The sequence below is a fragment of the Streptomyces phaeolivaceus genome, assembly GCF_009184865.1.
GTDB lineage: Bacteria > Actinomycetota > Actinomycetes > Streptomycetales > Streptomycetaceae > Streptomyces > Streptomyces phaeolivaceus.
The window spans coordinates 3557386-3670041 of the sequence record NZ_CP045096.1 but is presented as its reverse complement, the minus strand read 5'-3'; the positions used below and the strand labels follow the sequence as shown (position 1 = coordinate 3670041).

The window sequence follows — 112656 nt, the reverse complement described above, 5'->3', positions numbered from 1 at the left end:
GGCGGACGTCCTCGACAAGGGGTACGTCGGGCACTACCCGGGGACCGCGCAGCCGGGGCGGGCCGGGAACTTCGCGCTCGCCGGGCACCGCGACACCCACGGCGAGCCCTTCCGCCGGCTCGACCGGCTCGCGCCCGGCGACGAGGTCCGCGTCGAGACCCGGGACGCCGTGCACACGTATGTCGTCGATCGGACGCTGCCGCAGACCGTGCCCGGTGACGGCGGGGTCCTGCGGCCCGTGCCGCGCAGTGACGTGCGGCCGGCGTACGGGTACCGCGAGCGCGGCCACTACCTCACGCTCACCACCTGCACACCCGCGTACACCTCCACGTACCGGCTCGTGGTCTGGGGGAAGCTGCGCTCGGTACGGCTCGGATGAGAGCATCGGATGAGAGCATGTGTGCGAGTGCGCCGCCGGACGCGGCGCGGGGAGTGCCGAGAGGAGGAGCGTCGTGATCCGGAACTGGTTCGGTCGGCGTCCCGCCGCGCTGCTTCTGCTGCTCCTCTTCGAGGTCGCCGTCCTCGACACCGGCACGCTCTCCGCGGCCGTCGCCTTCGCCGCCACCGCCGCGGCCGGCTCCGCCTTCGCCGCCTGCGCGCTGATCGCCTCGCGCTGCGCGCCCGTCGTACCCCGGACGCGCGTACGGACGGCCATACGGGACCGTGAGCGCCGTACGGCGTTCCTGCCCCAACGCGATCCCGACGCACGCGGGCGTACGCGCCCCCGGGCGCCCGGACGTGCCCTCCTGACGGCCATCGCGTAGGGCACGCCCCAGCTGCTCCCAGCCGCCTTCCAGCCGCTTCCCAGCTGACCGCGCGTGCCCTTTCGCGGGCCGTCTCGCCATGCCCCGGTCCACCGGCACACGTCACCGGACGACAGACGACAGACGACGGACGACGGACGACGGACGACGGATGACGGATGACGGATGACGTCCCGGTCGGACACTTCCCTGGCACGACGAGACCCCTGGAGGGCTCACACCCATGTCCGTTTTCGCCGACCTTGTCGCGCACCTCGCCGATCTGCTCCAGCCGCTGTTCCACGCCTCCGCGACCGCCGTCGCGATCGTGCTGTTCACGGCGCTCGTACGACTCCTCGTGCACCCCCTGTCCCGCGCGGCGGCGCGCGGGCAGCGGGCGCGGATCGCCCTGCAGCCGCAGATCGCGGAGCTGCGGAGGAAGCACGCGAAGAACCCGGAGAAGCTCCAGAAGGCCATGCTGGAGCTGCACGCCAAGGAGAAGGTGTCGCCGCTCTCCGGCTGCCTGCCCAGCCTCTGCCAGCTGCCGGCCTTCTTCCTCCTCTACCACCTGTTCTCCAACACGACGATCGGCGGCGAGTCCAACGCCCTGCTCACCCACAAGCTCTTCGCCGCCCCGCTCGGCGACCGCTGGCACGACGCGCTCGGCGACGGCGGGGTCCTCGGGCCGCAGGGGCTCGTCTACGTGGGGCTGTTCGTGATCGTCGCGTGCGTCGCGGCCTTCAACTTCCGGCGTACGAAGCGGATGATGGCGGCGGGTACGGCCGGGATGCCGACCGTGACGGACGAGCAGCTGCCCGGGATGGCGGCGAGCATGGGCGCCGTCAGCAAGTTCATGCCGTTCATGTCCTTCTTCACGCTGGTCAGTGTGGCCGTGGTGCCGCTGGCCGCCGCGCTGTACGTGGTGACCAGTACGACGTGGAGCGCGGTGGAGCGGGCGGCGCTCTATCCGCTGCCGTCGGCCGGGACCGCGCCCGGTACGTCGGCGGCGCCCGCCACCCCGTAAGAGCGGTCCAGTCCGTGAACCGGGTCTTGCGGAGTGGACCGTGACCACGGACGATCGACCAGTCCTCCGATGGCCGCACCCATCGGTCGGGCGGCGGACGATCGAGGGAGATGGCGACCATGAAGCTGCTGCGAGTCGGTGCGGCGGGTGCGGAGCGGCCCGCGCTGCTCGACGCCGACGGGGTCCTGCGGGACCTGTCGGGGATCGTGCCGGACATCGACGGCGCGCTGCTCTCGGACGAGGCGGCGCTCGGGCGGGTGCGGGAGGCCGCCGAGAGCGGTGAGCTGCCCGTCCTGGACCCGGCGGGGCTGCGGACCGGGCCGCCGCTCGCCCGGATCGGCAAGATCGTCTGCATCGGGCTCAACTACCACGACCACGCGCGCGAGACCGGGGCCGAGCCGCCGTCCGAGCCGGTGATCTTCTTCAAGGCGGCGGACACGGTGGTCGGGCCCCATGACACGGTCCTGGTGCCGCGTGGGTCGACCAAGACCGACTGGGAGGTCGAACTCGCGGTCGTGATCGGGCGTACGGCCCGGTACGTCGAGTCGCGCGAGGCGGCGCTGGAGCATGTCGCCGGGTACGCGGTGTCCCACGACGTGTCCGAGCGCGAGTTCCAGTTGGAGCGCGGCGGGACCTGGGACAAGGGGAAGAACTGCGAGACGTTCAACCCGCTCGGGCCGTGGCTGGTGACCGCGGACGAGATCCCCGATCCGCAGAAACTCGGGCTGCGGCTCTGGGTGAACGGGGAGTCGAAGCAGGACGGGACCACCGGGGAGCAGATCTTCGGGGTGAGTGAAGTCGTGCGGTACGTCAGTCAGTTCATGACGCTGTACCCCGGGGATGTGATCAATACGGGGACGCCCGCGGGGGTGGCGTTGGGGGAGCCTGAGCCGAAGCCGTTCCTTCGGGCGGGGGATGTGGTGGAGCTGGAGATCGACGGGCTTGGGCGGCAGCGGCAGGAGTTCAAGGACGCGTAGGCGCTCCGCTTGGTGCCGGGTGCCTAAGGGGGCGGGGAACCGCGGTTCGTTGGCGGCTGCGGGTTCGTCGTGGCTTGTCGCGCCCACGCGGCGGAGCCGCATGTGTCACAGCCCCGCGCCCCTAAAAGCACAGGGGGCACCCGGTGGTTACAAGGTGCCCTGGAAGCGCTCCAAGGCCTCCACCACCATTGCGTGGTCCTCCAGTTGGGGCAGGCCCGAGACCGTGACCGTGCCGATGACTCCGGCGCCCATGACGGTGATCGGGAACGAACCGCCGTGGGCCGCGTAGGTGTCGGGGTCCAGGCGGGACGAGTCCTCGAAGGTGGTGCCCTTGGCCCGGAAGCGGGCGCCGACCAGGTAGGAGGAGGCGCCGTAGCGTTCCACGACCCGGCGTTTGCGGTCGATCCAGGCGTCGTTGTCCGGGGTCGAGCCGGGGAGGGCGGCGTGGAAGAGCTGTTGACTGCCCCGGCGGATGTCGATGGCCACGGGGGCCTGGCGGTCGCGGGCCAGCTCCACCAGGAGGGAGCCGAGCGCCCACGCGTCGTCGTGGGTGAACTGGTCGAAGACCAGGCGGAGTTCCTGGGCCTCCAGTTCCTCGATGGTCGGGGTCCCGGTCATGACAGCTTCACCGCCACGCCCTCGCGCGCCGACTTCCGCGCCGCTTCCAGTACGTCCAGCGCGGCGGCGGCCTCGTACGCCGTGACCGGGTTGTCGCCGGTGCCGTGCAGGGCGGCGGCCACGGCCGTGTAGTACGCGGGGTAGTCGCCCGGGAGGGTCGGGACGGGGCTGCCGCCGCCGGTCAGGGGGGAGTCGCCGGCGCCGACACGGCCCCAGAGGTCCTCGGGCTCCTCGCCCCAGGCGGTGCCCGGGGTCGGGCGCTCGCCCTCGCGCAGGGCCGCTTCCTGGGGGTCGAGGCCGTACTTGACGTAACCCGCCTCGGAGCCCAGCACGCGGAAGCGCGGGCCGAGTTGGGGGGTGACGGCGGAGGCGTGGAAGTGGGAGCGGACGCCGTTCGCGTGCGTCACGGCGATGAACGTGTCGTCGTCCGTCTCGGCGCCGGGGCGGCGCAGGTCGGACTCGGCGTACACGAGGGTGGCCGGGCCGAAGAGGGTGAGGGCCTGGTCGACGACGTGGCTGCCCAGGTCGTAGAGGAGACCTCCGATCTCTGCGGGGTCGCCGGACTCGCGCCAGCCGCCCTTCAGTTGGGGGCGCCAGCGTTCGAAGCGGGACTCGAAGCGGCGGACCTCGCCCAGCTCGCCGTCGGCGAGGAGTCCCCGGAGGGTCAGGAAGTCGTTGTCCCAGCGGCGGTTCTGGAACACGGAGAGGAACAGGCCGCGGGAGTCCGCGAGGGCGGCCAGCGCGCGCGCCTCGGCCGCCGTACCGGCGACGGGCTTGTCGACGACGACCGCGAGGCCCGCCTCCAGGGCGGCGGTGGCCACGGGCACATGCGTCTTGTTCGGGGAGGCGATGACGACCAGGTCCAGTTCGTCCGCCCGCGCCCACAGCTCGTCGGCCGTCGCCGCGAACCGCACCTCCGGGAACTCGGCGCGGGCCTGCGCCCGCCGCTCGGGGTTCGAGGTGACGACCGTGTCGAGGGCCAGGCCCTCGGTCGCGGCGATCAGCGGGGCGTGGAAGACGGAACCGGCGAGGCCGTAGCCGACGAGGGCGACGCGAAGGGTCCTACCTGTGGTGGTACCTGTGCTGGTGCCTGTCATGTCTTCCACTTAAGCAACGCTGTTGCCAAAGTGCAAGCGCGAGGGACAATGGGGGTGTGAACGGCAACGGGAACAGCGACCGGACCGGGCGTACCGCCGGGGTGACCGGCGGGAATCTGCTCGCCCTGCGCAGCCACAACGGGGCGCTGGTGCTGGACCTGCTGCGGACCGCCGGGGTGGCCGGGATAAGCCGGCTGGAGCTGGCCGACCGGACCGGGCTCACCCCGCAGGCGGTCAGCAAGATCACCGCCCGGCTGCGCGCGGACGGGCTGGTGACCGAGGCGGGGTACCGGGCGTCCACCGGTGGCAAGCCGCGTACCGTGCTGCGGCTGGTGCCCGACGCCGGGCACGCGGTGGGCCTCCACCTCGACCGCGACGAACTGACCGCCGTCCTCTGCGATCTGACCGGCACGGTCGTCGCGGAGCGGCGGGCACCGCTCAACCTCGGCGCCGGGGCCGACGCGGTCGTCGAGGGCGCGGCACGGGAGGTCGAGGCGCTGCTGGCCGGGGTGAGCGAGGGCCGGATCGCGGTACCGGTCGAGGGCGGGCCCGGCGCGTACGGCTCCTCCCTCCTCCCCGTGCTCGGCGTCGGGGTCGCCCTCCCCGGCCCCCTCGATCATCTGCACGGTGTGCTGCACCGGGTCACCGGCTTCCCGGAGTGGGACGGGTTCCCGCTGCGGGCGGCGCTGGCACGGCGGCTGGGGATGCCGGTGGTGGTCGACAAGGACACCAACGCGGCGGCCCTGGGACTCGCGGCGGTCGCGGGGGCGCACGGCTCCTTCGCCTACCTCCACCTCGGTACGGGACTGGGGGCCGGCCTTGTGATCGACGGGGTGGTGCATCGCGGGGCCCGGACGCGCGCCGGTGAGTTCGGGCACCAGGTGGTGCAACTGGACGGGCCGATGTGCGAGTGCGGGAACCGGGGGTGCGTGGAGGCGTTGTGCCTCGCGGCGGTGGCGCGGGGGGATGTGGCGGAGGCGGCGCGGGTGCTCGGTACGGGGGCCGCGAATCTGGTGGGGCTGCTGGACATCGAGCTGGTGCTGCTGGGCGGGCGCACGGTGGAGGCTCGGCCGGACGCGTTCGTGCGGGGGGTGGGGGTCGTGCTGGACGAGTGGGCTCGGCGGCAGGGGGAGGATCCGGCCGTGCCGGTTCGGGTGGCCGGGGGTGGGGCGTCCGGGGTTGCGGAGGGGGCGGCTCAGTTGTTGTTGGCGCCGTTGTTCGGGCGTGAGGATGGGTGAGTGCGCCTGCGCGCCGTGGGGGCGGGGGTGGGGTGCGTTGGCGGGCGCGGGTTCGTCGTGGCTTGTCGCGCAGTTCCCCGCGCCCCTGAAAGGGCCGGGCCGTCCTGGTCCGGTGTCTACGAGGGCGCCCCTCCGCTCCGCTGATCGAGCGGACATCCGTCGTCGATCCCGGGACTCCCAGGCGCGGCGGGGCTCGTGGGGGCGGGCCGATGGCATGGTCATGTGTTCATGCGACTGTGTACGTGTCTGACCTCTGCCCTCGCCACCGCAGCCGCCCTCTTCAGTGGTCCCGCGGTGGCGCTCGACAGTGCCTCTGCCGCCGCCCCCGTACCCGTCGGCGCGGCATCGGCCGACCGGCGGCCCACCTGTGCCGGTGCCGACGACGGCGCCTTCCCCCTCCGCACCCGGATCCGCGGCGGCCCCGCCACCTACGTCGCCGGCGGCGGCTTCCACACCTGGACGGTGGAACTCACCAACACCACCTCCCGGACCTGCGGCAACATCCACCCGGTGATCGTCCTGGTCGACGGCGCGCGCACGCTGAGGCGGACCCAGCCGCAGCTGGAGTTCTATCCGGATGCCAAGGGGTCCACGCCCCGGCCGGTCACCTTCGAACGGACCGACGCCGACGAGCTGGTCGGCGTCCTCGGCGGCGACGGCGAGGGCGGCGGACCCGGCTTCACCGTGCCGCCCGGCCGCACCCTCACCGTCCGGGTCCGGCTCTCCCTCACCTCCGACGCGGTCGTGCCCAACGACGTCGTGGCGAACGCGGCCGTGATCGAGCGGCGCGGCGACGACAGCGAGTGGGTGGGCGAGTCCAACGCCTACCGTTTCCGGATCACCGACGGCGAGGAGGAGGGGGAAGCGGAAGGGGGGAGAGGGAAGGAAGGGGGAAGAGAGGCAGGGAAGGAGGTCGTGGGGGAGGAAGAGGTGGGGGAGGTGGGCAAGGAAGGGGGCGGCCCGGACGGTGGTGGGGTCGTGAAGGAGGGCGGTGAGGACGTACCCGATGCCGTGCGGGGCGAGCCGCGGCCGTACGCCGACGAGTTGGCCGCTTCGGGGATGCGCGAGGCGCTGCCGTATGTGACCGGGCTGCTGCTCCTGTCCGCCGGCGGGCTGCTGGTGGCGGCCGTCCGCAGGCGCGCCGGGTGAGGCGGGGTGGCGCGAGGGGCACGGTCTCAGCGGCCAAGACCGACCTCCTCTTTTCAGCCAGGGCTAGGGCCTGTCGTCACATTCCCGTCTGCCCCTCGGGCGATGACGGGAATGTGACGACAGGCCCTAGGGTTGGGGCGGACCCGGACGTACGGATGTGCGGACCCGGACGTGCGGATGTGCGGATGTACGGACGTACGGCAGGAATCGGCAGGAATCGGCAGAGGTCGGCAGGAGAAGGTACATGGCAGAGCGCAAGCCCATCGAGTCGTGGCTCACCGACATGGACGGGGTGCTCATCCACGAGGGCGTGCCGATCCCCGGCGCCGATGCCTTCATAAAGAAGCTCCGCGAGTCCGGGCGGCCCTTCCTGGTCCTCACCAACAACTCGATCTACACGGCCCGTGACCTGCACGCCCGCCTCTCCCGTATGGGCCTGGACGTGCCCGTGGAGAACATCTGGACCTCGGCCCTCGCGACCGCCCAGTTCCTGGACGACCAGCGGCCCGGCGGCACGGCGTACGTCATCGGCGAGGCGGGGCTGACGACCGCGCTGCACGACATCGGGTACGTCCTCACCGACCACCGGCCCGACTACGTCGTCCTCGGCGAGACCCGCACGTACTCCTTCGAGGCCATGACGAAGGCGGTACGGCTGATCAACGGCGGCGCCCGGTTCATCGCCACCAACCCGGACGAGACCGGCCCCTCCACCGAGGGCCCGCTGCCCGCGACCGGTGCCGTGGCCGCGCTGATCACCAAGGCGACCGGGCAGAAGCCGTACTTCGCGGGCAAGCCGAACCCGCTGATGATGCGCACCGGCCTGAACGCGATCGGCGCGCACTCCGAGACCAGCGCGATGATCGGCGACCGCATGGACACGGACGTCCTCGCGGGCATCGAGGCCGGGATGGAGACCTTCCTCGTCCTCACCGGACTGACGACCCCCGAGCAGATCGAGAAGTTCCCGTACCGCCCGTCGAAGGTCGTGAACTCGATCGCGGACCTCGTCGACCGCATCTGACCCGGAGCCGGACAGACCTCGGAGCCGGACAGACCTCGGAGCCGGACGGACCTCGGAGCCGGACGGACCTCGGAGCCGGACGGACCTCGGACGCCCGCACAAGACCTATGGCGCCTGTCCAAGGCCCCGGACGTGCGTCCAAAACCCCGGACACCCGTCGGACACTCGTACGGAGCAGTCGCGGCCCGTCCCCGGATGCGGCCCGTCGCCCGGCGGGTGAGTCTCAGGTGTCTGGAGGTTCACCATGGGCTCATCGCGAGTCACTCTCTGCGCCGAGGCGGTGGTCGCGGCAGCGCTGACCGTGTCGGCGCCCTCGGTCCACGCGGCCGACTCGGGGAACGTCTCGGTGGTGCCGGCCTCGCCGGCGCCCGGCAGCGACATCCAGGTACGTGCCCAGGGCTGTGCGGGGAGGTCCGGAACGGCCGCCTCCAAGGCGTTCGTCGCGGACGCGCAGCTCACCCGGCTCAGCGGCGGCAGCCTCGGCACGCTCGCCGGGGAGACCCGCGTACGGTCCTCGCTCAAGCCCGGCACCTACGGCGTACGGATCACCTGCGACGGCAAGGAAGACAAGGTCAAGGGGACGATCGAGGTCGGCGACGGGAAGCCCGGTAGCCGGCCCCCCGCCACCAGGCCCCCCGCCACCAAGCCGCCCGCCACCAAGCCACCTGCCACCGAGCGGTCGCGGACCGAGCGGCCTGCGGACGAGTCCGCCGCCTCCCCGCCGCCCCAGGCCCCCGCCTCCCCGGTCGCCCCCGTGCGCGCGGGCGGCGGTGGGGCGGCGGCGCAGCTCGCGGTGGGCGATACGGCGGACGCGCGGGGCTCGGCCGATCCGGCCAACTCCATGGACGACGCCCGGCACACCGGCCCCGGCACCCGGCACGCGGTGATCGGGCTGGTCCTCGCCGGAGTCGCGGGGGTGGTGGTCGTGGCGCGGGGTGCGCGCCGGGGCCACCACCGAGGCACGGAGTAAGGGGGTCGCGGTGCCGAGACGGGACTACTCCGACGACGGAAGCGAGATCGGGGGCACCGGGGCCGGGTCCGGCGGCGGCACCGGTCGTGTCATCACCGGTGTCGCCTGGGCCGTGCTGCTGCTCGGCCTCTGGCTCTGGGGCCGCGAGGTCACCGAAGTACGGCCCGGTGTGTCCGCGCCGACCACCGGCGACGTGGCGGCGGTCGGGCGGCCCGCGCAGGCCGAACTGCCGCCCGCCGCCGAGCCGTTGGGCGGCGCGCGGCCCCAGCGGCTGGACATCCCCGCGCTGGGCGTGCAGGCGCCGGTCGTGGCCCGGGGCCTGGACCGGGACGGGGCGATCGAACCGCCCGCCTACGGTCAGCCGGGCGTCGTCGGCTGGTACGCGGCCGGCGCGCGGCCCGGCGCGACGGGTGCCGCGCTGTTCGTCGGGCACGTCGACACCGAGACCCGGCCCGCCGTCTTCTACAAGCTGAGCGCTCTGGGGGTCGGCGAGAAGATCCGGGTGGCCCGCAGCGACGGCCGGATCGCCGAGTTCACCGTGGACGACGTCCAGGTCCTCGGCCGCGACGACTTCGACGCCCGACAGGCCTACGGCGTACGGCAGTCGGGGCGTGCCGAACTCCGACTCGTCACCTGCGGCGGCACGTTCGACAAGGCGAGCCGCACCTATACGGCGAACGTCGTCGTCTCCGCGTATCTGAGCGGAACGGGGCCGTAGGACAGGGCTGGTGGGGCCGGTGGGGGGCGGGAAGGGGCCATGTGCGCGCCAGTTCCGCCCGTTCGCGAGGGACACGACACCCGGCCCGGTCGGCGACCCGCTCCCCCCGGGGCCGCCGACCGGGCCGGTCCTCGACCGTGCGCGCTCGGGTTGCGGGAGTAACCCGGCGCGGACACGGGAGGTCTTGGAACTCGGAGCACCCGGCGGGGCGCGACAGGCCGGGGACCGGGCCGTTCGTCTGTGACTCTAGGGCGTGCGGGCGCCACCGGCTAGAGGCTGTTTGACGCCAAGTCGACAAGCCGTGGCGCTATGTCATCAGTCCAGGTGGAGACGGCGGACGCGGGTGCCGTCCCGGCCAAGGCGGCGACGACCTCGTGGGCGAGGCGGGACTTATGTCAGGATTGGGGCTTACGACACGGTGCACCCAAGGGGGAGTTGGATGTACGGCAGTAGGGGGGCCGGGGTTCGGGCGTCCGTGGCGGTGGCGGCGTTACTGCTCGCCGGCTGTTCCGGGGGAGACGGCGGTGACGGCGAGGAGGACCGGTCCTCCGGTTCCGGCATCACCCAACAGCCGAGCGGCACGGACCCGTTCTGGGTCAATCCGGAGGGGAACGCGGCGGCGCAGGTCGCCGCCTACGAGAAGGCGGGCAAGGACGAGGACGCCGAACTGATCCGCAGGATCGCCGAGCAGCCGACCGGCGAGTGGATCGGCCCGGAGAACCCGGAGCAGGAGGCGAAGGGCTTCACCGAGGCCGCGGAGAAGGCCGAACGGGACGCCGTCCTCGTCCTCTACAACATCCCGCACCGCGACTGCGGCCAGTACTCCGGTGGCGGCGCGGCCGACGGCGACGCGTACCGGGCGTGGATCGACGGCGTGGCCGAGGGCATCGGGGACCGGTCCGCCACGGTCGTCCTGGAACCCGACGCGGTGCTGCACGTGGTGGACGGCTGCACGCCGGAGGAGTTCCACGAGGAGCGGTACGACCTGCTCAAGGGCGCGATCGAGCGGCTCGGCGGGCTGAAGAACACGAAGGTGTACCTGGACGCGGGCAACGCGGGCTGGGGCGACCCCGAGGAGATCTACGAACCCCTCAAGTGGGCCGGCGTGGAAGAGGCCGACGGTTTCGCCGTCAACGTCTCGAACTTCTACACCACCGACGACTCCATCGACTACGGCAGGCAACTCTCCGCGAAGATCGGCGACAAGCCGTTCGTCATCGACACCAGCCGCAACGGCAACGGGCCTTGGACCGAGGGCGACGAGGACGAACGCTGGTGCAATCCGCCGGGGCGGGCGCTGGGGGAGTCTCCGACGACCAAGACGGAGGACGAGCTGGTGGACGCGTATCTGTGGGTGAAGCGGCCCGGCGAGTCCGACGGGGAGTGCAAGGGGGGGCCCAAGGCGGGGGAGTGGTGGCCGGAGTACGCGCTGGACCTGGCCGAGGCGTCCGACTGACGGTCCGGTGGGGGCTGGTCGCGCAGTTCCCCGCGCCCCTGCGTTTCAGGGGCGCGGGGAACTGCGCGAGAAGCCCCCACCGGGCCCGAGCTTGGAACGGCGCAGGCCAGCGCAGCGCTACGGCACTTTCACCCACCGCGCGACACTCGGAGTCCCCGCGTCGTCCGTCACGAACAGCATGTACCACCCCGACTGCACCAGATTCCGATTCTTCGGCACGGTCACACTGATCCGATCCCCCGTCACCTCGAAGTCCACCGCGATCGACTTCTGGTCCACATCGGTCACATGCGTGGACGCACTCGGCCGGATCAACCGCGCCGACTTGATCGACGACCCGTGCCGCGTCCCGAACACCGCCTTCCCGCCGCGCGCCACCGTCTTCGGCCCACCCGTCAGCGTCGGCCGCGCGTCCTGGAAGAGATACGGCGGCGTATAGATCTCGATCCGCTGCTCGAACTCCCCCGGCTTGGTGTTGGCCTTGTCGGCGTACAGGGAGTCCGACCCGAAGAACACGACCCGCCCGTCCGGCAGCAGGATCGACCCGGAGTGGTAGTTGCGGCCCACCAACGGGTCGGCCACCCGCCGCAGTTCACCCGTCCTCGCGTCGTAGAGCCGCGCCTCCAGGATGTTGGAGTCGCCGCGCCCCCGATAGTCCTCCGAGCCGCCGGCGATGAGGACCGTGTCGTCGGGCAGGATCGAGGCCTGCGGATAGCGCGTGCCCTTGGCCATCTCCGGCCCGTCCACGAACCTGGGCTCGTCGGCCAGCAGATCGATCAGCCGGGTCCTCTTGCTGGACCGCTCCGACTCCCCGACCCCGCCCCCGCCGATCACCAGGTACTTCTCGTCCTGCGCCGGAGGCAGCAGCACGGTCCCGGCGGTCTCCAGCAGCTTGCTGTCGCTCATCCCGGGGACCTTGGTGAACTTGTTGGACTTCAGGTCCCAGATCCCGGGGTCACGCCCGATGTCGTCCGGCCCGTACCCCGCGTTCGCGCCCGAATAGAACAGCTTGCCGTTCTGCATCAGGGAGATCGCCGGGTACGTCGGGAACTGCTGCTCCTCCTTCGTGTACGTCCACTTCTTCGTCCCGGGGTCGTAGATCTCGTTCTTGCCGGGGACCAACTGCCCGATCTCGTCCAGCCCGGAGAGACTGAGCACCGTACCGTCCGACAGGGTCGTCAGCGTCGGGTACCAGCGGGCCTCGTTCATCGGGTCGACCTTGATGTACCTCTCGGCGACCGGGTCGAACTCGTAGGCGTCCTTGATCCCCTGGAAGTCCTTCTTGTCGAGGGCGAGCTTCTGCGCGATGCCGTACGTGTTCCGCGCGTCCTCGCCCGTCAGACCCGTGACCTTGTAGTTGTCCTCCGTGCCCGTCTCGTACTTCTTGCCGCGCCGCTCGGCCTCGACATAGGCGCGCGCGATGCCCGGCTCGTTGCCGGTGAACTTCCCGGTGTCCGGGTCGAAGGTCTTGACGGCCTTCTTGAGCTCGACGGTGTCCTTGAGGACGAACGTCTTGCCGTTCGCCTTGCCGACGAACCTGGTCCCCGCCTTGAGCCTCATCCCCTTGTCGGGGTTCTCGTTGTGGATGATCATCAGGCCGCCGGCCTTGGTGACATCGCCCTTCAGTTTCTCGTAGCGCTTGGTGCCGCCCGCGATCAGCAGATTGCCGTTGGAGAGCTGGGTGTGCCCGGTGCAGAACAGGTCGGCCGGCGTCGGTACCCGCTTGATCGTCTGCTTGACCGGGTCCCAGACACGGGTGTCGAACTTCTTCCTGTCGAAGTTGTCGGCGTCGTTCCCCGAACCCGCGATCAGCAGGATCTTGCCGGTGTGCAGCAGCGCCGCGTGGATCGTGTTCTGCCGGTACTCCTCCGGGAACTCCACGACCTGCCAGTGCCCGTTGTCCGCCTTGTACTCGGGTCTGTTGATCTTGTAGTCGTGGTACTTCTCGGTGCTGAAGCGGTACACCCACGGCCCGTTCATCCCGGCGAGCGCGAGGACCACCGCCGCGCCGATCGCGAGGCGACGGGCGCGGCGGCGGCCTGCACGGTCCTTCATTCCTTACGTCCCCCCACTCCGCCCCGTCCCCCGAGTCCGCCCAGGGCGATCTGCATGGTCTGGTCGCTACCCCCGCCGGCCGACCCGGACGCCGCCCAGCTCGGCTTGTGCTGGGGAGCGTGAGGTGCGGGTGGGGCGTGCGGTGCGAGCGGCGGCGCGTGTGGCGCGGGAGCCGCCTCGGGCGGCGCCACCATGGACCCTTGCAGCGCGGCTGCTGCGGCGGCCTTCTTCTTGTCCTGCCGCAGCATGTAGCGCCAGGCGAAGATGGGGAGGGCGGTGATCATCATGGCGAAGGTGGCCCAGATGATCATCGCGGGGTGCGAGTTGCCGAAGACGAACCCGGCGGCGATCGAGGCACCGAAGATGACGATGAAGTACCAGTGGTACCGGAAGGTGCCGAACCACCGGTCGGGGCTCGCCGAGTCCCCCTTGGGTGTCACCACGAACTTGCTCTTGCGGCGCAGCGCCGAGTCGATCAGCGCCTTCGCGTAGAGCGGCGCGGACAGCGCGGACATCACCATGCCGGCCACCCCGCCGGAACCCTCCGGCTCGTGCGGGGAGACGTTGTGCCGGCGGTTCCAGACGTACAGGCCTATCTGGAGCGCCGAGGCGTTGCCGTAGAGCATCAGCCACACGGTCGGGTCGATGTTCACACCCGAGGCGCCCAGGCCCAGGAACAGGGCGCAACTCAGCGCCGCCAGAATCCAGTTGAGGGCCGACATCGGGTAGAAGATGATCATCATCGTGTAGTTGAAGAGCTTGCTCGGCGGCAGCGAGTACCAGCCCTTCCAGTACTGCTTGAGGATCGTCTCGTACGTCCCGCGCGACCAGCGCATCTGCTGGGTGAAGAAGTCCGTCCAGGCGCTGGGCCCCTCACCCACCGCGAGGACGTCCGGGGTGTACACCGAGCGCCACTTCTTCCCCGTCGCCGGGTTCTTGTGGCGGTGGATCTCGAAGCCGGTGGCCATGTCCTCGGTGATCGAGTCGTACAGGCCGCCGATCTGCTTGAGCGCCCTGATCCGTACGGCGTTGGAGGTGCCGACGAACATGGGGGCGCCGTACTTGTTTCCGGCGCGCTGGATCAGCGCGTGGAACAGGAACTGCTGGGACTCGGCGGCCTTGGTGACGAAGTTGTCGTAATTGCCGTACACCTGGGGGCCGATGACGAAGCCGATGTTCGGGTCCCGGAAGAAACCGAGCATCCGCTCCAGGTAGTTGGGCAGTGGGATGTGGTCGGTGTCGACCGAGGCGAAGAAGTCGTAGTCGTCTCCGTGGGCGTCCAGCCAGGCGTTGTAGTTGCCGTGCTTGGTCTTGGCGCGGTGCGGGCCCTTGGGCTGGTTCCACTTCGCGATCCCCTTGCGGGAGAAGTGGTGCACGCCCAGGCGCGCGCAGACCGCCTTCACGTCCGCGTCGTCCCCCTCGTCGAGGAGCCACACGTGCAGAAGGCCCCGGTGGCGCAGCTTGACGGCCGCCTCCAGGGTCTTCGTCACCATCTCCAGCGGCTCCTTGCCGGGCACGAAGGAGGTGAGGAAGGCGACTCTGGTGCCGGTCTCGGGCACCACCGGGATCGGGTCGCGGGCGACCAGGGTGGCGTGCGCGTTCGACAGGACGTTCATACAGCGGAAGAACTCGATCAGGCCGATCGAGACCAGCATGACCATGTCGAGGGTGGGCAGGAACTCGTACTCGACGTAGTCGCGCTTGGTCCAGTGCTCCTGCTGCAGCAGCCAGGCCAGCAGGACCAGGGAGAGCAGCGGTGCCGCCGCCAGCATCAGGGCGACCCGCAGCCGGTGCGGTTCCTGGGAGATCAGCGAGCGGTACTGCACCGTGTAGGGCTTGGTCGGATCGGGCTGGGTCAGTGGTCCGGCGAGCCGGCTGTAGTGCTCGTAGTCGTATCTGGGAAGTGTCTTCTTGAGCCTGCGGAAGGCTCCGGTCCGGTGCGACGGCACCTTGAGCCGGGTCGTCTCGGACGGGTCGAAGTTATGCCGGGCGCCCGTCGGCGTCGACGTCATGAGTCATCCCCCCGCACACACGTCGAGTGTGTGTTCGTCGGTATTCCATCCGATTCGGTCCCCCTCGACCGTTACGGACGCATCAGTGGGTCATCGTCACCATGTGATCTACACCATGAGGACACGGGACGACGGCCATCCGGTTGCATTGATGCCCCCTCGGCATCTTTTGTTCCTGAAGAACGCCCAAAGCCCCCAAACTGCCATGTATCCGCAGTCTCTTACGGCCCAGGGTTCTACGGTGCGAAGCTTGATCGCAAGATGCGAAACGCGGTGTTTACCGGTCATACGCCGTCATTGGGGCATCTCCGCATATCGCCACATGCGGAGAGGCCCCTCGCGATTCACTCCCGCGAGGGGCCTCTCCGGTGGTGCGCCGCCAGGGACTCGAACCCCGGACCCGCTGATTAAGAGTCAGCTGCTCTAACCAACTGAGCTAGCGGCGCGCGAGAAGAACTTTACCGGAGGGGCGGGGGTGCTCCCGACCACGGAGCGGGGACCGGGGACCGGGGACCGGCCGGGGGCCCGGGTCGCGGGCGCGGTCCGCGGTCGTGCGCCGCGTGTACATCATTTGGACCGTCAGCATGCGACATGGGACGGCGGTTGAGAAACTGGCGGGCGTGCAGAAGCGTGGAATTCTTCGGTCGGTTCGCGAGGGGAATCGCATGGAGACTCCGGTATTCGAGGAGATCGATCCGGGGGGCGACTGCGAATGCCCCGGTTGTGTTCACTGGCGGCGGGTCATGCCGTATTCGGCCCGGTACGCCCATCTGGGTCACCCGGCTGTCAGAACCGCGACGAGCGCCCTCGTCGTGGCCACCGCCGCCGGTGCCGCTCTCGGCGCCGGCCATGTCGTACCGGCGGTCGCGGCGGCCCACGGCCCGGCCGCCCCCGGTGCCGTTCCCGCAGGTGACGGGCCGGACACCCCGCAGGGGAAGAAGGCGCCGCTGCACGGTCCCGGGGGGCGCCCGGTGGGCGGGGGGAAGCCGCTGAAGGAGGCGCGGATCCCGCTCACCACCCGCGCGGAGATCATCGGACGGGCCAAGGCATGGATCGCGGCCGGGGTGCCGTACAGCATGCGCGAGTACTGGTCCGACGGTTATCGGCAGGACTGCTCGGGGTTCGTCTCGATGGCCTGGAATCTTCCCGGAAACGAATGGACGGGCAGCCTCGAAAAGTTCGCCCAGCGGATTACGAAGGACCGCCTCGCCCCCGGTGACATGCTCCTCTTCCACAATCCGAAGGACCCGCAGAAAGGCTCGCACGTCGTCATTTTCGGCGGCTGGACCGACCACGCGGAGACCCACTACTTCGCCTACGAGTCGGCCCGTCCGTACGCCCGCCGGCAGGCCACCCCGTACGGGTACTGGGACAACGCGACCCGCTATGTGCCGTACCGCTACAAGGGGCTCGTCGACGACGACGCGGGCCGGCCGGACGGTGAGCCGGACGCCTCCGGGGGCACGGACGCCTCGGGCGGCGACGGCGGCTCCGACGGCTCCGGTGTCCCCGCCGTCCCGTCGGAGCGGCCGGGGGCGAAGGGGGCCGCCGGGCCGGCCGCCGGCGACCGCTTCCCGGGCACCGAGGCCTTCGGGACCGGGGCGCGCAACACGTACGTCACCCGGCTGGGGCAGATGCTGGTGCGGCGCGGCGGGGCCCGCTTCTACACCGGCGGGCCGGGGCCGGTCTGGTCGGACGCCGACCGCCGGGCCACCCGGGCGTTCCAGCGGGCCCAGGGCTGGTCGGGCCGTTTCGCGGACGGCATTCCGGGCCCGCTGACCTGGTCCTATCTGGTCAGCGGCCGGGGCAAGGACATCCCGCCGGCCGGGAACCCGGGCCCCCGGGGGAAGCCGGCCGACCCCAAGCCACCGGCGATGCACCGACCGCCGGGGAAGCCGGGGACGTACGGTCCGATCGGCGCGTCGGGCCTGACGGGACCGTCCGGCCCGGTGGATCCATCGCGTCCGGCGGATCCGGCGCGTCCGGCGGAGCCAGTACGTCCGGCGGAGCCAGTGCGTCCGGCCGGTGCCTCCCGTCCGGCTGATCTCCCTCGGCCGGTCGGTTCGTCGCGCCCGGCCGGTTCGTCCCGTCCGGCCGATCCACCACGCCCGGCCGGAGCCGGGAAGGCCACGTCGCCCACGCCGCCCAGGGCTTCGGTGCCCCCCGGGACGCCCGCCTCGCACGGCGTTCTCGGCTATCCCGGGCGCGGCATGTTCCGGCCGGGCGCGGACAACCCGTATGTCACGCAGCTCGGGAAGCGGCTGGTCGAGAAGGGGTTCGGCAAGTACTACGCCTCGGGGCCGGGGTCCCGCTGGGGCGAGTCGGACCGGCGGAACGTGGAGGCGTTCCAGCGCGCCCAGGGGTGGCGCGGCGGCGCGGCGGACGGCTATCCGGGCCCGGAGACCTGGCGACGCCTGTTCGCCTGACACCGGCACCAACCCGCACTCGCACCCGCACCCGCACTCGCACCCGCACCCGTACTCGCACCCGCACCCGCACCCGCACCCGCACCCGCACTCGCATCCGCACCCGCACCCGCTCCGGAACCAGAGCGACCCCTCACCCCCACCCCTCACCCCCACCCCTCACCCCCACCCCTCACCCCCACCCCCCATCCCCACCCCCCATCCCCACCCTCGACCACTCTCACCACGGCTCTTCCTGCGCGGAGGCATGGAGGCACGTATGAGTACGACCACTTCATCCACACCGGAGCCCGAGGGGGCCGCGCGGCCCGCCCGGCTCATCCAGAACGAGACCACCACCGAGATCCCCGTCCATCTGCTGTTCCGGGACGACCCCGTGCCCGTGGCCGTGCCGGTCGCCCCCGCCGTCGTGGGCCGGCGGCGGGGCACCGGTGAACAGCCGCGCGTACGGCAGGGGCTCGCGGCCGCGAAGCCGCGCCCCACCGTCGAGATCGACCCCGAACTGGTCGAGTGCCCGGCGCGGGTGGTGCCCGGGGTGGTGGGGGTGCTCGGCGGGGCGTGCGGGGTGGCCGGATGTGTGCTCACCTCGTGGTGGGCCGGGGCGTTGCCAGGGCTCGCGGTACGGGCGCTCGGGCTGCCGACCGCGTACGCCGGTGCCGGTCTCGGGCCCGCGCAGTGGGCCGCGTACGCCGGAGCGGGCGCCCTGGCGCTGTTCGGGTTCGGCGGGCTGGCGCGGGGGCGGACCGGACGGGCCTGGGTGCTCGGGCTGTTCGGGCGGTACCGGGGGACCGTCCGCCGTACCGGACTGCTCTGGGTGAACCCGCTGGTGCTGCGCCGCCGGGTCGACGTACGGCTGCGGCACTGGCGGAGCGAGCCGATCGCGGCGGTCGACGCGAACGGGGTCGCGCTGCGGGTCGTCGTCCTCGTGGCGTGGCGCGTCAGGGACACCGCGCGGGCGCTGCTCGGGGTCGAGGACCACGAGCGGTATCTGCGTGAGTGCGTGGAGGCGGCGGTCTCCCGGGTGCTGTCCCGGCTGCCGGCCGATGTGGCGCCGGGCGCGCTGGTCAGGGACGCGACGCTGCGGAACACGGAGGCGGTGGGGGAGGCGCTGACCCGGCTGGTGGCGGCGGACACGGCACCGGTCGGGCTGGAGGTGTTCTCGGTCCAGCCGACCCGGATCGAGTACGCGCCCGAGGTGGCCGCCGTGATGCAGCGCCGCCGGATCGCCGCGCTCGACGCCCAGCACCGCGACACCGTGCTCACCTCCGTCGTCGACTCGGTCGAGGACACGGTGACCCGGCTGACCCTGCGCGGCCTGGTCGAACTCGACGACTACGAGCGCAAGGCGCTGGTGAAGGACCTGACGGTGGCGTTCTACACAGGGCGGCGCGAAGTGTCGTCGTGAACCCCGGAATTGGTATGGACATGTTCAACGCGCACCCATAATCTGGGACTTGGTCTAGACCTGGAAACACCCCCACGTACTCCAGGGAGCGGCAGCATGCGCCATCACGCGCGGAACAGGACCAAGTGGTACGCGGCCGCGGTCGGCCTGGCCACCACCGGAGCGCTCGTGCTCTCCAGTGGTGGCGCCTCCGGCCACGGCTACACCGACCTCCCCGTCAGCCGGCAGAAGCTCTGTCAGAACGGCACCGTCACCAACTGCGGCGAGATCCAGTGGGAGCCGCAGAGCGTGGAGGGCCCGAAGGGCTTCCCGGGCTCAGGGCCGGCTGACGGCCAACTCTGCTCCGGCGGCAACAGCCGGTTCAACCAGCTCAACGCGTCCACCAGGCCGGGCGGCGGCGCCTGGCCCACCACCAGGGTGACGGGCGGTCAGAACCACACGTTCCGCTGGCAGTTCACCGCCATGCACGCCACCACCGACTTCAAGTACTACGTCACCAAGGCGGGCTGGAACCAGAACCACGCCCTGGCCCGCTCCGACCTCAACCTCACCCCGTTCTTCACCGTCCCCTACAACGGCCAGCGCCCGCCGTCCACGCTCTCCCACGCCGGGCGCCTGCCGTCCGGGCTGAGCGGCCACCACGTGATCCTCGCGGTGTGGACGGTGGCGGACACCACCAACGCGTTCTACGCCTGCTCGGACGTCACCTTCTGACCGTCCGGGCATCGCTCCACCCGGCCCCGCCAGTTCTGAGGCTCTCTTGAGCTGCGCGGGGCCCTCACGCGGGTACGTTCCCCACACGCCACCGACCAGGGCGGCGGCCGGATCCCGGGGGGAACACCATGGACGCCTTCTTCTACCTCATTCCCATCGTCATGATGGGATTCATCGGCTTCATGGCCTACCGGGTGCTGAGCCGCTGGCTGCTGATCAGGAGGGCCTGGAACAGCGGGCTGACCGCCGAGGCGCGCTGCCTGAGGACGTTCACGACGGTCAGCAACGGCATGGGCGACCACAGCTCCGTGCGCACCACGATCCACCATGTGTACGAGTTCACGACCCACGACGGCCGGGCGATCCGCTTCGAGGAGGAGGACGGGCCGATGACGACGGTCGAGGGCGACTTCGTCACCGTCCACTACACCGACGGCCCGACCGTGGCGGCCACGGCGCACGGCCCCGACCAGGGGTTCAAGCAGGGCGCGGCCGGCGTCGGCATCCTGACCCTCCTCGGGGTGGCCTTCGCGTTCTGCGTCTTCCTCATGGTCACCTTCCACCAGTTCTCGACGGACCCCTCGTTCCCGACGCCGTGACCCTCCTCAACTGACGGTACGTCAACTACCGTGCGCCGACATGCAGTCCACGAGGCGCACGGTCGCACAGCTCGTCGCCGACCGGTGGGACGACCACCGGCCCGGCCTGTGGTGCGAGGAACAGGTCCTGACCCATCACGAGGTCACCGCCGGAGCCGCCGCCCGCGCGGCCCTGCTCGCCGACCTCCTGCCACCGGCCGCCGCACCCCATATCGGCGTCCTCCTCGACAACACCCCGGAATTCCCCCTGTGGTTGAGCGCCGCGGCCCTCGCGGGCGCCGCCGTCGCCGGGATCAACCCCACCCGCCGGGGCCCCGAACTGGCCCGCGACATCCTGCACACCGAGTGCGCCGTCCTGATCACCGAACAGACCCACCTGCCCCTGCTCGACGGTTTCGAACTCCCCGACGTCCGCGTCCTGGTGACGGACACTCAGGCCTACGCCGACCTCCTCGCCCCGTACGCCGGCGCCGTGCCCGACGCGTCCCGGGCCACCCCCGCCCACCGCCTCCTGCTCTACTTCACCTCCGGCTCCACCGGCGCCCCCAAGGCCGCGATCTGCTCCCAGGGGCGGCTGGCGGCGGCCGGGCGGGCACTGGTGGACCGCTTCGGGGTGCGTCGGGACGATGTGCACTACGTCTGCATGCCGCTGTTCCACGGCAACGCGGTCATCGCCGACTGGGCCCCCGCCCTGGTCGCCGGCGCCGGGACCGCGCTGCGGCGCCGGTTCTCGGCCTCCGGGTTCCTGGACGACGTACGGGCGTACCGGGCCACGTACTTCACCTACGTCGGCCGGGCCGTGCAGTACGTCCTCGCCACCGAGCCCCGCCCCGACGACCGGGACAACCCGCTGCGCATGGGCTTCGGCACGGAGGCGGGGGCGGTGGACGCGGCGGCGTTCGAGGAGCGGTTCGGGGTGCGGCTGGTGGAGGGGTACGGCTCCTCCGAGGGCGGGGCGGCGATCCAGCGCACACCCGGGGCGCCGCCGGGCGCGATCGGGCGGGCGGCACCCGGCGACGACCTCGCGGTGGTCGACCCGGAGACCCGCGAGGAGTGCCCGCCGGCCCTCCTCGCCGACGACGGGCGCCTGCTCAACGGCACCGAGGCGATAGGGGAGTTGGTCAACCGCGGCCCCAACCCCTTCGAGGGCTACTGGCGCAACCCGGAGGCGGACGCCGCCCGCCGCCACGACGGCTGGTACTGGACCGGCGACCTCTTCTACCGGGACCCGGACGGCTTCCTCTACTTCGCGGGCCGCACCGACGACCGCCTCCGCGTCGACAGCGAGAACCTCGCCGCCGCCGTCATCGAGAACATCCTCGCCCGCTACGAGGGCGCCGAGGCCGTCGCCGTGTACGCCGTGCCCGACCCGGTCGCCGGGGACCAGGTCATGGCGACCGTCGCCGGCACCTTCGACCCCTGCCGCTTCGCCGAGTTCCTCCTGGAACAGCCGGACCTGGGCACCAAGATGACCCCGCGCTTCATCCGCGTCGTCCCGGCCATGCCCGTCACCGCCACCAACAAGATCCAGCGCGCCGCCCTCCGCCGCGAGGGCTTCCGCTGCCCCGACCCGGTCTGGTGGCGCCCGCCCGGGAAATGGGCGTACCGCAGGTTCTCGGCGGTGGATCTGGCGCGGCTGGTGACGGAGTACCGGGCGCGGGGGCGGGAGGAGTTGCTGACGGGGTAGGCCTGGCCCTACCCCGGGGACGCCCTCTGCGCGGATGGCCGTCGTCCGCCGCCTCCGCCTACCGTGAGCCCATGATCCGAACGGTCGTACGGGACTCGGTACGGGACGCGCTACGGGACACGCCCCGCGCGGTGGCGTACCTGCTGAGCGGTGTCCTCGTCGGCGCACCCCTTCTCGTGGTGCTCCTGGTCCTGGGCACTGCCGGCCTCGCCCTGGCCCCGCTCCTGGTGGGTCTGCCGCTGCTCGCCGTGGCCGTGCTGTCGGGCATCCCCGTCGGCGCGCTCGAACGTCGGCGGCTGGACCTCACCCGCGCCCTCACCCGCACCCCGCCGCCGCCCGACCCGCACATCACCCCGGCCGAGCCGGGACTCGCCGCCTGGGCCCGGCTGCGGCTGACCGAGCGGGCGACCTGGCGGGAGCTGGCGTACACGCTCCTGCTCGGCTTCGTGCTGTGGCCGCTCGACGCGCTCGTGCTGTTCGGGGCGTTGGGCATGCCCGGCGCGCTGATCGGGGCGCCCGCGCAGCTGGCCACGACGAGCAGCACCGGTGGCGACACGCGGATCGCCAAGCTCTGGCTGATCGACTCCTACGGCCAGGCCCTGCTGTGCACGGCCCTCGGTGTCGTCCTCCTCCTCGCGCTGCTGTGGCCCCTCGTCCGGTACGCGCGGGTCCGTGCAGCGCTCGCCCGGCTGCTGCTCGCGCCCAGCGAGGCCGAGACGGAACGGCGGTTGGGGGAGGTGACCCGGTCGCGGGCCCGGCTGGTCGCGGCCTTCGAGGCGGAGCGGCGCCGCATCGAACGCGATCTGCACGACGGCGCCCAGCAGCGGCTGGTGTCCCTGAGCATGACGCTGGGCCTGGCGCGGCTCGACGCGCCACCGGAGTTGGCCGAGCTACTGGCCGCCGCCCATCGGGAGGCCGACCAAGTACTCCTCGAACTGAGGGAGTTGATCCACGGCATCCATCCCCAGGTCCTCGCCGACTACGGCCTCCCGGACGCCCTCGCCGACGCGGCCGACCGGTCCGCCGTACCCGTGGAGGTGGCTGTGGACCTCCCCCGGTTCGCCGAACCCGTCGAGTCCGCCGCGTACTTCGCGGTCCGGGAGGCGCTCGCCAACATCGGCAGGCACAGCGGGGCGGAACGGGCCCGGATCGACGGCCGGTACACGGACGGGCGGCTGCGGGTGGAGGTGCGCGACGACGGCACGGGCGGCGCCGACCCCGCGCGGGGCACGGGCCTCACCGGACTCGCCGACCGGCTCGCCGTGCTCGATGGGACACTGTCCGTCCACAGCCCGGCCGGCGGTCCGACCGTCCTGTCCCTGGAGATCCCGTGCCCGCAGCGCTGAAGATCGTGCTCGCCGAGGACAGCGTGCTGCTGAGGGAGGGCCTCGTCGGCGTCCTGACCCGCTTCGGCCACGAGGTCGTCGCCGCGGTCGGGGACGCGGAGGCGCTGACGGCGGCCGTGCGGTCGTACGCCCCCGACCTCGTCGTCACCGACGTACGGATGCCGCCCGGTCTGACGGACGAGGGCCTGCGTGCCGCCCTCGAACTGCGCGCGGCGGACCCCGCCCTGCCCGTCCTCGTGCTCAGCCAGTACGTCCAACGGGCCTACGCCGCCGAGCTGTTGGACACCGGCGACGGCACCGGCGTCGGCTATCTCCTGAAGGACCGCATCGGCCAGGTCGAACAGTTCGCGGAGGCGGTGGAGCGGGTCGCGGCCGGCGGCACGGTCGTCGACCCCGAGGTCGTACGGCAGTTGCTGCGGCGCCGACGTGATCCGCTGGCGGCGCTCACCCCGCGCGAACGGGAGGTGCTGGCGCTGGTCGCCGAGGGGAAGTCGAACGGGGCGGTCGCCCGTGAGCTGGTCGTCACCGAGGCGGCCGTCGGCAAGCACATCGGCAACATCCTGGGGAAGCTGGACCTGCCGCCGGCGGGGGACACGCATCGGCGGGTGCTGGCCGTGCTCGCGTTCCTGCGGGCGTGACCGACGCGCGCGCGGGCGCACGCGAAAGGCCCCCCGCCGGAGCGAGGGGCCTTCCTTCTGTGCGCCGCCAGGGACTCGAACCCCGGACCCGCTGATTAAGAGTCAGCTGCTCTAACCAACTGAGCTAGCGGCGCAGACTCTGTCGCCCCTCCGCCTTCGGCGGCTGGCGACAGAGAAAATACTACCTGGTCCCTCAGGGTGCCTTCGACCAGTTAAACGTGAGCTGGATCTCGGCTGCCGCTATGCCGCTGTGCCGCTAGATCGCCAACGAGAGCAGTACCGGGGCGGCCCCTCGATTCAGGGTGTTCGCCGCCGCGCGCAACCGGTGGGCGTGCTTCAGCGGGAGCGACAGCGCGAGGCAGCCGACGGACGAGCCCGCGGTGAGGGGGACGGCCGCGCAGACCGTGCCCGGCGCGTACTCCTGGAGGTCGAGGACCGGGACCGTCGGTGTCTGGGCGTCGAGCTTGCTGAGCAGCACCTTCTCGTTGGTGATCGTGCGGGCGGTGAGCCGGGCCGGGCGGTGGCGCGAGAGGTGGTCGCGGCGGCCGTTGAGGTCGAGCTGCCCCAGCAGGCCCTTGCCGAAGGCGGTGGCGTGGGCGGAGGAGCGGAAGTCGACCCACTCGTGGACCGCGGGGGTGGCCGGGCCGTCGGCCCAGCCGGTGACCTGGATCTCGCCGTCCAGGTAACGGGTGACGTAGACGGCGGCGCCCAGTGAGTCGCGCAGCCGGTCCAGGGTGTGCTGGAGCTGTTCGCGCAGGGCCTGGTCATGACCCTGGGCGGAGCCCAGCCGGGCGAGCGCGGCGCCGGTGACATAGGCGCCGTCGGTGGTCTGCTCCACATATCCCTCGCGACGCAGCATCCGCAGGAGCGCGGTCAACCGCTCGCTGTCGACGCCGGTGCGAAGGGCGATCTCGGCGTCGGTGACGCCACCTGCGTGCCGTGCCACCGTTTCCAGGACGCGCAGGGCGTCCTGGGCCGAGTGGTACGGCGCGGTCGGCTCGTGCTTGAGCGCCACGGTTTCCCCCTGCGCTTCTCGGGCCGTTTTTCGGACAGCTTGCCGTGTCCCACGATACGGCCCAAGAGCCGTACGTGGAGGGGTTGTTCGCGAGAAAATCCCGGTGCCTTCGGGCCTCCCAGCTGCCGGACCAGCACTCTGGCATATGCCTGAGGCATGGCCCGGCGGGCGGACCTCGGATGTTCCCACGCGTTCCCACGCGTTTGCGCGCGTTCGCTCGTTCGCTGGGCGTAATCAGTTGACCGCGCCGAGGAACTCGCGCGTACGTTCGTGCGACGGATCGCCGAAGATCTTCTCGGGGCTGCCCGACTCGATCACCTGGCCAGAATCGAACATCAGAACCTGGTCCGAGATGTCCCGGGCGAAGTTCATCTCGTGGGTCACACAGAGCATCGTGATGTCGGTGGTGCGGGCGATGTCCCTGAGCAGGTCGAGGACGCCCGCGACCAGCTCGGGGTCGAGCGCGGACGTCACCTCGTCGAGGAGCAGCACCTGCGGGCGCATCGCCAGCGCCCGCGCGATGGCCACCCGCTGCTGCTGCCCGCCGGAGAGCTGGCTCGGGTAGGAGTCGCACTTGTCGGCCAGCCCCACCAGATCGAGCAGCTCGCGGGCGCGCGCCTCGGCCTCGTCCTTGGAGAGCCCGAGGACGGTGACGGGCGCCTCGGTGATGTTCCGCAGCACCTTCATGTTCGGGAAGAGGTTGAACTGCTGGAACACCATCCCGATGTTCTTGCGGACCTCACGGCACTGCTTGTCGCTCGCCGGGAACAGCCGCTGTCCCCCGACGGTGATCTTCCCGTCGTCGGGCTTGGCCAGGGTCATCAGCAGCCGCAGGATCGTCGTCTTGCCGGAGCCGGACGGACCGATCAGCGTGACGTGCTTGCCGGCGGCGACGGAGAAGTCCAGCCCGTCGAGGACGGTGTTGCCGCCGAATCGTTTGGTCACGTTCTCGAAGCGGATCAGTTCGGTGGTGTCAGCGGACAAGACGACGCTCCAGGGCTCGCAGGAGGAGGGAGGCGGGGTAGGCGATGACGATGAAGGCGACGCCGACGGTCACGATGGCCTCGTTCATCTGGAAGGTCTGGGAACCGAACTGGCGGGCCTCGCCGAGCATCTCCAGCACACCGATGGTCATCAGCATCGGCGAGTCCTTCAGCATCGCGATGACGTAGTTGCCGAGCGCGGGCACCACCCGGCGCAGCGCCTGCGGCAGGATCACCGCGGTCCAGGTGCGCGTGCGCGGCAGGCTGAGCGCCGTCGCCGCCTCCCACTGGCCGGCGGGCACCCCGTCGATACCGGCTCGGTACACCTCGGCGGTGTACGTCGAGTAGTGCAGCCCGAGGCCGAGCACGCCGGTGGCCGGCGCGGACAGCGTCAGGCCCCACTCGGGCAGCACATAGAAGAGGAAGAACAGCTGGACCAGCAGCGGGGTGTTGCGGATGAACTCCGTGACCGCCTTCACCGGCCAGCGCACGACCTTCAGCTTCGAACGCTGGGCGAGGGCCCAGACCAGGCCGAGCGAGAACGCGAGCAGCGAACCCCAGAGCAGGGCTTGCAGGGTGACCAGCACACCGTCCCAGAAGGCCGGCATGAAGTCGCCCAGTGTGGACCAGTTCCACTTCACGAGGCACCTCCGGGGTGGGACGTCCTGGCGGCTCCTCGGGCTCCGGAGCCCGCTCCGGCACTCGTTCCGGCACCCGCTTTGGCGAGGTCCTGGGGCCGCCCGGAGACGGCCTCGCGCGGCCCGGGGACGCCCTTCGCGGGGGCCCGGCCGACACCGGCCTTGGCCCGCCGCTCGACCTGCCGCATCACCCGGGTGACGGCGAAGGCGAGGACGAAGTACATGACCAGGATCACCGTGTAGACGGGCGCGCTCTGCCCGGTGGCGTTGCGCACCAGCTGGGCCGCGAACGTCGTGTCGGCGACACCGAGCACGGACACCAGGGCGGTGCCCTTCAGCAGCTCGATGAGCAGATTGCAGAATGGCGGCACCATCTCCGGCCAGGCCTGCGGCAGCACGATCTTCCGCATCCGCTGGGCGGGCGTGAAGCTCAGCGCCACCCCCGCCTCGCGCTGCGCCGCCGGTACCGCGGCCACCGCGCCGCGCACGATCTCCGAGCCGTACGCGCCGTAGGTGCAGCCCAGGGTGAGCACGGCGGCCCACATCGGCACGAGCTGCCAGCCGAAGGTCAGCGGCACCACGAAGAACACCCAGATCATCAGGACCAGGGCGGAGGTGCCGCGGAAGATCTCGAAGTAGGCGCCCGCCACGAACCGTACGATCCACAGCCGGTGTTCACGGGCGAGCCCCACGGCGAGGGCGACGGCCGCGCCGAGCGCGGCGCCGTACACGGTCAGCTGGACGGTGATCCACACACCGCGCAGCAGCAGCTCCCACAGCCCCGAGCCGAAGCCGAAGCCGTCGAGGAACCCGGCGGCGGTGACGAGGGGCCTGTCGTCGATCGCGGTCATGGGCGGCACTTCTCCTCTGCCCGGATGTCGGTCATCTGGTCCTTCGTGAACCCGAAGGGCCGCATGACCTCCAGCAGTTCGCCGCTCCGCTTCATCTTGTGCAGCTCGCGGTTGAAGGCGTCCCGCAGATTCCGCTCGGGCATCCGGAACGCGAACCCGCCGACGTCGACGACCGGCTTGCCGTCCACGATCGGGGTGACCTCGTCGGTCGCCTCCGCCTTCGTGCTCCCGGTCTGCTCGACCACGTTCCGTACGGTGACGGCGGTGCCCGCGAAGACATCGACCCGGCCCTGTTCGACGGCGAGGAGACCGGCCAGCTGGTCGGGCAGGGTGTCGATCTTCTTCACCCCGGCCGCCTCGGCGTAGTCGATCTCCGCGTAGCCGATACCGGTCGCCATACGGGCCCCGGTCCGGGCGATGTCCGCGTAGGTGCGCAGCTTCCTCGGGTTCCCCCTGGGCACGATGAAGGCGTCCTTCATCCGGTACTCGGGGTCCGCGAAGAGCACCTGCTCACAGCGCTCCGGGTTGATGTACATCCCGGCCGCGACCACGTCGAACTGCAGCGAGTCCAGCCCGAAGATCAGCGAACCGAACTCGGTCGGGAACGGTTCGACGTGATCGACACCGAGCCTGCGGAAGATCCGCGTCGCGATCGCCGGGGCGGAACCGGTGACCTCACCGTCCTTGCCTATGTAGCCGTACGGCTGCTCACCCGCGATGCCCAGCCGTACGGTGCCCTTCGCCCGCAGCTGCCGCAACAGCTGTCCACCGTCGCCGGTGTCCGCGGTCGCCACCCGGCTGCAGCCGCTGCTCGCACCGATCACCGCACCCGTGCCCACCAGGGCGGCGGTGCCGGTGAGCAGGGTGCGGCGGGGGATGCCGGGTCTGCTTGGGCGTCGGCTTTTCCTGTCGTTTCCGTGCAATCGAGCCATGGCCGCGCGGCTACCCGGGGTGTCAACGGGTATGCCGGTTCTTTTCGGGTCCTTCACGTGCGGATGTCCACGGCGAACGGGGTGATTGAAGCCGGGGCGACGGGGCAGGCGCGTGCGGAGGAGCGCGCGACGGACGTGACGATGCGAGGAGGCGCCAATGGCGGCGGAACGGCACATCGAGGTCGCGCTCGACCGACGCGGGGTCCGCTGCACGGCCCGGCTGCTCGACGACCGCGCACCCCTCACCTGCGCCGCCGTCTGGGACGCGCTGCCCCTGTCCGGCGACGTCTACCACGCCAAGTACGCCCGCAACGAGATCTACGCCCTCTTCCCGCCCTTCGCCGCGCACGAGCCGCCCCTGGAGAACCCCACGGTCACTCCCGTCCCCGGCGACCTCTGCTACTTCTCCTTCGCCGGCACGGAGCTGGCCACGAGCGCCTACGGCTACGACCGCGTCGCCCGCCCCGGCACCACCCTCGTCGACCTGGCCCTCTTCTACGAACGCAACAACCTGCTGCTGAACGGGGACGTGGGCTGGGTCCCCGGGATCGTCTGGGGCCAGGTGGTGTCGGGGTTGGAGGAGATGGCCGCCGCGTGCAACAGCCTCTGGCGGGCGGGTGCGCTGGGGGAGACGTTGAGTTTCACCCGAGCGTGAGGGGGCTTGGACGCCTTCTGGGGTGGGGGGTTCGGGTGCGTTGGCGTCTGCGGGCCCGGTGGGGCTTCTCGCGCAGTTCCCCGCGCCCCTAAAAGCAAGGCCGTGAAGTTAGGGCTTTGGGAGCGTTGGCAAGTGCGCTCTGGTTCTATGGCTTCTTGGAACGTGGGAAGCGGAGCCCCGGTAGAACTGGCAGTCGACCAAGACAGCCGTTCACAGGACCGGAGGCTCCGCTGTCCGATCAGTGTGTCATCACGCGGGAAATCACGGTAGCCAAGGGCGTGTTCGCCCCGGGGCATCTGGGGGAACTCACCCGGATCATCCCGTTCGAGATGGTCGATGCGGTCCTTGCCGAGACCGGTGCTGTCCAGCAACGGCTGCGGAAGATTCCCGCCCGGGTGGTGGTCTACCTGCTGCTGGCCGCGGCCCTGTTCGAGGACTGCGGCTACCTGGCCGTCTGGCGCAGGCTCACCGCCGCGCTGGAGACGATACCGGTCGTGAAGATCACCGGCGCGGGGCTCTGGGACGCCCGCAGGCGTCTGGGCGTGCGGCCCATGCGGGCCCTGTTCGATCTGCTGCGCGGGCCGGCCACGGTGATCCGCACCCGCGGCGCCCGCTTCAAGGGCCTGCTGGCCGTTGCGATCGACGGCACCTACCTCGACGTTCCCGACAGCCCGCCGCACCGGGCCCGTCTGGGCAAGGGGTCCAACCGGTTCGGAACTGCCGGCTACCCGCAGATCTGCCTGACCGCGCTGGTGGCCTGTGGCACCCGGGCGATCCTGGATGCCGCCTTCGGACCGCGCTCCCAGGGAGAGACCGGACACGGCAGGCGGCTCATGCGCTCCCTGCACGCCGGAATGATCGTCCTGCTGGACCGGGGCTTTTCGGGCAACGCGTTCCTGACAGCCGTCGCCGCCACCGAAGCCTCCTTCCTCGCACGCATCACTGCCACCCGCAAACCTCCCGTCCTGGCCCGCTTCGGCGACGGCTCCCACCTCTCCCGCTTCGGCGCCCTCGAGGTCCGCATCATCGAATGCGAGATCACCGTCACCACCAGCCAGGGCCGCCGCACCGGGCTCTACCGGCTGGCCACCAACCTCCTGGACCACCACCGCTACCCGGCATCCGACCTGGTCAGTCTGTATCACGAGCGGTGGGGTGCGACACGAAGTCGCACGAGTATGAGTGAACTACCTGAAGGAGGGCGGCAGTTGTTGTCGACAGGATAGTTCCGGGCCAGTGCTCAGGGCCCGTCCCCACTCCGGCATGCGCCGCTGGTAACGGCGGGGTGTGAAGCCCGGAGGAGACGCCCAAGGACTCCCGTTCCATCCGGGAGTTACCGGCAAGGGGAAGACCGGACGGGTGAACGCGAGTGAACCCCTGATGATGCTTCGTGATCGTTGGGCCCCGCCGATGGGATGGTCCAGCGGGGTGCAGGACTGGCCGCTGAGAAGCGGCAGGCGCCGGCTGAACACCCATCGTCAGCCGGGAGAGCACCGCCGTCCCGGAGTTTAGGGGGCACCCACCCCGGTCGTATCTCACTCGTGTGGAACGTGGAAACCCCGTTGGGGTCCGGCGCCGGAAGACGCCGGTCAGCCGACCGTAAGGAAGGCTCAACTCCCCAGCGGGAACAGGATGACCCAAGAAGCCAATGCCGGTGGCCGAAAGGCAGCGGGAAACCGGAGCACATGGCCAGCGCCTCCGTTGGTCGCCCTGGATAACCGGCCGGATACGGGCGCTCTGCCCGGACCCGAAAGGGTGCTGACGTGGGTCAGGTGGGCCTGTGGAGAACCGATGATCATCAGCACCGGAACCGAAGGACAAGTTGGACGCCATGACGACTGGAACCTCCCGGGCGCATGCCGTCCTGGGCGACAGCGGCGCGGTGAACGGACCGGAGGGCGGCCCCACCGACTGGCAGTCGATCGACTGGCACAAGGCGGAGGAGGAAGTACGGCGGCTGAGGCAGAGGATCTTCACGGCATCACAGGCAGGGGACCTCAAGAAGGTCCGCAATCTCCAGAAACTGATGCTCCGTTCCCGCTCCAACACGCTGCTGAGCGTGCGGCGGGTGACGGAGATCAACGCTGGCCGCAAGACGGCCGGGGTCGACGGGAGGGTCGTCCTGCTGCCCCAGGGCAAGGCCGAGCTGGCCGACTGGATGCAGCATCGGGCGACACTCTGGAAGCCCCGGCCCGTCAAGCGGGTGTTCGTGCCGAAGGCAGGCGGCCGTCAGCGCGGACTCGGGATCCCCGTGATCATTGACCGGTGTCTTCAAGCCGTGGCGGTGAACGCGCTGGAGCCCGAGTGGGAGGCACGGTTCGAGCCGAGGTCCTATGGATTTCGGCCCGGCCGTGGCTGCCATGACGCGATCGGAGTGATCTTCCTCGTCGTCAAGGGCAAGAACCCGAGACGGCAGTGGATCCTTGACGCGGATCTGGCGGCGGCATTCGACCGCATCGACCATGACCGCCTCCTGGCCGCTCTCGGCCACTTCCCCGCCCGGGGACTGGTCAAGCAGTGGATGAAGGCGGGTGTGCTCGATCGCGGGCGGCTGTCCCCGACCGAGGAAGGGGTCCCGCAAGGCGGGATCATTTCTCCTGTGCTGATGAACGTGGCCCTGCACGGAATGGAAGCGGCCGCCGGAGTCCGCTACCAGCTCACCGGTGTTGGTGCCGGGGAGCTGAAAGAGGGCTCGCCGAGTCTGGTCAGGTACGCCGATGATCTTGTGACGCTCTGCCACAGCCGTGGCGAGGCCGAGCAGGTCAAGGAACGGCTTGCCGGGTGGCTGGCGCCCAGGGGCCTTGCCTTCAACGAGGACAAGACACGCATCGTGCACCTCGACGAGGGCTGTGACTTCCTGGGATTCACCATCCGCCGTTACCACGGCGTGCTGCTGATCAAGCCGAGCAAGGCGGCCGTGCGACGGATCCGGGCACGGCTCACCGCCGAAGTGCGGGCTCTTCGGGGCCAGAACGCGACGGCGGTGATCGCCAAGCTCAACCCCATCATCCGGGGCTGGGCTGCCTACTACCGGGGCGTGGTGTCCAGCGAGATCTTCACCGCGCTGGACAACCACGTGTGGAAACTGGTCTACAAGTGGGCCAGGCACACCCACCCGAACAAGTCGAGGGGCTGGGTCGCCGCTCAGTACTTCGGCCGGTTCAACCGCTCCAGGCAGGACCGGTGGGTCTTCGGCGACCGGGCCTCCGGCCGCTATCTCACCAAGTTCTCCTGGACGAAGATCGTCAGACATCAGCTGGTCGCCAAGGGCGCGTCTGTGGACGATCCCGCGCTGGCCGACTACTGGGCCTCCCGGCGCCACAGGAACAAACCGCCGCTGAGTCCGTACGGACTACGCCTGCTCCAGGCGCAGCACGGACGGTGTTCCCTCTGCGGGGACCTCCTTCTGCACGCCGACCGGCAGCCGCAAAGCCCCCAGGAATGGGAGCAGTGGCTGCGGGTGACCCGGATGGCGGTGCGGAGCAATGCACTCACCGTCACCCCGGACGGAGACCAGTCCGACGATCACGTCGCATTCCAAATGATCCACACCCATTGTCACCGTCGACGCGGCGGCAGGGGCCCGGCGACTCCGGGGGCCTCGTGAGCCTTCAGGGCCTGCTTGAGCCGGATGCGGTGACAAGCCGCACGTCCGGTTCTGAGGGGGGTGCGGCGCAGCAATGCGCCGCACCTACCCGACAAGTGGAGTCCGCCTACTTCGCGATCAAGAAAACGATGCTGGGCCGGCGGGTCCTGCGCTCCACCACTCCGCCCGGCATCGCCCAGGAGGTCTACGCCCTGCTGAGCGCCTACCAGGCCCTGCGGATCGCTATCGCCGACGCCACAGGGGCCACACCCGGAACAGACCCGGACCGGGCCAGCTTCAGCGTTGCCCTGCGATGCGCCCGCGACCAGATCGTCCAGGCCGCGGGCATCATCGCCGGCACCACGATCGACCTCGTCGGGACGATCGGCCGAACCGTCCTGGAACACCTCATGCCCGCCCGCCGCCTCCGCATCAGCCCCCGCGCAGTGAAACGACCCCTGTCCCGATACGCCTACAAAAGCCTCAATATCGACCGACGCACCTACACAGCCACCCTCAGCATCAACATCTTGACGCCGACGATCAGCCCATAACTTCACGGCCTTGCCCTAAAAGACCAGGCCCCACCGGGCCCGCCACCCGACAACGCACCCCCTGGAGCCGCGGCGAGGCCACTCCCGCGACCCCCGCCTCGAACAACGCATGCCCCACCCGCAACACCAGATCGTCCCGATGCCGAGCGGCCACCACCTGCAACCCCACCGGCAACCCACCCCCGTCCACCCCCACGGGCACACTCGCCGCAGGCTGCTGCGTGAGGTTGAAGGGGTAGGTGAACGGCGTCCACCCCGTCCACCGCCGGTACCCGGAGCCACGAGGCACCTCCACCCCCGCCTCGAACGTCGTCACCGGCAGCGCGGGCGTGACAAGAACGTCGTACCGCTCATGGAACGCCCCCATCCGCCGCCCGAGATCCATCCGCACATCCACCGCGGCGAGATAGTCCAGCGCGGACAACCGAGCCCCCACCCCCCGGATCTCCCGCAACCCGGGGTCCAGCGAATCCAGTTGCCGCGCCCCGAGCCGCTGCGTCACCCGCGCCGCCCCGCCGAACCACAGCGTGTGGAACGCCTCGACGGGATCACAGAAGTCGGGGTCGGCCTCGCTGACGTACGCCCCGAGCCCGGCGAGCCCCTCCACGGCCCGCCGCACCGCGCTCGCGACCCCCGGCTGGACGGCGACCTGCCCGCCCAGCGAGGCCGAGTACGCGACCCGCAGCCCCCGCACACCGCCGGAGAGCGCGTCCACGAAGGACCCGGGCGCCGGCCCGAGCCCCGACCAGTCCCGCGCGTCCGGCCCGGAGATGACGTCCAGCATCAGCGCGGCGTCCGCCGCGTCCCGGGTCAGCGGCCCCACATGCGCCAGCGTCCCGAAGGCGCTCGCGGGATACAGCGGCACCCTCCCGTACGTCGGCTTCAGCCCGAACACCCCGCAGAAGGCCGCCGGGATCCGCACGCTGCCACCCCCGTCCGTGCCCAGCGCCAGCGGCCCCGCCCCGAGCGCGACGGCCGCCGCCGCGCCCCCGCTGGACCCCCCGGCCGTACGCGAGAGGTCGTACGGATTGCGTGTCACCCCGCTGAGCGGTGAGTCGGTGACGCCCTTCCAGCCGAACTCGGGGGTCGTGGTCTTCCCCAGGAAGACGGCCCCCTGCTCCCGCAGCCGGGCCACGGACGGCGCGTCCTCCTCCCAACTCCCCACCGGCGAGATCGTCCTGGAGCCCTTCAACGTCGGCCCGCCCCGCATCAGCAGGATGTCCTTCACCGTGACCGGCACCCCGTCCACCGCCCCGGCCGGCTCCCCGCGCCGCCAGCGCTCCTCCGACTCCCGGGCCCGCCCGAGGGCCGCCTCGGCGTCGATCCGCACGAACGCGTTCACCTCCGGCTGCGTCCGCTCGGCCCGTTCCAGCGCCGCCCGCGCCACGTCGACCGGGCTGAACTCGCCCTTGCGGTACCCCTCGACCAGTCGTACGGCGGTCAGCTCCGGCAGCTCCGGCAGTTCCGACATGCGGCCCCTCCCAGGGGAGTTCAGTGTCCGGGCACGTACCCACGCTGCTTGTCGACGACGTTGGGCAGGGGCTTGCCCGCCTCCCACAGTGCGAACAACTCCACGAACTGGGCACCGAGTTCGTCCCGCCACCCCACCGTGTCCCCGCTCATGTGCGGGGAGACGATCAGCCCCGGCACCTCCCACAGCGGATCGTCCGGCCCGAGCGGCTCGCGCTCGAAGACATCCAGCGCCGCCCCCGCGATCCACCGCTTCCGCAGCGCCTCGACGAGCGCGTCCTCCACCACGAGCTGCCCACGCCCCACGTTGACGAACCGCGCGGACGGCTGCATGACCCCGAACCGCCGGGCGTCGAACATGCCGTACGTCGCCTCCGTCAGCGGCGCCGCCGCGATCACCCAGTCGGCGCGCGCCAGCAGCCGGTCGAGCTCCTCCGGACCGTGGACCCCGGCCCGCGCGGTCCGCCCGACCAGGGCCGTATGGAGGCCGAGCGCCTTCAGCTGGCGCGCGATCGCCCGCCCGATCGGTCCGGAGCCGACCACGCAGGCCCGGCCGCCAGCCACCCGCAGCCCCTCCCGGTGCCGCCACTCCCGCCGCCCCTGCAACTCCCAGCCGCGTGGCAGATCCTTGGCCATGGCGAGGATCAGCGCGGCGACGTACTCGGCGATCGGCGCTTCGAAGACACCGCGCGCGTTCGTCACCACCGTGTCGTCGTCGGCGGCGAGTTCGGGGCCGAGGAGATGGTCGACGCCCGCGCTCGCCGTGTGCACCCAGCGCGGCCGGGGCCCGCCGACCGGCCAGGCCTTGCGCACGGCGTGCGAGGCGAAGTCCCACACCAGCAGCACATCGGCGGACGGCAGCCGCTCGGCCAGCGTCGAGTCGTCGGTGTACTCGACCGTCGCCCGCCCGGTGAGCCGCCCGAGCCGGGGGCGCGGTTCGGTGTCGAGGACGAGGAGGCGTGGACGGTGCGTCGAAGTCATGGGCGAGGTCCTCGGGGCGAGGCGTGGGCACAGGAGATGCGTGTGACATGCACTGATTGACCACGCTCGCACCCGAACCTACCTTCGTCAACACGGACTTGCGCACGGTCTGTCGTCCGCACATCTCTCTCCGTGAGGCCGGTGGCTGTCATGAGCGTCTCCTTCCTCGGTGGACCCCGTCCGCAGCGCGGCGTCGGTGTCATCGCCCCGTTCGACTTCGCCCTCGACCGCGAACTGTGGCGCTGGGTCCCGGACGACGTCTCCCTGCACCTCACCCGGACCCCGTACGTGCCCGTCGAGGTCAGCCTCGACCTGGCCCGGCTGGTCTCCGAGCACGAGACGCTGCACGAGGCGGTCCGGGCCCTGAACGAGGTCGCGCCCGAGGTCGTCGCCTACGCCTGCACCAGCGGCAGCTTCGTCGGTGGGGTCGCGGGGGAGCGCGCGATGGGCGAGGCGCTGACCCGCGCGGGCGCCGCGCACGCGGTCACGACCTCCGGCGCGATGCTCGCCGCGCTGGCCGAGGTGAACGCGCGCCGCATCGCCCTGGTCACCCCGTACACCGTCTCGGTCACCCAGTCCCTGGAGGAGTACCTCGCCGAGGCGGGCGTCCTGGTCACCGGCCGCGCCTCGCTCGGCCTGGTCCGGCACATCTGGAAGGTCCCGTACCACGACGTGGTCGCCATGGCGCACCGCGCGGTCCGTGACTCGCCCCCGGACGCCCTCTTCATCTCCTGCACCAACCTCCCCACGTACGACGTCATCCCCCAGCTGGAGGCGGAACTGCGGATGCCGGTTCTCTCGGCCAACCAGGTGACGATATGGGCGGCACTGCGTCATCTGGGTACTCGGGCGGTGGGCCCGTACCAGGCTCTGATCGACGAGTCGGCCAAACAGACGTTTGGCCGAGGGCCTGTACCGCCGCCGCCCGTACTGCCGGAAGAACAGGAAGGTTGGGCATGACCGCACTCGGTTTCCTCTACCCGGGCCACTCCGCCGAGGACGACTATCCGCGCATGGAGCAACTGCTCGGCAGCGACATCCGGGTGGACGTGGTGCACACCGACATCGGCGAGGACGCCCACCGCGTGGACGCCCTGCGCGAGATGGGCGCCCCCGAACGCCTCGCCGTGGGCTGCGAGGCCCTGCGCATGTCCGGCGCCGAGGCCGTCGTCTGGGCCTGCACCAGCGGCAGCTTCGTGTACGGCTACGAGGGCGCCCACGACCAGATCCGCGCCCTCGCCCGCGCGGCCGGCCTCCCCGCCTCCTCCACGTCCTTCGCCTTCGCCCACGCGGCCGGGGAACTGGGCGCCACCAAGGTCGCCGTCGCCGCCACCTACCCCGACGACGTGGCCCGCCTCTTCGTCGACTTCCTGGCGGCGGCGGGCATCGAGGTCCTCTCCGTGCGGGGCGCGGGCATCGTCACGGCGGCGGAGGTGGGCACCTGGACCCTGGACGACGTCCTCACCCTCGCCCGCGCGGCCGACCACCCGGACGCGGACGCCCTCCTCCTCCCCGACACGGCCCTGCACACCGCCTCCCACATCCCCACCCTGGAGAAGGAACTCGGCAAACCGGTCCTCACCGCCAACCAGGTCACGGTCTGGGAGGCCCTGAGGCTGGCGGACAGGAGGGTCAACGCACCACGCCTGGGCAAACTGTTCACCCGAGAGCCGCTGGTACAGGCCTGAGCCGCCCCGCGCCCCTGGAGGAGGGCCGCAGGCCCGTCTTTCAGGGGCGCGGGGAACCGCGCGAGAACCCCCACGAGCCCGCACCCGACAACGCACCCGGGACGGGTAGGGGCGGGTAGGGGCGGCGGGGGCGGGAATAACCGGAGCCACCCTCCTGTTACGTACCCCATATCCACCGCACCCCCAGGAGGCCCCACCGTGACCCCAGCCGAGATACGAGGCGAAACCAAGGGCACCGCCCCGGTCCCCCTCTCCGTCCTCGACCTGGTCACCGTGGGCGCGGGCCGCACCGCCACGGACGCCCTCCGCACCAGCGTCACCCTCGCCCGCCAGGCGGAGGCCCGCGGCTACCACCGCTACTGGGTCGCCGAACACCACTCCATGCCCGGCGTCGCCTCGTCCTCCCCGGCCGTGATCCTCGCCCACCTCGCCGCCCACACCACCCGCATCCGCCTCGGCTCGGGCGGCGTGATGCTCCCCAACCACGCCCCCCTGGTCATCGCGGAGCAGTTCGGCACCCTCGAAGCCATGGCCCCCGGCCGCGTGGACCTCGGCCTCGGCCGCGCCCCCGGCACGGACGGCGCCACCGCCGCCGCCCTCCGCCGCGGCGCCCTCCCCCACGCTCGGCTGCGCTCCAGCGGGGGGACCTCCACCCACGAGGGCGCCGACGACTTCCCCGAGCAACTCGCGGAGCTGACCCGCTTCCTGGACGACGACTTCCCCTACGGCCACCCCTACGGCCGTGTCCACGCGGTCCCGGGCCCGATCCAGAGCACCTCACCCGGCGGTGTGCAGTCCCCGCACCGCCCCCCGATCTGGCTGCTCGGCTCCTCCGGCTTCAGCGCCCGGCTGGCCGGTTCCCTCGGCCTCCCCTTCGCCTTCGCCCACCACTTCTCCGCGCGCAACACGATTCCGGCGCTCGACCTCTACCGCGAGTCGTTCCGCGCCTCGCCGGTCCTGGACGCCCCGTACGCGCTGATCGGTGTCTCCGCCCTCGCCGCCGACGAGGAGAAGGAGGCCCGCCGCCAGGTCAGGGCCGCCGCGCTCAACATGGTCCGGCTGCGCACCGGCCGCCCCGGTCTCGTCCCGACGCCTCAGGAGGCGGAGGCGTACGAATTCAGCGTGGTCGAGCAGGACTTCATCGACTCCTGGAACGCGGACGTCGTCCACGGCACGGTCGACGAGGTCCGCGTCCGCCTCGACGACCTCCAGAAGCGCACGGGCGCCGACGAGTTGATGCTCACCACCCACGCCCACAGCCCCGACATCCGCCTGCGCTCGTACGAACTGATCGCGGACGCCTACGACTTGCCGCGCATCCCTCGTACCGACACCGAGGTCGACCCTCAGGCCTGAGGGCAGGCCGCGGCCCCCAGCAGCTCCGCGATCCGTTCCGGTGACACCGCGCGGGAGTACAGCCACCCCTGCCCGGTGTCGCAGCCGAGCCGGCGGAGCCGGGAGGCCTGGGCGTCGGTCTCCACGCCCTCGGCCGTGACGGACAGCCCCAGCCGGTGGGCGAGTTGGACGAGTGCCTCGACGATGATCTCGTCGGCGGGGTTGGGCTGCCCGGCGTCCCCGACATCGGCGGCCCCGGCTCCGCCGGGACCCCCGTTCTCCTCCCCGCCCTCGTACTGGAACCCCCGGACGAACGCCCCGTCCAGCTTCAGCACCGACACCGGCAGCCGGCTGAGGTACGCGAGGTTGGAGTAGCCGGTGCCGAAGTCGTCGATGGCGATACGGACGCCCATGTCGCTCAGGGCCTTGAGGGCCTGGAGGGGGCGGCCTGCGGAGCCCATCAGCGCGGACTCGGTGAGTTCCAGTTGCAGCAGATGCGGGGCGAGACCGGTCTCCGCGAGGATCTCGGCGACATCGGCGACCAGGTCGGAGTCCCAGACCTGACGGACGGCGACGTTCACACTGACGAAGATCGGCGCCCGCTCGGGGTGGTCGATCTGCCAGCGCCGGGCCTGCCGGCAGGCGGTGGCCAGAATCCACCGTCCGAGCTGGACGATCGAACCGTCCTCCTCCGCCAGTGAGATGAACCGATTCGGCGTCAACAGACCGAACGTCGGGTGATGCCAGCGCACCAGCGCCTCGACCCCGCGCACCTCGCCCTGCGCCATACCCACCAGCGGCTGGTACTCAAGGACGAACTCGCCCCGCCCGACGGCCGCCCGCAGCGTGGACGACAGGGCCTGACGGGTCATCCGGTGGGCGTTGCGCTCCGGGTCGAACAGCGTCCAGCGGGCCTTGCCGTCGGCCTTCGCCCAGTACAGCGTGGTGTCGGCGGCCTGCATCAGCCCCGTCGCCGTCGTACTCGCCGACTGCCGTTCGACGACCCCGATGGAGGCGGAGACGGACAGCCGCTGCCCGGCCAGATCGAAGGGCGCCTGCAGCGCCTTGAGGACCGAGTCGGCCAGATCGGCGAGCTGCTCGGTGCCGGTGGAGTCCTCCACGAGCAGCGCGAACTCGTCACCACCCAGTCTTGCCACCAGCGGCGCCCCGGCCGCCGTGCCGGCGGTGCGGAGCAGCGCGGCCTCGTCGGCGCACCGGGTGAGCCGCTCGGCGACGGCCGTCAGGAGGCGGTCGCCGACGCGATGGCCGAGGGTGTCGTTGACCGCCTTGAAGCCGTCCAGGTCCAGATAGACCAGGCCGATCCGGCCGGTGCCGGCCTCGTCGTACGCCTCCCGTTCGAGGGCGGCGGAGAGCTGTTCGAAGAAGAGGGTGCGGTTGGGGAGCCTGGTCACCGGGTCGTGCATCTGGAGATGGCGGAGCCTGGCCTGAAGCTGACGGTTGGCGCTGATGTCGGTGACCGACAACAGGACCGCCCGCTCCTCCTCGGGCAGCGGAGCCACCGACACCTGTACCCACAACCAGGTCCCGTCGGGCTGTTTGAGTCGGCGCGTACAGCGCAGCCGGGCCTGCCGGCCGCGCAGCACCTCGCGGTACGCGTGCCAGGTACGGGTGTCCGAGGCGAGGCCCACCAGATCGGCGGCGACCCGCCCGACGAGCGGCTCCCCGCCCGTGCCGAGCAGGGACCCCATCGCCCCGTTCGCCGTGACGACCAGCCCGTCCCGGTCGACGACGGCCATGGCGAGCGGCGCGACGGAGAAGGCGGCTGGCCCCGACGCCGGACTCGACGACGGAACTGACGCATGGACGTTACGTTCTGTAATCGCCGGCCGGACGAGGTCTGCCGCGGGCGCCGGCCCTTGGGACGTTCCGCTCACCGTTCGCTCCCGCAGTGCACTCGTTTTCGATGGATCTCGTTTGTCTCGTCGGAGCGGCCGAACCAGGTACGTAAGGGCGCTCGAGCCGTGTCCGTGCAGGAAAGTGTGCCGATCATAGAGGCTGACCCCAGGGCCTTCCAGCCACTCTCCAGTCTCCCTGAACAACGACCTGATCTGACAGATCGTTTCTGCCCCGAGCTGAACGGCTTCCCCGCTCCGTCGACCACTTGTGACGTTCCGTGAGTGCCCGGGGTGTCGGCAACCGGGCGTCGACCCGCCGCCCCCTCGCCCGCTCCTCACCCTTCTGGTGCAGGCAAACAGGGCGTAGTACTGCAAACTCCGAAAATCTGGACGCGGTGTCCCCAAGATCCGCATCCGGAGGTCTCCGTGCAGCGTCCGCTCCCCTGGAAGGAACTCCTCGGCGACCGGGCGCCCACTCTGCGCAGTACAGCGGCCATGCTCACCTCCCTCACCGCACTGGCCGCGACCTCCCTGATCGCGGCTCCCTCCGCCGTACCGCTGTCGGAGCCGTGCACCCTGCGGCGCACCCAGGCTCATCACTCGGAGGGCCTCGACACCTGGAATTCCGCGTATCCACGCCCCACCCGCGACCTCGACGCCGTACTCGTATTCTTGTCATTCCCGGACGCGGCCCCTCTCACCACACCGGCCGAGCTGACCGCGGATCACTTTCCGGCCACCAGTGAGTTCTTCGAACGCGCCTCGTACGGCAAGTTCGCGCTCCGCCCCCATCCGCGCCGTGAGTGGCTGGAGATGCCGCAGCCCTCGACGGCGTACGCCATACGACGCGACTGGAGCGCGACGCATCGGGCGGCCTACCTCAGGGACGCGCTGGCCACGGCCGATCCGCATGTCGACTTCTCCCGCTACGACATCGTGTACTTCGTCGCCGACCCGCACGCGCCCGGTGTCGACTCGGACGCGACGAAGGTGGTCAACCTCGAATCCCCGCTGGAGGTCGACGGGGCGGGCCTTCGCCGGGTCGTCACCGTGTTCGAGCGGCATCCGCCGGACCGCCTGGTCCTCGCCCATGAGACGGGCCATGTCTTCGACCTCCCCGACCTCTACCACCGCCCCGCCGACGGCAAGGGCGACTGGGACACCCATGTCGGCGACTGGGACCTCATGGGCAGCCAGTTCGCCCTGGCCCCCGACCTGTTCGCCTGGCACAAGTGGAAGCTCGGCTGGCTGGAACCGCGCCAGGTGACATGCGTACGGGGGACGGGGACCACGCGGTTGACGCTGGAGGCGGTGGGGGCGGGGCCGAAGGGGGCGTACGAGGGGGAGGCCGTCGGGTACGCCGGTGCCGGTCCCGAGGGCGAGGGTGCCGGCGGGGCCGTGGCCGGACACGGGGTGCGGGGCTTCGGTGTCGGCCGGGGGACGAAGCTGGCGGTCGTCCGTACCGGGCCCGACAGCGCCCTCGCGATCGAGGCGCGGGGCGCGGTCGGCAACGACGGGTCCGTCTGTACGCAGGGCGTCCTCGTCTACCGCATCCGCGGCGGCGCCGAGTCCGGCGGCGGCCCCATCGAGGTCCTCGACGCCCATCCGCGTACCGAGGCCTGCTGGGAGGAGTCCGTGTACCCGCCGCTCGCGGACGCGCCGGTGGCGGTGGGGGAGAGCTTCACGGTGCCGGGGGAGGGTGTGCGGGTGGCGGTGGAGGGGCGTACGGCCACCGGGGCGTGGACGGTGCGGATCACGAGGGGGCGATGAGCGAGTGAGGGAACGAAGGAAGCCCCTCGCGTGTGCGAGGGGCTTCCTTCGTGTCGTGCGCCGCCAGGGACTCGAACCCCGGACCCGCTGATTAAGAGTCAGCTGCTCTAACCAACTGAGCTAGCGGCGCCTGCTGACGTCGTAGACCTTAGCACCCTGATCGGCGGGAGGAAAAATCGATACCCGCACGGTCGCGGAGGCACTCGACCGGGCCGCCCGGACGGCCGCCCAGAGCAGTACCTCGGGCCCCGGAAGCCAAGGTCGCAGGGTGTCCGGGGCGACCAGCCAGCGGGATCCGAGCCGGGTGACACCGGGGCCGCCGGGGGCGTCGGGGCCGTCGGGGGTGAGGACGGCCGGGACGGTGACCGCGTCGCCGATGCCGTGGCACAGGAGCGGCGGGACGGCGCCGGTGCGGCCGGGGGAGCCCCACTCCTCCCACTCCAGGAGGGAGGGCAGCCGATGGGCGGTGCCGGGGGAGGCGAACAGCAGCATGCGTCCGCGGTAGACGGCGACCGGTCCCGAGCCGGGGCCGCCGTCCCACAGCCGGTCGAGCATGCGGCGCCCGAAGATCGCCGGCACGCTGACCACGTCGAAGACGGTGCCGCAGGGCAGCACCACCGGCGCGGCCGGCCGCTCTTCCCACAGCGTCAGCGTGCTGCGCGGATACGTTCCTGCCGAGGCCAGCCAAGCCGCCCCGTCGACCGTGACGCCCGCGACATCGACCCCGTCCCGCGGGTACCTGCCCGTCCCCACTTCAGCGCTCATGCCTCTAGATCTACCGCCCGCGACCACCCGACCCCGAGCGGTTACCGAAAACTGGTACGGCAGGTGAGCAAGTGGGGTATCTTGCCCGCTCGGCATATGCCAGAGGGGGTTTCGCTCCGCCGCCGGGATGGAGCGGCACGGGTGGGCGCGGGCGGCACCCGGCCGGCGCCGGTGAGCGAAACCCCGCCGCACCACCCCCGCTCAGATGGCCTCCGGCCCACACGCGTCCCGCCCCCGGGCCAACTCCCGCCCGTACTCGACCATCTTCTTGGCGTAGTCCTCGGTCCACTCCGCCCGCTGCGCGATATCCGCCGCGGTCAGCCGATCGAACCGCCGGGGATCGGCGAGCTGCGCCGCCGCGATCGCCTGGAACTCCACGGCCCGGTCCGCCGCCGCGCGGAACGCCTGCGCCAGCTCCGTCGCCCGTGACAGCAACGCCCGCGGATCGTCGATCGACTCCAGATCGAAGAAGTGCTCGGGATCGCCGGCCGCCTCGGCCGGCTCGAAGAGCAGGGGCGCGGGGCGTAGCCGCGGTTCGTTCCGACGCGACGTGGGCTCCGCCATGTCTTCTCCTCCTCGTACGACGGTTCGCTGGGCCGGTTCCCGGGGTGTCCCGGGGGGAGGGCCACCGTCCATTCTCTCGTGGCCGCGCAAGTGGGCATCGAGCCCATCCGGCGCCCCGCACCCCGCCCCCCACACACCCACGCCCCCGAAAGCGCCGCCCCACTCCCACCCGCGTCCGTACTAAGGCCGCCAGGCCACCCGATGTTCCCCCAGCTCCGCCAGCACCGCGTGGTTCGCCTCCCAGCCGTCCGGGAACTTCACGGTGACGCCGAGTTGGACCGGCTCGGTGGACGGATGGTCGTCGAGGAGGTCGGTGACGCCCGCGCGGCACACCACGATGCAGGCGTGCCGGTGCCGGGAGGCGAGGACGCACAGGCGCCCGGTCTCCAGATGGAACGCCGTCGCGTCGGGCCGCCCGGAGAGCGGGTGGAGGACGACCGTGACGTCGTACTCCCGCCCCTGGAGCCGGTTCGCCGTGTCGACCACCACGTCCGCGACCCCCAGCTCCGCCAGCGCGGAGCGCACCGCGGCGGCCTGGTCGCGATGGGCCGTGCCGACGGCGATCCGGTCGGCGGTCAGCGGCACGGGCTCCGCGGACCGCTCCGAGGTCGCCGCCCCGCCCCGGTCGAGGAGCCGCCTTACGACCCGCGCGACCGCCCGTACCGCCTCGGGGTCGGTGCGGGGCGTGTGCCGGGCCGGCAGCTCCAGCAGGCCCCACCCGGATTCGGCGGCCTCGTCGATGACCCGGTCGGGGCCGGAGCCGTCCGACGGCACCGCGAACCCGAGCCGCCGGTCCCCGTGGTCCGTGCCGCTGCGGAAGGGGGTGAAGGGGTAGAACGCGTCGGAGACCAGGGGCGCCGCCGACGCCGGGAGCCGCCACGACACCGGCAGCCGGTGCTGCGGCAGCTCGGGATTGTGGGCCAGCAGGGTGGTCACCGCCGAGGCCGACGGGTCGTACGACAGCCCCGCCCACTGCTCGCTGCCGACGATCGCGAACGGGTCCAGCTGCCCCGGGTCACCCACGAACAGCGCCCGTTCGAACAGCCCCGCCACGGCCAGCAGCGCGTCCGACCGCATCTGGTACGCCTCGTCGACGATCGCGTGCCGCCACGGCTCGACGCCCTTGACGTGCGCCCACTTCGCGGCCGTGGAGATCACCACGTCCAGCCCGGCCAGATCGCCCGCCTTCGTCGACTTCCGTACGTGCGACAGGTCGTCCAGCGCCTTGTCGTACGGGTCGCTGTCGCTGCTGTGCAGCCGGCCGACCGGGAGGTCCGGGTCCTTCTCGGCGAGCCGGATCACCAGGTCGTCGACCTGCGCGTTCGTCTGTGCGATGACCATCAGCGGGCGCCCGGCGGAGGCGAGTTCCAGCGCGGCGCGGACCACCAGCGTGGACTTCCCGGCGCCGGGCGGCGAGTCGACGACGACCCCGCGCGCGTCCCCGTGCAGCGTGTCGCGCAGGATCGCGTCGGTGGCGCGGCCGGCCGCCGCCCCGGGGTCGAGCACGGCCTCGGGGCTGGTCACAGCACGTCCTCCTCGGTCACCGGGTCCGGCAGCGGTACGGCGTCGGACTCCCCCGGCGGCCCGCCGTGCGTCCACGGTGTCTCCTCGGGGTCCGGCAGCTTCGCCCCGCCCCGCTGGTCGTGCTCGAAGAGAGTGAAGCAGAGCAGATCCCCCTTCTCGGGCACGGACCCGGCCTCCGGCTCCTTGCCGCGCCCCATCTTGTCCATGATCCGCAGCACGAGAAGGCCACCGTCCGTGGTGCCGGTGTCGTCCGCCTCGTACCCCACGAACTCCGCCGTCTGCGGCTTCCCGCCCAGCGAGCGGTACGTCTTCGCCCGCTCCCCGAGATGCGGCCGGTCCCCCGTCCGTACGGTGACCAGCGGCCGGGGGCTCGGCCGCTTGCCCTCGCTGTACGCCATCACGACGTCCACGACCTCTCCGGCGAACGCCTCCCCGGCGAGCCGCCGTCCGGCCATGACGAGCGGGTCGTCCAGGGCCTCCTGGGCGTCGAGGCGGGCCTGTTCGCGCTCGCGCGCGGCCAGTTTGTTCGCGGCGGTGACCGCGTCGTCGATCCGGGGCTGCGGGGGCTCCCCGGCGACGATCCGGTCCCGGTGGCCGGTGAAGGACCAGCGGTCGCGGGTCCAGCGGTCGGCCGCGTGGGCGCCCTCCGGCAGGGCGCGCAGCAGGTCGAGGCCGTGCCAGACCGCGTCCCAGGTGGGCCGGGTGCGGCTCTCGACCAGGGCGCGGATCTCCCGCTCGGCGGCGGTCAGCGCGCCCAGCCGGTCGTCGGCCTCCAGGCCGTCCTCGGCGGCGGCCAGCGCGAGGCGTGCCCTGTCGTACCGCTCGATGGCCGGGGCCAGCAGTTTGTTGTCGAACGCGGGGTCGGTCGCGGGTCCGGCGGGCGGGCACAGCAACTGGCCCTCGGCGTCCCGCGCCAGCTCGGCCCGGCGCGCCGCCGCCTCGCCCGGCTCCCCCTCCGGGGGGTCGATCCAGGCGAGCAGCGACGCCAGATGCTGGTCCTCCACGCCCGACTGGCCGGTCGCCCAGTGCCGTGCCAGCAGGTCGGTCAGCGCGAGCAGCAGGGACGAGCCCGGCACCCGCGCCCGCTCGCCGAAGTGGGTGAGCCAGCGCCCGAGCAACGGCACGCGCGGCGGCGCCGGATGGGGCGCCTCCGGGTCCTGCTCGGCGGTGCGCCGGAACCGCATGGAGCGCCCGAGGAGCCGTACGAAGTCGATGCCCGTGCGGCTCGGCAGGATGAACTGCGGGGCGTCCGCGCACAGTTCGACCTCGACCTTGACGCGTTTGCCGGTCTCCGGGTCGGTCTCGTTCCGCTCGGCGGCCTCCACCACGTCCGCGTACGCGTCCAGGTACGGCAGCACGATGTCCGCCAGCTCGGCGAGGAACGCGAACCGCAGGTCGCGGTCGCGGGGCTGGGGGACCACCAGCAGCCGGGGCGTGTCCCGGTCGGTGCCGACGAGCGCGCCGAGCGGGGCCCCGGCCTCACCGGCGGTGATGAGCGGCACGAGGACGAGGGGGTGGTCCGAGAGATGCCTGTGCAGGACGGTGGCGGCGGGCTGGGCGCGGCCCGTGCTGACGGCTTCCAGGCGGGCGAGGGTGGCGATCAGCGACACGGAACCCCCTCCGGGGCCGAACCGGGAACGCCGGCCGTCTCCGGGGCCGCCGGGGCCGCCGGGGCCGAGGGTCGCACGGCCGCTGCTCCCCGGGGCGCGCCCGCGACGGCCAGCGCCTCGGTCCGCAGCTCCGCCGCTCTGCGCAGCGCGGCCACGGCGGGGTCGTCCGGGTCGCCGGCCCGGCCGTGGGCCGCCGCCAGTACGTCGTCGACCGTGGTGAGGCCGCCCAGCTCGGCCCGTGTGGCCCGGCCCAGGGAGGTCACCGCGCCCTCGGTGCGGGAGCGGGCCCGGCAGTGGAAGGCCAGCTCGCAGGCGGCGAGGCATTCGGGGGCGTAGCTCGCGGTCAGTGCCTCGACGGCCGTCGTCAGCCGCTCCTGAGGGAGGTCCGTGGCGAAGCAGGTGCCCTCGGGGAGGGCGTCCGCGATCTCCTCGATCCGGGTCAGCCGTGTCAACTGGCGTCGGGTGACCGCCCGTTGCTTGCGGATGTCCACCGCGGCGGCCGTGGGGAGGTTGGTGAAGTCCTTGGGGCAGACCAGCAGCACCCGGTGGCGGACCTCGGGCGCGGGCAGGCCCTTGCGGGTCTCGCCGCCGAGCCGGGCGGCGACCTCCTCCAGCGCCAGCACGTACACCGCGGACTGGCGGGCCGCCGCGCCGACCTTCGCCGGGTCCGCCGAACCGTCCAGCATCGGGAAGGACTTGATCTCGACGACCGACCAGCTGCCGTCGGGGTGGACCACCACCGCGTCCGGCTCCAGGAACGCGGGGGTGCCCGCGACGTCGAGCGCCAGCATGGGGTGGTCGAGCAGCGCCCAGCCGCCCGCGTCCGTGGCGTCGCGCAACGCGAGCGCCGTACGCGCGGCACGGCCCTCGGGCCCGACGGCGGTGAGGTCGGGAACGGAGGCCGAGACCGGCGGCTCGGCACCGGGGTCCAGTCTCTCGTGCGTCAGCCGCAGCAGCTCCGCGCCGCCGTCCGCCTTGACCTTGGCCTCGAAGGCGTTGCCCCGCATGAAGGCGAACTGGGACTGGCCGAAGGCGGAGGGGGAGCCCAGCGCGTCCGCCAGCACCGCCTTGTTCACCCCCGCGCCGTCCAACAGCGCGCGGCGCTCACAGCCGGGGTTGGCCGCGAGCGCGGCGAGGGCGCGCGCGTCCAGCGCCTTGGGTGGGACCTCGGGTCCGCGCAGCTCAGCGAGCCGCTGCCGGAGCGCCGTCCCCTGCTTGCGAGGGGGCGGCACCCGGCTCGGGGTCGCTGGTCCGCTGCCGTGGAAATCGCTCACCCGGGGAAGTCTGGCACCCGCCACTGACAATCGGGGAGATCGAGCCCTGCGAGGCCACTGTGGCGGGGCGGGCGGGCTCCCGCGCGGGACGTCCCTCGGAGGTCTCCTGCGCGGAACGCCGGCCCGCGCCGCCGAACCGCTCCCCGGCCACCGTCGCGAGGCCGAGCGAGACCCGCCACTGGTCCGCGATCCGCAGCACCAGCGGGGTCAGCAGCAGGCCCGCCCCCATCACGGCGGCGCCCGCCACCGCGTCGAGGAAGTAGTGGTTCGCGGTGCCCATCACCACGATCGTGGTGATCAGCGGATACGCGACGGCCGCGGTCCGTACGAGACGGGAGCCGCCGCCGAAGCGCCAGAGGATCACCCCGCACCACAGCGCCCAGCCGACGTGCAGGCTCGGCATCGCCGCGTACTGGTTGGTCATGCCGCCCAGGCCCCGGGGCGCGCTGGCCTCGCCGCCCCACCAGCCCCACGAGCTGTACTGGGCCATGGTGTCCACGAATCCGTGCGCCGGGGCGAGCAGCCGGGGCGGGCAGGTGGGGAGCAGCGTGAAGCCGACCAGGCCGATGAAGGTGGAGGTCAGCAGCCAGGTGCGGGCCGCGCGGTAGCGCACGGTGCGGGACCTGAAGAGCCAGACCAGCAGCGCGGGCGTGACCAGGTAGTGCAGCGAGGCGTACCAGAAGTCGGCGGGTATCCCTATCCAGGGTTCACGGGTGAACAGGCGGTTCAGCGGATGCTCGGCGTTGAGCCACAGGACCTTCTCGATACGCAGGATCGTCAGACCGTGCTCCACGGCGTGGGAGGTGTCGCCGCGGGCCAGCAGTCGGCCGGCCGAGTACGCCCCGTACACCAGCAGGATCAGCGGCAGCTCGGTCCACCAGCGCAGCCGCGCGCTCGCCGCCGCCTCCTCGGTAACCGGTGCTCCGGTCCTTCTGGTAACCGGTGCCTCGGTCGCCTCGGTCTGCGGCATCCGAACGTCCTCCCCCATCTGTCGCCTGTACGCGTCGATGTTCATCTATGTGTGGTGCTGCTGTGGCCCTTGAGCAAGACGATGTCCAAGACGCTGGGATCGCCTCTTGGGTTGCCCCCCGACAGCGTGAGCGATGATGGAGACATCCGCCTCCGATTTCTCCCTTCTCCCCGAAGGCATCCTGAAAGGCCGCTCATGGCACCGCGCATCCTGCTGGCCCGACACGGACAGACGGAATGGTCCCTGCTCGGGAAGCACACCGGCAGGACGGACATCCCGCTCCTCGAAGAGGGCCGGCGCGGTGCCAAGCTTCTCGGGGAGCGCCTCCACCGGTCGCCCCTGGACGGGCTGCCCGGTGTCGACGTCCGCACGAGTCCCCTCTCCCGCGCGCGTGAGACATGCCAACTGGCCGGCTTCGGCGAGCGGGCCACCGAGTGGGACACGCTCATGGAGGTGGACTACGGGGCGTACGAGGGACTCACGCCCGCCGAGATCCAGGCCTTCCGCCCCGGCTGGCTCATGTGGCGCGACGGTGTGCCGGAGGGGGAGACCCTCGACCAGCTCTCCGCGCGCGCGGACGAGGTGGTGGCGTGGGCGCGCGGCGGGGACCGCGATGTGCTGGTCTTCGCCCACGGGCACATCCTGCGGTCCATAGCCGCGCGCTGGCTCGGCCTCGACCTCACCTTCGCCGCCCGCGTCCGCCTCAACCCGACGTCCCTGTCGGTCCTCGGCTGGGCCTACGGCGACCCGGCGATCGAGTCCTGGAACGACACCGGCCACCTGGTCGGCTAGGGCCTGTCGCGGAGCGCTCCTCAGCCGGTCCCGAGCGCTCCTCGACGTTCCTCAGCCGGTGCGCCAGGGGCGGAGCTTCTCGGGGTTGCGCACCGCCCGGATGCGGTGGACCAGGTCGCGAGCGGTTCCAGGGCCGGTGGGACTTCTTCGCGCGGACCACCCACCCCGGCACGATCCGGCTCGCCGCCGTCACCGAGACCGGCTCGCTCGTCCTCGCCTCGGGCAGCGGCAGCCAGCTCCCCGCCGACGCGGGCGGCGCCGCGCACGCCGTCCGGATCGTCGGCGCGCAGAAGGTGGTGCCCGACCTGAGCACGGCGCCGCGCCGCGTCGAGGAGTACGCCCTCCCGCTGGAGAACACCCGCGCGCAGGAGGCGTACGGGGTGCCCGGCGCCGTCAACCGCCTGCTCGTCCTCAACGCGGAGCCCCACCCGGGGCGTGGCACGGTGCTGCTCCTCCGAGAGGACATCGGATACTGACGGATCGGCGGATCGGCGGATCGGCGGACCGGCGGACCGGCGGACCGGCGGACCGGCGGGCTGACGGGCTGGTGATTACCGATCCGGTCCGCGTCCGCGTCCGCGTCCGCGAACGGGCCGCTATGCCGTCCGTGCGACCCCCGCGTGCCGTTCCAGGAACGCCGACACCCCCGATGCCCGGCGGTGCGGCAGCAGTACCCGGGCCGTGCCCGCCAGCATCTGCTGGACGCGGGAGGACTGGACCTCGTCGAGGAGGTCCAGGACCCGCATACCGGCCGCCGAGGCCTCGTCGGGACGCCCCCCGCGCGCGAGGTCGTCGGCCAGCTCGGCGGTGTAGAGCGCGATGTTCCGGGTGAAGTGCGGGTTCTGCGTACCGGCGGCCCGGCGCGCGTGCCGGGCGGCCCGGGGCCAGTCGCCCAGCGTGGACCAGCACTGCGCCTCCAGGCCCTCCAGCTCGGCCTCCCCGTAGAAGCTCATCCACTCCGGATCGGCCTCGGACGCCCCGCGCCCGAACAGGGCGTGGGCGCGGGCCAGCGCCTGCGCGCAGCCCGTGCGGTCGGCGAGCCCGGCCCAGCCGCCCGCCTCCCGCAGCGCCAGCAGGGACATCAGCCGGGGCGAGCCCAGCGGCCGGGCGACCCGCTGCGCGGCCTGCGCGGCGCGCACCGCCTCGCGCGGCCGGCCCGCGTCGCGCGCGAGGAACGCCGTGTTGCAGAACGCGTGCGCCTCCAGCCCCGCGTCCCCCGCCATCCGGGCGGTGGCGAGGGCCTCCGCGTAGTGTGAGCGGGCGTCGTCGAAGCGCCCCGAGTCATGGGCCAACCAGCCCACGGAGATGGCCAGTTCGCCCGCCCCCGAGTACAGCCGGTCGGCGGTGGCCTGCCGGGTGGTGCCCGCGTCGAGCAGCGCGTACGCCGCCCGCAGCGGCGCCGAGGCCCTGCGGTACAGCCCGTCCGCCCCGTGCCGGTCGTCGAGCAGCCGGATCTTGCGTACGGCGGCTTCGAGGGCCCCCGCCTCCCCCGTGCCCGCCCGGTGCACGGGACGGCCCGTGGCCGAGGCCGTGCCCCCCAGGGCGAAGGGGCCGAACGAGGCCGCCGCCATCGCGGCGGTGCCTCCGGTCATGAACGCGCGACGTTGCACGTCGCTCTCCTCGTGGTTCTGGTACGTGTGCTGCGTGCCCCGCCGGCCGCGCACATAGCCCGTGTCGCCCCGCGGGTCCTGCATGTCGTACATCTCCTGCGTGTCATACGGCTCGTACGCCCCCTCCGTCTCACCCCTCGTTCCATGTGAGGAGTGCGAGCGGCTCTTGTTGCGAGGGGAGGGCGCCTCCTCGGCGGGGCGCGCCCCCCGACCGCGTACCTCCGCGCGGGGCGCGAACCCCAGGTCGGTCAGTGTCCGGCCGGGGAACATGTGCAAGAACACCCGTTCGTATGCGTAGTTGGGGCAGCGGATCTCACCCGCCTCGACCCGCCCGACGTACCGCGCGTCACAGCTCACCCGCTCGCCGATCTCGTGCGCGGCCCGCCGTACCGCCGCGGCGAACTCGCCCGGCGATCGCTGCCCGCGCAGCCGCCTGAACGCGAGGTTCGGCCGCTGTGGACGGGGGAACTGGGACGAGGTCACCGCTGACGACGCCATGGCCGGGCCCTCTCTCGCGAACCGTCGAACCATGCCGGAGTCATACGGAATTGTGTGCGTGCTGCACGGTTGGTTCCGCTGTGTCCGGCGGGGCAAGAACGTACCCGCCCGATCGGGGCCTCCACGCGAGGTTTGGCTACAAACCGGATATCTCATCCTGGATCTGCCATGAACTGCCATCCTTTGCGGCGCAGTTTCGCCGTAGCCGTTGACGGAGTGGCGCGTTGGGCAGGGCGCTGGTAGGCGTGGGAGGCCCGGATGAAGAATCTCGAACCCCGTTCCGAATGCGACCTGGTGACCGTGCCCGCGCGGCAGGGGCTGGAGGCGGTCGACATCCTCCGCCGGGGCGCTGTCGACGCGGTGGGGCCCGTCATGACGGTCGGGCCCGTTCTGCATGACGACGCGTGCGACACTCTTGGATTTCTGGTGCCGCCGGGTACGGCGGACGCGTGGGACGTGCCGGGGAGTACGTGTACGCAGAGCGATGGGCGGGGGGCCGTGCTGGCTCCTCCGGAGGGGGCGGGGTGGTTGTTGCCGCCGGGTGAGACGGACCTCGCGACTGATCCGACGGTGCTTCGTGCCGCGCTGGATGAGGCGGCGCGGTTGATCGAGGCGGCGGACAACTGTCGGTGAGGTGCGCCCCGTCGCCGTAGGGGTTCCGTTCGTTTGCGGCTGCGGGCCCGTCGTAGCTGATCGCGCCCACGCGGCGGAGCCGCATATGTCACGGCCCCGCGCCCCTTCAGGGCGCGTCCAGGGTGCCCCCCCGTTCGATAATGGGCCCATGGGCAGGTCGAAGCAGGGGCGTGGGCGGCGTGGGCAGGGTGCTGACGCCGTGGTCGAGGAGATCGACGGGGGTCTCGCCGAGCTGGTGCCGGATCCGGACCGGGCTCGGGCGTGGACCTTGCTGGTCGACGGGGCGCCGCAGTCGCATGTCGATCTCGACGACCCGGCGTATCTGTCCTTCGAGTATCAGCGGCGGCTCGGGCATGTGATCGATCTCGTCGCCCCGGCCGGGCGGCCCGTGCACGCCGTGCATCTCGGCGGGGGCGCCTTCACCCTCGCCCGCTACGTCGCCGCCACCCGCCCCCGCTCCACCCAGCAGATCGTCGAGCGCGACGCGGCCCTCGTCCAACTGGTCCGGCGGGAGCTGCCGTTGGACCCGAACGCGCGGGTACGGGTGCGGTCGACGGACGCGCGCGAAGGGCTCGCCAAGGTGCCCGACGGGTGGGCGGACCTGGTGATCGCGGATGTGTTCAGCGCGGCGCGCACCCCGGCGCACTTGACGTCGACGGAGTTCCTCACGGACGTACGGCGGGTGGTGAAGCCCGGCGGGCTCTACGCCGCCAATCTCGCCGACGGCCCGCCGCTGGCCCATCTGCGCGGCCAGATCGCCACCGCCGCCGTGGTCTTCCCGGAGCTGGCGCTCGTCGCCGACCCCACCGTGCTGCGGGGCAGACGCTTCGGCAACGCGGTTCTCGTCGCCTCCGACCACCCGCTCCCCGTCGCCGAGTTGACCCGCCGCGCCGCCTCCGACCCGCACCCCGGCCGTGTCGAACACGGCCGGGCGCTCACCGACTTCACGGGTGGCGCGGTCCCGGTGACGGACGCGGGGGCGGTGGCCTCACCGGCTCCGCCGCCGTCGGTGTTCCGCTGAGGTCGCGGGCCCCCGGGCGTCAGAAGTTCTGCACGTCCACCTGGGGCGCGCTGTCGTGCCAGGTGCAGAAGACCGACACCCGGTCCGCGCCGGCCGCGAAGTCGACCCGGATCCAGGTCTCCGTCTTCCACACCTGCATCGACCAGCCCGAGCCGGGCGTCGCCGACACGAGGGTCGCGTAGTCCTCGGCGAGCGAGAGGACCACCCGGCCGCCCTCGGTGTCGTAGGCCTTCACCTCCCCCGAGTCGGCCGACCCCGCCGGCGCGCCGGTGCCCGAACCGGGGCCGGGCGTCGCGGACTTGGAGGGTGTGGACGGCTTCGACGGGGACGGCGAGGGACCGGAGAGGGTCGGGGACCGCTCGCCGTCGTCACCCTCCTGCCGTTCCGCCGCGCTTCTCGACGGCTCCGGGAGCGGTGTCGCGGTGACCGGCGCGGGCGCCCCCTGGGCCCGGGAGTCGGCGGCCGTGATCGGGAGGGCGCGGGGCGGGTCGTACGCCGTGCCGGCCATCACCGTGTGGACGCCCCACCACGACAAGGTGACCGCCGCGCCCGTGGCGAGCAGCCATGCCAGTACGTGTAGGAGTCCTCTGCGCATCGCGGCCATACTGCCCCACCGGCCCCAGTGGTGTCGTGGCCGTGGCGGGGTCGAGCAGGGGTTCGCGTCGGGGTCGCGTGAGTTATCCACAGGCCCCGACCGGCCCGCCCCGTTTGGCGTACGGTGCGGCGCATGGCAAGTGTGCTCGTGGTCGAGGACGACCAGTTCGTACGCTCGGCGCTGATCAGGCATCTGACGGACGCCGCACACACCGTGCGCAGCGTCGGTACGGCCCTGGAGGCGCTGCGCGAGGTCGCGCACGTCCGTTTCGACGTGGTCATCCTCGACCTCGGGCTGCCCGACCTCGACGGCTCGGAGGCGCTGAAGATGCTGCGCGGCATCACGGACGTCCCGGTGATCATCGCGACCGCCCGGGACGACGAGTCGGAGATCGTCCGGCTGCTGAACGCGGGCGCGGACGACTATCTGACCAAGCCGTTCTCGGTCGAGCATCTGTCCGCCCGGATGGCCGCCGTGCTGCGCCGTTCCCGTGCCTCGTCCGGTGAGACGCCGCCGTCCACGGTCATCCGCGTCGGCGGCCTCGCGATCGATCCGCTGCGCCGCCAGGCCGAGTTGGACGGGGTACGACTGGACCTCACCCGGCGGGAGTTCGACCTGCTCGCCTTCCTCGCCGGCCGGCCCGGTGTCGTCGTCCCGCGCAAGGAGCTGCTGGCGGAGGTGTGGCAGCAGTCGTACGGGGACGACCAGACCATCGACGTGCATCTGTCGTGGCTGCGGCGGAAGTTGGGGGAGACGGCGGCGAAGCCCCGCTATCTGCACACCCTTCGGGGCGTCGGCGTGAAGCTGGAGCCGCCGGGGGCGGGGGTGCGGCCATGAGGTGGGCGCTGGTGAAGGTGTGCCTGGCGGTGACGGCGATGGTCGTGGTGGCCTTCGCGGTGCCGCTCGGGCTGGTCATCAAGGAGATGGCACGGGACCGGGCCTTCTCCAACGCCGAGCGGGAGGCCGCCGCGATCGCTCCGGCGCTCTCCATCACCACCGACCGGGAGCAGCTGGAGCGGGTCGTCGCCTCGGCCGGGTCGGACGACGGGATGGCGGTGCACATACCGGCGGACGGCGCCGGGTCCGGCGCGCTCGACCTGGGCCGGCAGCGCGCCTCCGACGGGGACATCGCGACCGTGCGGAAGCTGGGCCGGGCCTCCACCACGGAGGCGCCGGGCGGGTCCACCCTGCTCCAGCCCACCGCGCTCAGCTCCGGCGAGATAGCGGTCGTCGAGGTGTTCGTGCCCGAGTCGGAGGTGAGCAACGGGGTCGCGACGGCCTGGGCGGTGCTCGCCGGGGTGGGCCTCGCGCTGATCGTCGGCTCGGTGGCGGTGGCCGACCGGCTCGGGGTGCGGATGGTCGGGCCCGCGCGGCGGCTGGTGGAGAGCGCGCACGAGCTGGGGGAGGGGCAGCTGGGCGCGCGGGTGCCCGAGAAGGGGCCGAAGGAGCTGCGGCTGGCGGCGGTGGCGTTCAACGCGATGGCCGACCAGGTGGTCCAGCTGCTGGCGAACGAGCGGGAGCTGGCGGCGGACCTGTCGCACCGGCTGCGGACCCCGCTGACCGTGCTGCGGCTGAACGCGGCCTCGCTCGGCGACGGGCCGGCCGCCGAGCAGACCCGGGCGGCGGTCGAGCAGTTGGAGCGGGAGGTGGACACGATCATCCGTACGGCGCGGGAGGCCAAGCCGCAGACGGCGGTGGCGGGGCCCGGCGCCGGGTGCGACGCGGCCGAGGTGGTCCGGGAGCGGATGGCGTTCTGGTCGGCGCTCGCGGAGGACGAGGGCCGCAAGTGGCGGGTGGCCGGCGTGGAGCGTCCGGTCCGCATACCGGTCGCCAGAGCCGACCTGGCCGCCGCGCTGGACGCCCTCCTCGGCAATGTGTTCCGGCACACGGCGGAGGGCACGGCGTTCGCTGTCGACGTTCACAACGGCGAGGACGCGGTGATCGTTCTGGTCTCGGACGCCGGGCCGGGCATCATCGACCCCGAGGCGGCGATGGCCCGTGGCCGGGGTTCGGGCAGCGACGGCTCGACCGGTCTGGGCCTCGACATCGTCCGCCGACTCGCCGAGTCGACCGGCGGTGATGTGCGCCTGGGATCATCGGTGCTGGGCGGTACCGAGGTGCGGATCTGGATCCAGTTGAACGGGGGTGCGACGCGGGACGGCGGGCCGTCGAAGCGCCGGGGACATCGCGGCGCTTCCCTACGCCGGCGCAAACACGACAGGGCGCTCTCCGCCTTCAAATGATCACGTGGAGCCGCGCGTTCGGGCTTGTGCGGTTGCTGTGTCCCGTATGTGCGGTCATGTCCGTGAGTGATGTGGCTCACGTATGTGACGGTCACGTTTCGACAACCAGGGATTACGTTTCAACAAAGGGGGACAAGAAGTCTTGACGTATGACATGACATAGAGCTGTTATGGCGGCCACCGTGTTCGGTCGAGTTGGTTTCTGATTGTTTTCGATCAGTCACCGGCGAGGGCCATTGAGGCCGAACCACCTGTCCCCCAGGGAGCCGTACATGCATCTCACACCCTCCGGTCTCGCCGTGCCCGGTCCCAGCCGTCGCACCCTGCTGCGCGGCATAGGCGGCGCGGCAGCGCTCGGCGCCGGCATTCCCTTGCTGAGCGCCTGCGGGGGCAGCGGCACGGCCGCCGACCCGAAGTCCGTCACCCTCGGGTCCAAGGCGTCCGACCCGGTTCCGAAGAAGGCGTTCGCCGAGATCTACGCGGCGTACAAGAAGAAGTCCGGCATCACGGTCGATGTGAACACCAAGGACTCCAACACCTTCCAGGAGCAGATCAACTCGTATCTGCAGGGCACCCCGGACGACGTGTTCACCTGGTTCGCGGGCTACCGGATGCAGTTCTTCGCGGCCAAGGGCCTGGCCTCGCCGATCGACGACGTGTGGAAGACCATCCAGGGCAACTTCCCCGAGGCGATGCAGAAGCTCAGCAAGGGCGAGGACGGCAAGTACTACTTCGTGCCGCTGTACACGTACCCCTGGGCGCTCTTCTACCGCAAGAGCGTCTTCGCGGAGAAGGGCTACGAGGTCCCCACCACGTGGGACCAGCTGATCGCCCTGTGCAAGCAGATGAAGAAGGACGGGCTCACCCCGATCGCCTTCGGTGACAAGGACGCCTGGCCCGCGCTCGGCACCTTCGACCAGATCAACTTCCGCAAGAACGGCTACGACTTCCACGTCGAGCTGATGGCGGGCAAGGCGTCCTGGACCGACGCCAAGGTGAAGTCCGCCTTCGACCTGTGGGCCGAGCTGCTCCCGTACCACCAGGAGGGCGCCGTCGGCCGCACCTGGCAGGACGCCGCGCAGACCCTGGTGTCGAAGAAGGCCGGCATGTACCTGCTGGGCACCTTCGTGGCGCAGCAGTTCACCAACAAGGACGACCTGGACGACCTCGACTTCTTCGCCTTCCCGGAGATCGACCCGGCGTACGGCCAGGACACCGTCGAGGCCCCCACCGACGGCTTCATGATGAGCAAGAGCCCCAAGAACAAGGCCGAGGCCGTCAAGCTCCTGGAGTTCCTGGGCACCACGGAGGCCGAGGACATCTACCTCAAGGCCGACCCGAGCGTCGTCCACGCCGCCTCCGGCGCCGACACCTCGTCGTACACGCCGCTGCAGAAGAAGGCGTACGAGATGATCGCGGGCGCCAAGAGCCTCACCCAGTTCATGGACCGCGACAGCCGTCCGGACTTCACCTCCACCGTGATGCAGCCCTCGCTGCAGAAGTTCATCCGTGACCCCAAGGGCATCGACAGCCTGCTCTCGTCGATCGAGCGCCAGAAGAAGACGATCTTCGCCTCCTCATGACCAAGACCGACACCACCCCCGAGAAGTCGGGCAACCCGGAGGCGGCCGTGCCGCCTCCGGGCTCTGCCCATGCCCCCGCCAAGAAGCCCGCGACGGGCCACAAGCGCCTGCTGACCAAGCGCGACCGGCTGGTCCTCGGTGTGATGGCGGGCCTGCCGACGGTCCTGCACGTCCTGCTGGTCTGGGTGACGGCCCTCGCCTCGATCCTCCTCGCCTTCACCACCTGGGACGGCATCGGCTTCGACTCCATCAAGTGGGTCGGCCTGGAGAACTTCAAGGAACTGTTCACCAACAACCCGCAGTTCTGGCCGGCCGTCGAGCACAACGTCGTCTGGTTCGTCGTCCTGATCCTGATCCCCACGCCCATGGGCCTGTTCCTGGCCGTGCAGCTGGACAAGAAGATCCGGTTCAGCCGGGTCTACCAGACCGCGTTCTTCCTGCCCGTCGTGCTCTCCATGGCGGTCATCGGCTTCGTCTGGCAGCTGGTCTACAACCCCGACACCGGCCTGATCAACAGCCTGATCGGCGCCAACGAACCGGGTAAGTACATCGACTGGATCGGCGACCCGGACCTCAACCTCTGGGCCGTCCTGATCGCCGCGTCCTGGCGCCACACCGGCTACATGATGATCCTCTACCTGGCCGGTCTGAAGGGCGTCGACCCCTCGCTGCGCGAGGCCTCCTCGCTCGACGGCGCCAACGAGTGGCAGACCTTCAAGAACGTCATCTTCCCGACGCTGCGCCCCACCAACACGGTCGTCCTGGTCGTCACCATCATCGAGGCACTGCGCGCCTTCGACCTCGTCTTCGTCTTCAACGGCGGAGCCCAGGGCACCGAGCTGCTGTCGATCCTCGTGACCAGCAACATCATCGGTGAGTCCAGCCGGATCGGATACGGGTCGGCGATCGCGGTCGTCCTCCTGCTGATCTCGCTCGTCGTGATCATCCCGTACCTGATCAGCACCTTCCGGAAGGAGCGCCGCGCATGAGCGCCTCCACCGCCCCCACCGTCGCCGACGGCATCGCGACGGGCCCGCAGAAGAAGCGCACACCCGTCCGCCCCGCCCGGGTCCTGCTGCACGTGTTCCTGGCCGGCACCGCGCTGGCCTGGCTCGCCCCGCTGCTCTGGGCGATCTACGCGGCCCTCAGGCCGTACTCGGAGACCAGCGAGAAGGGCTATGTCTCCTGGCCCGACAAGCTGACCTTCGACAACTTCACGAACGCGTTCACGCAGTCCGACATGACGCACTACTTCGTGAACACGCTGATCATCGCCGTCCCGGCGGTGCTGCTCACGCTGTTCCTGTCGTCGATGGTCGCGTTCTACGTCAGCCGCTTCGACTTCCGCGTCAACCTGTTCCTGCTGCTGCTGTTCACCGCGGGCAACCTCCTCCCGCAGCAGGTCATCATCACCCCGCTGTACCGCCTCTACCTCCTCATCGACCTGCCCGGCATCACGATGAGCGGCAAGCTGTACGACTCGGCGCTCGGTCTGGTCCTCATCCACATCGCGTTCCAGTCCGGGTTCTGCGCCTTCGTGCTCAGCAACTACATGCGCTCGCTGCCGCACGAACTGACCGAGGCCGCGCTCGTCGACGGCGCCTCGGTGTGGCGGATGTACTGGCAGATCGTGCTCCCGCTGTGCAAGCCGGCCATGGCCGCGCTCGCCACGTTGCTGTCCATCTGGATCTACAACGACTTCTTCTGGGCGCTCGTCCTGATCTCCACCGGCGAGAACATGCCGATCACCTCGGCGCTGAACAACCTCTCCGGCCAGTTCTTCACCGACAACAACCTCGTCGCCGCCGGAGCCCTGCTCACCGCGATCCCGACCCTGATCGTCTACTTCCTGCTCCAGCGGCAGTTCGTGGGCGGTCTGACCCTGGGCGCCAACAAGGGCTGACAGCACACTTCGTACAGGTTCGGCGCCGGGTCCGAGCGGGCCGGCGCCGGAGCCGTTCCTGAAACCTCTGAGAGAGAACCACCGTGCCCCACCCCTTCACCCCGGTCACCTCCGTGCCCGTCGACCCGCGCACCGCCCGGGTCCACGAGGAGGGCTGGCAGTCCTGGAGCCCCAGCGGCTCCTACGCCCTCGGCGACGCCCCGTACCGGCCGACGAACGCCAACTGGGCGACCGTCTGCTACCGCCCCGGCCGCGCCGTGCCCGCCGACACCTTCCAGGGCGAGGGCCTGCTCGCGCTCGATCCGGGCGACGGCACCCCCGTACGGCTGTGGGCGGCGCCCGAGCCGACCGCCGAGGTGCCCTCGATCCGCCTCGTCGTCCGCGACGGACAGGCGGAGGTGAGCGCCGACGGCCCCGTGAAGGAGTGGACCGGCACGGACATCCGGTCGGTCCTCGCCGACTGGGCCGACGCCCTCGGTCTCACGGCCCCCGGCCCGGCGCCCACCGTCTGGTGCTCCTGGTACGAGTACTTCACCTCCGTCACCGAGGACGACATCCACGAGAACCTCCGTGCGATGGACACCCTCGACCTGCCCATCGACGTCGTCCAGATCGACGACGGCTACCAGAAGGCCCTGGGCGACTGGCTCACCCTCTCCGGCCGCTTCCGCTCCCGCGAGGGCATCGCGGACGCGATCCGGGCGCGGGGCCGCCGCGCCGGCATCTGGACGGCGCCCTTCCTGGTCGACCCGGCGAGCACCCTGGCCGCCGAGCACCCGGAGTGGCTGGTACGGGACGCGGACGGCGGCCTCACCCACGCCGGCCGCAACTGGGGCCACGACCTGTACGTCCTCGACACCACCCACCCCGGGGCGGCGGCGTACCTCACCGAGGTCTTCACCACCCTGCGCGCCGAGGGCTACGACTACTTCAAGGTCGACTTCCTCTACGCGGGCGCCCTGGACGGCGTACGCCACACCGACGTGGACGCGCTCACCGCGTACCGCTCCGGGATCGAACTGATCCGCGCCGCCATCGGCCCCGACGCCTATCTCCTGGGCTGCGGCGCGCCGATCCTCCCCTCGATCGGCCTGTTCGACGCCATGCGGGTCAGCCCCGACACGGCCCCGCACCGCCGCCCCGAGGCGGACGACCACAGCCAGCCCGGCCAGGACCCCGCCGAGTTCACGGGCGTCGGCCGCCAGTGGCAGCACGGCCGCCTCTGGGTGAACGACCCCGACTGCCTGATGGCCCGCCCGGCCGTGGAGACCCGCGAGCGCTGGGCGGCGCACGTCGAGGCCACGGGCGGCCTGATGGCCTCCAGCGACCGGCTGCTCTCGCTGGACCCCTGGGGCGTGGACACGACCCGCCGACTGCTGAGCAAGGGCCTGGAGGCCGCTGGATGAAGCGCGAACTGAACGTCCCCGGGATCGCCTACGGCGGCGACTACAACCCCGAGCAGTGGCCCGAGGAGGTCTGGGCCGAGGACGTACGCCTCATGCGCGAGGCGGGCGTGAACATGGTCAGCGTCAACATCTTCGCGTGGGCGCTGCTGGAGCCGAAGGAGGGCGAGTACGACTTCTCCCGCCTGGACAAGATCCTCGCCCTGCTCCACGAGAACGGCATCGCCGCCGACCTGGCGACCCCGACGGCCGCCCCGCCTGCCTGGTTCTTCGTCGAGCACCCGGAGGCGCTGCCGGTCGACAAGGACGGCCGCACCCTCTCGTACGGCAGCCGGCAGACCTTCTGCCCGTCGAGCCCCGCCTACCGCGAGGCGGCCCTGCGGATCGCGCGGGTGCTGGGCGAGCGGTACGCCGACCACCCGGCCGTCGTCATGTGGCACGTCCACAACGAGTACGGCTGCCACAACGGCGAGTGCTACTGCGACACCAGCGCGGCGGCGTTCCGGGTCTGGCTCCGCGAGAAGTACGACGACGACCTGGCGGCGCTCAACCACGCCTGGGGCACGACGTTCTGGAGCCAGTGGTACTACGACTGGGACGAGATCATCCCGCCCCGGCCGACGGGCGCCGTCCCCAACCCGACCCACCAGCTGGACTGGCGCCGCTTCTGCAGCGACGCGCTGCTGTCGCTGTGCAGGGCGGAGCGGGAAGTACTGCTGGAGGCCGCCCCGGGTGTGCCCGCCACCACCAACTTCATGGTGATGTACAACTTCGACAAGCTCGACTACTGGCGCTGGGCACCGGAGTTGGACATCGTCTCCAACGACCACTACCTCCAGTCCACGGACCCCGAGTCCGAGATCGACATCGCCCTCAGCGGCGACCTCGTCCGCTCCCTCGCGGGCGGCAGCCCGTGGCTGCTGATGGAGCACTCGACGGGCGCGGTCAACTGGCAGCCGGTCAACCGGGCCAAGACTGCGGGGGAGTTGCGCCGCAACGCCCTCTCCCATGTGGCCCGGGGCGCCGACGGCATCGCCTACTTCCAGTGGCGGGCCGCCAAGGCGGGCGCCGAGCAGTGGCACTCGGCGATGCTGCCGCACGCGGGCACGGACAGCCAGATCTGGCGTGACGTCGTCCGACTCGGCGCGGATCTGCGGTCGTTGGCGGAGGTGCGGGGCAGCACGGGCGTCGCCGAGGTGGCGATCGTCTGGGACTGGAGCGCCTGGTGGGCGGTGGAACTCCCGTCCCAGCCGAGCGAGAAGCTCCGCTTCCAGGACCTGGTCCGCGCCTGGTACGAGCCGTTGTGGCGCGCGGGCGTCGCCGTGGACTTCGTACGCCCGGACGCGGACCTCTCCTCCTACAAGCTGGTGCTGGCGCCGAGCCTGTACCTGGTGGACGACGCGGGCGCGGCCAACCTGACGGGCTTCGCGGCGGCCGGAGGCACCCTCGCCGTCGGCTTCCACAGCGGTGCGGTGGACGAGAACTGCCATGTCCGGCTGGGCGGTTACCCGGGCGCGTTCCGCGAGGCGCTGGGCGTCCGCACGGACGAACTCTTCCCGCTGCTGCCGGGGGAGTCGGTGGAGCTGAGCGACGGCGGTACGGCGGAACTGTGGTCGGAGCGGGTCGCCCTCGCGGGCGCGGAGGCGGTCACGTCGTACGCCTCCGGCCCCCTCACCGGCGTCCCCGCGGTCACCCGCGCCCCCCACGGCTCGGGCACGGCCTGGTACCTGGCCACCCGCCCGGACCCGACGACCCTGGCGTCCCTCCTGCACCGCATCCGCGCCGAGGCGGGCGTCGAGCCGGTCCGCGGCACTCCCGAGGGCGTCGAGGCGATGCTGCGCCGGGGCCCGGACGCGGACTACCTCTTCCTGATCAACCACGGGGAGTCGGCGGCGGAGGTGGAGGTCGCGCCCGGCGCGACCGAATTGCTGACGGGTAAGGACATCCCGGAAGGCACCACCACCGTGAAGGTGCCGGCTGGAGACTTGGCGGTCGTCCGCGAACCCCGCTGACCCGGACCGGGCGCCCCGGGGTGGAGGTACGGCCCTGCCGTATCCCCACCCCGCGCCATTCCTACTCCTTTGATAATCTGGCGTCCATGGGTGACACCTCGTACGGCATCGGCGAAGGCCCCGCGACCCGGGTCAGCCTCTCACTGCCGGAAGGCACGGCGGAGGCGATCCGCCATCGGGTCGGCAAGCGTGAGTTCTCCGCGTTCATCACCGAGGCGGTGGAGCGGGAGCTGCGCGGCCGGATCCTGGACGAGTATCTGGCCGACTACGAACAGCGCAAGGGGCCGATCTCCACTGAGGCGCAGGAGCAGGCGCGTCACGTCTTCGACGAGGTGTTCGCCGAGGAGGGGCAGTGGCCCGCCGCAAGCTGAGTCACGAGGGCACCCTCGTCCTGGACTGCGAGGGTCTGTCCAAGCTGGTCGGCGACGACGAGCCTGTCGTCGCGCTGGTTGCCGAGGCGCGTAAAAGGGGCATGGAGGTGGCCATCAGTGCTCTGACGATCATTGAGGCGGTTCACCGTCGGACGGACAAGGCGCGGCTCGCATGGGTGCTGTCCGGCATGCGCATCGTGCCCGTCGGGGACGAGGACGCCAAGGCCGCCTCGGCCATGCTGATCGGGGCCGGTCTGCACGGTCACAAGTACGCGATCGACGCCGCCGTGGCCGAGATGGCGCTGCGGCAGCACCGTCCGGTGGTCATGCTCACCTCGGACATCGACGACATGGCGAAGCTCTGCGGGGACCGGGTGCGATTGGTGGCCGTATAGGGGGTGCTGGGAACCGGCGGTGTGCCGCAGTGACTTGTAGCATCTGAGCACCGTGGCCCGAGGGGGAAGTGTGATCGAACTGTCCGACATGATCCGGGAGTTGCGGCAGCAGCTGACCAGCGCGCTCGCGGACGGAGACGGTGAGGCGATCCGGTTCGAGGTCGGCCCCGTGGAGATCGAGGCGACTGTCGCGGTCACCCGGGAGGCCGGTGCGGACTCAAAGGTCCGGCTGTGGGTGGTCGACGCGGGGGCGAACGGCAAGCACGCGCACGCGCGGACCCAGCGGATCACGGTCACCCTGTCGCCCAAGTCCATGGCGGGCGACGGGCGCGCCCCGGAGCCGGTGCTGATCGCGGGCGGCGAGGTTGACGGCGAACGCTGACCGGGGTCTGCGGCCGGAGCGGGTCGCCGAGATCATCGTTCCCGCACCGGGTGGTGCCGTGGGGCGCCGTGGTTCGGGGTATCTCGTCTCGCCGGGCAAGGTGCTGACCGCCGCGCATGTCGTCGCGGGCGCCACGGCCGTCCGGGCACGCTTCCAGGCCGACCGGCCGGGTGAGCGGATCGTCGAGGCGAGGGTGGCGTGGTGGCACGAGGGCATCGACATTGCCGTACTCGATGTCGCCGCACCCGCTGTCCCGGACGACGGAACGGACCTCACCCCGGTCCCGTACGGGCGCGTCGGTGAGCACGACGCCGTACTGCGCTGCACGGCCCTCGGATTCCCCCGCTTCAAACTCCGTACGGACGACGACGGTTCACGCTTCCGCGATGCCGAGCACGTCCGTGCGACCTGCGCCGTCCTGTCCAACCGGCGTGAGGGCACCCTCGATCTGTGTGTCACCTCGCCCCCGGCGGACGACCCCGACCCGGAGAGGGACGCGTGGGAGGGCATGTCCGGCGCGGCCGTCTTCGCGGGCGGCCGTCTGGTCGGGCTGGTCACCCGTCACCACCGGTCGGACGGGCCCGGCCGGATCGCGGCGAGCCGGGTGGACCGCTGGGCGGAGAAACTGGCATCGGCCGAACTCGCCGCACTGGAAGAGGAGTTGGGCAGTAGGCTGCTGCCGGGTGAGCTGCCGGACGCCGTACCTGCCAGCGCGCTCGACCTCATCCAGGAGGTCTACCGGGCACAGCTCTCCGACATCGCCCCCGAGGCACTGGCCGACAGGCGCTCCGAACTCCGTGACCTCGTCGAGTTCTGCGGCGGCCCCACCCCGTACCGCTGGCTCCAGGGACCACCCTGGACCGGCAAGACGGCGCTCGCGGCCTGGTTCGCGCTGCATCCGCCCCGTGGCGTCGTACCGGTCTGGTTCTTCATCACCGCGCGCTACGCCGGCCAGTCGGACGGCGCCGCCTACACCGGAGCCCTCATCGAACAGCTCGCCGCGATCGCGGGCCGCGAACCCATCCGCCACAGCTCGCCGTCCGCCCGCGAGGGCGAGCGCAGACTCCTGCTGCGCGAGGCCGCCGAGCGTGTCGCCCAGGACGGCGGCACCCTCCTCCTCGTCGTGGACGGGCTGGACGAGGACCAGTCCCGCGAGCCCGGCGGCAGCGGGACGAGTATCGCGGCGCTCCTGCCGGAGCGCCTCCCGCCCAACGTCCGCGTCCTGGTGACCAGCCGCCCGAGCCCCGGCATCCCGTCGGACGTCAAGGGCGGCCATCCGCTGCGCGACTGCCCGATCGTCCGGATCTCCGCCTCGGCGGCGGCCCGCCACACCGAGCACGAGGCCAAGTACGACCTTCAACGCGCCCTCGGCGGTGACCCGTTGGAGCGTGACGTGGTCGGCCTGCTCACCGCCGCGCGCGGCACCCTCTCGGTCGAGGACCTGCGTGAACTCACGGGCGAGACCGGCTTCATACTCCGACACCGGCTCGGCAGCGTCTTCGGGCGCATCCTGCGGGTGCGGGGCGGTGGCGGCGACAGCGCGGGCACCGACATGACGATGTACATGACCAGTCGCGGCTATCTCTTCGCCCACGAGACCCTGCTCAGGGCCGCCGAGCACGAGTTGGGGCCCGACCTGGACGCCTACCGGGAGCGGGTGCACGCCTGGGCGGAGGCATACGAGCGGCGCGGCTGGCCGGAGGACACCCCGCCGTATCTGCTCCAGCCGTACGGCCGTCTGGTCACGCTGCTCCGGGACGCGCGCCACGCGACCGCGCTCGCCACGGATCCCCGGCGCCGGGAACGCCTGCGCGCGGCGACCGGCAGCGACGCGGCGTGTCTGGCGGAGATCGAGGCGGCCCGCGAGACCGTACGGCGGGTCACTCCCGACGACCTGGGGGCGTCGGCGGTGCTCGCGGTGGTGGCGGACATCGTGGCCAGACGCAACGAGTCCCTGCACCCGGACATCCCGGCCGTCCACGCCCGCCTCGGCCGTGTCCGTCAGGCCATCGGGCTCGCCCGGAGCGTCTACCTGCCTATGGACCGGGTGCGGGCGCTGACCGGAGTGGCCGGTGTCCTGGCCGAGTCGGGTGACCAGCGGGCGGTGGAGCTGGCGGAGGAAGCCGTACGGCTGGCGGAGGAGGCGCCGCACAGATGGATGCGTGACGTGGCGGTGAGCACTGTGGCCGCGCGGGGCATGCTGGCCGTCGCCCTGGCGCGGGCGGGCCGCCGTGACGAAGCGGTGCGCGGCCTTCTGGACCTTCCGAGGCCGGACGACGCGTCAGCGGCGTTGGCTTGTTCCGATGCGCTGGTCACCGCCGCCGGCGTGGTGGGGGACCCCGAGAGCGCGGCGGTCCTGCTGAGGAAGGCGGAGGACACCGTCGAGCGATGCGACAGCACGCTGTATCGGGCCTGCGGTACGGCACGCCTCGCCGAGGCATACTCCGGTCTGGGCTTTCCCGAGGACGCGACGCGCCTCCGTGAATCGGTGCTCGCCTCCGCCCGGAAGCGGGCGAATAGCTCCGAGAACCTGACGGCGATCGCCGCGTATGCCCTGCGCGACACCTGTTCCGACGAAGCGAAGGTGCTGGCCGAGTCGGTCGTGTCCGAGCTGGACCCGGACGGACGGCCGGACCGGGGAGCAGCCGTTCCCAGTGCGGTCCTGGCCCTGGTGACCATGGACCGGATGGCGGAGGCCCAACACCTCGCGCAGACCGTTGTTTACCCGCTCGGGCAGCTTGAGCCTTCGGACGTCTGGTGGGGGATCGTCGAGGGCTGGGCACGGCGGGGAGCGGTCGTGGAGACGTGGGCTGCTCTCGCCCGGTGGGACGCCGACGTCTTCCTCAGACGCGGCCAAGGCTCCGTTGCCCGGGTCGTCGGCCTGCTCACGGCCGCCGGTGCGGCCACGCACGTGGAAGCGCTGCTGCTTGGGGAGGTCGATGCCGCACAGGCGACCGTGCCGAGGAGGATCATCGTCGAGGCGCTTGCCGCGCTCGCGGGTCACTTCGCTGCCGACGACCCTCAGCGGTCACTGGCGCTGCTGCACCAGGCGGAGCACGGGCGCACGTCTGCTGACGGGCGGGTTTCGTTCCTCGCACCGGAACGTCTTGCCATGCTGGCCCCGGCGCTGGCCACGGCGGACCGTCCCGACGAGGCCGAGCGACTCCTCGGGGCGATCGAGGAGCCGAAGGCGCGAACCTGGAGTTGCGCCGCGGTCTCGCTGGCCCTCGCGGACCGCGACGCCGACCGAGCACTGAGGTTCGCCGAGAAGGCCGTGCGACTCAGCCGTACGGTCGAGGACGCGAACGTCTTCCCCGAGCCGTTCACGGCTACGGTTCAGGCTCTGGGGTGGGCCGGTGCGGCACGGCTGGTCGCCGATTTCCTCGCCGACTTCACGGAAGCAGCCCAGGCGTTCACGTTCGATCCCGACCGTGCCCGTGCCGAGGCGGCCGCCGGTCTGTGGCCGCACGACCCCGGTCTCGCGGGTCGACTCGTGGACGAGGCCCTGCGCCTTCTGCCACGCGGAGACGTGGCACGCGCTGTGCGACTCCTGGTGGCCGTTCAGCCTCATGACGCCGGGCGCGCGTCCCGCGTCGAGCGGTTCCTGACCGAGACGCACCAGGAACAACCACCGCCTTCGGAGGTGGGGTACGGCGGTTGGATACTGCACAGCCTGCTTGCCGCCACTACCGATCCGATCGCTGCCAAGGACCGCTTCGACGAGACGGTCGCCTCGTCTCTCCTCTCGGAGCCGCCCTGGTCCCGGTCGATGGGCGGAGCGGCGCTGGCCTACGCGGCGCTCGGCGACCACGAGACGGCCGTGTCGACGGCCAGGCGCGCGGAGGACGAAGAGTGGTGTGCGGACGCCCTCGCCCAGCTGGCCGCGCACGCCGCGTGCCTGCCCGCGGACCGGGCGCCGGTCCCGCTCTACGACGACGCCTTCGATGTCACCTTGCTCGCCCGCCGCCTCGCCATGCTCCTCCTGCCGCCCCCGTCCGGCCCGGACCTCCCCCGCGCTCGCGCCCTCCTCACGGAAGCGCTCACCCCCGTCGGCTGGCACCACGCGCTCCCGGTCCTCGCCGCCATCGACCCCGACGCGGTCCTGCGGGTACGGGACGTCGTCTTCGCGCAACTGGGCCTCAGCGACCGAGGCTGCCGCCCTTGACCGTGCGCAAGAGGTGCGCCAAGGCGCGGGGGGTGGCCGTGGTGATCTGGTCCGGTCGGTCGCTCTCGCGGAGGTGTATGTGGTAGGCGGTGGCTGCCGCGAGTTCTATGCAGTTGCCCTCACCGCCCGAGCTGAACGATGACTTCTGCCAGCCGAGTTGAGTCATTGCGGTCCTTTCAGAGGGTGTACATCACGTGCTGGATCAGGCTCAGTGAGTCGCGCCTGTCGTGCGACTCGGGCGCCGCTTCGGGATCGACCGGCGGCAGTGCCAGCTCGGCGAGCCGCTCGAACATCTTCGCGTACTCGGTGAGTTGCTCTCCATCCCTCAGGAAGAGCGACTGTGTGGGGTGCTCCAGGTAGACCGTGTCCAACTCAGGGGCTGCCGCACCGTAGATGACGAACGACTGCGTGTGCGCGGCGTAGTTCCCCGCTTCGAACGGGAACACCTGCACCGTCACGTTGGGCAGCCGGGAGATTTCGATGAGCCGCAGCAATTGCCTGCGCGTGATCGCGGGGCCACCCACTCGGGTGTGCAACGCGGCCTCATGGATGACGGCGTGGTACGACACCGCAGGGGTGTCGGTCAGCACCCGCTGCCTGGCGAGCCGGAACTCGGTGTACCGGCGGACGCGTTGCGGGTCGGCTTCCGTGGCCTCGATGACGGCGTGCGCGTAGTCCTCGGTTTGAAGCATGCCGGGGATGAGTAGCGGCTCATGAGTCCGTAGCACGTGTGAACGGGCCTCGAGTTCGGCCAGGTCCCGAGCCGCGGGGCCGATCGTGTCGCGGAAGCCACCCCACCAGCCCCTCCCGCTCTCGTGTGCCATCTCCAGCAGTTGTTCGAAATAAGTGCCTTCGGGGCAGCCATACGCGCGGAGCAGCCTGTACATCCCGTTGCGCGGAACATCGACGCGGCCGGATTCGATGTGGCTGATCCTCGTGCGCTCGGCGGTGATGAGCCTTGCGGCGGCGTCACCCGACAATCCGGCCCGGATGCGCAGTCTGCGCAGCTCGCTGCCAAGGCGGCGCTGGCGTTCGCTGGGGTGGGTCCTGGGTGGCATGCGGTCCTCCTTGTGGGCGTGCGCAGTGTGCCGCGCACGTTGTGTCGACGTCCAACGTGCTGCGAGGGCGTCACTCCCAAGAGGGAAGTCTCATGTACACGGTTGTAACTCTTCCATATGTGGACCTAACGTCGACATCGGCCCAACCGCCCGCCACGAGGAAGTACCCCCGCCCTCAAGCCAGTTCCCATGGCGCCGAGGCTCGGACCTGGTCACCGCGTGCGCACCCCAGGCTCACCGAGAGGTCCTCCGCCATGAACGTCTCCCTCGCCTTCCCGCCCCACCCCGTCTGGGTCCGCCCCGCCCGGGAAGTCGTCAGAGCCCTTCTCGCCGCCTCCGGCCACCCGGAACTCACGGACACCGCAGTCCTGTTGACCTCCGAGACCGTCACCAACGCCATCAACGCCTGTGCGGCGAAGGGCTGCACGACATCCGTCATCCTCCACGCCGCCTGGCTCCGCCCCGCCCGCCTCCGCATCCTTGTCCACGACGAGGCCACAGGGCTGCCCACCGCCCGCTCGGCCGCCCCTGACGACGAGGGTGGCCGGGGTCTGCGGCTGATCGCGTTCGGCGCCCACGCGTGGGGTGTGGACACGGTCGACTCCGGCCGAGGCAAGGCCACGTGGTTCGAACTGGGAGCAGGTGCCTCACGGGCGGCGCTCACGCCCGCGCGACCCGCTCCCTCAATCGGCGTTCCGACGTGGACCGGTCCGTCCTGACGGCCCTCGCGTCCCTGGACCTACTCGATCGGTATTCGGATATAAGGGGGAGCGCTCATGGCCAAGACACTGATCGACATCGACGAGGAACTGCTGGCCGAGGCCGCCACGGCTTTCGGGACCAAGACCAAGAAGGACACCGTCGGCCCCGCGCTCAAGGAAGGCGTCGAACGCAAGAAGCGGGCGCTCGCGCTGGCCAGGCTCGCGGCGCGGGCGGACGCCGGGGACTTCGACATGCTGCTCGGCATGGAGCACTACCGTCGATGACCGCCGCCGTCCACTTGGTCGACGCCAGCGGCTGGACTCCCCTGGACGACCGGGCGGTGACACGGGCATGGGAGGTACAGCGAAACCTCACCGACCGCGGAAAGCATCGTTCCGCGGGCGCTGTCGACCTGCTGATCGCCGCGACCGCGGAACTCCAGGGCCTGACCGTGCTCCACTATGACAACGACTTCGAGACCATCGCCTCGGACACCGGCCAGCCGACCCAATGGCTGGCATCCCCAGGGCACTCTCTGACCCACACCCGGGGCGCGGCGCTCCCCCTGTACCCGCCGTGCCCCGGATCCCGCTCCCCTGAGGGCTCCCCCGCCCCTGAGCCCCGCCGCCCTCAAGCCGACGTGGTCACCAGCGGCGGCAGCGCCCCCGTCCTCGCGGCATGCCCGCAGCTACTCCCAGTCGTAGAGGGACAGCCGCGGGCCACCGGCGAGATACCCGTGCAGCCCGGCCGCGTCGCCCTCCACGAAGTCCTCGGGGAGGGAGGTGGTGTCGGTCCAGCGGACCTGGGCGTGTTTGTGGGGTTCCCGGTTCTCCAGGTCGCCGGTCCACTCGTGGGTGGCGAAGACGACGGTGAGGAAGCCGTCCGGTGCGTCGACGCCCCGGGCCGCGTGGACGAGGTGCACGACCTCCAGCGCCTCGGGTTTCACGGTCAGCCCGGTCTCCTCGTACAGCTCGCGCACGGCGGTCCGGGTGATCGGCTCCCCGGGCTCGCTCTTGCCGACCGGCAGATGCCATCTGCCCCGCGCGAACCTGGCGTTCTCGCCCCGCTGGAGGAGCACGACCCGCCCAGCGTCCCGGTCGTGGACGATGACGGCGGCGACCAGCAAAGTCATGAGACTCGTCCCTTCGTAGGCCGCTAGCATGCCCCCTATGGAGTGCTTCGCTTCCTGGCGTACTCGCCACTGAGGATCGGCCCACCGGCGCATCACGGATGACCGGCGGGTCAGAGGTGTCCTTTTCCTCCCTCATCTCCCTCAGGTTTCGAGAGGTCCACTCCATGCTCATTCGCGCGTTCGGCCAGGATGATCTGGCGCGACTGACCCAGCTCACCATCGACACGTTCCGGCCGTTCTTCGAGGACTCCGTCGGACCGGTGCTCGACGGGCTCGTCCTCGGCACGCTGCACGCCGACTGGCGCGGCGACTACCGCGCGCACGTCCCCACCCTGCACGACCCGGACCGGCACAAGTACGTCGCGGTCGCCGAGACCGACGGCCTGATCGCCGGCTACGTCGCCTGGCAGGCCGACCCCGCCCGGCATCACGGCGAGATCACCCTGCTCGCCGTGGACGAGCGGCACCGTGGCGACGGCACGGGCACCGCCCTGTGCGAGCACGCCTTCGCCGACCTTCGCGGCCGGGGCGTGCGGCTCGTCGAGATCGGCACCGGCGGCGACGCGTTCCACTCCCCCGCCCGCGCTCTGTACGAGAGCCTCGGCTGCGTGCCGTTCCCGACGGCGCACTACTACCGGCGCCTCTGACGCAAACCGTCCGGGGCGCGGCGCTCCCCTATACGCGCCGCGCCCCGGACCCCCGCTCCCCCGTTCCCCAGGGGGCTCCCCCGAGCCCCCGGCCCTACGCCCCCGCCGCCCTCAGGCCGACGTGGTCAGCGGCGGCAGCGCCCCCGTCCTCGCCGCCTGCCCGTACCAGTACGCGCTGGACTTCGGCGTACGGGTGAGGGTGGCGTAGTCGACGTACACGGCACCGAAGCGCTTCCCGTAGCCGTACGCCCACTCGAAGTTGTCCATCAGGGACCACAGGTAGTAGCCGCGGACGTCCGCGCCCTCGGCGATCGCGCGCCGGACCGCCCGGAGGTGGCCGTGCAGATAGGCGATGCGCTCGGGGTCGTGGACCCGGCCGTCCGCGTCCATCTTGTCGTCGTACGCGGCGCCGTTCTCGGTGATGTACAGCGGCAGCCCCGGTGCCTCCTCGCGCGCGTACCGCATGATCAGCTCGTGCAGACCGGTCGGGTCGATGGTCCAGTCCATCTCCGTACGCTCGCCCGGAGTCTGGTGGAACAGGACGTCGTCCGCGCCCGGCCACGGCGAGTGCTCGCTCGCCCCGTGGCCGTCCGCCCGGGGACCCTTGAGATCGGCGTCCGCGGCACCCACCAGCGTGGGCGTGTAGTAGTTCAACCCCAGCGCGTCCAGCGGCTGGTTGGCCGTCGCCAGATCACCGTCCAGCACGAACGACCAGTCCGTCAGCGACGAGGTCGCGGTGAACAGGGTCTCCGGGTACGCCCCGTGCAGCATCGGCCCGTGGAAGACACCGCTGGCCAGGTCGTCGATCCGCCGGGCCGCCGCCAGGTCCTCGGGGGAGTTCGTGACCGGCCGGACCACCGACGAGTTCAGGCTCACCGCGATCGAGTTGCGGGCGGGCATCGCCGAGCGCAGCGCCGCGACCCCCAGCCCGTGCGCCACGTTCAGATGGTGGGCCGCGCGCAGCGACGCCACCGGGTCCGTACGGCCCGGCGCGTGCACCCCGGAGCCGTAGCCCAGGAACGCCGTGCACCACGGCTCGTTGAGGGTGATCCACTGCTCGACCCGGTCGCCGAGCGCCTCGCCCACGATCCGCGCGTACTCGGCGAAGCGGTGCACGATGTCCCGCTCGGGCCAGCCGCCCGCGTCCTCCAACTCCTGCGGCAGATCCCAGTGGTAGAGGGTGACGGCCGGCTTGATGCCCTTCTCCAGCAGCTCGTCGACCAGCCGCCGGTAGAAGTCCAGACCGCGCTGGATCGCCGGGCCCCGGCCCGTCGGCTGCACCCGCGACCAGGAGATGGAGAAGCGGTACGAGTTGAGGCCCAGGTCCGCCATCAGCGCCACGTCGTCGCGGTAGCGGTGGTAGTGGTCGACAGCGATGTCACCGGTCTCGCCACCGGCGGTCTTGCCCGGGGTGTGGCTGAAGGTGTCCCAGATGGAGGGCGTACGGCCGTCCTCGCGCACCGCGCCCTCGATCTGGTACGCGGAGGTGGCCGCGCCCCAGAGGAAGGCGGGCGGAAAGGTCACCGGGGTGACCGGGTTCACGGGTTCAGGCATGGAAGCGCTCCCATAGGTGGTCGGGTAGACCGACGGAGGTGGGTGGGGGGAGTGGAACGGAGGGAGGGAGAGACAGGGGCCGAGGCGGCGGTGACCCGGCCCTGCCGAGGAGACGAACGAAGGCGGACCCGGGCCTCAGCCCTTCACCGCGCCCTGCATGATGCCCCCCACGATCTGCTTGCCGAAGATCGCGAAGACCAGCAGCAGCGGCAGCGTGCTGAGCAGCGCGCCCGCCATGATGAGGGCCTGGTCGGGGGTGTAGCCGCGGCCCAGACCGGCGACCGCGACCTGCACGGTCGGATTGCCCAGCTGGGTCAGGACGAGGAACGGCCACAGGAAGTCGTTCCAGGTCTGGACGAACATCAGCATGCCCAGGACGGCCATCGCGGGCCGCGCGGCCGGGAACACCACGTGCCAGATCACCCGCCAGCTGCCCGCGCCGTCGACGCGGGCCGCCTCGATGATCTCGTCGGGCAGCGCCTGGAGCAGATACTGCCGCATGAAGAACACACCGAACGCGCTGACCAGCGACGGCAGGATCACCGCCTGCAACTGGTCGGTCCAGTCGAGCTTGGCGACCATCATGTAGAGCGGGATCACCTGGAGTTGGGGCGGCACCATCATCGTGCCGATCACGATCAGCATCAGCGCGCCCCGGCCCCGGAACCGCAGCTTGGCGAAGGCGAAGCCGGCGATCGTGGACAGGAAGACGATGGTCAGCGACGAAACGCCCGCCACGATCGTCGTGTTGAGGAACGCCTCGCCCAGATTGGCGTCGCTCCAGGCCACTTCGAGCTTCTCGAACAGGTTCGCGCCGAACCAGAACGGCGGAGGGGTGTCCGCCAGCCGCGCGTTGTCCCGGGAGGCGGCGACCGCCGTCCAGAACAACGGGAAGATCGACACGAGGGTGAACACGATGAGGATGATGTACGCGACGGGGCCCGCGTGATGCTGCCCGCCCGCGCGCGCCGCCTTCGGGCCACGCCTGCGACCGCCGTTCTTCGGCGGCTCGGGCACGGCGTCGGCCGGGGGTTTGGTCATGGTCGTCGTCACGGCCGGTCTCCTAACTGCTGGCGCGCAGCCGGCGCGAGATGACGTAGTTGACGATTCCGACCACGATGAGGATCAGGAACATCGTCCAGGCGATGGCGGAGGCCCGGCCCAGGTGCTGGTTCACCCAGCCCTGCTCGTACAGATAGAGGCCGAGCGTCTGGAACTGGTGCTGGGAGCCGCCGGACGCGCCCTTGTTGGCGTCGAACAGCAGCGGCTCGGCGAAGAGCTGCGAGGCGCCGATGGTCGAGACGACGACGGTGAAGAGGATCGTCGGGCGCAGCGACGGCAGCGTCACATGGAGGAACTGCTTCCAGCGGCTGGCGCCGTCCAGGGCCGCCGACTCGTACAGATCCTGCGGGATGGCCTGCATCGCGGCGAGGTAGATCAGCGCGTTGTAGCCGGTCCAGCGCCAGATGACGATGGTCGACACGGCGATCTTCGAGTACCACTCGCCGTTCTGCCAGTCGATGTGGTCGAAACCGAGCAGCCCCAGACCCCAGTTGATCATTCCGTAGTCGCGGCCGAAGAGCAGCACGAAGACCAGGGTCGCGGCGGCGATCGACGTGGCGTACGGGGCGAGCATCACGACCCGGTAGAACGTCGAGGCGCGCAGCTTGTAGTTGAGGATGTGCGCGATGCCCAGCGCCATCATCAGCTGCGGGACGGTCGAGATGACCCCGATGATCAGGGTGTTCCGCGCCGCGTTCCAGAAGAACTCGTCGTCGAAGATCCGGGTGAAGTTGCGCAGTCCCACCCAGCTCATGTCGGTGGGCGCGGTCAGCTCCACCGCGTGCAGCGAGGCCCAGCCGGTGTAGAGCAGCGGGAACAGGCCGAACGCGACGAACAGCAGGAAGAAGGGGGAGACGAAGGCGTACGGGCTCCAGCGCACGTCCCGCTGCCAGCGGCGGGAGAGCCGGGCCCGGCGGCGCTCCTCGGCCGCGGACTCCACGGGCGGGCGGGCCGGGGCCGCGCCCCCCTCGGTGGGGGGCGCGGCGCTGTCGTGCCGTGTGGGCATACCGGGCATACCGGTCACTTGTCCAGTGCGTTGTCGATGGTCTTGACGGCGTTCTTCCAGGCTTCCTCGGCGGACTTGCCCTGGGTCACGAGGATCACACCGTTGTCGGTCAGGCCCTGCTGGATGATCTGGTCCTTCGGGCCGATCGTCTGGACCGGGATGTTCGCGGCAGCCTCGGCGAAGATCGTGCCGATCGGCGCGTCACCGGTCATGTCGTTCTTGGCGTCCTTCACCGCGGTCGAGTCGTAGGCGGCAGGGGTGCTCGGGAAGCTGCCCTGTACGGCGAAGAGCTTGGCCTGCTGCTCCGGCGCGGTCAACCAGGCGGCCAGCTTCGCGGCCTCCTCGGCGTTCTTGCCGTTCTTCGGCACGGACAGGAAGGAGCCGCCCCAGTTGCCGGACTTCGGCGCCTGGGCGATGTCCCACTTGCCGGCCGCCTCGGGCTTCGACTTGCCCTTGATGTAGCCGAGCATCCACGGCGGGCAGGACATCGCCGCGAACTTGCTGTTGGCGATCGTGGTGTCCCAGGCCGGCTGGAACTGCGTCTGGTTGCCGATCAGTCCGTCCTCGGCGGCCTCTGAGGTGAGGTCGAAGGCGGTCTTGACGGCCGGGTTCGTCTTGTAGATGACCTCGCCGGAGGCGTCGTAGAACCGGTCCTTCTCACCGCTGAGGATCGCCTGCAGCAGACCGCCGGGGGAGTCCAGGAAGGTGGTGCCCTTGGGCGCCTTCGCCTTGTACTGCTTGCCGGTCTCGATGAACTTGTCCCAGTTGCCCGCCCACAGCTTGCCGACCTCCGCGCGGTCGGTGGGCAGACCGGCCGCCTCGAAGAGGTCCTTGCGGTAGCAGATGGCCATCGGGCCGACGTCGGTGCCGACGGCGATCGTCTGACCCCCGGAGGTGGTGGCCTGCTGCCACTTCCACTCCAGGTAGTCGCTCTTCTTGCCGTACTTCGACAGGTCGAGCAGCTTGTCCGACTGGGTCTGGACGATCTCGGCGATATTGCCGACCTCGATCATCTGGATGTCCTGGAGGCCGCTGCCGGTCGTCAGGTGGTTGAGGAGAGCGGGGTAGTAGTTCTCGTTGCGCTCGGTGACGGTCTGCTCGATGTCGATGTCCGGGTGGAGCTTCTCGTACTCCTTGTACAGACCGGACTCCTCGAAGCCCGCGGTGCCGAAGAGCCCCAGGGTGATCTTGGTCTTGCCGCCGCCGCCACCGCCGCCGTCCGACGACGAGCCCTCTTCGTCCTTGCCGTCGTCGGCACAGCCGGCCAGCAGCCCGGCGCCCAGCGCGGCGACGGCCGCGATGGCGACCGCCCTGCGCGTCCTGCGGGCGTTACGGGTGCCCCCGCCCGACCGGAGCCGAGAGTGCGGGAGGGTACGTGCTCGCATTGCGTCCTCCTGATGCCCTGACGTGCCGACCCCCCGGCCAACTGCGTTGTTGGGCCCATTGGTTCATGCTGCGGCTCGGGCGGGGAACGTGCGGGATGTGTAAGTGCCAGGTACTGTGGGAGCGCTCCCACGAGTGATGTGTTGAAGAGTCGTCGGTTCGTGCGGGGGTGTCAAGGGAGCGAGCGCGGAGAGATGTCTTCGGTTATCGGGCTGTTAACTAACCCGGGGGCCGGGGCCGGGCATGCCCGGAAACGGTCGGAAGGGGCGGGGTTGGGCCGGGGTTGGGTCTGGAGCGGGGCTTCGGAGGGCGGCGGGAAGGGGGCCGGGCTCGGGTGTCGGGCCCCGGTGCCGGCCTCTGGCGCGGCCGTCGCCGGACCGTTGGACTCGTGTAACCGGCCGGTCGCCCTGACCTGGACGGCGGCCGGGGCGACCGGCCGATGCCCGCCCGCCCCGTCCCAGGTGTCTCAGGTGTCCCAGGTGTCACCGGGGGCGGTCGTGGCCGGCCGAACCCTCCCCGTGAACCCTTCCCGGACGTCGTACGAGGATCAGGACTGTTAGATTCCACGCCAGCGCGGTGTGAACGGGAGGCGACCATGGTGGCAGGCCACGGAGCACGGGGCCGGAGCGGTGGGCGGCCGACGTTGGAAGAGGTCGCCGCACGGGCCGGAGTGGGCCGGGGGACGGTGTCCCGGGTGATCAACGGCTCGCCCCGGGTCAGCGACGCGACCCGCGCGGCGGTCGAGGCGGCCGTCGCGGAGCTGGGCTACGTCCCGAACACGGCGGCCCGCGCGCTCGCGGCGAACCGCACCGACGCGATCGCGATGGTCGTCCCGGAGCCGGAGACCCGCTTCTTCGCCGAGCCGTACTTCTCCGACATCCTCAAGGGCGTGGGCGCGCAACTGTCCGACACGGAGATGCAGCTCCTGCTGATCTTCGCGGGCAGCGACCGGGAGCGGCGGCGCCTGGCCCAGTACCTGGCCGCGCACCGCGTCGACGGTGTCCTGCTGGTCTCGGTCCACGCGGACGACCCGCTCCCCGATCTGCTGTCACAACTGGAAATCCCGGCGGTGATCAGCGGCCCCCGCTCGGAGCACGAGACGCTGCCCTCCGTCGACTCCGACAACTACGGCGGCGGGCGCTCGGCGGTGGAACACCTGATCGAGCGGGGCCGCGCCCGGATCGCCACGATCACCGGGCGCCTGGACGTCTACGGTGCCCAGCGGCGTGTCGTCGGCTACCGCGAGGCCCTGGAGGACGCCGGCCGCGCGGTCGACGAGCGCCTGATCGTCCCCGGCGACTTCACGGAGGAGGGCGGCCGGAGGGCGATGAAGGAACTCCTGTCCCGCTGCCCCGACCTCGACGCGGTCTTCGCCGAGTCCGACGTCATGGCCGCGGGCGCCCGCCAGGTCCTCCGCGAGGCCGGCCGCCGCATACCCGACGACGTGGCCCTCGTCGGCTACGACGACTCGGCCATCGCCCGCCACATGGACCCGCCGCTCACGAGCGTCCGCCAGCCCATAGAGGAAATGGGCCGAGCCATGATCGACCTCCTCCTCGACGAGATCGCCGACCGCCGCCCGGCGGTGTCGCGGGGGTTGGAACGGCGGCAGGTGGTGCTGCCTACGGTGTTGGTGGCGCGGGATTCTTCTTGAAGCAGGCCATGGTTGCCCATGCGCTGGGGAAGTTCACTTCGTAACTCCCAGTCGGCTGGTGACCGGCAGGAAGGGCCCGGACCCGCATCGCGGCCCGAACCCCGCCTTCGACCAGCCGCGCGCAGCCGGCAACGCGGAGGTGATGTCACCACGCTACGGGCCGGCACTGACATGGGCTGCCCCGACCGGGAGTCGTTGGTTCAGGCGGTCTGGCGGCGTGCCATCCCCCAGGCGAGGTGAGGCGTAGGGCAGCTGTCGCAGTCGCTGTTCGCGTGGCCGTTCTGGTCCAGGGTCCGGCAGGGCAGGTCGGGCAGTTCATTCCGTGGTCCAGGATGCGCCGGTAGGCCGTCTCGGGGTCCTCGTCGGCGCAGCCGTACACCTCCACATGCACCGTGCGGCCGGGGCCTGACCCGGTGCCGAGCCGGCGTTCCTCGGTCCTCTTCGTGGCGCGATGGGCTCTTGAACTGCCTGGGATCGCGGGTCACCAGGCGAGAGAGGGGGTGTCAGCCGGTGGATTCGTCGTCCTTGGCCGCTTCGACGGCCTCGCGTTCGATCACGAAGGACCCCTTGCCGACGACCGTCCGTACGTAACCCATCTCGGCCAGCAGCACCAACGTCTTGCGGGCCGTCCCCCGAGCGATCCCGAACTCCTGCATCAGCCGGTCGACGCCTGGTACGGCGCGGCCCAGCGCGTATGTGCCGTTGTCGATGCGGGAGATGAGGACTGCGGCGAGCTGCAGGTACAGCGGGTCGGCCGCTTCCGGGTCCAGTTCGGCGTCCGGGCCGTAGCCCTTCGGGATGTCCACCATGGCTAGACCGTATGTGCCCATGGGAAACAGGGTTCTTCTGTGTCATGCCATGGCAGGGCATGACCAGGTTGCGCTAACGTCGTCACGACAAGAGAAGACCCCCGCGACGCGGCGAACGTCCGGGGGCATGGCCACCAGCTTCGAAGGAGCTGACGACAGTGAGCATTATCCACGCGTGTCTGCGGTGGGCCCTGGGCGTCGTCGCCCCCGGCACGGGCAGGCGCCGGGCCGCCGTTGCCTGCCCGGCGGCCGGATCGCCTCCGGGCCCTCGACCGCGTACGGCGACCGCGGCCCCGCAGCGGCTACCGGTCCGGCGGTCCCCGTACGGCCTCCACGGTCCGCTCGACGGCGGTGCCACCGTCATGGTCCGGCCGTACGTCGTCGAGTCCGAGCGGGAGGAGGCGCGGCAGGCGCGGCGTCGGCTCGCGCTGGTGCTCGCGGCGGACTTCGGGATCGATCTCGACGGGCATGTGGTCGGTGCGGAGGCGGTGGCGTGATGGGTGCTTGCGAGCCTGCGGGGTGATGGGGTGCATTGGATCGTACGTGCAACTGCGGCCGGTCGGTGGTGGCAGAGAGTGGGATGCCCGACCGGAACTGCTCAGGCCGGTGACGCAGGCGGAAGCGCTGACTGAGGGCGTCGCCAGAAGCAATGCGCGGTCGAGAGGGGAAAGGTTGTAGAGGCCGGCCGACGGTCTGTGTGCGTGTGGCAGTACGCCCCATAGCCCCACCATGGATGGGGCTATGGGGCGTACTGCCGACAGCCTGGCCCCGATGCACGACTTCGCGGTGCGCGGCATGCACCTCGGCGGACCCCGGTCTACGAACTACGAATCGAGACCACAACGATCGAGCGCGGTACGGACCCGGTCGAGCCCCTCCTGCCTCCAGTGGTCCCGGGCGGGCATCTGGTCGTCTCGGCGCCAGCGCCAGGCTGCGAACATTGCCCAGTTGAGGGCGCGGCACTGGTGAATCAGGCCCTGGTCAGCCCCCGCATAGTGCTTGCCCACTTCTTCGGGCGCATGGCCGAGGTCGAACTCGATCGGCCCGCGGCAGCACGTGGCGAGGTCCACGAAGAGCGGCCCGCGCCTCGTGTTCAGGAGGTTGCCCGGATGCGGCTCGCCGTGCAGGAGTTGGTCGCCCGCTCTGTCGGCGCCGATCGCGGCGCTCAGTCCGCTGAGTGTGTGGGAGAGGAGTTCCCGGTCGGAATCGGGCAGTTCGGGGGAGTGCTCCCGGTCGTTCACCTGTCTCAGTGCCGCAGCGACTCGTTCGGTGAAATGCGGTGCGTCCAGATCGCTCCGGCGCAGGGCGGCATGGTGGCGCAGGAACACGTCTGCGTAGTCGGCCGGCGCGATCGCTGATCGCACAGGTTCGTAGTAGGTCCAGAGCGAGACGGCGAAGGCGTCACGCACATGGACTCGGGCCTCGACCCGAGGGTCGAGCTCGGCCACCGGAGCGTCGACGTCGGCGAGACGGCGAGCGACCTCTACCTCGAACTCGGAATCAGCCAGATGCCCCGAAGGCGCGACCCGAGCCAGAACATCGCAAGGGACCAGGTGCAGCGCGACGCGGTCCGAGTTGTGGATGACGATCGCGTCGTCGACCCGAAGTCCCAGTTCTGAAGCGGTCGCCCGTCCCGCCGCGACCGCGAGGCGGAGTTCCACTGGCTCCATCTGGTTCTCCCTCGTTGTTGAGTGCACCTACACGCGCACACGTGGCGATGAGCATCGCAAAACGGGACCTGTGTAGCTCAACGCCATGCGGGAGTACGGGAGTTCGCGGACGCGTGGCATGGCTGAGAGGCAGGGGCTCGTGAGACCGGCACCCGCCCTGCCGTGCCACGATGCTCCTCGCTGACATGGGCGGCCCCCAATCGGGACACGTGTCCTTGCCGGGGCGAGGCCCCGCCCGCCCCCAGGAACTCATGGGGCGCGGGGGCGAGCGGGCCTGGGTGCGAACGCGGGCGGCGCCCCGTGAGCAGGACGCCGCCCGGTCACCTGCCATGTCCCTCCGCTTTCTCGGCCGTCAGCGGCGGTGGAGGCGGAGGGGAGACCCGCGTCAGCCGAAGAGAAGGCTGACGCGGATGAGCAGGTCCTCGTCCCAGTCGATCTCGCCGCGGATCAGTACGAAGCCGTCCTGTGGAACGACGTTGTAGGTGTGCGTGGTCGCCGACCCCAGCTGCGGGATGTTGCTGCCGGGGGTGCACTCCGTCAGGGACGCCCACAGCAGGTTCCCGGGTACGGCCCCCGGAATGTTGACCCTCAGGTTGAAGATGCGGTGCGCCCGGAAGAAGGCCCACCACGCGCCCGACGCGGCCAACTCCACCGCGTCGCCCGCCCGCTCGGCGTCGACCGTGATCACACCGTCGGCCTCGACCACCTGTTCTGACTGTTCGGCTGCCATCCCTCTCTCCCCTCTCAAGGCAGCACTGCTCCTGCGGTCAGGCACATCACCATGCTGCCTCCACCAGGATCCCGGACTCACCCATGACGGAAAAGTACGCGCTTTGGCCACTACCTCACTGTTTATCCCTCTGAATACTCATCATTCGGATAGGCGGCCTGTGTGGGGACCGGATCGAGGGTCCGTCGGAGGCGTACCTGGTCCGGATCGGTGATGTCTTCCGGGTCTTCGGGAAGCAGGACCCGGGGTGTGTGGCGTACGGCGTGCGGTTGCCGGGGCCGGATGGTGAGCGGTGGTTGGTGAAGGCGGCCGTCGAGGGGGCGGGGCTGCGGTCGTTGCGGCGGGCATGGGGTTTTCATCGGGCCGTGCGGCATCCGGTGATCGTCCCGCAGGTGCACCGGATCGCCCTCGGGGAGGGGCTCGCCGTCGTCATGCCCTGGCGGGAGGGGGAGGTGCTGTACGGCCCGGCGCAGCGCGGCCGAGGGGACCGTACGGGCCCGGGCAGCCCGATGGCCCGCTTCCGGGCGCTCCCGCACGCCGGGGTCGAGGCGGCCTTCGCCCGCGTTCTCGACGCCCATCTCGATGCCCATCTCGCCGTCCATACCGCCGTCCATACCGCCGGATACGTCGCCGTGGACCTCTACGACAGGGCGCTGCTGTACGACTTCGTCACCCGCGAACTCCACCTGATCGACCTCGACGAGTACCGACCCGGCCCCTTCGTGCCGGACGCCGAACGGCTGCCGGTGTCGACCCGTTTCATGGCGCCGGAGGAGTTCGAGCGGGGTGCGGTCATCGACATCCGCACCACGGTCCACGCCTTGGGCCGCACCGCCCGCCTGTTGCTCGACGCGGGCGACGAGGAGCGTGCCTGGCGGGGTACGGCGGCCCAACCGGCCGTGCTGGAGCGGGCCGTGCGTCCCGACCCCGGTGAACGCTTCGCGGGGGTCGGCGAGTTCGCGGACGCCTGGCGCGGTGTGGCCGAGGGACGGGGCTCCTGAGGCCGCCTCCCGGCCCGCCGTGCCACGATGCTCTTTCGCACACCACTTCCAGGGGGACCCATGCGCACCCGTGTCACCGTCTTACTCGCCGCCACCACGCTTCTCTCGCTCACCGCGTGCACGTCCGACGACGGGCCGAGCGGAGCCGAGGAGAAACCGTCCGCGAGTGCCGAGCGGCAGCCGAGCGCCATGCCCAGCCGGTCCGCGGCTTCGGATGCCGACACCGCCGGCCTCGAAGCGGCCGTCCGTGCCTACGCCGCCGCGTACTACGCGAACGAGCCAGACACCACCTTCGGCATGCTGTCCGCACGTTGCCAGAAGCAGATCACGCGCGAGGGCATGGCCGTGCTGACCGAACGGGCCGAGCAGACCGAGCGGGCCATCGGTGACCACGAGCCGAAGGAGGTGAAGCGGTTCGCGGTCGACGAGATGTCGGGCGACTCGGCCCGCGTCTCCTACGGCGTCGGCATGCCCAAGTTCGACCAGAAGCGGGAGCCGTGGGCCCGCGAGGCCGGTGTCTGGCGCTACGACTCCTGCTGAGCCTGGCCCCGGTACGCGAACGAGCCCCGATCCGTTCCCGGATCGGGGCTCGTTCCTTCAGGGTGAGTGACGGGACTCGAACCCGCGGCATCCTGGACCACAACCAGGTGCTCTACCAGCTGAGCTACACCCACCATGACCGGCGGTTCATCCGAAGGTTTCACCGACCGGCCGAGAAAAAGTGTACAGGGTCGGAAGGGGTGCTCGCGCCCGCGTTTCGGTGGGGGCCGTCCGGGGCCCGGCAGGGCCCCGTCCACCCGGCTACCCCGCGGGCAGGACGTGCTTCGCGGCGATCGTGCGGGCCGTGTCCGAGTCGGGCCCGGGGTGCGGGACGAAGATCGCCTCGCGGTAGTAGCGCAGCTCGGCGATGGACTCGCGGATGTCGGCGAGGGCCCGGTGGTTGCCGTTCTTCTCGGGGCTGTTGAAGTACGCCCTCGGGTACCAGCGGCGGGCCAGTTCCTTGATCGAGGAGACGTCCACGATGCGGTAGTGGAGGTAGTCCTCCAGGGTCGGCATGTCCCGCGACAGGAAGCCGCGGTCCGTGCCCACCGAGTTGCCGCACAGGGGGGCCTTGCCCGGTTCCTTCACGTGTTCCCGTACGTACGCCAGGACCTGCGCCTCCGCGTCGGCCAGCGTCGTACCGCCGGGCAGTGCGTCGAGGAGGCCGGACGCGGTGTGCATGGCGCGCACCACCTCCGGCATGGTCTCCAGTGCCGAGTCCGGCGGGCGGACGACGATGTCGACACCTTCGCCGAGCACGTTCAGCTCGGAGTCGGTGACGAGGGCGGCCACCTCGATGAGCGCGTCGTCGGACAGCGAGAGGCCGGTCATCTCGCAGTCGATCCACACCATGCGATCGTTCATGTGTCTCACCTTACGGCCCGTGACAGCCGTACGGCCCGGTCCCGCACCAGGGTGATCACCGGGTGATCGGGTGCGGGACCGGGCCGTCACACAGCCGTGCGGCCTACGGCGCGCTGCGCTGGCCCGGCAGGCGGCCCGTCGCGTACAGCTCCGGCTTGGCGCCCTCCGTGGAGAGGGACGCCGACGGCGCCAGGGTGCTCGCCGCGGCCGTGCGCCGGGCCTGGAGCGGCACCGGGGCGTGCTCCGGCGACACCGGGGACGGCCCCGGGACGCCGTGCGGGCCGTCGTGGTGGTGGTCGCTGTGCTTCTCGCCCTGCGGACGCCGTGCCCGGTACGCCGCCCGGTACGCCGCCGGGGACGAGCCCAGCTGCCGCCGGAAGTGCCCGCGCAGCGCGACGGGGGAGCGGAAGCCGCAGCGGCCCGCCACCTCGTCCACCGAGTAGTCCGACGTCTCCAGCAGACGCTGTGCCTGCAGCACGCGCTGAGTGATCAGCCACTGCAGGGGAGCGCTCCCGGTGAGCGAGCGGAACCGGCGGTCGAACGTACGACGGCTCATGTACGCCCGTGCCGCGAGCGTCTCCACGTCGAACTGCTCGTGGAGGTGCTCCAGCGCCCAGGCGACGACCTCGGCGAGCGGGTCGGCGCCGATCTCCTCTGGTAAAGACCGATCGAGATAGCGCTCCTGGCCGCCCGATCGGCGTGGTGGGACCACCAGACGGCGGGCCAGCGCGCCGGCCGCCTCGTTCCCGTGATCCGTCCGCACGATGTGCAGACAGAGATCGATTCCGGCCGCGGTGCCGGCCGATGTCAGTACGTCGCCGTCGTCCACGAAGAGCTCTCGTGGATCGACGTGTACGGACGGATAGCGCTTGGCCAGCGTCGGCGCGTACATCCAGTGCGTCGTCGCGGGCCTGCCGTCGAGCAGACCGGCGGCGGCCAGCACGAACGCGCCGGTGCACAGCCCGACGATGCGGGCACCCTCTTCGTGCGCTCGGCGCAGTGCGTCGAGCGCCTCCTCCGGCGGCGGTGAGGTGATCGAACGCCATGCGGGCACGACCACCGTGCCCGCACGCGAGATCGCCTCAAGGCCGTTCGGTGCGGTGAGTTCCAGGCCCCCCGTGGTCCGCAGCGGGCCTTCCTCGCCCGCGCACACCAACAGGCGGTAGCGCGGTACGCCGGCGTCCTGGCGGTCGATCCCGAACACCGACAGTGGTATGGAACTCTCGAAGATGGGGCCGCCGCTGAACAGCAGCACCGCGACGATCTCCTTGCGGCGTCGCCCGGACAGCTTCCGGGCCGCGGCTTCCGGCGCGGCGGTGGAGTCGTGGCTCATACTGCTAAGCCCCCCTCGGTGGTCGCGGCTCCTCGGTTGTGTCGCTCCTGCACGTTTCCCCTTGGTCCTGCACGAGTCCCCCGCCGTAAGACAGTCATGATCGAATCTACTGTGTCCCGTGGTGCCGGCGTGACCAGTTCGGCATCCGGCACATTGTCGACATGGCAACTTGGCGTGAAGCATTCGATCACGAAGCGTTGCACTCGTGGGCCGTGCAGGGAAGTACGCCTCGTCCCAGTGGCCGGTCCACGTAGGGTGCGCGCGGCCCCTGGACCCCTTTCAGCGCAGGTCGAACGGGGGGTGGAGGGGTGTTCGACCAAGGGATGTGCAGGTGGCCGAAGTTGGCTGAAAAGATACGGGGGTGTGCGCGGAAACCGGTCAGTCGACCGGCGTACTCGGGCCGGAGTTCCGTCCGCCCCTGTGCGCCCCGGAAGCGGAGCGTCCGCGTCGGCCGTGCCGGGGGGTGCGATCTTCGGTCATCGAACGGGCCGTGCGGGCCGCGCGGGCCGCTCCGCGTTCGGACTGGCGCAACAGGACCCGGCAGACGCCGGTGACCGCGGCGAGGCCCAGGGCGGCGCCTGTGGCGCCGGCGAGGGAGGTGCCGTACCAGACGAGGACGACCGGGACGAGGACGCAGCTGAAGGCCGCCCAGCGGACCACGTCCGTGGCGGTGTCCGGCGCGGGGGCGGGGGCGTCGTGCGGGGGCTGGGGGGAGTGGGGGGCGGTCGGGGGGAGCTCGTCGGTTTCGGGGGCGGATCGGGGCGCGGTGCGGTGTGCGGGCACTGCGGGCTCCCTCCTGTACTCCCTCGGGGTCGGCTTACCGGGGTTCAACGCGTGTTCGACCTGTCGGTCACTGGTACCGCCCGCACTGCTTGTGCTTCTTGATCGCGGTGTCGCCGCGCCCACCGGTGCGACCCCTGGTGGCAGGACTGCCCGCGGTGGGGGCGACTGCGCGGGCAGCGGCGGGCCCCTGCCCGTCGCGTTCGTGTTCCTGTGGAAACCGGCTGTACGGGGCAGCAACCATTGCGTTACGGGGCGGTGCTCGTGCATGCTCCCTGGAACCCCGCGCAGCCGGTGCGGGATCTGGGCGGAGGAGGCGTGCGGTCGTACCCTTGGGGGTATGGGGTCGGGAAGATGATTCCCGGACACGGCTCCGCCGCACACTGACGTCCCATCCACGTCGTCCCACACGAGGATCCAAACGCCGAGACACCCATGGCCGGTCAAGAATTCTTCGACTCCGCGGACCGCAAGCGGCGGCCCGTCGCCGATCACACGGCGGCCGAGCCCCTTGCGGCGGAAGAGACACGCCCCTCCTGCGATCCTGCCTTCAAGCACGGCGTCGTCGTCGGTTTCGACGGTTCGACGTCCAGTGAGCGCGCCCTCGCGTACGCCATCGGCATGGCCCGGCGTTCCGGCTCGGGCCTGATCATCGTGCATGTCGCCAACCGGCTGCCCACGACCGTGTGGGCCGGCTGCGAGCCACCCGTCTTCGTCGACGTCCCCGATCACCGGACCGAGGTGCTCGGACTGGAACTCGCCTGCGCGGACTATCTCGCCGAGGTGCCCTGGATCCTCGTCGAGCGCGGCGGCGACATCTGCCACGAACTCGAAGAGGTGGGGCGGGAGTACGAGGCCGACGCGATCGTCGTCGGGTCGACGCACGGGATCGTCGGGCGGATCTTCGGGTCCGTCGCGGGGCGGCTCGCGAAGCGGGCGCGGCGGCCGGTCATCGTCATTCCCTGACCTTCGGGACGGCCTGTTGAACGGCCTTCGGAACGACTTTCGGAAACGCGTAAGTCTACTGGCGCGTAGGGGTGTTTGTGTCCTTGTGAAGGGCATAACCGGCGTGATGCCGGACGGAGTGGTGTGACGGCCACGGTAGTTGGCAGCGGCGCTCGGGTGTCGGGCGAACCCGGCGTTGTCGAACGGACCCCCTGGTGATGGGTGGCATCACATGGGGGTCCGTCTTCGTTCCGGAAGGGGCCGGGAGGGCCCTCTACTCCACCGTCACCGACTTCGCCAGGTTGCGCGGCTTGTCGATGTCGCGGCCCAGGGCCAATGCCGTGTGGTAGGCGAGGAGTTGGAGGGGGATGCCCATCAGGATCGGGTCGAGTTCGTCCTCGTTCTTGGGGACGACGATCGTCTGGTCGGCCTTCTCCTGCTCGCGGTGGGCGACGGCGAGGATCTTGCCGCTGCGGGCCTTGATCTCCTCCAGCGCGGCACGGTTCTTCTCCAGCAGGTCGTCGTCGGGGACGATGGCGACCGTCGGGAGGGCGGGCTCGATGAGTGCCAGCGGGCCGTGCTTCAGCTCGGAGGCGGGGTAGGCCTCGGCGTGGATGTACGAGACCTCCTTGAGCTTCAGGGAGGCCTCACGGGCCACCGGGTAGCCCCGGACGCGGCCGATGAAGAGCATCGAGCGGGCCTCGGCGTACTCCTGGGCCAGCTTCTTGATCTCCTCCTCCTGCTCCAGCATCTCGGCGATCTGCGTGGGCAGCTTGCGCAGGCCCGCGATGATCCGCTTGCCGTCGCGGACGGAGAGGTCGCGGGTGCGGCCCAGGTGGAGCGCCAACAGGGCGAACGCCACGGTGGTGTTGGTGAAGCACTTGGTGGAGACGACACAGACCTCGGGGCCGGCGTGCACATAGATGCCGCCGTCCGCCTCGCGGGCGATCGCCGAGCCGACGACGTTCACCACGCCCAGCACCCGCGCGCCCTTGCGCTTCAGCTCCTGCACGGCCGCCAGCACGTCGTACGTCTCGCCGGACTGGGAGACGGCGATGTACAGGGTGTCGGGGTCGACGACCGCGTTGCGGTAGCGGAACTCGGAGGCCGGCTCGGCGTCCGCGGGGATACGGGCCAGCTCCTCGATCATCTGGGCGCCGATCATGCCCGCGTGGTACGAGGTGCCGCAGCCGAGGATCTTCACCCGGCGGATCTGGCGCGCCTCACGGGCGTCCAGGTTGAGGCCGCCGAGGTGCACGGTGGAGAACCGGTCGTCGATCCGGCCGCGCAGCACGCGGTCCACGGCGTCGGCCTGCTCGTGGATCTCCTTGTGCATGTACGTGTCGTGGCCGCCCATGTCGTACGAGGCGGCCTCCCACTCCACGGTGGTGGGCTCCGCCGTGGTGCGGGTGCCCTCCGTGGTGTAGGTGCGGAAGTCGTCGGCCTTGAGGGTGGCCATCTCGCCGTCGTCGAGGGTGACGATCTGGCGGGTGTGGGCGACCAGAGCGGCTATGTCCGAGGCGACGAACATCTCCTTCTCGCCGATGCCGAGGACGACGGGGGAGCCGTTGCGGGCGACGACGACGCGGTCGTTGAAGTCGGCGTGCATCACGGCGATGCCGTACGTGCCCTCGACGATCCGCAGGGCCTGGCGGACCTTCTCCTCCAGGGTGGTGGCCTGGGAGCGGGCGATGAGGTGGGTGAGGACCTCGGTGTCGGTCTCGGAGAGGAACTCGACGCCGTCCGCTTCGAGTTTCTTGCGCAGGTCGGAGGCGTTGTCGATGATGCCGTTGTGGACGACGGCGACCTTGTTGTCGGCCGACATGTGCGGGTGGGCGTTCAGGTCGGACGGGGCGCCGTGGGTGGCCCAGCGGGTGTGCGCGATACCGGTGGTGCCCTTGAAGCGCGCGGGGACCTTGGCCTCCAGGTCACGCACCCGGCCCTTGGCCTTGACCATCCTCAGACCGGCCGTCTTGGGCGAGGTGACCACTATGCCCGCCGAGTCGTAGCCCCGGTACTCCAGGCGCTGCAGGCCCTCCAGGAGCAGCGGCGCCACATCACGCCTGCCGATGTAACCGACAATCCCGCACATATATACGTATCCCCTAGTTGTGGATGATCAGTCGTGGTCGTTCAGCCGTAGACGATGCGGCGCAGTTGTCTGAGTGTCAGCTCCGGTGGTGCGACCGCGCGGTATTTCAGGTCCGCCTCGATCTGCTCGAAGATCGCCGCGTTCACCAGGCCCTGGGCCTGGAGTTCGCGGTGGCGGCGACGGACGTATGTCTCGGTCGTCTCGTCGAAGTAGGCGAGCACGTCCTGGATCACACGCAGCGCCTCGCCCCGGCTGAGGGGCGAGGACCGCGTCAAATGATCAACAAGTTCGTCGTGCACTCGGTAGATCCTGGGGGACGGAAGAGGGTTACGCAAGAAATCTGCCCGATATCGGGCAGGGTGCTGTTACTGACCCTTGGGGGAACGTTGAATGTGTTATGAGTGGCTGTTCGTGCGCTGTCCATACGGCGGCCCGTATCCCGTCGCCTGAGGCGACGACTTTCGGACGCTATGGACATTCCTCGCATGGGCGTACCCGAGCAGCTGGCCGAGCGCATGAGCATGGCCGAGCAGCACGAGTACCTGCGCTCCAAGTTCTCCCGCCGCTCGATGATCAGAGGCGGCGCGGTCACGCTCGGCGCCGTCGCGGGTGGCGCGTTCGTCCCGGCCACTGCCGCCCAGGCGGCGACCCCGGCCGCCCTCCGCTCCTCCTCCGTCCCCACCCAGGCCCGTACGAGCGCCGAGCGTGTCGACGGCTCCCTGGTCGCCCCCTTCGGCCGTCACCTCGCCTTCGGCAACGACCCGCGCACCGAGGTGACCATCTCGTGGCAGGTCCCGGTCGCGGTCAGGAAACCGTTCGTCCGGATCGGCACCCACGCCTCGCATCTCTCGGTCAAGATCGACGCCGAGGTCCGCACCCTCTACACCCCGGCCGGCGTCGGCGCCAGCGGCGATCACACGCAGTACTACGCGCACGCCAAGCTCACCCACCTCAAGCCCGGCAGGACCTACTTCTACGGCGCCGGCCACGAGGGCTTCGACCCGGCCTCGCCGCAGTTCGCGAGCACCCTCGGCACCTTCACCACCGCCCCCGCCCACAAGGAGCCGTTCACCTTCACGGCGTTCGGTGACGAGGGCGTCGGCTACCACGGCCTCGCCAACAACAGTCTGCTGCTCGGCCAGAACCCGGCCTTCCACCTGCACGCCGGTGACATCGCCTACGCCGACCCGGCGGGCGCCGGCAAGACCGCCGACACGGGCTTCGACTCCCGGGTGTGGGACCAGTTCCTGGCCCAGACCGAGTCCGTCGCCAAGTCCGTGCCGTGGATGCCCGCCTACGGCAACCACGACATGGAGGCCTGGTACTCGCCCAATGGCTACGGTGGCGAGGAGGCCCGCTGGAGCCTCCCCGACAACGGCCCCGACAAGAAGAACCTGCCGGGCGTCTACTCCTTCGTCTACGGCAACACGGCCGTCATCTCGCTCGACGCCAACGACATCTCCTTCGAGATCCCGGCCAACCTCGGCATCTCCGGCGGCACCCAGACCAAGTGGCTGGAGGCGCGGCTGAAGAAGTTCCGCGCCGCCAAGGACGTCGACTTCGTCGTGGTCTTCTTCCACCACTGCGCCTACTGCACCTCCACCGCGCACGCCTCGGAAGGCGGCGTGCGCCAGGAGTGGGTGCCGCTGTTCGAGAAGTACTCGGTGGACCTGGTCATCAACGGCCACAACCACCAGTACGAGCGCACCGACGTCATCAAGGGCGGCGCGGTGAGGAAGAAGCTCCCGATCGGCGGCACGGCGTACCCGGAGACCGAGGGCGTGGTGTACGTGACGGCGGGCGCGGCGGGCCGCAGCCTCTACTCCTTCACCGCCCCGCTGTCGTACGAGGGCCACGAGAACGAGGTCGAGTCGGTCTCCTCGTACATCAACACCAAGGACGGCAAGCAGAACGAGACCGTCACCTGGTCGCGGGTGCGGTACCTCGACTACTCCTTCCTGCGGGTGGACGTGAAGCCCGCCGCGAAGGGGCAGTACACGACGCTCACCGTGCGGGGCATCGCCGAGACGGGCGCGCAGGTCGACCACTTCACGGTCGCGCGCCGGGCGAAGTAGGGCGGGCGGTCGGCGCGCCCGGAGGGCGGGGCGCGCCGCCGCACCGGACAGGCGGTCCTCGCGCGCCCCGTGGACATCGAATCGTCCGCCACCACGCCCACGCGTCACAGGCGCCTGAGGACCGCCTGTTTGGCCATCGTGAACTCCTCGTCCGTGAGCACCCCGGACCGGTGGAGGTCGCCCAGTTCCCGCAGTCGGCGCAGCAGGGCGTCGTGGTCCTCCCCGGCGGCGGGCCGGGGCGGAGCGAGTTCCTTCGGCGCCGGGGTCGCCGGATGCGGGAGCCGGGCCTGTACGGCCGCCGCGACCAGGGCCATCAGCGGGTCCTTCTTGAAGCCCCACAACTCCACGGAGTTGGGGTCGTACTTGGGCGGCGCCTTGGTCGGCGCGTTCCGCACGGTGAAGCGGAGGTAGCCGTTCTCCAGGCCGACCGAGGGCTGCCACTCCACGCCCGCTATGTCCGCCAGCGACAGCGTCCGCGCCCCGGCGGCGGCCTTGGCGTCCTCCGTCTTCCAGTTCCACTCCAGGCGTACGTGGTCGCCGTCGAAGCTCGCGGTGCCGTCCCCGGCGGAGACGGAGAGCGGGACGGCGGGGCCGGCGAGGAGGTAGGCGTCCACCGCGTCGGCCGGCACCTCGTCCAGGAGCAGCGCGTTGCGGATCTCGTCCACGACGTACTCGGCGACGCCGTACCGGTCGGAGTCGACGCTCAGCTGGTACGGGTCGTTGGCGTCGGCTAGCCGGCCGCCGGTCGCCTGCAGGAGCGGGTCGGAGCCGTCGCGCAGCCGTAGCCGCAGCCGCCCCGACTTCTTGCCCTGCTCGAACGAGACGCCCGCCAACGCGCCCAGTGGGACGGAGAGTTCACCGAGGGTCTTGCGGAGCAGGCTGACGCTCTTGTCGCGGCCCGGGGTCAGCCGCAGGGTGTCGCCGTCGAAGGTCCACGTGCCGTCCCGTTGGAGGATTTCCGCCATGAAGGGGATTCTTCCATCGCCCGAGGGGAGAGATGGTCTAGACCTGGAGGCGTCCCAGAGGGGATGGTGGAGTCGTCAGTTCGGTTGTGGAAGGGAGCACCTTGTGAGACCGCGCCACAGATCGACCCGCCTTCTCGGTTCGTTGCTGCTCGTGGCGACCGGGATCTTCACCGTGGGAGCCGCACCCGTGTCCCAGAACCCTGACTCCGGCACCGCCGCGATCCCGCTCGGGCAGGTGATCCCGGCCCCCGCCTCGGTGCGGGCCGACGGATCGCCGTACCGGCTGAGCAGCGATGCGCGCATCGTCGTGTCCGGTGGGTCCGAAGCGCGCCGGGCGGGGGAGTACCTCGCCGGGATCCTGCGGCCCTCGACCGGGTACCGGCTGCCGCTGACCGAGCGTCAGGAGGCCGGAATCCGCCTGCGGTTGGCGCCGAGCGAGACGGATCTCGGCCAGGAGGGCTACCGGCTGGAGAGCGGACGCTCCGGTGTCACCCTCACCGCACGCGCGCCCTCCGGACTCTTCCACGCCGTCCAGACGCTCCGCCAACTCCTGCCCGCCGCCGTCGAGAAGGACTCCCCGCAGCCGGGCCCCTGGCTGATCGCGGGCGGCACCATCGAGGACACCCCGCGCTACGGCTGGCGCGGCGCGATGCTGGACGTCTCCCGGCACTTCTTCACCGTGGACCAGGTCGAGCGCTATATCGACCAGTTGGCGCTGTACAAGTTCAACAAGCTGCATCTGCACCTCTCCGACGACCAGGGCTGGCGCATCGCCGTCGACTCCTGGCCGCGGCTCGCCCCGTACGGCGGCTCCACCCAGGTCGGCGGCGGCCCCGGCGGCTTCTACACCAAGGCCGACTACCAGGAGATCGTCCGGTACGCGGCCTCCCGCCATCTGGAGGTCGTCCCCGAGATCGACATGCCCGGCCACACCAACGCGGCGCTCGCCTCGTACGCCGAACTGAACTGCGACGGGGTCGCGCCGCCGCTGTACACCGGGACCGAGGTCGGGTTCAGCTCCCTGTGCGTCGACAAGGACGTGACGTACGACTTCGTGGACGACGTCGTACGGGAGCTGGCCGCGCTCACGCCGGGGCGGTATCTGCACATCGGCGGGGACGAGGCGCACTCCACCAGCCACGAGGACTATGTGAAGTTCATGGACCGGGTGCAGCCGATCGTCGAGCGGTACGGGAAGACCGTGGTCGGCTGGCATCAGCTGACCGGGGCGACTCCGGCGCGGGGCGCTCTCGCGCAGTACTGGGGGCTGGACAGCACGGACGCGGAGGAGAGGGAGCGGGTGGCCGCCGCCGCGCGGAACGGGACGGGGGTGGTCCTGTCGCCGGCCGACCGGATCTATCTCGACATGAAGTACGACAAGGACACGCCGCTGGGGCTCGACTGGGCCGGGTACGTGGATGTGCGGCGGGCGTACGACTGGGATCCGGGGGAGTACCTGGAGGGGGTGCCGGATTCCGCCGTGCGGGGGGTCGAGGCGCCGTTGTGGACGGAGACGATCGATTCCTCGGCGGATGTCGAGTACATGGTGTTCCCACGGCTGCCGGGGGTCGCGGAGTTGGGGTGGTCGCCGGTGTCCACGCATGGGTGGGACGGGTATCGGGAGCGGCTGGCCGCGCAGGCTGAGCGGTGGGAGGCGCTGGGGATCGGGTACTTTCGGGCGCCGGGGGTGCCGTGGGCTGTGGCGCGGTAGGGGGTGGGGGTGCGGTTCGGTGGCGGGTGCGGGTCCGGTGGGGGCTGGTCGCGCGGTTCCCCGCGCCCCTCAAACCAACGGCCCCTGCTTCTTGAGGGGCGCGGGGAACCGCACGAGAAGCCCCCACTCACCCGCGGCCAAACAGCGAAACGCGACGGGCACCTCGGAGGACCGTACTCCGAGGTGCCCGCCAGTTCGTGGGGGCCTACAGGCCCGCGATGGGGTTCTTGAGCGTGCCGATGAGTTGGAGCGCGCCCGCCGGGTCCGCGAGGTCGACCATCTGCTTGTTGTCGCGCAGCTGGAGGCGGTTGAGGCAGGAGAGGGAGAACTCGGGGGCGAACATGTCGTACTGGGCGAATTTGTCGGCCAGTTCGGGCGTCGCGTGCTGGTAGTCACGGACGGTCTCGGCGACCGTGCGCCAGAACTCCTCCTCGTCCAGCACCCCTTCCTCCGCGAGGTTCGAGGCGAGGAAGCGGAAGAAGCAGTCGAAGACGTCGGTGAAGAGGGAGAGGAGTTTCTTGTCCTCGGGGACCTCGACGCGCAGGCGTTCGACCGTCGGCGGAAGCACCGCCTGCGGGTCCATGACGGCGATCTCCTCGGCGATGTCCTTGTAGATCGCCCGCTCGACGACACCGTCCTTGAGGACGAGGATGACGTTCTCGCCGTGCGGCATGAAGACCAGGTCGTAGGCGTAGAAGCTGTGCAGGAGCGGGGTGAGGTACGCCCTCAGGTAGCGGCGCAGCCACTCCGTCGGGGTCAGGCCCGAGCGGGCGATCAGGGCCGCCGCGAAGCCCTTGCCCTCGTGGTCGACATGGACCAGGGAGGCCATCGTCGCCAGGGACTCGCCCTCCTGGAGCGAGGCGACCGGGCTCTCCCGCCACAGCGCGGCCAGCATCTTGCGGTACGCGGAGAACTTGTCGGTGGCGGCCTCGTACTCCAGGTGCCGGTAGCCGACGGCCGCCCGCTCGCGGATGATCGACAGGCCGGTGGACTTCAGGACCGGGTCGCTGTCGATGAGACCGGCCAGCCAGTCGTTGATCGCCGGGGTCGCCTCCATGTACGCCGCCGAGAGACCGCGCATGAAGCCCATGTTGAGGACGGACAGCGCTGTTTTGACGTAGTGCTTCTCGGGGGCGGAGCCGTTGAAGAACGTCCGGATCGACTGCTGGGCCACGTACTCGTCGTCGCCCTCGCCCAGGCACACCAGGTTCCGCTGGGCGACCTCGGCGGCGAAGGTGACGGTGAGCTTGTTCCACCACTGCCAGGGGTGGACCGGGATGAAGAGATAGTCGGCGGGGTCCAACTCCTGGTCCGCGAGGACGGAGTTGAAGCGGTCGACCGTCTCCTTGCCCAGCTCGTCCCGCAGGAAGGACTCGTACTCGATGCCGACGCCCGCCGTGAACGCCGCCCGGGAGCGGTGCGCGGCCAGCCAGACCAGGCGGACCGGGCTCGCCGTCTCGGGGGCGTACGCGAGGTACTCGTGGACACCGAAGCCGAGGCGGCCGTTGTTGGCGACGAAGCAGGGGTGGCCCTCGGTCATCCCGGTCTCGATGGCCTGGAAGCCGCCGCCCGCGAGTTCGGCGACCGGGGTCTGCGGCTTGGTGAGTTTGTAGCAGGTGCCGGAGAGAGTGGAGGAGATCTCCTCCAGGTAGACCGGGAGGATCTCGTCGCTCAGGCCGAGGGACTGCTTCAGCTCGATGAAGAAGTCCAGGGCGGCCAGAGGGAGGTCGACGCCGTCTCGTCGACGGGAGATCGAGTCGGCGTCGACCTGCCAGTGGTCGAGGGCACGCCGGACGGCGGTGAACCCGTAGCGGGTCTGACCGTCGTCGCTGCGGACCTCGAAGCCGCCGTCGGCCGTGGCCTCCGGCGTGATCAGCCGCTCGTGCGCGAACTCGGCGAGGGCTTTGCGGATGAGCAGGCGGTTGGCCCGGGCCCAGCGGTGGGGGGACAGATGCGCCACGGCATCGGACAGGGTCATACGACTACTCCTCGGGCAGCCTCGTGGAACTGCTCTCGTGTGCAGAAGCTCAGCAGTGCGCGCTTCTCCGGCTTGTCGATCTCGCCGTGGGGGACGAAACCGACGACTTCGTTGAGGGCGTGGACGGCCTTGTTGGACACGTCCGGCTCGACGACGACCCGGTGGGTGGCCGGGTCCTCGAAGAGGCGCGCCATCACGGCGGTGATCACGGCCCGGGTGAAGCCGTGCACCGGGGTGTCGGTCGGCGGCACCAGGAAGTGCATGCCGACGTCGCCCGGCTCGGGCTCGTACAGGCCGACGAGTTCCCGGTGGACGGGGTCGTACCGCTCCATCAGGAAGACGGGCTCCCCGTCCAGCAGCCCCAGCAGGGCCTCCTGGTGCGGGTCGGCCGCGACCTCCATGTACGCCCGCTCGACGTCCTCCAGTCTGGCGTCCCGCATCATCCAGTACGCCGCTTTGGGGTGCGTCACCCAGCGGTGCAGCAGCTCGGAGTCCTTCAGTGGGTCGAGCGGCCGGAAGGTGAAGTCCGAGGCGTGTGCGCTGTCCGTGCCGCTCATACCGCGAACTCCTGGAACGCGATGGACTTCTCCACCGGGTAGTACTCGGTGCCGAGCAGCTCGCGGATGATGTACGCGTTCCGGTACGGGCCCATGCCCAGGTCGGGCGAGGTGATGCTGTGGGTGTGGACGCCGGCGTTCTGCAGGAAGACGCCCCGGCCGGTGGTGTCGATGGCGTAGTTGCGGGCCACGTCGAAGTTGCCCCGCGCGTCGTAGACCAGCCGGTCGCGGACGGGCTTGAGGAACTCCGGCTCGGCGTACTTGTAGCCCGTGGCGAGGACGAGACCCTCAGAGTCGATCTCGAAGTCCTTGCCCTGCTCCTCCTGGCGCAGACCGAGCGTGTAGGTGCCGTTCTCGTGACGCGCGCTGTTCAGCGCGGAGTTGGTGAGCAGCCGGGTGGGGAGCGGGCCGCCCAGGCTCTTCTGGTAGAGCAGGTCGAAGATCTCGTTGATGAGGTCCCCGTCGATGCCCTTGAAGAGGCCCTTCTGCTCCTGGGTCAGCCGGTAGCGGGTGGGCTCCGGCAGCTCACGGAAGTAGTCGATGTACTCCGGGGAGGTCATCTCCAGCGTGAGTTTGGTGTATTCGAGGGGGAAGAAGCGCGGGGAGCGCGTCACCCAGTTCAGCTGGTAGCCGTGGACGTCGATCTCGCCGAGGAGGTCGTGGTAGATCTCGGCGGCCGACTGCCCGGAGCCGACCAGGGTGATCGACTTCTTCCGCTGCAGCTCCCGCTTGTGCCGCATGTAGCGGGAGTTGTGGATCCAGTCGCCGCCCAGGCCCTCCACCGCCTCCGGGATGTACGGGGGCGTGCCGGTGCCGAGGACGAGGCGCGGGGCGCGCAGGACGTCACCGTCGGCGGTCCGCACGGCGTAGAGGTCGTTCTCGTACGTCACCTCCGTCACCGTCGTGCTGAAGCGGACGTTGCTCAGCCGGTTCGCGGCCCAGCGGCAGTAGTCGTCGTACTCGACCCGCAGCGGGTAGAAGTTCTCGCGGATGTAGAACGAGTAGAGACGGCCGGAGTCCTTCAGGTAGTTCAGGAAGGAGTACGGGGAGGTCGGGTCGGCGAGGGTGACCAGGTCCGACATGAACGGGGTCTGGAGGTGGGCGCCGTCGAGGAACATCCCCGAGTGCCACTCGAAGTTCGGCTTCGAGTCCAGGAAGATCCCGTCGAGTTCGGCGATGGGCTCGGTGAGGCAGGCGAGGCCGAGGTTGAAGGGTCCCAGCCCGATGCCGATGAAGTCGTGGGTCTTCACGGCGGACTCCGCGGACTCCGCGGTTCCAGCGGTTCCAGCGGGTTCAGGAAGCGACGCGGTCAAGGGATTCTCCCAGGTACTGCTCGGCGTGGCCGGCGATCAGATCGAGTACGGCGGTGATGTCCTCGGCCGTGGTCTCGGGGTTGAGCAGGGTGAACTTGAGATAGTGGCGACCGCCGACCTTGGTGCCCGCGACCACGGCGTCGCCGGAGGCGAACAGGGCCTTGCGGGCGTACAGGTTGGCGCGGTCGATCTCGGCCGGGTCGGTGACGGCCTCGGGGATGTAGCGGTAGACCAGCGTGGACAGCCGGGGCTCCACGACCACGTCGTAGCGCGGGTCGGCGGCGAGCAGCCGCCAGCCCTCCTCCGCCAGGTCGCAGACCTCGTCGAAGAGCTGTCCGATGCCGTCGGCGCCCATCGTGCGCAGCGTCATCCACAGCTTGAGGGCGTCGAAGCGGCGGGTGGTCTGGAGGGACTTGTCGACCTGGTTGGGGATGCGCTCGGTGACCATCCGGCGCGGGTTCAGGTACTCCGCGTGGTAGGTCGCGTGGCGCAGGGTGGCCTTGTCGCGGACCAGTACGGCGGACGAACTCACCGGCTGGAAGAAGGACTTGTGGTAGTCCACGGTGACCGAGTCGGCGCGCTCGATGCCGTTCAGCAGGGCGCGGCGCTTGAGGGAGACGAGCAGACCGCAGCCGTAGGCCGCGTCGACGTGCATCCAGGTGTCGTACTGGGCGCACAGCTCGGCTATCTCGGGCAGCGGGTCTATGGAGCCGAAGTCGGTGGTGCCGGAGGTGGCGACGACGGCCATGGGGACGAGACCGTCGTGCCTGCAGCGCTCCAGCTCACGGGCGAGCGCCATCGTCTGCATGCGCTTGTCGGCGTCCACCGGGATGGTGACGACGGCATCCCGGCCGAGGCCCAGCAGTTTCGCCGACTTCTTCACGCTGAAGTGGCTGACCTCGGAGGCGAAGATCCGCAGTTTGGCGGTGTCGTCGGTCTTGGCCTCCTCGCGGGCGAGGAGCAGCGCCTGAAGGTTGGACTGCGAGCCGCCGGAGGTGAACACCCCGTCGGCGGCGGGCCCGAAGCCGATGCGCTCGTTGGTCCAGTCGATCAGTTTGCGCTCGATCAGGGTGCCGCCGGCCGACTGGTCCCAGGTGTCCAGGGAGGAGTTGACGGCGGAGAGCACGGCCTCGCCGAGCACGGCCGGGATGACGACCGGGCAGTTGAGGTGGGCGAGATAGCGCGGGTGGTGGAAGTAGATCGCGTCGCGCAGGTACACGTCCTCCAGCTCGTCGAGGACGGCGGCCGTGTCGTGCAGCGGCTGGTCGAGGTCGATCTTCTCGATGTGGGGGGAGAGGGCGTCCACGGTGACACCGGTGAACGGTCGGTCTGTGGTGGCGAGTTTGGCCGCCACCCGCTCCACGCCTTCGGTCACGGTGCGGCGGTACCGCTCCGCGGTCGTGTCATTGAGCAGGTGCGAGCGCATGGGGGAGTCCTCCGAGCGGGGCGGTCCGGGTGGGACGGAGAGGTGAGTGGGGGGCGACATCACCTCGTCCAACTTAGGTAAGCCTAACCTAACTAACTTGAGGGGAAGCCGGGCGCGGCCGTGACTGTGGTCACTTCGGCAACCGGGGGTTCTACTCGCCGCGCTCCCGCAGCTGCTCCTCCGTCAGGCCCTCACGCCAGTACCCGACGAAGGTGACGCGCCGCTTGTCGATCCCGCGCTCCCGCACGAGATGACGGCGCAGCTCCTTCACCCGGCCGGACTCACCGGCGATCCAGGCGTACGGCAGCTCACTGGAGGGCAGTCGGGCGGCGCGGACGGTGTCGAGGGCGGTGGGCGCCCCCTCGGCCCGCACCAGCCAGGTGATCTCGGCGTCGGCCTCGGTGGCCAGGTCCTGGATGTCCCCCGGGTGGTGGACCTCCAGCCAGACGCGGGCCGGGGTGCCGGCCGGCAGCGACTCCAGGATCGCGGAGGCGGCGGGCAGCGCGGTGTCGTCACCCCAGATCAGCACCAGATCGGTGTCGGCCGGCGGACGGAAACGGATCGCGCGGTTGTCGGCGATCGCGGGCCCGAGCAGCACGACCCGGTCCCCGGTCTTCGCCGTCGACGCCCACCGGGAGGCGGGCCCGGCGGGCACGACGGCCCCCGGCTCGACCCCGTGCAGCACGAAGTCGATGTCGATCCCGACGGTCTCGCCGTGCGCGTCGGCCCGCAGTCCCCGCAGGGTGTACGAGCGCATCACCGCCCGTACGTCGTCCGGCAGTTCGCGCCACGCCTGCCACCAGCTGTCCCCCAACTCGTAGGGCACGGCCGGGACTTCCTGCCCGGGGTGCGGCAGGAACAACGACAGCGACTGGTCCCTGCCGTCGGAGTGGAAGAACCGCAGGTCGTCCCCCGCGAACGAGACACGCACGAGAGACGGCCCGAGCCGCTCCGTCCGTACGACCTGAGGAGAGAAGAAACGGAAGGGGGCGGCTACGGCCGTCGTCATGGGGGCTCCTGGATAGGGGGCGGGAGCGTGTGCGGGTTCGTGTGCGGGTGCGGGTCCGGTGGGGGGGGAACTGCGCGAGCAACCACGACGCACCCGCAGCTCACCCACGGCCTCGGCCCTAACTGACCTTCTTCGCGTTCTCGATCGCCTCGGCCAGCTCCTCAAGAAGCGGCGCGCACTTGTCGTAGGAGAGGATCGGCTCGGGGTTGCGCCCGATGACCTGCCCGGCCTTCACGGCCGGCAGCTTCTTCCACGTCGCCTCTTCGATCGCGTCCGGCTGGATCGCCGACGTGCGGTTGTCCATGAGGATGACGTCCGCGTCGTACTTGTCGACGTTCTCCCAGCTGAGGTTCTCGAACCAACCCCCGCCGGCCTTCAGCGCCGCCGCGCTCGGCTCGACGAAGTTCACGCCGAGGGCCTTGTAGTACTCCAGGTCGATGGAGAGGTTCGAACCGGAGACGTAGAAGATGTCCTGGCTGGCGGAGCCCGCGAGCACCTTGATGTCGGGCTTGGCCTTGGTCGCCGCGCGCAGCCGGGCCGCCGCGTCCTCGAACCGCTTCTTCGCCGCGGTGGTCTTCTCGGACCCCGTGTCCGCGCCCAGCGACTTGGCCAGCTCCAGCATGCGCTGCAGCGGCTCGGTCATCTGACGGTCGTACACGGAGATACCGACGCTCGGGGCGAGCTTGGCGATCTTGTCCTTGGAGGTCTCGGGCACGTACCAGAGGGTGCCGGCGTCGTCGAACAGGGTGGTGATGAGGACGTCGGGGGCGAGGGCGGCGTACTTCTCGACGCTGAACTCGTCCCAGACGTTGCCGAGGATGGTGACCTTGCTGATGTCGAGGTCGCCGGCCTGGACATCGGCCTTGCCGTCCGTAGTCCTGGTCGGGCCGAAGACGCCCTTGACATCGATGCCGTAGTCGAAGAGCGCGGCGGCGACACCCACGAAGGCGACGATGTTCGCCGGGACCTCGTCGGTCTTGGCGGTCACGCCGCGGTCGTCCTTGAACGACCAGGGGCCGGACTTGGCGGCAGCCGTCTCCTTGTCGGAGCCAGCGCTGCCGCCCGTCGAGTCCTCGTCTCCACAGGCGGCGAGCACGGCACCGAGACCGAGTGCGCCACCGGCGGCGAGGATGCCGCGGCGGGTGAGGTGAGCGGCTCTGGCGTTGGACATGTGTATGGCTACTTTCGAACGGGGAGGAGTTCCACCCAAGGGTGAGTTCGAAGGTAGGTTAGCCTAACCTCACCGCATGTCCAGAGGGTGGTTCCGGGTAGTGGAATGCCCAGGTCCGATCCTGCCCCAGTCTTTAAATTCCCTGTGAATCGAAGGTTCGTGAGGTTTGCTGGGGTGAGTTGAAGCGTAAACCTGCGGGGTGTGACCCTGATGTGCAGGGAACGTGGGCAGGTTGAAGTGGCTCCGTAAAAGGGGCGAAAAGGAACCCGGCTCGCGGGTGGCGAGCCGGGTGAGAGGGTGCCGGAGCCGTGCCGTCCTGGCTGATTCCGGCCGTTCTTTCGAACATATCCTGTCGGTCAGCCGACGAGCCCCAACTCCCGTGCGATCAGCATCCGTTGCACCTCGCTGGTGCCCTCGCCGATCTCCAGGATCTTGGAATCGCGCCACATACGGGCCACCGGGTACTCGTTCATGAAGCCGTAGCCGCCGTGGATCTGGGTGGCGTCGCGGGCGTTGTCGACGGCGATGGTGGAGGAGTAGAGCTTCGCCAGGGCCGCCTCCTTCTTGAAGGGTTCCCCGGAGACCAGACGGGAGGCGGCGTCGCGCCAGGCGAGGCGGGCCGTGTGGGCCTTCATCTCCATGTCGGCCAGCTTGAACTGGATGGCCTGGTTGGCGCCGATCGGCCGGCCGAAGGCGTGCCGCTCCTTCGCGTACCTCAGCGACTCGTCCACACAGCCCTGGGCGAGACCCGTGGCCAGCGCCGAGATCGCGATCCGGCCCTCGTCGAGGATGCGCAGGAACTGGGCGTAGCCGCGCCCGAGTTCACCGAGGAGGTTCTCCGCCGGGACCCGGACGTCCGCGAAGGACAGCTCCCGGGTGTCGGAGGCGTTCCAGCCGACCTTGGAGTAGGGGGCGGCGACCGTGAAGCCCGGGGTGCCGGACGGGACGATGATCGAGGAGATCAGGGGCTTGCCGTCCGGGGTGCGGCCGGTGACCGCGGTGACCGTCACCAGGGCCGTGATGTCCGTGCCCGAGTTGGTGATGAAGCACTTGCTGCCGTTGATGACCCACTCGTCTCTCGACTCGTCCAGCCGGGCCGTCGTACGGGTCGCGCCCGCGTCCGAGCCGCCGTCGGGCTCGGTCAGACCGAACGCGCCCAGCGCCTCGCCGGAGCAGAGCCGCGGCAGCCACTCGGCCTTCTGGGCCGGGGTGCCGAAGAGATGGATCGGCATCGCGCCGAGCGAGACCCCGGCCTCCAGGGTGATCGCCACGGACGAGTCGACCCGGGCCAGCTCCTCCAGCGCGATGCCCAGCGCCAGATAGTCGCCGCCCATGCCGCCGTGCTCCTCGGGGAACGGCAGCCCGAACAGCCCCATGCGGCCCATCTCGCGCACGATCTCGTACGGGAACTCGTGCCGCTCGTAGAAGTCGCCGATCTTCGGTGCGACGACGTCGTGCGCGAACTCCTCGACCGTGCGGCGGAGTTCTTCCAGCTCGGGAGAGAGTCGGTGGTCCATGGTCACTCCTGGTGGGAGAGGGCTCGTACGGTGCGGGACGGGCTGGGTCGGCCCAGATGCGCGGCCATCCACGCGCTGGTGGCGACGAGGCGGCCGAGGTCGACGCCCGTGTCGATGCCGAGTCCGCGCAGCATCCACACGAGGTCTTCGGTGGCGAGGTTTCCGGTGGCGGACTTCGCGTACGGGCAGCCGCCGAGGCCGCCGGCGGACGCGTCGACCGTGGTGACGCCGTGCCGCAGCGCCGCGAGGGTGTTGGCGAGGGCCTGGCCGTAGGTGTCGTGGAAGTGCACGCCGAGCTTCTCCACGGGGGCGTCCAGCGCGGTCAGCAGCGCCCCCACATGGCCCGGGGTCGCCACCCCGATCGTGTCGCCGAGGCTGAGTTCGTCGCAGCCCATGTCGAGCAGCGCGCGGCAGACCTTGGTGACCTGGGGGATCGGGACCGGGCCCTCCCAGGGGTCGCCGAAGCACATCGACAGATAGCCGCGGACGTGCACGCCCTCCGCCTTCGCCCGGCCGACGACCGGGTCGAACATCGCCAGTGCCTCGTCGACCGTGCGGTTGAGGTTGGCCTTGGCGAAGGACTCGGTGGCGCTGGCGAAGACGGCGACGCGGCGGGCGCCGAGCGCGAGGGCGCGGTCGAGGCCGCGTTCGTTGGGGACGAGGACGGGGAGGGCCACCGGTGAGCCGGCCGACCGCAGTTCGGCGACGCGCGGGAACAGGGCTTCCGCGTCCGCGAGTTGGGGGACCCACTTGGGGTGGACGAAGCTGGTGGCCTCGATGGTGGTGAGGCCCGCGTCGGCCAGGCGGTGGACGAACTCCGCCTTCACTTCCGTCGGGACGGTCGCCTTCTCGTTCTGCAGGCCGTCCCGGGCCCCGACCTCGTGGATACGGACCCGGGCCGGCAGACCGGGTTCGGGGAACGTCATGGGCAGGGTCATCGCGCCACCTCCTCGTGGGGCGCGGCCTCCGTGTGGGGCGCGACCACCGCCAGCACCTGGTCCATGGCGACCGTCGTGCCCGGCGTGACGTCCAGTTCGGTGACCGTCCCGGCGTGCGGCGCGGCGACGACGTGCTCCATCTTCATCGCCTCCACCACCAGCAGGCTCTGCCCGGCGGCCACCTCGTCCCCCACGGCCACCTTCACCACGGTGACCGTGCCGGGCATCGGCGCGGTCAGCGAGTCCGCGCCCGCCCGCGCGGCACCGGTGAGCGCGGCGGCGACGGGGTCGTGGTCCAGGAGGTTCCACACGTCGCCGTCCCGGCCCAGCCAGGTGCCGGCGCGGTGGAAGGTGTGGCGGACGCCGTCCAGGGCCACGGACACCTGGTCGGCGGTGACGGTGTGCGTGCCGCGCGGGCGGTGAGTGACGGGTTCGCGTCCCGTCGTACGCAGGTCGAAGGACAAGGGGGCCGGTGCACCGCCCAGGCGCCAGCCGTTCGGTACGGAGAAGGGGTCGGTCCAGCCGTTCCCACGAGGCGTCAGCTCGTGGAGTCGTACGGCCGCCGCCGCCTCGTACACCGCCTCCGGGGCCTCGGACGGGACCAGCCCGTCCACCTCGCGCTCCACCAGCCCCGTGTCCAGGTCGCCCGCCACCACCGCCGGGTGGGCCAGCAGCCGTCGCAGGAAGCCGGCGTTCGTCTGGACGCCGAGGGTGACCGTGTCCGCGAGGGCCGCGCGGAGGCGGCGCAGGGCGGTGGGGCGGTCGGGGCCGTACGCGATGACCTTGGAGAGCATCGGGTCGTAGAGCGAGCCGACCTCCGTGCCCTCGGTGAGGCCGGAGTCCGTGCGGACGCCGTCGCCGTGGGGTTCGCGCAGTCTGAGCACCGTGCCGCCCGACGGGAGGAACCCGCGCGCGGGGTCCTCGGCGCAGATACGGGCCTCCACCGCGTGCCCCGTCAGCGTCACGTCCTCCTGGCCGAGGCCCAGCCGCTCGCCCGCCGCGACCCGGAGCTGCCACTCCACCAGGTCCACGCCCGTGACCAGCTCGGTCACCGGGTGCTCGACCTGGAGGCGGGTGTTCATCTCCATGAAGTAGTACGCGGACACGGGGGGTTCGGGGGGTGTCTCCCCGACAGGCGCAGTGCCGCCGGGGACGATGAACTCGACCGTGCCCGCGCCGGAGTAGCCGCAGGAGCGGGCCGCCTGGACGGCCGCCTCGCCCATCGCCGCCCGGGTCCGCTCGTCGAGCAGCACGCTGGGCGCCTCCTCGATGACCTTCTGGTGGCGGCGCTGGAGGGAGCACTCGCGCTCGCCGAGGTGGATCACGTTCCCGTGGTTGTCCGCCAGGACCTGGATCTCGATGTGCCGGGGCCGGTCGATCCACCGCTCCACGAGGAGGGTGTCGTCGCCGAAGGAGGCGCGGGCCTCGCGCCGGGCGGCGGCGATCTCGTCGGCCAGCACGGCCGCGTCCCGCACCAGCCGCATGCCCTTGCCGCCGCCGCCCGCGCTGGGCTTCAGCAGCACCGGCATGCCGATCTCGCGGGCGGCGTCGGCGAGTCGGTCGTCGCTCAGCCCGCTGCCAGTCGAACCCGGCACCACCGGCACACCGGCCGCCCGTACCGTCTCCTTGGCGCGGATCTTGTCGCCCATCAAGGAGATCGCGTCGGCGGGCGGGCCGATGAAGACCAGGCCCGCGTCGGCGCACGCCCGCGCGAAGGAGGCGTTCTCCGCGAGGAAGCCGTACCCCGGGTGCACGGCCTGGGCGCCGGTGCGGGCCGCCGCCTCCAGCAGCCGCTCCACCGACAGATAGCTCTCCGCCGCCGGCGCCGGGCCGATCCGTACCGCCGTGTCGGCCTCCCGGACGTGCCGGGCGTCGGCGTCCGCGTCGGAGAAGACGGCGACGGAGCGGACGCCGAGCGCGCGGAGGGTGCGGATGACGCGGACGGCGATCTCACCGCGGTTCGCCACAAGTACTGTCTCGAACATCGTCGTCCGTCCCCTCACATCCGGAAGACGCCGAACTGGGGTTCACCCAGCGGCGCGTTGGCGCAGGCGGTCAGGGCGAGGCCCAGGACCTGGCGGGTGTCGAGGGGGTCGATGACCCCGTCGTCCCAGAGCCGGGCGGTCGCGTAGTAGGCGCTGCCCTGGCGCTCGTACTGCGCGCGGATCGGGTCCTTGAAGGACTCCTCGTCCGCCGTCGGCCAGTCCTCGCCGCGCGCCTCCAACTGGTCCCTTTTCACGGTCGCGAGGACGGACGCGGCCTGCTCGCCGCCCATCACCGAGATCTTGGCGTTGGGCCACATCCACAGGAAGCGCGGGGAGTACGCCCGGCCGCACATCGAGTAGTTGCCCGCGCCGTACGAGCCGCCGACCACGACCGTCAGCTTGGGGACGCGGGTGCAGGCCACGGCCGTCACCATCTTGGCGCCGTGCTTGGCGATGCCGCCCGCCTCGTAGTCCCGGCCGACCATGAAGCCGGAGATGTTCTGCAGGAAGACCAGCGGGATGCCGCGCTGGTCGCACAGCTCGATGAAATGGGCGCCCTTCTGGGCCGATTCGGAGAACAGGATGCCGTTGTTGGCGACGATCCCGACCGGGTGCCCGTGGATCCGGGCGAAGCCGGTGACCAGGGTCTGCCCGAACTCCGCCTTGAACTCGGCGAACCGCGAACCGTCGACCACGCGCGCGATGACCTCGCGGACGTCGTACGGCGTACGGGAGTCCACCGGCACGGCGCCGTACAGCGTGTACGGGTCCACCTTGGGCTCGACGACCGGCTCGACCGACCAGGGCAGCGGACCCCGGGCGGGCAGGGTGGAGACGATGGTCCGCACGATCCGCAGCGCGTGCGCGTCGCTCTCCGCGAGGTGGTCGGTGACACCGGAGATCCGGGAGTGGACCTCGCCGCCGCCCAGCTCCTCGGCGGTGACGACCTCACCGGTGGCGGCCTTCACGAGCGGCGGGCCGCCGAGGAAGATCGTCCCCTGGCCCCGGACGATGACGGCCTCGTCGCTCATGGCGGGGACGTACGCGCCCCCGGCCGTGCACGACCCGAGCACGGCGGCGATCTGCGGAATACCGGCCCCCGACATCCGGGCCTGGTTGTAGAAGATGCGGCCGAAGTGCTCGCGGTCGGGGAACACCTCGTCCTGCATGGGCAGGAAGGCGCCGCCGGAGTCGACGAGGTAGAGGCAGGGGAGGCGGTTGTCGAGGGCCACCTCCTGCGCCCGCAGATGCTTCTTCACCGTCATCGGGTAGTACGTGCCGCCCTTGACGGTGGCGTCGTTGGCGACGACCACGCACTCGCGCCCGGCGACCCGCCCGATCCCGGCGATCACACCGGCGGCCGGTGCCTGCCCGTCGTACAGCCCGTCGGCGGCCAGCGGCGCCAGCTCCAGGAAGGGGGACCCGGGGTCGAGGAGGGTGTCGACCCTGTCCCTCGGCAGCAGCTTGCCGCGCGCGGTGTGCCGGGCGCGCGCCTTCTCACCGCCGCCGAGCCGGGCCGCGGCCAGCTTGGCCCGCAGCTCGTCGGCCAGCGCGCGATGGGCCTCCTCGTTGGCCCGCCAGGCTTCCGACGCGGGATCGGCCGGGCTCTGAAGCTCCGGTGCCTCGTGCATCCTGCGAACCCCTCACCTTGTTAATGAGCGTTAACGCATTTCCTTCAGGTTAACGACCGCTAACCTCCCTGTCTAGAATTGCTCGCATGGCCACCAGAACCGACGCCCCCACCCGCCGCGAGCAGATCCTCAGGGAGGCCGCGCGGCTCTTCGCCGAGCGCGGCTTCCACGGGGTCGGTGTCGACGAGATAGGCGCCGCCGTGGGGATCAGCGGCCCCGGTCTCTACCGGCACTTCGCGGGCAAGGAAGCGATGCTCGCCGAGCTGCTGGTCGGCATCAGCGAGCAACTGCTGACGGGCGCGAAGCGGCGGCTCGCGGAGGCGGACGGGGCCGGGGGGCCGGGTGGGGCGGGCGGGGTCGAGCGTTCGGATGGGGCCGGTGGGGCGTCCGCCGGGCGCGATGCCGAGGCGGTTCTCGACTCGCTCATCGAGGGGCACATCGACTTCGCCCTCGACGACCGTCCCCTGATCACCCTGCACGACCGCGAGCTGGACCGCCTCCGCGACAGCGACCGCAAGCTGGTGCGCCAGCTCCAGCGCCAGTACGTCGAACTGTGGGTGTCCGTACTCCGCGAGGTCCACCCCGGCCTCACCGAACCCACCGCCCGCTCCGCCGTCCACTCGGTCTTCGGCCTCCTGAACTCCACCCCGCACCTGGGCCGCCCGGGGCCCCTTCCGGGGCGGGCGGCCACGGCGGAGTTGCTGCATCGGATGGCGCGGGGGGCGTTCGGGGCGGCGGCCTCCGCCGGCTGACCGCTCCCTGCCCCACGCCGTGGAACGTGGCTCGGCCGATCGTGTGACGGCATGAGGCATCGGCTTGTGTCAGGCCAGGGTGGTCCGCTGTGCCGGCAGTAGTGCCAGTGGGCCTCCCTGAAGCAGGAAGCGGCCCTCGGCGGCGGCCTGGACCGCGTCCGGCATCGGCCACCACGCCAGCTTGAAGTCCGCTTCGCTGGGCGTGAGTTGCTGTGGGCCGCAGATGAGACCTTCGGCCAGGAAGAGATGGACCGCGGCGGTGGAGTCCAGGGTGATGGCGTACGAGCCGAGGGGCCGCCAGGTCTGGGCGGTGACGCCGGCTTCCTCGCGCAGTTCGCGCCGCGCGCACTCTTCCGGTGTCTCGCCGGGCTCCCGGCGCCCCCCGGGCAGGAACACGTACTCGCCGCCGTGCCGGGGGAATTCGGCGGTCAGCACGGCGACCGCGCCACCCGCGTCCCGGGCCACGATGACGGAGGCGTCGCATCGTGCCCCCTGGTCGGATGCTGTCGTCATGGCCCGGGAGCGTAGCCGCCTCCTTGGACAACCAGGCTGCGAACGGCACGTCTTGGGCCTGCCAGGAGTCACCGGTGCTGTTGCTGTTGCTGTTGCTGTGGGCGGCGGAGATGTCGGCCGAACAGGAGCAGCGGCCGGTGGCTCACTGCTCGGCGACGGTCAGGGCATGGTCGGTCACGATGCGACGGAAGTGGTTGTGGCCGGTACGTCCGGTGTGGCGCAGGGCCCAATCCTGGGCTGCCTCCTGGGCGGCGTGATGTCCGGACTCCGAGACGCAGCCCGGCTCCGTGCAGTGGATCTCGTAGACAACCCCGCAGTCAGGGTCGTGTCGGATGGTGTGTGGGACGTAGCGGTACACGGCGCGCGGGCTCATGCCGGTACTCCCGGCCCGAGGTCGTGGGTGCCGTCGTCCTCGGCCTCCTTGGCGTACATGTGGATCCTGCCGCGTCCCGCTGTCGGCGTGTCCAGGCGCCCGCCGCGCGATTCGGCCACGCGCAGGGCGTCGCTCAGGCACTCGGCGAGCCGGACGGCCACGAAACGTACCTCGGTGGAGGGGGATGCCGGGGTGTCCAGCACCTTGCGGGCGTGGCCGAGTACATCTGTGGCGAGGGTCAGTTGTACGGCCTCCATCTCGTCCGCCAGGCGGGACAGGTATCCGCCTTCACTGTCCGTCGCGACATAGCAGGGCTTGCCTTCGGGTGAGGGCCACGGGAGGAGACGGAGGGTGCTGGCGTGTGCGGTCGGTCCCTGGGGCTCTGCCGCCCTCCTCGTCGACGTCGGCATCGACGGCTTCCTGACCTTCGTCGGCCTCGTCGGCTTCATCGGACAGTCACCCCTGGCGCGCCGATGAGGTGGTGGGCGAGGCAATGGTGCCGTTGCTGGGCGACCTCGTCCTCGTGGGCTGCGAGGTAGGGGCGGACGAGACGGTTGGCGGTGCCGTCGAGGGGGTCGCCGAGGCCGTAGGGAGAGCGGTGGAGGGGGAGACGTTCGGGTACGGCGGTGGGTTGAGCCGGGTGCCGGCGGTTCGCGGGACCGCGTCCGGCGCGGCGGTTTCCGGTGCCGGAGGCCAGCAGGAGGCTCAGCCCATGGGTGGCGCGACGGATAAACTTCCGCATGTCGGTCTGCTCCATTCAGATCGGCCGTGCCCCGGGAGACCTGGACCGTCTCGCCGGGGTCTTGTCGTCTTCGACGCTATATTTAGACACAGCCCTCTGCATACAAGTGCAGAGGTATCCACTCGATCGTGTTTGTGTCCGCATGCTTACGTTGGACATATGAGCGATACAGAGGGAGACAGGTCGCCGCTGGACCCGATGAGCGCCAGGCCGCTCTATGCCCAGCTGGCTGATGTCATCGCCGGGAAGATCAGGTCTGGAGAGCTTGCGCCGGACAGGCCGATCCCTTCGGAGAACCACCTCGCCGACGAGTACGGCGTGGCACGGCTCACCGCGCGGCGTACGGCACAGGAGCTCCGCGAGCGAGGACTCATCGTCACCGTCCGAGGCAAGGGGTCGTTCGTGGTGGAGCAACCGCCCCTGGATGTCTCGGAGGAGAGCGAGATCGTGGACTGACGGCAGTTCAGACCGGCAAGTACCAGGCGGGGCCGTCGGGTTCGCCGAGCCAGACGCGTTGGATGCCGTCGGCCTCCACGGTCAGGCCGAAGTCGGACTGGGGAGGCGCCCCGGCGTCCTGCCAGATGGTGAGGGCTTCCTCTGCGGCGTCCCACAGGCGCAGGGGGCCGTGCTGGTGTACCTGCCATCCGTCGCCGGCGGGTTCGGTCCACGCCTGTGAGCCGGTGGCGACGTCCACGAGGATCACGCCGTCGCCTGTGGTCATGAGTTCGGCGGAGGGCGCGGCGAGCTGGGCGAGGAACCGGCCGGTCCAGTCGTCGAGCAGGCCGGGGTCCAGGCGGGTGCGACGGGTGCTGCCCACGCGCTGGTAGTACATGGGGCGCGGAGGACGTTCGTGGGGGCGGGCGAGCATGTAGCTGATCCGGTCCCCTGCGAAGCCACCGGTGGCGGTGCCGTCGTCCTCGACGGTGAGACGGATGAGGCCGGAGGCGAGCATCCATCCGCTGATGGTGGTGGTGATGGTCCCCCCGCTGCGGACCTGGTACAGCCAGGCAGGGGGGATGTGCCGGACGGCGCAGGTCGCGACGATCGCGTCGTAGTCGGCGGCGTCCCTGTGTCCGGCGAGTCCGTCTCCCGTGACCAGTGTCGGGGAATGTCCGGCGGCGTGGATGTGCTCGGCTGCGGTGGCGGCGAGGGACGGGTCGTATTCGACGGAGTACACATTCCGGTCGCCGAGGCGATGGCAGAGGATGGCGGTGGAGTAGCCGGTGCCGGTACCGACCTCCAGCACCCTGTCACCGTCACCGATGCCTGCGAGGTCCACCATGCGCATGATCAGTGAGGGGAGAGTGCTGGAGGAGGTGGGGCGGCCGGTCAGCGGCCCGGGGGCGTCTGCGGCGGTGATGCCTTCGACCTGGGTGACCCATGTGGTGTCCCGGTAGACGAGACCGAGCCATTCTTCGTCGCCGGTCGTCCGGCGGTGCACCGGCTCCCACTGGGTGCCGGACGGACGGAACACCGTGTCGTCGAGGAAGAGTTCGCGTGGGACAGCTTCGAGAGCGTCACGCCATGCGGGGTCTTCCACGGCGATGGCTGCGGCGAGGCTGCGGCGGAGCTGGGCTGGTTCGGCGGTCATACGGGGCCTCCGCGCTGGAGCTGATCGGCGAGGGCGGCGGTGATCGGAGCGATGATGTGGTCGGGGAACCAAGCCCATTGGCCGTTGGGATTGCACTCGTACCAGTGCCACATACCATCGGAGTCCAGGCCGAAGTCGAAGGCGCCGAAGGTCAGGCCGAAGGCGTCGAGGTAGGCGCGTACCCCCTTGGCGATTTCAGGCGGGGCGTTGAGGGGCGTGTAGGTGAGCCGGTCGTAGTGGCGGCGCCAGTCGACACCGGGCGAGCCGTCGATCCGGACGGCGAACAGGCGCTCGGCGACGGCGGTGAGGCGGATGTCGGCGGTCTTGGTCACCCGTTGTTGGAACAGGTGGGCGGTGTGGCGTATCCGGTTGTCGATCTGGTCGGGCGTGACGTCGTCGATCCACACGGTCAATGCCTGGCCGTCCGCGTCGGCGTAGTCGGTTTCCCGGAGAGGCTTGTAGAGCACCGGCCCGTGTTCGGCCACGAACGCGCTTGCCTGTTCGGGGTCGTTGGTGATCAGAGTGGGAGGCACGGTGAGCCCGCAGCGGGCAGCCGTCGCCAACTGTGTCGGCTTGTACTCGGCATCACGGTTGCGCCAGGGGTGATTCACGTAGTGGGCGCCGGGGAGGGCGGCGAGGATGCCGCCGAGCCCATGGCGGGCCTCCTCCACAGCCCAGTGGGCCGTCTGCTCGCTCATGGCGAGGTCGGCAGTGTAGGGGGTGGGCCGTCGCCAATACACCGAGCGCACGCTGTCCAGGCCGAGAACGCGGGTCTCGGTGGCCAGAGTGCCGCCGGGCCCGCTGCTGTCGAATACCACTGACGTGGTGACCGTCGTCGGGAAGTCGCCAGGGTCCAGCCGTACCACGGGCACACGACGCCGGTTGAGTTCGGTGATCACCTCGTCGGCCGTCGCGTCGTCCAGG

104 protein-coding genes, 4 tRNA genes and 1 pseudogene (2 of these 109 cut by a window edge) are annotated in these 112656 nt (G+C 70.9%); 53 read left to right on the top strand and 56 right to left on the bottom strand.

Features of this window, described 5'->3' with window-relative positions; translation table 11 throughout:
- The 4 genes from F9278_RS17215 to F9278_RS17200 all read left to right on the top strand — a co-directional run.
- A protein-coding gene (locus F9278_RS17215; protein WP_152169154.1) for a class E sortase crosses the window boundary here: on the top strand, positions 1 to 379 show its 3' portion. Its footprint begins 293 nt before the window's first position; the window shows 379 of its 672 coding nt (coding positions 294–672); its start codon lies beyond the left edge, outside the window; it ends in the stop codon at positions 377 to 379.
- A gap of 73 nt (positions 380 to 452) precedes the next feature.
- Entirely contained in the window at positions 453 to 764 is a 312-nt protein-coding gene (locus F9278_RS17210; protein ID WP_152169153.1) for a DUF6412 domain-containing protein, read from the top strand.
- A gap of 223 nt (positions 765 to 987) precedes the next feature.
- Positions 988 to 1767 carry a YidC/Oxa1 family membrane protein insertase gene (locus F9278_RS17205; RefSeq protein WP_152169152.1) on the top strand — a complete coding sequence of 260 codons (780 nt, stop codon included), beginning with the start codon at positions 988 to 990 and terminating at the stop codon, positions 1765 to 1767.
- A gap of 119 nt (positions 1768 to 1886) precedes the next feature.
- The gene (locus tag F9278_RS17200; protein ID WP_152169151.1) at positions 1887 to 2744 is read left to right on the top strand and encodes a fumarylacetoacetate hydrolase family protein; all 858 of its coding nucleotides are present in this window, start codon (positions 1887 to 1889) and stop codon (positions 2742 to 2744) included.
- A 147-nt stretch (positions 2745 to 2891) separates the two neighbouring features.
- On the opposite strand, the gene F9278_RS17195 is transcribed toward F9278_RS17200, so the two are convergent.
- Together F9278_RS17195 and F9278_RS17190 are read right to left on the bottom strand one after the other, a co-directional pair.
- Entirely contained in the window at positions 2892 to 3362 is a 471-nt protein-coding gene (locus F9278_RS17195) for a heme-degrading domain-containing protein (protein WP_152169150.1), read from the bottom strand.
- Positions 3359 to 4459 carry a Gfo/Idh/MocA family oxidoreductase gene (locus F9278_RS17190; protein ID WP_152169149.1) on the bottom strand — a complete coding sequence of 367 codons (1101 nt, stop codon included), beginning with the start codon at positions 4457 to 4459 and terminating at the stop codon, positions 3359 to 3361. Before F9278_RS17190 ends, F9278_RS17195 begins: the two co-directional genes overlap by 4 nt.
- A 56-nt stretch (positions 4460 to 4515) precedes the next feature.
- Between F9278_RS17190 and F9278_RS17185 the strand changes: the two genes are divergently transcribed.
- The 6 genes from F9278_RS17185 (at position 4516) to F9278_RS17160 (ending at position 11014) form a co-directional block, all read left to right on the top strand.
- Positions 4516 to 5697, top strand: a complete 1182-nt coding sequence (locus F9278_RS17185; RefSeq protein ID WP_226966775.1) for an ROK family transcriptional regulator — start codon at positions 4516 to 4518, stop codon at positions 5695 to 5697.
- 228 nt (positions 5698 to 5925) lie between these two features.
- Complete coding sequence (locus tag F9278_RS17180; protein WP_193241528.1) at positions 5926 to 6846, top strand: cell wall protein; 921 nt, start codon at positions 5926 to 5928, stop codon at positions 6844 to 6846.
- Positions 6847 to 7090: 244 nt separating this feature from the next.
- Complete coding sequence (locus F9278_RS17175) at positions 7091 to 7870, top strand: HAD-IIA family hydrolase (RefSeq protein ID WP_152169147.1); 780 nt, start codon at positions 7091 to 7093, stop codon at positions 7868 to 7870.
- Between the two features lie 244 nt (positions 7871 to 8114).
- Entirely contained in the window at positions 8115 to 8840 is a 726-nt protein-coding gene (locus F9278_RS17170; protein ID WP_152169146.1) for a hypothetical protein, read from the top strand.
- Positions 8841 to 8850: 10 nt separating this feature from the next.
- Positions 8851 to 9558, top strand: a complete 708-nt coding sequence (locus F9278_RS17165; protein WP_152169145.1) for a class F sortase — start codon at positions 8851 to 8853, stop codon at positions 9556 to 9558.
- Positions 9559 to 9997: 439 nt separating this feature from the next.
- Positions 9998 to 11014: a glycoside hydrolase family 6 protein gene (locus F9278_RS17160; RefSeq protein WP_152169144.1), complete on the top strand. Its 1017-nt coding sequence runs from the start codon at positions 9998 to 10000 to the stop codon at positions 11012 to 11014.
- 117 nt (positions 11015 to 11131) lie between these two features.
- On the opposite strand, the gene F9278_RS17155 is transcribed toward F9278_RS17160, so the two are convergent.
- The 3 genes from F9278_RS17155 to F9278_RS17145 all read right to left on the bottom strand — a co-directional run bounded on the left by F9278_RS17155 (position 11132) and on the right by F9278_RS17145 (position 15527).
- Positions 11132 to 13069 carry a radical copper oxidase GlxA gene (locus F9278_RS17155; RefSeq protein WP_152169143.1) on the bottom strand — a complete coding sequence of 646 codons (1938 nt, stop codon included), beginning with the start codon at positions 13067 to 13069 and terminating at the stop codon, positions 11132 to 11134.
- A complete protein-coding gene (locus F9278_RS17150; protein ID WP_152169142.1) occupies positions 13066 to 15081 on the bottom strand; it encodes a glycosyltransferase family 2 protein in 2016 nt (671 codons plus the stop codon). The genes F9278_RS17155 and F9278_RS17150 overlap by 4 nt, the downstream gene beginning before the upstream one ends.
- A 369-nt stretch (positions 15082 to 15450) precedes the next feature.
- Positions 15451 to 15527: transfer RNA gene (locus F9278_RS17145), tRNA-Lys, on the bottom strand.
- 219 nt (positions 15528 to 15746) lie between these two features.
- Between F9278_RS17145 and F9278_RS17140 the strand changes: the two genes are divergently transcribed.
- From F9278_RS17140 to F9278_RS17110, 7 genes are all read left to right on the top strand, one after another.
- Positions 15747 to 17507, top strand: a complete 1761-nt coding sequence (locus tag F9278_RS17140; protein ID WP_152169141.1) for a peptidoglycan-binding protein — start codon at positions 15747 to 15749, stop codon at positions 17505 to 17507.
- 259 nt (positions 17508 to 17766) lie between these two features.
- Positions 17767 to 18912, top strand: coding sequence for an SPFH domain-containing protein (locus F9278_RS17135; RefSeq protein ID WP_152169140.1), 1146 nt, complete (start codon positions 17767 to 17769; stop codon positions 18910 to 18912).
- Positions 18913 to 19008: 96 nt separating this feature from the next.
- Positions 19009 to 19626: a lytic polysaccharide monooxygenase auxiliary activity family 9 protein gene (locus F9278_RS17130; RefSeq protein WP_152169139.1), complete on the top strand. Its 618-nt coding sequence runs from the start codon at positions 19009 to 19011 to the stop codon at positions 19624 to 19626.
- A 128-nt stretch (positions 19627 to 19754) separates the two neighbouring features.
- A complete protein-coding gene (locus F9278_RS17125; RefSeq protein WP_152169138.1) occupies positions 19755 to 20225 on the top strand; it encodes a DUF3592 domain-containing protein in 471 nt (156 codons plus the stop codon).
- Positions 20226 to 20265: 40 nt separating this feature from the next.
- Positions 20266 to 21912 (top strand): long-chain-fatty-acid--CoA ligase, encoded by a 1647-nt coding sequence (locus F9278_RS17120; protein ID WP_152169137.1) that lies wholly within the window; start codon positions 20266 to 20268, stop codon positions 21910 to 21912.
- Positions 21913 to 21983: 71 nt separating this feature from the next.
- Positions 21984 to 23258 (top strand): sensor histidine kinase, encoded by a 1275-nt coding sequence (locus F9278_RS17115; RefSeq protein ID WP_152169136.1) that lies wholly within the window; start codon positions 21984 to 21986, stop codon positions 23256 to 23258.
- Entirely contained in the window at positions 23243 to 23896 is a 654-nt protein-coding gene (locus F9278_RS17110) for a response regulator (RefSeq protein ID WP_193241527.1), read from the top strand. The genes F9278_RS17115 and F9278_RS17110 overlap by 16 nt, the downstream gene beginning before the upstream one ends.
- 60 nt (positions 23897 to 23956) lie before the next feature.
- Here the strand turns inward: F9278_RS17110 and F9278_RS17105 are convergent.
- The 6 genes from F9278_RS17105 to ehuB all read right to left on the bottom strand — a co-directional run bounded on the left by F9278_RS17105 (position 23957) and on the right by ehuB (position 28315).
- Positions 23957 to 24030 (bottom strand) — tRNA-Lys (locus tag F9278_RS17105).
- Between the two features lie 122 nt (positions 24031 to 24152).
- The gene (locus tag F9278_RS17100; protein ID WP_152169135.1) at positions 24153 to 24911 is read right to left on the bottom strand and encodes an IclR family transcriptional regulator; all 759 of its coding nucleotides are present in this window, start codon (positions 24909 to 24911) and stop codon (positions 24153 to 24155) included.
- A gap of 234 nt (positions 24912 to 25145) precedes the next feature.
- Positions 25146 to 25895, bottom strand: a complete 750-nt coding sequence (ehuA, locus tag F9278_RS17095) for an ectoine/hydroxyectoine ABC transporter ATP-binding protein EhuA (protein WP_152169134.1) — start codon at positions 25893 to 25895, stop codon at positions 25146 to 25148.
- Positions 25885 to 26535: an ectoine/hydroxyectoine ABC transporter permease subunit EhuD gene (gene ehuD, locus F9278_RS17090; protein WP_152169133.1), complete on the bottom strand. Its 651-nt coding sequence runs from the start codon at positions 26533 to 26535 to the stop codon at positions 25885 to 25887. The genes ehuA and ehuD overlap by 11 nt, the downstream gene beginning before the upstream one ends.
- Positions 26532 to 27383, bottom strand: coding sequence for an ectoine/hydroxyectoine ABC transporter permease subunit EhuC (gene ehuC, locus F9278_RS17085; RefSeq protein ID WP_152169132.1), 852 nt, complete (start codon positions 27381 to 27383; stop codon positions 26532 to 26534). Before ehuC ends, ehuD begins: the two co-directional genes overlap by 4 nt.
- The gene (ehuB, locus tag F9278_RS17080; protein ID WP_152169131.1) at positions 27380 to 28315 is read right to left on the bottom strand and encodes an ectoine/hydroxyectoine ABC transporter substrate-binding protein EhuB; all 936 of its coding nucleotides are present in this window, start codon (positions 28313 to 28315) and stop codon (positions 27380 to 27382) included. Before ehuB ends, ehuC begins: the two co-directional genes overlap by 4 nt.
- Positions 28316 to 28472: 157 nt before the next feature.
- Here ehuB and F9278_RS17075 point away from each other — a divergent pair, with 157 nt between their 5' ends.
- From F9278_RS17075 to F9278_RS17060, 4 genes are all read left to right on the top strand, one after another.
- Positions 28473 to 28970 carry a DUF3830 family protein gene (locus F9278_RS17075; protein WP_152169130.1) on the top strand — a complete coding sequence of 166 codons (498 nt, stop codon included), beginning with the start codon at positions 28473 to 28475 and terminating at the stop codon, positions 28968 to 28970.
- A gap of 278 nt (positions 28971 to 29248) precedes the next feature.
- Positions 29249 to 30196: an IS4 family transposase gene (locus F9278_RS17070; protein WP_152169129.1), complete on the top strand. Its 948-nt coding sequence runs from the start codon at positions 29249 to 29251 to the stop codon at positions 30194 to 30196.
- 605 nt (positions 30197 to 30801) lie between these two features.
- On the top strand, positions 30802 to 32577 hold the full coding sequence (gene ltrA, locus F9278_RS17065; protein WP_152169128.1) for a group II intron reverse transcriptase/maturase: 1776 nt from the start codon (positions 30802 to 30804) through the stop codon (positions 32575 to 32577).
- A 95-nt stretch (positions 32578 to 32672) separates the two neighbouring features.
- Positions 32673 to 33110 (top strand): hypothetical protein, encoded by a 438-nt coding sequence (locus F9278_RS17060; RefSeq protein ID WP_152169127.1) that lies wholly within the window; start codon positions 32673 to 32675, stop codon positions 33108 to 33110.
- On the opposite strand, the gene F9278_RS17055 is transcribed toward F9278_RS17060, so the two are convergent.
- Positions 33100 to 34572, bottom strand: a complete 1473-nt coding sequence (locus F9278_RS17055) for an amidase (RefSeq protein WP_152173910.1) — start codon at positions 34570 to 34572, stop codon at positions 33100 to 33102. The two genes, F9278_RS17060 and F9278_RS17055, sit on opposite strands and share 11 nt — an antisense overlap.
- Positions 34573 to 34601: 29 nt before the next feature.
- On the bottom strand, positions 34602 to 35561 hold the full coding sequence (locus F9278_RS17050; protein ID WP_152169126.1) for a D-2-hydroxyacid dehydrogenase: 960 nt from the start codon (positions 35559 to 35561) through the stop codon (positions 34602 to 34604).
- Between the two features lie 150 nt (positions 35562 to 35711).
- Between F9278_RS17050 and F9278_RS17045 the strand changes: the two genes are divergently transcribed.
- From F9278_RS17045 to F9278_RS17035, 3 genes are all read left to right on the top strand, one after another.
- Positions 35712 to 36521, top strand: coding sequence for a maleate cis-trans isomerase family protein (locus tag F9278_RS17045; RefSeq protein ID WP_193241526.1), 810 nt, complete (start codon positions 35712 to 35714; stop codon positions 36519 to 36521).
- Positions 36518 to 37249: a maleate cis-trans isomerase family protein gene (locus tag F9278_RS17040; protein ID WP_152169124.1), complete on the top strand. Its 732-nt coding sequence runs from the start codon at positions 36518 to 36520 to the stop codon at positions 37247 to 37249. The genes F9278_RS17045 and F9278_RS17040 overlap by 4 nt, the downstream gene beginning before the upstream one ends.
- A gap of 198 nt (positions 37250 to 37447) precedes the next feature.
- Entirely contained in the window at positions 37448 to 38605 is a 1158-nt protein-coding gene (locus F9278_RS17035; protein ID WP_152169123.1) for an LLM class flavin-dependent oxidoreductase, read from the top strand.
- Here F9278_RS17035 and F9278_RS17030 read toward each other — a convergent pair.
- A complete protein-coding gene (locus F9278_RS17030; protein WP_152169122.1) occupies positions 38596 to 40479 on the bottom strand; it encodes a putative bifunctional diguanylate cyclase/phosphodiesterase in 1884 nt (627 codons plus the stop codon). The two genes, F9278_RS17035 and F9278_RS17030, sit on opposite strands and share 10 nt — an antisense overlap.
- Before the next feature lie 387 nt (positions 40480 to 40866).
- On the opposite strand from F9278_RS17030, the gene F9278_RS17025 reads away from it, so the two are divergent.
- The gene (locus F9278_RS17025) at positions 40867 to 42210 is read left to right on the top strand and encodes a M6 family metalloprotease domain-containing protein (RefSeq protein WP_152169121.1); all 1344 of its coding nucleotides are present in this window, start codon (positions 40867 to 40869) and stop codon (positions 42208 to 42210) included.
- A gap of 56 nt (positions 42211 to 42266) precedes the next feature.
- Here F9278_RS17025 and F9278_RS17020 read toward each other — a convergent pair.
- From F9278_RS17020 to F9278_RS16990, 7 genes are all read right to left on the bottom strand, one after another.
- Positions 42267 to 42340, bottom strand: a tRNA-Lys gene (locus F9278_RS17020).
- A complete protein-coding gene (locus tag F9278_RS17015) occupies positions 42331 to 42975 on the bottom strand; it encodes a bifunctional DNA primase/polymerase (protein WP_152169120.1) in 645 nt (214 codons plus the stop codon). The genes F9278_RS17020 and F9278_RS17015 overlap by 10 nt, the downstream gene beginning before the upstream one ends.
- Before the next feature lie 201 nt (positions 42976 to 43176).
- Positions 43177 to 43539 carry a hypothetical protein gene (locus tag F9278_RS17010; protein ID WP_152169119.1) on the bottom strand — a complete coding sequence of 121 codons (363 nt, stop codon included), beginning with the start codon at positions 43537 to 43539 and terminating at the stop codon, positions 43177 to 43179.
- A 180-nt stretch (positions 43540 to 43719) separates the two neighbouring features.
- On the bottom strand, positions 43720 to 45063 hold the full coding sequence (locus F9278_RS17005) for an AAA domain-containing protein (RefSeq protein ID WP_152169118.1): 1344 nt from the start codon (positions 45061 to 45063) through the stop codon (positions 43720 to 43722).
- Positions 45060 to 46673: a hypothetical protein gene (locus F9278_RS17000; protein ID WP_152169117.1), complete on the bottom strand. Its 1614-nt coding sequence runs from the start codon at positions 46671 to 46673 to the stop codon at positions 45060 to 45062. The genes F9278_RS17005 and F9278_RS17000 overlap by 4 nt, the downstream gene beginning before the upstream one ends.
- Entirely contained in the window at positions 46664 to 47905 is a 1242-nt protein-coding gene (locus tag F9278_RS16995) for a hypothetical protein (protein ID WP_226967298.1), read from the bottom strand. Before F9278_RS16995 ends, F9278_RS17000 begins: the two co-directional genes overlap by 10 nt.
- On the bottom strand, positions 47856 to 48917 hold the full coding sequence (locus tag F9278_RS16990; protein ID WP_152169116.1) for a phosphatase PAP2 family protein: 1062 nt from the start codon (positions 48915 to 48917) through the stop codon (positions 47856 to 47858). Before F9278_RS16990 ends, F9278_RS16995 begins: the two co-directional genes overlap by 50 nt.
- Before the next feature lie 195 nt (positions 48918 to 49112).
- On the opposite strand from F9278_RS16990, the gene F9278_RS16985 reads away from it, so the two are divergent.
- Together F9278_RS16985 and F9278_RS47130 are read left to right on the top strand one after the other, a co-directional pair.
- Positions 49113 to 49709, top strand: coding sequence for a histidine phosphatase family protein (locus tag F9278_RS16985; protein ID WP_152173909.1), 597 nt, complete (start codon positions 49113 to 49115; stop codon positions 49707 to 49709).
- Positions 49649 to 50185: an LUD domain-containing protein gene (locus tag F9278_RS47130; protein ID WP_226967297.1), complete on the top strand. Its 537-nt coding sequence runs from the start codon at positions 49649 to 49651 to the stop codon at positions 50183 to 50185. The genes F9278_RS16985 and F9278_RS47130 overlap by 61 nt, the downstream gene beginning before the upstream one ends.
- A gap of 120 nt (positions 50186 to 50305) precedes the next feature.
- On the opposite strand, the gene F9278_RS16975 is transcribed toward F9278_RS47130, so the two are convergent.
- Complete coding sequence (locus F9278_RS16975; protein ID WP_152169115.1) at positions 50306 to 51817, bottom strand: hypothetical protein; 1512 nt, start codon at positions 51815 to 51817, stop codon at positions 50306 to 50308.
- A gap of 258 nt (positions 51818 to 52075) precedes the next feature.
- On the opposite strand from F9278_RS16975, the gene F9278_RS16970 reads away from it, so the two are divergent.
- Complete coding sequence (locus F9278_RS16970) at positions 52076 to 52450, top strand: hypothetical protein (RefSeq protein WP_152169114.1); 375 nt, start codon at positions 52076 to 52078, stop codon at positions 52448 to 52450.
- Positions 52451 to 52598: 148 nt separating this feature from the next.
- Positions 52599 to 53471: a spermidine synthase gene (locus tag F9278_RS16965; RefSeq protein ID WP_152169113.1), complete on the top strand. Its 873-nt coding sequence runs from the start codon at positions 52599 to 52601 to the stop codon at positions 53469 to 53471.
- Positions 53472 to 53490: 19 nt separating this feature from the next.
- On the opposite strand, the gene F9278_RS16960 is transcribed toward F9278_RS16965, so the two are convergent.
- Positions 53491 to 54075, bottom strand: a complete 585-nt coding sequence (locus F9278_RS16960; RefSeq protein ID WP_152169112.1) for a hypothetical protein — start codon at positions 54073 to 54075, stop codon at positions 53491 to 53493.
- Between the two features lie 123 nt (positions 54076 to 54198).
- On the opposite strand from F9278_RS16960, the gene F9278_RS16955 reads away from it, so the two are divergent.
- From F9278_RS16955 to F9278_RS16905, 11 genes are all read left to right on the top strand, one after another.
- Positions 54199 to 54903: a response regulator transcription factor gene (locus F9278_RS16955; protein ID WP_152169111.1), complete on the top strand. Its 705-nt coding sequence runs from the start codon at positions 54199 to 54201 to the stop codon at positions 54901 to 54903.
- Positions 54900 to 56309: a sensor histidine kinase gene (locus F9278_RS16950; protein WP_152169110.1), complete on the top strand. Its 1410-nt coding sequence runs from the start codon at positions 54900 to 54902 to the stop codon at positions 56307 to 56309. Before F9278_RS16955 ends, F9278_RS16950 begins: the two co-directional genes overlap by 4 nt.
- Before the next feature lie 272 nt (positions 56310 to 56581).
- Complete coding sequence (locus F9278_RS16945; RefSeq protein ID WP_152169109.1) at positions 56582 to 57892, top strand: ABC transporter substrate-binding protein; 1311 nt, start codon at positions 56582 to 56584, stop codon at positions 57890 to 57892.
- On the top strand, positions 57889 to 58881 hold the full coding sequence (locus F9278_RS16940; RefSeq protein ID WP_152169108.1) for a carbohydrate ABC transporter permease: 993 nt from the start codon (positions 57889 to 57891) through the stop codon (positions 58879 to 58881). Before F9278_RS16945 ends, F9278_RS16940 begins: the two co-directional genes overlap by 4 nt.
- Entirely contained in the window at positions 58878 to 59795 is a 918-nt protein-coding gene (locus tag F9278_RS16935) for a carbohydrate ABC transporter permease (RefSeq protein ID WP_152169107.1), read from the top strand. The genes F9278_RS16940 and F9278_RS16935 overlap by 4 nt, the downstream gene beginning before the upstream one ends.
- A gap of 83 nt (positions 59796 to 59878) precedes the next feature.
- On the top strand, positions 59879 to 61201 hold the full coding sequence (locus F9278_RS16930) for a glycoside hydrolase family 36 protein (protein ID WP_152169106.1): 1323 nt from the start codon (positions 59879 to 59881) through the stop codon (positions 61199 to 61201).
- Positions 61198 to 63210 carry a beta-galactosidase gene (locus F9278_RS16925; protein ID WP_152169105.1) on the top strand — a complete coding sequence of 671 codons (2013 nt, stop codon included), beginning with the start codon at positions 61198 to 61200 and terminating at the stop codon, positions 63208 to 63210. The genes F9278_RS16930 and F9278_RS16925 overlap by 4 nt, the downstream gene beginning before the upstream one ends.
- Positions 63211 to 63296: 86 nt before the next feature.
- Positions 63297 to 63581, top strand: a complete 285-nt coding sequence (locus tag F9278_RS16920) for a hypothetical protein (protein ID WP_152169104.1) — start codon at positions 63297 to 63299, stop codon at positions 63579 to 63581.
- Entirely contained in the window at positions 63563 to 63976 is a 414-nt protein-coding gene (locus F9278_RS16915; protein WP_152169103.1) for a DNA-binding protein, read from the top strand. The genes F9278_RS16920 and F9278_RS16915 overlap by 19 nt, the downstream gene beginning before the upstream one ends.
- A gap of 70 nt (positions 63977 to 64046) precedes the next feature.
- Complete coding sequence (locus F9278_RS16910; protein ID WP_152169102.1) at positions 64047 to 64358, top strand: trypco2 family protein; 312 nt, start codon at positions 64047 to 64049, stop codon at positions 64356 to 64358.
- Positions 64342 to 68523: a trypsin-like peptidase domain-containing protein gene (locus F9278_RS16905; RefSeq protein WP_152169101.1), complete on the top strand. Its 4182-nt coding sequence runs from the start codon at positions 64342 to 64344 to the stop codon at positions 68521 to 68523. Before F9278_RS16910 ends, F9278_RS16905 begins: the two co-directional genes overlap by 17 nt.
- Here F9278_RS16905 and F9278_RS16900 read toward each other — a convergent pair.
- Both F9278_RS16900 and F9278_RS16895 read right to left on the bottom strand, forming a co-directional pair.
- Positions 68498 to 68689, bottom strand: coding sequence for a DUF397 domain-containing protein (locus F9278_RS16900; RefSeq protein WP_152169100.1), 192 nt, complete (start codon positions 68687 to 68689; stop codon positions 68498 to 68500). The genes F9278_RS16905 and F9278_RS16900 overlap by 26 nt on opposite strands.
- A 10-nt stretch (positions 68690 to 68699) precedes the next feature.
- Positions 68700 to 69581, bottom strand: a complete 882-nt coding sequence (locus tag F9278_RS16895; protein WP_152169099.1) for a helix-turn-helix domain-containing protein — start codon at positions 69579 to 69581, stop codon at positions 68700 to 68702.
- Positions 69582 to 69835: 254 nt separating this feature from the next.
- On the opposite strand from F9278_RS16895, the gene F9278_RS16890 reads away from it, so the two are divergent.
- From F9278_RS16890 to F9278_RS47125, 3 genes and pseudogenes are all read left to right on the top strand, one after another.
- Positions 69836 to 70300: an ATP-binding protein gene (locus F9278_RS16890; RefSeq protein ID WP_152169098.1), complete on the top strand. Its 465-nt coding sequence runs from the start codon at positions 69836 to 69838 to the stop codon at positions 70298 to 70300.
- Positions 70301 to 70357: 57 nt separating this feature from the next.
- A complete protein-coding gene (locus F9278_RS16885) occupies positions 70358 to 70567 on the top strand; it encodes a type II toxin-antitoxin system VapB family antitoxin (protein WP_152169097.1) in 210 nt (69 codons plus the stop codon).
- Between the two features lie 29 nt (positions 70568 to 70596).
- Positions 70597 to 70797: pseudogene (locus F9278_RS47125) on the top strand (PIN domain-containing protein); the annotation flags it as partial.
- Between the two features lie 174 nt (positions 70798 to 70971).
- Here the strand turns inward: F9278_RS47125 and F9278_RS16875 are convergent.
- Entirely contained in the window at positions 70972 to 71415 is a 444-nt protein-coding gene (locus tag F9278_RS16875) for an NUDIX domain-containing protein (RefSeq protein ID WP_152169096.1), read from the bottom strand.
- A 164-nt stretch (positions 71416 to 71579) separates the two neighbouring features.
- Here F9278_RS16875 and F9278_RS16870 point away from each other — a divergent pair, with 164 nt between their 5' ends.
- Positions 71580 to 72062: a GNAT family N-acetyltransferase gene (locus F9278_RS16870; protein WP_152169095.1), complete on the top strand. Its 483-nt coding sequence runs from the start codon at positions 71580 to 71582 to the stop codon at positions 72060 to 72062.
- Between the two features lie 111 nt (positions 72063 to 72173).
- Here the strand turns inward: F9278_RS16870 and F9278_RS16865 are convergent, their stop codons facing one another.
- The 4 genes from F9278_RS16865 to F9278_RS16850 all read right to left on the bottom strand — a co-directional run bounded on the left by F9278_RS16865 (position 72174) and on the right by F9278_RS16850 (position 77069).
- A complete protein-coding gene (locus F9278_RS16865; protein WP_152169094.1) occupies positions 72174 to 73616 on the bottom strand; it encodes a GH1 family beta-glucosidase in 1443 nt (480 codons plus the stop codon).
- A 135-nt stretch (positions 73617 to 73751) separates the two neighbouring features.
- Positions 73752 to 74669: a carbohydrate ABC transporter permease gene (locus F9278_RS16860; protein WP_152169093.1), complete on the bottom strand. Its 918-nt coding sequence runs from the start codon at positions 74667 to 74669 to the stop codon at positions 73752 to 73754.
- Between the two features lie 10 nt (positions 74670 to 74679).
- On the bottom strand, positions 74680 to 75684 hold the full coding sequence (locus tag F9278_RS16855) for a carbohydrate ABC transporter permease (RefSeq protein ID WP_152169092.1): 1005 nt from the start codon (positions 75682 to 75684) through the stop codon (positions 74680 to 74682).
- Positions 75685 to 75698: 14 nt separating this feature from the next.
- A complete protein-coding gene (locus F9278_RS16850) occupies positions 75699 to 77069 on the bottom strand; it encodes an ABC transporter substrate-binding protein (protein ID WP_152169091.1) in 1371 nt (456 codons plus the stop codon).
- A 596-nt stretch (positions 77070 to 77665) separates the two neighbouring features.
- On the opposite strand from F9278_RS16850, the gene F9278_RS16845 reads away from it, so the two are divergent.
- Positions 77666 to 78721: a LacI family DNA-binding transcriptional regulator gene (locus tag F9278_RS16845; RefSeq protein ID WP_152173907.1), complete on the top strand. Its 1056-nt coding sequence runs from the start codon at positions 77666 to 77668 to the stop codon at positions 78719 to 78721.
- A gap of 503 nt (positions 78722 to 79224) precedes the next feature.
- On the opposite strand, the gene F9278_RS16840 is transcribed toward F9278_RS16845, so the two are convergent.
- Positions 79225 to 79530, bottom strand: a complete 306-nt coding sequence (locus F9278_RS16840; protein WP_152169090.1) for a GntR family transcriptional regulator — start codon at positions 79528 to 79530, stop codon at positions 79225 to 79227.
- A gap of 158 nt (positions 79531 to 79688) precedes the next feature.
- Here F9278_RS16840 and F9278_RS16835 point away from each other — a divergent pair, with 158 nt between their 5' ends.
- Positions 79689 to 80027, top strand: coding sequence for a hypothetical protein (locus tag F9278_RS16835; RefSeq protein ID WP_152169089.1), 339 nt, complete (start codon positions 79689 to 79691; stop codon positions 80025 to 80027).
- Between the two features lie 327 nt (positions 80028 to 80354).
- Here the strand turns inward: F9278_RS16835 and F9278_RS16825 are convergent, their stop codons facing one another.
- Both F9278_RS16825 and F9278_RS16820 read right to left on the bottom strand, forming a co-directional pair.
- Positions 80355 to 81200 carry an aminoglycoside phosphotransferase family protein gene (locus F9278_RS16825; RefSeq protein ID WP_152169087.1) on the bottom strand — a complete coding sequence of 282 codons (846 nt, stop codon included), beginning with the start codon at positions 81198 to 81200 and terminating at the stop codon, positions 80355 to 80357.
- A gap of 385 nt (positions 81201 to 81585) precedes the next feature.
- On the bottom strand, positions 81586 to 81930 hold the full coding sequence (locus F9278_RS16820) for a hypothetical protein (protein WP_152169086.1): 345 nt from the start codon (positions 81928 to 81930) through the stop codon (positions 81586 to 81588).
- A 143-nt stretch (positions 81931 to 82073) separates the two neighbouring features.
- Here F9278_RS16820 and F9278_RS16815 point away from each other — a divergent pair, with 143 nt between their 5' ends.
- Together F9278_RS16815 and F9278_RS16810 are read left to right on the top strand one after the other, a co-directional pair.
- Positions 82074 to 82931 (top strand): serine/threonine protein kinase, encoded by an 858-nt coding sequence (locus F9278_RS16815; protein ID WP_152169085.1) that lies wholly within the window; start codon positions 82074 to 82076, stop codon positions 82929 to 82931.
- A 60-nt stretch (positions 82932 to 82991) separates the two neighbouring features.
- Positions 82992 to 83471, top strand: coding sequence for a hypothetical protein (locus F9278_RS16810; RefSeq protein ID WP_152169084.1), 480 nt, complete (start codon positions 82992 to 82994; stop codon positions 83469 to 83471).
- A 61-nt stretch (positions 83472 to 83532) separates the two neighbouring features.
- Here the strand turns inward: F9278_RS16810 and F9278_RS16805 are convergent.
- The 4 genes from F9278_RS16805 to F9278_RS16790 form a co-directional block, all read right to left on the bottom strand.
- Positions 83533 to 83605: transfer RNA gene (locus F9278_RS16805), tRNA-His, on the bottom strand.
- Between the two features lie 127 nt (positions 83606 to 83732).
- Positions 83733 to 84335, bottom strand: coding sequence for an oligoribonuclease (orn, locus tag F9278_RS16800; protein WP_152169083.1), 603 nt, complete (start codon positions 84333 to 84335; stop codon positions 83733 to 83735).
- Between the two features lie 103 nt (positions 84336 to 84438).
- On the bottom strand, positions 84439 to 85668 hold the full coding sequence (locus F9278_RS16795) for a helix-turn-helix domain-containing protein (protein ID WP_152169082.1): 1230 nt from the start codon (positions 85666 to 85668) through the stop codon (positions 84439 to 84441).
- Positions 85669 to 86046: 378 nt separating this feature from the next.
- The gene (locus F9278_RS16790) at positions 86047 to 86451 is read right to left on the bottom strand and encodes a hypothetical protein (RefSeq protein WP_152169081.1); all 405 of its coding nucleotides are present in this window, start codon (positions 86449 to 86451) and stop codon (positions 86047 to 86049) included.
- A gap of 432 nt (positions 86452 to 86883) precedes the next feature.
- Here F9278_RS16790 and F9278_RS16785 point away from each other — a divergent pair, with 432 nt between their 5' ends.
- Positions 86884 to 87414, top strand: a complete 531-nt coding sequence (locus tag F9278_RS16785; RefSeq protein WP_152169080.1) for a universal stress protein — start codon at positions 86884 to 86886, stop codon at positions 87412 to 87414.
- Between the two features lie 253 nt (positions 87415 to 87667).
- Here the strand turns inward: F9278_RS16785 and glmS are convergent, their stop codons facing one another.
- On the bottom strand, positions 87668 to 89485 hold the full coding sequence (glmS, locus tag F9278_RS16780; RefSeq protein WP_152169079.1) for a glutamine--fructose-6-phosphate transaminase (isomerizing): 1818 nt from the start codon (positions 89483 to 89485) through the stop codon (positions 87668 to 87670).
- 41 nt (positions 89486 to 89526) lie between these two features.
- Positions 89527 to 89784 carry a hypothetical protein gene (locus F9278_RS16775; RefSeq protein WP_152169078.1) on the bottom strand — a complete coding sequence of 86 codons (258 nt, stop codon included), beginning with the start codon at positions 89782 to 89784 and terminating at the stop codon, positions 89527 to 89529.
- Positions 89785 to 89970: 186 nt separating this feature from the next.
- Between F9278_RS16775 and F9278_RS16770 the strand changes: the two genes are divergently transcribed.
- Positions 89971 to 91560, top strand: coding sequence for a purple acid phosphatase family protein (locus tag F9278_RS16770; protein ID WP_152169077.1), 1590 nt, complete (start codon positions 89971 to 89973; stop codon positions 91558 to 91560).
- Positions 91561 to 91664: 104 nt separating this feature from the next.
- On the opposite strand, the gene F9278_RS16765 is transcribed toward F9278_RS16770, so the two are convergent.
- On the bottom strand, positions 91665 to 92525 hold the full coding sequence (locus F9278_RS16765) for a DUF4429 domain-containing protein (RefSeq protein ID WP_152169076.1): 861 nt from the start codon (positions 92523 to 92525) through the stop codon (positions 91665 to 91667).
- Between the two features lie 103 nt (positions 92526 to 92628).
- Between F9278_RS16765 and F9278_RS16760 the strand changes: the two genes are divergently transcribed.
- Positions 92629 to 94236: a beta-N-acetylhexosaminidase gene (locus F9278_RS16760; protein WP_152169075.1), complete on the top strand. Its 1608-nt coding sequence runs from the start codon at positions 92629 to 92631 to the stop codon at positions 94234 to 94236.
- 205 nt (positions 94237 to 94441) lie between these two features.
- On the opposite strand, the gene F9278_RS16755 is transcribed toward F9278_RS16760, so the two are convergent.
- The 10 genes from F9278_RS16755 to F9278_RS16710 form a co-directional block, all read right to left on the bottom strand.
- Positions 94442 to 96214, bottom strand: a complete 1773-nt coding sequence (locus F9278_RS16755; protein WP_152169074.1) for an IucA/IucC family protein — start codon at positions 96212 to 96214, stop codon at positions 94442 to 94444.
- Complete coding sequence (locus F9278_RS16750) at positions 96211 to 96771, bottom strand: GNAT family N-acetyltransferase (RefSeq protein ID WP_152169073.1); 561 nt, start codon at positions 96769 to 96771, stop codon at positions 96211 to 96213. Before F9278_RS16750 ends, F9278_RS16755 begins: the two co-directional genes overlap by 4 nt.
- Positions 96768 to 98021 carry a lysine N(6)-hydroxylase/L-ornithine N(5)-oxygenase family protein gene (locus F9278_RS16745; RefSeq protein WP_226966774.1) on the bottom strand — a complete coding sequence of 418 codons (1254 nt, stop codon included), beginning with the start codon at positions 98019 to 98021 and terminating at the stop codon, positions 96768 to 96770. The genes F9278_RS16750 and F9278_RS16745 overlap by 4 nt, the downstream gene beginning before the upstream one ends.
- 43 nt (positions 98022 to 98064) lie before the next feature.
- Positions 98065 to 99510 carry a lysine decarboxylase DesA gene (gene desA, locus F9278_RS16740; protein ID WP_152169072.1) on the bottom strand — a complete coding sequence of 482 codons (1446 nt, stop codon included), beginning with the start codon at positions 99508 to 99510 and terminating at the stop codon, positions 98065 to 98067.
- A 151-nt stretch (positions 99511 to 99661) separates the two neighbouring features.
- Positions 99662 to 100519 carry a siderophore-interacting protein gene (locus F9278_RS16735; RefSeq protein ID WP_152169071.1) on the bottom strand — a complete coding sequence of 286 codons (858 nt, stop codon included), beginning with the start codon at positions 100517 to 100519 and terminating at the stop codon, positions 99662 to 99664.
- Positions 100520 to 100637: 118 nt separating this feature from the next.
- Positions 100638 to 101690: an ABC transporter substrate-binding protein gene (locus tag F9278_RS16730; RefSeq protein WP_152169070.1), complete on the bottom strand. Its 1053-nt coding sequence runs from the start codon at positions 101688 to 101690 to the stop codon at positions 100638 to 100640.
- Positions 101691 to 102046: 356 nt separating this feature from the next.
- Positions 102047 to 103207 carry an acyl-CoA dehydrogenase family protein gene (locus F9278_RS16725; RefSeq protein WP_152169069.1) on the bottom strand — a complete coding sequence of 387 codons (1161 nt, stop codon included), beginning with the start codon at positions 103205 to 103207 and terminating at the stop codon, positions 102047 to 102049.
- A gap of 2 nt (positions 103208 to 103209) precedes the next feature.
- Positions 103210 to 104145, bottom strand: coding sequence for a hydroxymethylglutaryl-CoA lyase (locus F9278_RS16720; protein WP_152169068.1), 936 nt, complete (start codon positions 104143 to 104145; stop codon positions 103210 to 103212).
- On the bottom strand, positions 104142 to 106130 hold the full coding sequence (locus tag F9278_RS16715; RefSeq protein ID WP_152169067.1) for an acetyl/propionyl/methylcrotonyl-CoA carboxylase subunit alpha: 1989 nt from the start codon (positions 106128 to 106130) through the stop codon (positions 104142 to 104144). The genes F9278_RS16720 and F9278_RS16715 overlap by 4 nt, the downstream gene beginning before the upstream one ends.
- A gap of 14 nt (positions 106131 to 106144) precedes the next feature.
- The gene (locus F9278_RS16710; protein ID WP_152169066.1) at positions 106145 to 107761 is read right to left on the bottom strand and encodes a carboxyl transferase domain-containing protein; all 1617 of its coding nucleotides are present in this window, start codon (positions 107759 to 107761) and stop codon (positions 106145 to 106147) included.
- 86 nt (positions 107762 to 107847) lie between these two features.
- On the opposite strand from F9278_RS16710, the gene F9278_RS16705 reads away from it, so the two are divergent.
- Entirely contained in the window at positions 107848 to 108513 is a 666-nt protein-coding gene (locus tag F9278_RS16705; protein ID WP_152169065.1) for a TetR/AcrR family transcriptional regulator, read from the top strand.
- A gap of 69 nt (positions 108514 to 108582) precedes the next feature.
- On the opposite strand, the gene F9278_RS16700 is transcribed toward F9278_RS16705, so the two are convergent.
- The 4 genes from F9278_RS16700 to F9278_RS16685 form a co-directional block, all read right to left on the bottom strand.
- Positions 108583 to 109026 (bottom strand): NUDIX hydrolase, encoded by a 444-nt coding sequence (locus F9278_RS16700; RefSeq protein WP_152169064.1) that lies wholly within the window; start codon positions 109024 to 109026, stop codon positions 108583 to 108585.
- A 142-nt stretch (positions 109027 to 109168) separates the two neighbouring features.
- Positions 109169 to 109399 carry a DUF7848 domain-containing protein gene (locus tag F9278_RS16695; RefSeq protein ID WP_152169063.1) on the bottom strand — a complete coding sequence of 77 codons (231 nt, stop codon included), beginning with the start codon at positions 109397 to 109399 and terminating at the stop codon, positions 109169 to 109171.
- On the bottom strand, positions 109396 to 109809 hold the full coding sequence (locus F9278_RS16690; RefSeq protein ID WP_226966773.1) for a calponin homology domain-containing protein: 414 nt from the start codon (positions 109807 to 109809) through the stop codon (positions 109396 to 109398). The genes F9278_RS16695 and F9278_RS16690 overlap by 4 nt, the downstream gene beginning before the upstream one ends.
- A gap of 35 nt (positions 109810 to 109844) precedes the next feature.
- Positions 109845 to 110141 carry a hypothetical protein gene (locus F9278_RS16685; protein WP_152169062.1) on the bottom strand — a complete coding sequence of 99 codons (297 nt, stop codon included), beginning with the start codon at positions 110139 to 110141 and terminating at the stop codon, positions 109845 to 109847.
- Between the two features lie 159 nt (positions 110142 to 110300).
- Here F9278_RS16685 and F9278_RS16680 point away from each other — a divergent pair, with 159 nt between their 5' ends.
- A complete protein-coding gene (locus F9278_RS16680; protein WP_152169061.1) occupies positions 110301 to 110597 on the top strand; it encodes a GntR family transcriptional regulator in 297 nt (98 codons plus the stop codon).
- A 7-nt stretch (positions 110598 to 110604) separates the two neighbouring features.
- Here F9278_RS16680 and tgmC read toward each other — a convergent pair whose 3' ends face one another.
- Both tgmC and tgmB read right to left on the bottom strand, forming a co-directional pair.
- The gene (tgmC, locus tag F9278_RS16675; RefSeq protein ID WP_152169060.1) at positions 110605 to 111732 is read right to left on the bottom strand and encodes an ATP-grasp peptide maturase system methyltransferase; all 1128 of its coding nucleotides are present in this window, start codon (positions 111730 to 111732) and stop codon (positions 110605 to 110607) included.
- A protein-coding gene (gene tgmB, locus F9278_RS16670; RefSeq protein ID WP_152169059.1) for an ATP-grasp ribosomal peptide maturase crosses the window boundary here: on the bottom strand, positions 111729 to 112656 show its 3' portion. It continues 38 nt past the right edge of the window; only the last 928 of its 966 coding nucleotides appear in the window; its start codon lies beyond the right edge, outside the window; its stop codon occupies positions 111729 to 111731. Before tgmB ends, tgmC begins: the two co-directional genes overlap by 4 nt.

Excerpts from the sequence above, each read along its gene's own strand:
- F9278_RS17205 (WP_152169152.1), top strand. The coding sequence starts at position 988 with ATGTCCGTTTTCGCCGACCTTGTCGCGCACCTCGCCGATCTGCTCCAG.
- F9278_RS17200 (WP_152169151.1), top strand. The coding sequence starts at position 1,887 with ATGAAGCTGCTGCGAGTCGGTGCGGCGGGTGCGGAGCGGCCCGCGCTG.
- F9278_RS17195 (WP_152169150.1), bottom strand. The coding sequence starts at position 3,362 with ATGACCGGGACCCCGACCATCGAGGAACTGGAGGCCCAGGAACTCCGC.
- F9278_RS17190 (WP_152169149.1), bottom strand. The coding sequence starts at position 4,459 with ATGACAGGCACCAGCACAGGTACCACCACAGGTAGGACCCTTCGCGTC.
- F9278_RS17180 (WP_193241528.1), top strand. The coding sequence starts at position 5,926 with ATGCGACTGTGTACGTGTCTGACCTCTGCCCTCGCCACCGCAGCCGCC.
- F9278_RS17175 (WP_152169147.1), top strand. The coding sequence starts at position 7,091 with ATGGCAGAGCGCAAGCCCATCGAGTCGTGGCTCACCGACATGGACGGG.
- F9278_RS17170 (WP_152169146.1), top strand. The coding sequence starts at position 8,115 with ATGGGCTCATCGCGAGTCACTCTCTGCGCCGAGGCGGTGGTCGCGGCA.
- F9278_RS17160 (WP_152169144.1), top strand. The coding sequence starts at position 9,998 with ATGTACGGCAGTAGGGGGGCCGGGGTTCGGGCGTCCGTGGCGGTGGCG.
- F9278_RS17155 (WP_152169143.1), bottom strand. The coding sequence starts at position 13,069 with ATGAAGGACCGTGCAGGCCGCCGCCGCGCCCGTCGCCTCGCGATCGGC.
- F9278_RS17150 (WP_152169142.1), bottom strand. The coding sequence starts at position 15,081 with ATGACGTCGACGCCGACGGGCGCCCGGCATAACTTCGACCCGTCCGAG.
- F9278_RS17140 (WP_152169141.1), top strand. The coding sequence starts at position 15,747 with ATGGAGACTCCGGTATTCGAGGAGATCGATCCGGGGGGCGACTGCGAA.
- F9278_RS17135 (WP_152169140.1), top strand. The coding sequence starts at position 17,767 with ATGAGTACGACCACTTCATCCACACCGGAGCCCGAGGGGGCCGCGCGG.
- F9278_RS17130 (WP_152169139.1), top strand. The coding sequence starts at position 19,009 with ATGCGCCATCACGCGCGGAACAGGACCAAGTGGTACGCGGCCGCGGTC.
- F9278_RS17125 (WP_152169138.1), top strand. The coding sequence starts at position 19,755 with ATGGACGCCTTCTTCTACCTCATTCCCATCGTCATGATGGGATTCATC.
- F9278_RS17120 (WP_152169137.1), top strand. The coding sequence starts at position 20,266 with ATGCAGTCCACGAGGCGCACGGTCGCACAGCTCGTCGCCGACCGGTGG.
- F9278_RS17115 (WP_152169136.1), top strand. The coding sequence starts at position 21,984 with ATGATCCGAACGGTCGTACGGGACTCGGTACGGGACGCGCTACGGGAC.
- ehuC (WP_152169132.1), bottom strand. The coding sequence starts at position 27,383 with ATGACCGCGATCGACGACAGGCCCCTCGTCACCGCCGCCGGGTTCCTC.
- ehuB (WP_152169131.1), bottom strand. The coding sequence starts at position 28,315 with ATGGCTCGATTGCACGGAAACGACAGGAAAAGCCGACGCCCAAGCAGA.
- F9278_RS17075 (WP_152169130.1), top strand. The coding sequence starts at position 28,473 with ATGGCGGCGGAACGGCACATCGAGGTCGCGCTCGACCGACGCGGGGTC.
- ltrA (WP_152169128.1), top strand. The coding sequence starts at position 30,802 with ATGACGACTGGAACCTCCCGGGCGCATGCCGTCCTGGGCGACAGCGGC.
- F9278_RS17050 (WP_152169126.1), bottom strand. The coding sequence starts at position 35,561 with ATGACTTCGACGCACCGTCCACGCCTCCTCGTCCTCGACACCGAACCG.
- F9278_RS17045 (WP_193241526.1), top strand. The coding sequence starts at position 35,712 with ATGAGCGTCTCCTTCCTCGGTGGACCCCGTCCGCAGCGCGGCGTCGGT.
- F9278_RS17040 (WP_152169124.1), top strand. The coding sequence starts at position 36,518 with ATGACCGCACTCGGTTTCCTCTACCCGGGCCACTCCGCCGAGGACGAC.
- F9278_RS17015 (WP_152169120.1), bottom strand. The coding sequence starts at position 42,975 with ATGAGCGCTGAAGTGGGGACGGGCAGGTACCCGCGGGACGGGGTCGAT.
- F9278_RS17010 (WP_152169119.1), bottom strand. The coding sequence starts at position 43,539 with ATGGCGGAGCCCACGTCGCGTCGGAACGAACCGCGGCTACGCCCCGCG.
- F9278_RS16990 (WP_152169116.1), bottom strand. The coding sequence starts at position 48,917 with ATGCCGCAGACCGAGGCGACCGAGGCACCGGTTACCAGAAGGACCGGA.
- F9278_RS16985 (WP_152173909.1), top strand. The coding sequence starts at position 49,113 with ATGGCACCGCGCATCCTGCTGGCCCGACACGGACAGACGGAATGGTCC.
- F9278_RS16975 (WP_152169115.1), bottom strand. The coding sequence starts at position 51,817 with ATGGCGTCGTCAGCGGTGACCTCGTCCCAGTTCCCCCGTCCACAGCGG.
- F9278_RS16970 (WP_152169114.1), top strand. The coding sequence starts at position 52,076 with ATGAAGAATCTCGAACCCCGTTCCGAATGCGACCTGGTGACCGTGCCC.
- F9278_RS16965 (WP_152169113.1), top strand. The coding sequence starts at position 52,599 with ATGGGCAGGTCGAAGCAGGGGCGTGGGCGGCGTGGGCAGGGTGCTGAC.
- F9278_RS16960 (WP_152169112.1), bottom strand. The coding sequence starts at position 54,075 with ATGGCCGCGATGCGCAGAGGACTCCTACACGTACTGGCATGGCTGCTC.
- F9278_RS16955 (WP_152169111.1), top strand. The coding sequence starts at position 54,199 with ATGGCAAGTGTGCTCGTGGTCGAGGACGACCAGTTCGTACGCTCGGCG.
- F9278_RS16950 (WP_152169110.1), top strand. The coding sequence starts at position 54,900 with ATGAGGTGGGCGCTGGTGAAGGTGTGCCTGGCGGTGACGGCGATGGTC.
- F9278_RS16945 (WP_152169109.1), top strand. The coding sequence starts at position 56,582 with ATGCATCTCACACCCTCCGGTCTCGCCGTGCCCGGTCCCAGCCGTCGC.
- F9278_RS16940 (WP_152169108.1), top strand. The coding sequence starts at position 57,889 with ATGACCAAGACCGACACCACCCCCGAGAAGTCGGGCAACCCGGAGGCG.
- F9278_RS16935 (WP_152169107.1), top strand. The coding sequence starts at position 58,878 with ATGAGCGCCTCCACCGCCCCCACCGTCGCCGACGGCATCGCGACGGGC.
- F9278_RS16925 (WP_152169105.1), top strand. The coding sequence starts at position 61,198 with ATGAAGCGCGAACTGAACGTCCCCGGGATCGCCTACGGCGGCGACTAC.
- F9278_RS16920 (WP_152169104.1), top strand. The coding sequence starts at position 63,297 with ATGGGTGACACCTCGTACGGCATCGGCGAAGGCCCCGCGACCCGGGTC.
- F9278_RS16900 (WP_152169100.1), bottom strand. The coding sequence starts at position 68,689 with ATGACTCAACTCGGCTGGCAGAAGTCATCGTTCAGCTCGGGCGGTGAG.
- F9278_RS16895 (WP_152169099.1), bottom strand. The coding sequence starts at position 69,581 with ATGCCACCCAGGACCCACCCCAGCGAACGCCAGCGCCGCCTTGGCAGC.
- F9278_RS16890 (WP_152169098.1), top strand. The coding sequence starts at position 69,836 with ATGAACGTCTCCCTCGCCTTCCCGCCCCACCCCGTCTGGGTCCGCCCC.
- F9278_RS16885 (WP_152169097.1), top strand. The coding sequence starts at position 70,358 with ATGGCCAAGACACTGATCGACATCGACGAGGAACTGCTGGCCGAGGCC.
- F9278_RS16875 (WP_152169096.1), bottom strand. The coding sequence starts at position 71,415 with ATGACTTTGCTGGTCGCCGCCGTCATCGTCCACGACCGGGACGCTGGG.
- F9278_RS16870 (WP_152169095.1), top strand. The coding sequence starts at position 71,580 with ATGCTCATTCGCGCGTTCGGCCAGGATGATCTGGCGCGACTGACCCAG.
- F9278_RS16865 (WP_152169094.1), bottom strand. The coding sequence starts at position 73,616 with ATGCCTGAACCCGTGAACCCGGTCACCCCGGTGACCTTTCCGCCCGCC.
- F9278_RS16855 (WP_152169092.1), bottom strand. The coding sequence starts at position 75,684 with ATGCCCACACGGCACGACAGCGCCGCGCCCCCCACCGAGGGGGGCGCG.
- F9278_RS16850 (WP_152169091.1), bottom strand. The coding sequence starts at position 77,069 with ATGCGAGCACGTACCCTCCCGCACTCTCGGCTCCGGTCGGGCGGGGGC.
- F9278_RS16840 (WP_152169090.1), bottom strand. The coding sequence starts at position 79,530 with ATGGTGGACATCCCGAAGGGCTACGGCCCGGACGCCGAACTGGACCCG.
- F9278_RS16825 (WP_152169087.1), bottom strand. The coding sequence starts at position 81,200 with ATGGAGCCAGTGGAACTCCGCCTCGCGGTCGCGGCGGGACGGGCGACC.
- F9278_RS16820 (WP_152169086.1), bottom strand. The coding sequence starts at position 81,930 with ATGGCAGCCGAACAGTCAGAACAGGTGGTCGAGGCCGACGGTGTGATC.
- F9278_RS16810 (WP_152169084.1), top strand. The coding sequence starts at position 82,992 with ATGCGCACCCGTGTCACCGTCTTACTCGCCGCCACCACGCTTCTCTCG.
- orn (WP_152169083.1), bottom strand. The coding sequence starts at position 84,335 with ATGAACGATCGCATGGTGTGGATCGACTGCGAGATGACCGGCCTCTCG.
- F9278_RS16795 (WP_152169082.1), bottom strand. The coding sequence starts at position 85,668 with ATGAGCCACGACTCCACCGCCGCGCCGGAAGCCGCGGCCCGGAAGCTG.
- F9278_RS16785 (WP_152169080.1), top strand. The coding sequence starts at position 86,884 with ATGGCCGGTCAAGAATTCTTCGACTCCGCGGACCGCAAGCGGCGGCCC.
- glmS (WP_152169079.1), bottom strand. The coding sequence starts at position 89,485 with ATGTGCGGGATTGTCGGTTACATCGGCAGGCGTGATGTGGCGCCGCTG.
- F9278_RS16770 (WP_152169077.1), top strand. The coding sequence starts at position 89,971 with ATGGGCGTACCCGAGCAGCTGGCCGAGCGCATGAGCATGGCCGAGCAG.
- F9278_RS16765 (WP_152169076.1), bottom strand. The coding sequence starts at position 92,525 with ATGGCGGAAATCCTCCAACGGGACGGCACGTGGACCTTCGACGGCGAC.
- F9278_RS16755 (WP_152169074.1), bottom strand. The coding sequence starts at position 96,214 with ATGACCCTGTCCGATGCCGTGGCGCATCTGTCCCCCCACCGCTGGGCC.
- F9278_RS16750 (WP_152169073.1), bottom strand. The coding sequence starts at position 96,771 with ATGAGCGGCACGGACAGCGCACACGCCTCGGACTTCACCTTCCGGCCG.
- desA (WP_152169072.1), bottom strand. The coding sequence starts at position 99,510 with ATGCGCTCGCACCTGCTCAATGACACGACCGCGGAGCGGTACCGCCGC.
- F9278_RS16735 (WP_152169071.1), bottom strand. The coding sequence starts at position 100,519 with ATGACGACGGCCGTAGCCGCCCCCTTCCGTTTCTTCTCTCCTCAGGTC.
- F9278_RS16730 (WP_152169070.1), bottom strand. The coding sequence starts at position 101,690 with ATGTCCAACGCCAGAGCCGCTCACCTCACCCGCCGCGGCATCCTCGCC.
- F9278_RS16725 (WP_152169069.1), bottom strand. The coding sequence starts at position 103,207 with ATGGACCACCGACTCTCTCCCGAGCTGGAAGAACTCCGCCGCACGGTC.
- F9278_RS16720 (WP_152169068.1), bottom strand. The coding sequence starts at position 104,145 with ATGACCCTGCCCATGACGTTCCCCGAACCCGGTCTGCCGGCCCGGGTC.
- F9278_RS16715 (WP_152169067.1), bottom strand. The coding sequence starts at position 106,130 with ATGTTCGAGACAGTACTTGTGGCGAACCGCGGTGAGATCGCCGTCCGC.
- F9278_RS16710 (WP_152169066.1), bottom strand. The coding sequence starts at position 107,761 with ATGCACGAGGCACCGGAGCTTCAGAGCCCGGCCGATCCCGCGTCGGAA.
- F9278_RS16705 (WP_152169065.1), top strand. The coding sequence starts at position 107,848 with ATGGCCACCAGAACCGACGCCCCCACCCGCCGCGAGCAGATCCTCAGG.
- F9278_RS16700 (WP_152169064.1), bottom strand. The coding sequence starts at position 109,026 with ATGACGACAGCATCCGACCAGGGGGCACGATGCGACGCCTCCGTCATC.
- F9278_RS16695 (WP_152169063.1), bottom strand. The coding sequence starts at position 109,399 with ATGAGCCCGCGCGCCGTGTACCGCTACGTCCCACACACCATCCGACAC.
- F9278_RS16690 (WP_226966773.1), bottom strand. The coding sequence starts at position 109,809 with ATGCCGACGTCGACGAGGAGGGCGGCAGAGCCCCAGGGACCGACCGCA.
- F9278_RS16685 (WP_152169062.1), bottom strand. The coding sequence starts at position 110,141 with ATGCGGAAGTTTATCCGTCGCGCCACCCATGGGCTGAGCCTCCTGCTG.
- F9278_RS16680 (WP_152169061.1), top strand. The coding sequence starts at position 110,301 with ATGAGCGATACAGAGGGAGACAGGTCGCCGCTGGACCCGATGAGCGCC.
- tgmC (WP_152169060.1), bottom strand. The coding sequence starts at position 111,732 with ATGACCGCCGAACCAGCCCAGCTCCGCCGCAGCCTCGCCGCAGCCATC.